General features: G+C 57.6%; 99 protein-coding genes, 8 pseudogenes and 1 riboswitch (1 of these 108 running past the window's edge). Of the genes and pseudogenes, 69 read left to right on the top strand and 38 right to left on the bottom strand.

Going from position 1 to position 115343, the window contains the following annotated elements:
• A protein-coding gene (locus AC1DRN_RS06075; RefSeq protein ID WP_110660980.1) for a c-type cytochrome crosses the window boundary here: on the top strand, positions 1-453 show its 3' portion. It extends 171 nt beyond the left edge of the window; only the last 453 of its 624 coding nucleotides appear in the window; its start codon lies beyond the left edge, outside the window; the stop codon is at positions 451-453.
• A 112-nt stretch (positions 454-565) separates the two neighbouring features.
• On the opposite strand, the gene AC1DRN_RS06070 is transcribed toward AC1DRN_RS06075, so the two are convergent.
• The 3 genes from AC1DRN_RS06070 to AC1DRN_RS06060 all read right to left on the bottom strand — a co-directional run bounded on the left by AC1DRN_RS06070 (position 566) and on the right by AC1DRN_RS06060 (position 4209).
• On the bottom strand, positions 566-1339 hold the full coding sequence (locus AC1DRN_RS06070) for an SDR family oxidoreductase (protein WP_159996657.1): 774 nt from the start codon (positions 1337-1339) through the stop codon (positions 566-568).
• Between the two features lie 82 nt (positions 1340-1421).
• Positions 1422-2345: an SDR family NAD(P)-dependent oxidoreductase gene (locus tag AC1DRN_RS06065; RefSeq protein WP_223457180.1), complete on the bottom strand. Its 924-nt coding sequence runs from the start codon at positions 2343-2345 to the stop codon at positions 1422-1424.
• 58 nt (positions 2346-2403) lie between these two features.
• Positions 2404-4209 carry an acyl-CoA dehydrogenase gene (locus tag AC1DRN_RS06060; protein ID WP_477786652.1) on the bottom strand — a complete coding sequence of 602 codons (1806 nt, stop codon included), beginning with the start codon at positions 4207-4209 and terminating at the stop codon, positions 2404-2406.
• Between the two features lie 101 nt (positions 4210-4310).
• Here AC1DRN_RS06060 and AC1DRN_RS06055 point away from each other — a divergent pair, with 101 nt between their 5' ends.
• Together AC1DRN_RS06055 and AC1DRN_RS06050 are read left to right on the top strand one after the other, a co-directional pair.
• Positions 4311-5153, top strand: a complete 843-nt coding sequence (locus AC1DRN_RS06055; RefSeq protein WP_223457182.1) for a helix-turn-helix domain-containing protein — start codon at positions 4311-4313, stop codon at positions 5151-5153.
• Between the two features lie 364 nt (positions 5154-5517).
• Positions 5518-5688: pseudogene (locus AC1DRN_RS06050) on the top strand (helix-turn-helix domain-containing protein); the annotation flags it as partial.
• Positions 5689-5690: 2 nt separating this feature from the next.
• Here AC1DRN_RS06050 and AC1DRN_RS06045 read toward each other — a convergent pair.
• The 3 genes and pseudogenes from AC1DRN_RS06045 to AC1DRN_RS06035 all read right to left on the bottom strand — a co-directional run.
• Positions 5691-6020 (bottom strand): annotated as a pseudogene (locus AC1DRN_RS06045) (integrase arm-type DNA-binding domain-containing protein); the annotation flags it as partial.
• A gap of 658 nt (positions 6021-6678) precedes the next feature.
• Positions 6679-7596, bottom strand: coding sequence for a bifunctional methylenetetrahydrofolate dehydrogenase/methenyltetrahydrofolate cyclohydrolase FolD (gene folD, locus AC1DRN_RS06040; protein WP_223457184.1), 918 nt, complete (start codon positions 7594-7596; stop codon positions 6679-6681).
• 61 nt (positions 7597-7657) lie between these two features.
• Positions 7658-10087 carry an FAD-dependent oxidoreductase gene (locus AC1DRN_RS06035; protein ID WP_477786651.1) on the bottom strand — a complete coding sequence of 810 codons (2430 nt, stop codon included), beginning with the start codon at positions 10085-10087 and terminating at the stop codon, positions 7658-7660.
• Positions 10088-10234: 147 nt separating this feature from the next.
• On the opposite strand from AC1DRN_RS06035, the gene AC1DRN_RS06030 reads away from it, so the two are divergent.
• Positions 10235-11110: a LysR family transcriptional regulator gene (locus tag AC1DRN_RS06030; protein WP_477786650.1), complete on the top strand. Its 876-nt coding sequence runs from the start codon at positions 10235-10237 to the stop codon at positions 11108-11110.
• A 54-nt stretch (positions 11111-11164) separates the two neighbouring features.
• Here the strand turns inward: AC1DRN_RS06030 and AC1DRN_RS06025 are convergent, their stop codons facing one another.
• Together AC1DRN_RS06025 and aptA are read right to left on the bottom strand one after the other, a co-directional pair.
• Complete coding sequence (locus tag AC1DRN_RS06025; protein WP_223457191.1) at positions 11165-12661, bottom strand: CoA-acylating methylmalonate-semialdehyde dehydrogenase; 1497 nt, start codon at positions 12659-12661, stop codon at positions 11165-11167.
• 85 nt (positions 12662-12746) lie between these two features.
• Positions 12747-14093, bottom strand: coding sequence for an omega-aminotransferase AptA (aptA, locus tag AC1DRN_RS06020; protein WP_115947916.1), 1347 nt, complete (start codon positions 14091-14093; stop codon positions 12747-12749).
• A 160-nt stretch (positions 14094-14253) separates the two neighbouring features.
• On the opposite strand from aptA, the gene AC1DRN_RS06015 reads away from it, so the two are divergent.
• The 15 genes from AC1DRN_RS06015 (at position 14254) to AC1DRN_RS05945 (ending at position 32325) form a co-directional block, all read left to right on the top strand.
• The gene (locus tag AC1DRN_RS06015) at positions 14254-15174 is read left to right on the top strand and encodes a LysR family transcriptional regulator (protein ID WP_108215550.1); all 921 of its coding nucleotides are present in this window, start codon (positions 14254-14256) and stop codon (positions 15172-15174) included.
• Between the two features lie 139 nt (positions 15175-15313).
• Positions 15314-16966, top strand: coding sequence for an electron transfer flavoprotein-ubiquinone oxidoreductase (locus AC1DRN_RS06010; protein ID WP_223457194.1), 1653 nt, complete (start codon positions 15314-15316; stop codon positions 16964-16966).
• 121 nt (positions 16967-17087) lie between these two features.
• A complete protein-coding gene (locus tag AC1DRN_RS06005) occupies positions 17088-18143 on the top strand; it encodes an ABC transporter substrate-binding protein (RefSeq protein WP_223457196.1) in 1056 nt (351 codons plus the stop codon).
• A gap of 296 nt (positions 18144-18439) precedes the next feature.
• Positions 18440-19189 (top strand): electron transfer flavoprotein subunit beta/FixA family protein, encoded by a 750-nt coding sequence (locus AC1DRN_RS06000; RefSeq protein ID WP_223457198.1) that lies wholly within the window; start codon positions 18440-18442, stop codon positions 19187-19189.
• Positions 19189-20136, top strand: a complete 948-nt coding sequence (locus tag AC1DRN_RS05995) for an electron transfer flavoprotein subunit alpha/FixB family protein (protein WP_223457200.1) — start codon at positions 19189-19191, stop codon at positions 20134-20136. Before AC1DRN_RS06000 ends, AC1DRN_RS05995 begins: the two co-directional genes overlap by 1 nt.
• Position 20137: 1 nt before the next feature.
• Complete coding sequence (gene purU, locus AC1DRN_RS05990; protein WP_046035443.1) at positions 20138-20995, top strand: formyltetrahydrofolate deformylase; 858 nt, start codon at positions 20138-20140, stop codon at positions 20993-20995.
• 59 nt (positions 20996-21054) lie between these two features.
• Complete coding sequence (locus AC1DRN_RS05985) at positions 21055-23505, top strand: GcvT family protein (RefSeq protein ID WP_223457202.1); 2451 nt, start codon at positions 21055-21057, stop codon at positions 23503-23505.
• Between the two features lie 405 nt (positions 23506-23910).
• Positions 23911-25005, top strand: coding sequence for an ABC transporter ATP-binding protein (locus tag AC1DRN_RS05980; protein WP_223457203.1), 1095 nt, complete (start codon positions 23911-23913; stop codon positions 25003-25005).
• 31 nt (positions 25006-25036) lie between these two features.
• Positions 25037-26317 (top strand): ABC transporter permease, encoded by a 1281-nt coding sequence (locus AC1DRN_RS05975; protein ID WP_177413277.1) that lies wholly within the window; start codon positions 25037-25039, stop codon positions 26315-26317.
• Between the two features lie 3 nt (positions 26318-26320).
• Entirely contained in the window at positions 26321-27169 is an 849-nt protein-coding gene (locus AC1DRN_RS05970) for an ABC transporter permease (protein WP_115947932.1), read from the top strand.
• A 22-nt stretch (positions 27170-27191) separates the two neighbouring features.
• Positions 27192-28250, top strand: coding sequence for an ABC transporter substrate-binding protein (locus AC1DRN_RS05965; protein WP_223457204.1), 1059 nt, complete (start codon positions 27192-27194; stop codon positions 28248-28250).
• A 37-nt stretch (positions 28251-28287) separates the two neighbouring features.
• A complete protein-coding gene (folK, locus tag AC1DRN_RS05960) occupies positions 28288-29067 on the top strand; it encodes a 2-amino-4-hydroxy-6-hydroxymethyldihydropteridine diphosphokinase (RefSeq protein ID WP_223457205.1) in 780 nt (259 codons plus the stop codon).
• A 50-nt stretch (positions 29068-29117) separates the two neighbouring features.
• Positions 29118-29543, top strand: a complete 426-nt coding sequence (locus tag AC1DRN_RS05955; RefSeq protein ID WP_223457206.1) for a GlcG/HbpS family heme-binding protein — start codon at positions 29118-29120, stop codon at positions 29541-29543.
• 117 nt (positions 29544-29660) lie between these two features.
• On the top strand, positions 29661-30917 hold the full coding sequence (glyA, locus tag AC1DRN_RS05950) for a serine hydroxymethyltransferase (protein WP_223457207.1): 1257 nt from the start codon (positions 29661-29663) through the stop codon (positions 30915-30917).
• A 31-nt stretch (positions 30918-30948) separates the two neighbouring features.
• Positions 30949-32325 carry an L-serine ammonia-lyase gene (locus AC1DRN_RS05945; RefSeq protein ID WP_223457209.1) on the top strand — a complete coding sequence of 459 codons (1377 nt, stop codon included), beginning with the start codon at positions 30949-30951 and terminating at the stop codon, positions 32323-32325.
• 32 nt (positions 32326-32357) lie between these two features.
• On the opposite strand, the gene AC1DRN_RS05940 is transcribed toward AC1DRN_RS05945, so the two are convergent.
• Complete coding sequence (locus tag AC1DRN_RS05940; protein WP_223457212.1) at positions 32358-33260, bottom strand: LysR family transcriptional regulator; 903 nt, start codon at positions 33258-33260, stop codon at positions 32358-32360.
• A 357-nt stretch (positions 33261-33617) separates the two neighbouring features.
• Here AC1DRN_RS05940 and AC1DRN_RS05935 point away from each other — a divergent pair, with 357 nt between their 5' ends.
• Together AC1DRN_RS05935 and salA are read left to right on the top strand one after the other, a co-directional pair.
• Positions 33618-34958 carry an MFS transporter gene (locus tag AC1DRN_RS05935; protein WP_223457214.1) on the top strand — a complete coding sequence of 447 codons (1341 nt, stop codon included), beginning with the start codon at positions 33618-33620 and terminating at the stop codon, positions 34956-34958.
• Positions 34959-35196: 238 nt separating this feature from the next.
• Positions 35197-36480, top strand: coding sequence for a salicylate 1-monooxygenase (gene salA, locus AC1DRN_RS05930; protein WP_223457217.1), 1284 nt, complete (start codon positions 35197-35199; stop codon positions 36478-36480).
• A 255-nt stretch (positions 36481-36735) separates the two neighbouring features.
• Here the strand turns inward: salA and AC1DRN_RS05925 are convergent.
• Positions 36736-38189 (bottom strand): annotated as a pseudogene (locus tag AC1DRN_RS05925) (tyrosine-type recombinase/integrase).
• Between the two features lie 576 nt (positions 38190-38765).
• Positions 38766-39128: a winged helix-turn-helix transcriptional regulator gene (locus tag AC1DRN_RS05920; RefSeq protein WP_223457219.1), complete on the bottom strand. Its 363-nt coding sequence runs from the start codon at positions 39126-39128 to the stop codon at positions 38766-38768.
• A 113-nt stretch (positions 39129-39241) separates the two neighbouring features.
• Between AC1DRN_RS05920 and AC1DRN_RS05915 the strand changes: the two genes are divergently transcribed.
• Positions 39242-39976 carry an SDR family NAD(P)-dependent oxidoreductase gene (locus AC1DRN_RS05915; protein ID WP_223457221.1) on the top strand — a complete coding sequence of 245 codons (735 nt, stop codon included), beginning with the start codon at positions 39242-39244 and terminating at the stop codon, positions 39974-39976.
• A 70-nt stretch (positions 39977-40046) separates the two neighbouring features.
• Positions 40047-40646, top strand: coding sequence for an NADPH-dependent F420 reductase (locus AC1DRN_RS05910; protein ID WP_223457223.1), 600 nt, complete (start codon positions 40047-40049; stop codon positions 40644-40646).
• 167 nt (positions 40647-40813) lie between these two features.
• On the opposite strand, the gene AC1DRN_RS05905 is transcribed toward AC1DRN_RS05910, so the two are convergent.
• Positions 40814-41266: a winged helix-turn-helix transcriptional regulator gene (locus AC1DRN_RS05905; protein WP_223457225.1), complete on the bottom strand. Its 453-nt coding sequence runs from the start codon at positions 41264-41266 to the stop codon at positions 40814-40816.
• 154 nt (positions 41267-41420) lie between these two features.
• On the opposite strand from AC1DRN_RS05905, the gene AC1DRN_RS05900 reads away from it, so the two are divergent.
• From AC1DRN_RS05900 to AC1DRN_RS05890, 3 genes are all read left to right on the top strand, one after another.
• Positions 41421-42389, top strand: a complete 969-nt coding sequence (locus AC1DRN_RS05900; protein ID WP_223457227.1) for an SDR family oxidoreductase — start codon at positions 41421-41423, stop codon at positions 42387-42389.
• Between the two features lie 85 nt (positions 42390-42474).
• Entirely contained in the window at positions 42475-43416 is a 942-nt protein-coding gene (locus tag AC1DRN_RS05895; protein WP_223457229.1) for an SDR family oxidoreductase, read from the top strand.
• Positions 43417-43529: 113 nt separating this feature from the next.
• Positions 43530-44150, top strand: coding sequence for an NADPH-dependent F420 reductase (locus tag AC1DRN_RS05890; RefSeq protein ID WP_223457231.1), 621 nt, complete (start codon positions 43530-43532; stop codon positions 44148-44150).
• Between the two features lie 147 nt (positions 44151-44297).
• Here the strand turns inward: AC1DRN_RS05890 and AC1DRN_RS05885 are convergent.
• Positions 44298-44369: pseudogene (locus tag AC1DRN_RS05885) on the bottom strand (integrase); the annotation flags it as partial.
• Positions 44370-44711: 342 nt separating this feature from the next.
• Between AC1DRN_RS05885 and AC1DRN_RS05880 the strand changes: the two are divergent.
• The 9 genes from AC1DRN_RS05880 to AC1DRN_RS05840 all read left to right on the top strand — a co-directional run bounded on the left by AC1DRN_RS05880 (position 44712) and on the right by AC1DRN_RS05840 (position 55836).
• Positions 44712-45032 carry a hypothetical protein gene (locus tag AC1DRN_RS05880; RefSeq protein WP_223457233.1) on the top strand — a complete coding sequence of 107 codons (321 nt, stop codon included), beginning with the start codon at positions 44712-44714 and terminating at the stop codon, positions 45030-45032.
• A gap of 351 nt (positions 45033-45383) precedes the next feature.
• Complete coding sequence (locus AC1DRN_RS05875) at positions 45384-46841, top strand: serralysin family metalloprotease (RefSeq protein ID WP_223457235.1); 1458 nt, start codon at positions 45384-45386, stop codon at positions 46839-46841.
• A gap of 91 nt (positions 46842-46932) precedes the next feature.
• Entirely contained in the window at positions 46933-47337 is a 405-nt protein-coding gene (locus AC1DRN_RS05870) for an AprI/Inh family metalloprotease inhibitor (RefSeq protein ID WP_223457237.1), read from the top strand.
• A 111-nt stretch (positions 47338-47448) separates the two neighbouring features.
• Positions 47449-49224: a type I secretion system permease/ATPase gene (locus AC1DRN_RS05865; RefSeq protein WP_223457239.1), complete on the top strand. Its 1776-nt coding sequence runs from the start codon at positions 47449-47451 to the stop codon at positions 49222-49224.
• An 11-nt stretch (positions 49225-49235) separates the two neighbouring features.
• Positions 49236-50570, top strand: a complete 1335-nt coding sequence (locus AC1DRN_RS05860) for an HlyD family type I secretion periplasmic adaptor subunit (RefSeq protein WP_223457241.1) — start codon at positions 49236-49238, stop codon at positions 50568-50570.
• Positions 50571-50572: 2 nt separating this feature from the next.
• Positions 50573-51940: a TolC family outer membrane protein gene (locus tag AC1DRN_RS05855; protein WP_108217684.1), complete on the top strand. Its 1368-nt coding sequence runs from the start codon at positions 50573-50575 to the stop codon at positions 51938-51940.
• A 42-nt stretch (positions 51941-51982) separates the two neighbouring features.
• Positions 51983-52156 (top strand): hypothetical protein, encoded by a 174-nt coding sequence (locus tag AC1DRN_RS05850; RefSeq protein ID WP_223457243.1) that lies wholly within the window; start codon positions 51983-51985, stop codon positions 52154-52156.
• Between the two features lie 23 nt (positions 52157-52179).
• Positions 52180-53877: a polyurethane esterase gene (locus tag AC1DRN_RS05845; RefSeq protein WP_223457245.1), complete on the top strand. Its 1698-nt coding sequence runs from the start codon at positions 52180-52182 to the stop codon at positions 53875-53877.
• 105 nt (positions 53878-53982) lie between these two features.
• On the top strand, positions 53983-55836 hold the full coding sequence (locus tag AC1DRN_RS05840; RefSeq protein WP_223457247.1) for a polyurethane esterase: 1854 nt from the start codon (positions 53983-53985) through the stop codon (positions 55834-55836).
• 98 nt (positions 55837-55934) lie between these two features.
• Here AC1DRN_RS05840 and AC1DRN_RS05835 read toward each other — a convergent pair.
• Both AC1DRN_RS05835 and AC1DRN_RS05830 read right to left on the bottom strand, forming a co-directional pair.
• A pseudogene (locus tag AC1DRN_RS05835) lies at positions 55935-56065 on the bottom strand (IS110 family transposase); the annotation flags it as partial.
• Between the two features lie 147 nt (positions 56066-56212).
• Positions 56213-56356 (bottom strand): hypothetical protein, encoded by a 144-nt coding sequence (locus AC1DRN_RS05830; RefSeq protein WP_457265819.1) that lies wholly within the window; start codon positions 56354-56356, stop codon positions 56213-56215.
• 304 nt (positions 56357-56660) lie between these two features.
• Positions 56661-56712: riboswitch (Fluoride riboswitch) on the bottom strand.
• A gap of 241 nt (positions 56713-56953) precedes the next feature.
• Between AC1DRN_RS05830 and AC1DRN_RS05825 the strand changes: the two genes are divergently transcribed.
• From AC1DRN_RS05825 to AC1DRN_RS05815, 3 genes are all read left to right on the top strand, one after another.
• Positions 56954-58336, top strand: a complete 1383-nt coding sequence (locus AC1DRN_RS05825; RefSeq protein ID WP_223457249.1) for an NfeD family protein — start codon at positions 56954-56956, stop codon at positions 58334-58336.
• A gap of 2 nt (positions 58337-58338) precedes the next feature.
• Positions 58339-58503, top strand: coding sequence for a hypothetical protein (locus tag AC1DRN_RS05820; protein ID WP_411740683.1), 165 nt, complete (start codon positions 58339-58341; stop codon positions 58501-58503).
• 317 nt (positions 58504-58820) lie between these two features.
• Entirely contained in the window at positions 58821-59321 is a 501-nt protein-coding gene (locus tag AC1DRN_RS05815; RefSeq protein WP_223457251.1) for a hypothetical protein, read from the top strand.
• Between the two features lie 66 nt (positions 59322-59387).
• Here AC1DRN_RS05815 and AC1DRN_RS05810 read toward each other — a convergent pair whose 3' ends face one another.
• Both AC1DRN_RS05810 and AC1DRN_RS05805 read right to left on the bottom strand, forming a co-directional pair.
• Positions 59388-59978 (bottom strand): helix-turn-helix domain-containing protein, encoded by a 591-nt coding sequence (locus AC1DRN_RS05810; RefSeq protein WP_223457351.1) that lies wholly within the window; start codon positions 59976-59978, stop codon positions 59388-59390.
• Positions 59979-60031: 53 nt separating this feature from the next.
• Entirely contained in the window at positions 60032-60193 is a 162-nt protein-coding gene (locus tag AC1DRN_RS05805; RefSeq protein ID WP_223457253.1) for a hypothetical protein, read from the bottom strand.
• Between the two features lie 336 nt (positions 60194-60529).
• Here AC1DRN_RS05805 and AC1DRN_RS05800 point away from each other — a divergent pair, with 336 nt between their 5' ends.
• The 4 genes from AC1DRN_RS05800 to AC1DRN_RS05785 all read left to right on the top strand — a co-directional run bounded on the left by AC1DRN_RS05800 (position 60530) and on the right by AC1DRN_RS05785 (position 65664).
• Positions 60530-62536: an ATP-binding cassette domain-containing protein gene (locus AC1DRN_RS05800; protein WP_317851108.1), complete on the top strand. Its 2007-nt coding sequence runs from the start codon at positions 60530-60532 to the stop codon at positions 62534-62536.
• A 13-nt stretch (positions 62537-62549) separates the two neighbouring features.
• Positions 62550-63599 (top strand): ABC transporter substrate-binding protein, encoded by a 1050-nt coding sequence (locus tag AC1DRN_RS05795; RefSeq protein WP_223457257.1) that lies wholly within the window; start codon positions 62550-62552, stop codon positions 63597-63599.
• Positions 63596-64516 (top strand): homocysteine S-methyltransferase family protein, encoded by a 921-nt coding sequence (locus AC1DRN_RS05790; protein WP_223457259.1) that lies wholly within the window; start codon positions 63596-63598, stop codon positions 64514-64516. The genes AC1DRN_RS05795 and AC1DRN_RS05790 overlap by 4 nt, the downstream gene beginning before the upstream one ends.
• Positions 64517-64644: 128 nt before the next feature.
• Positions 64645-65664, top strand: a complete 1020-nt coding sequence (locus AC1DRN_RS05785) for an ABC transporter substrate-binding protein (RefSeq protein WP_223457352.1) — start codon at positions 64645-64647, stop codon at positions 65662-65664.
• A gap of 9 nt (positions 65665-65673) precedes the next feature.
• Here AC1DRN_RS05785 and AC1DRN_RS05780 read toward each other — a convergent pair whose 3' ends face one another.
• Positions 65674-66525, bottom strand: coding sequence for a LysR substrate-binding domain-containing protein (locus AC1DRN_RS05780; RefSeq protein ID WP_223457261.1), 852 nt, complete (start codon positions 66523-66525; stop codon positions 65674-65676).
• Positions 66526-66769: 244 nt separating this feature from the next.
• On the opposite strand from AC1DRN_RS05780, the gene AC1DRN_RS05775 reads away from it, so the two are divergent.
• The 9 genes from AC1DRN_RS05775 (at position 66770) to metC (ending at position 76880) form a co-directional block, all read left to right on the top strand.
• On the top strand, positions 66770-67612 hold the full coding sequence (locus AC1DRN_RS05775; RefSeq protein ID WP_223457264.1) for a transporter substrate-binding domain-containing protein: 843 nt from the start codon (positions 66770-66772) through the stop codon (positions 67610-67612).
• Positions 67613-67673: 61 nt separating this feature from the next.
• On the top strand, positions 67674-68525 hold the full coding sequence (locus AC1DRN_RS05770) for a transporter substrate-binding domain-containing protein (protein ID WP_223457266.1): 852 nt from the start codon (positions 67674-67676) through the stop codon (positions 68523-68525).
• Entirely contained in the window at positions 68522-69940 is a 1419-nt protein-coding gene (locus tag AC1DRN_RS05765; protein ID WP_223457268.1) for an FAD-binding oxidoreductase, read from the top strand. The genes AC1DRN_RS05770 and AC1DRN_RS05765 overlap by 4 nt, the downstream gene beginning before the upstream one ends.
• The gene (locus AC1DRN_RS05760) at positions 69937-71148 is read left to right on the top strand and encodes an aminotransferase class I/II-fold pyridoxal phosphate-dependent enzyme (RefSeq protein ID WP_223457270.1); all 1212 of its coding nucleotides are present in this window, start codon (positions 69937-69939) and stop codon (positions 71146-71148) included. The genes AC1DRN_RS05765 and AC1DRN_RS05760 overlap by 4 nt, the downstream gene beginning before the upstream one ends.
• The gene (locus tag AC1DRN_RS05755; RefSeq protein WP_223457272.1) at positions 71145-71879 is read left to right on the top strand and encodes an amino acid ABC transporter permease; all 735 of its coding nucleotides are present in this window, start codon (positions 71145-71147) and stop codon (positions 71877-71879) included. Before AC1DRN_RS05760 ends, AC1DRN_RS05755 begins: the two co-directional genes overlap by 4 nt.
• Positions 71869-72651, top strand: coding sequence for an amino acid ABC transporter permease (locus AC1DRN_RS05750; RefSeq protein ID WP_477786649.1), 783 nt, complete (start codon positions 71869-71871; stop codon positions 72649-72651). Before AC1DRN_RS05755 ends, AC1DRN_RS05750 begins: the two co-directional genes overlap by 11 nt.
• Positions 72638-73474 carry an amino acid ABC transporter ATP-binding protein gene (locus AC1DRN_RS05745; RefSeq protein ID WP_223457276.1) on the top strand — a complete coding sequence of 279 codons (837 nt, stop codon included), beginning with the start codon at positions 72638-72640 and terminating at the stop codon, positions 73472-73474. The genes AC1DRN_RS05750 and AC1DRN_RS05745 overlap by 14 nt, the downstream gene beginning before the upstream one ends.
• Positions 73475-73491: 17 nt before the next feature.
• On the top strand, positions 73492-74088 hold the full coding sequence (locus AC1DRN_RS05740) for a cysteine dioxygenase family protein (RefSeq protein WP_223457278.1): 597 nt from the start codon (positions 73492-73494) through the stop codon (positions 74086-74088).
• 41 nt (positions 74089-74129) lie between these two features.
• Entirely contained in the window at positions 74130-76880 is a 2751-nt protein-coding gene (metC, locus tag AC1DRN_RS05735) for a cystathionine beta-lyase (RefSeq protein ID WP_223457280.1), read from the top strand.
• 113 nt (positions 76881-76993) lie between these two features.
• Here the strand turns inward: metC and AC1DRN_RS05730 are convergent, their stop codons facing one another.
• The gene (locus AC1DRN_RS05730) at positions 76994-77869 is read right to left on the bottom strand and encodes a LysR family transcriptional regulator (protein WP_223457282.1); all 876 of its coding nucleotides are present in this window, start codon (positions 77867-77869) and stop codon (positions 76994-76996) included.
• 102 nt (positions 77870-77971) lie between these two features.
• Here AC1DRN_RS05730 and AC1DRN_RS05725 point away from each other — a divergent pair.
• The 8 genes and pseudogenes from AC1DRN_RS05725 to AC1DRN_RS05690 all read left to right on the top strand — a co-directional run.
• A pseudogene (locus AC1DRN_RS05725) lies at positions 77972-78256 on the top strand (alcohol dehydrogenase catalytic domain-containing protein); the annotation flags it as partial.
• 108 nt (positions 78257-78364) lie between these two features.
• Entirely contained in the window at positions 78365-78907 is a 543-nt protein-coding gene (locus AC1DRN_RS05720) for a zinc-binding dehydrogenase (RefSeq protein ID WP_223457353.1), read from the top strand.
• A 33-nt stretch (positions 78908-78940) separates the two neighbouring features.
• Entirely contained in the window at positions 78941-79810 is an 870-nt protein-coding gene (locus AC1DRN_RS05715) for an NmrA/HSCARG family protein (RefSeq protein ID WP_223457284.1), read from the top strand.
• 432 nt (positions 79811-80242) lie between these two features.
• The gene (locus AC1DRN_RS05710; RefSeq protein WP_108217673.1) at positions 80243-80650 is read left to right on the top strand and encodes an acyl-CoA thioesterase; all 408 of its coding nucleotides are present in this window, start codon (positions 80243-80245) and stop codon (positions 80648-80650) included.
• Between the two features lie 253 nt (positions 80651-80903).
• Positions 80904-81014 (top strand): annotated as a pseudogene (locus AC1DRN_RS05705) (serine dehydratase beta chain); the annotation flags it as partial.
• A gap of 11 nt (positions 81015-81025) precedes the next feature.
• A complete protein-coding gene (locus AC1DRN_RS05700) occupies positions 81026-82051 on the top strand; it encodes a GlxA family transcriptional regulator (protein ID WP_223457287.1) in 1026 nt (341 codons plus the stop codon).
• A gap of 220 nt (positions 82052-82271) precedes the next feature.
• Positions 82272-83483, top strand: coding sequence for a M24 family metallopeptidase (locus tag AC1DRN_RS05695; RefSeq protein ID WP_108217669.1), 1212 nt, complete (start codon positions 82272-82274; stop codon positions 83481-83483).
• A 226-nt stretch (positions 83484-83709) separates the two neighbouring features.
• Entirely contained in the window at positions 83710-85050 is a 1341-nt protein-coding gene (locus AC1DRN_RS05690; RefSeq protein WP_223457289.1) for an MFS transporter, read from the top strand.
• Positions 85051-85253: 203 nt separating this feature from the next.
• On the opposite strand, the gene AC1DRN_RS05685 is transcribed toward AC1DRN_RS05690, so the two are convergent.
• From AC1DRN_RS05685 to AC1DRN_RS05675, 3 genes are all read right to left on the bottom strand, one after another.
• Positions 85254-86270, bottom strand: a complete 1017-nt coding sequence (locus AC1DRN_RS05685) for a GlxA family transcriptional regulator (protein ID WP_223457291.1) — start codon at positions 86268-86270, stop codon at positions 85254-85256.
• Positions 86271-86577: 307 nt separating this feature from the next.
• Positions 86578-87972, bottom strand: a complete 1395-nt coding sequence (gene gabP / locus AC1DRN_RS05680) for a GABA permease (protein WP_223457293.1) — start codon at positions 87970-87972, stop codon at positions 86578-86580.
• A gap of 81 nt (positions 87973-88053) precedes the next feature.
• On the bottom strand, positions 88054-88836 hold the full coding sequence (locus AC1DRN_RS05675; protein ID WP_223457296.1) for a creatininase: 783 nt from the start codon (positions 88834-88836) through the stop codon (positions 88054-88056).
• Between the two features lie 432 nt (positions 88837-89268).
• Here AC1DRN_RS05675 and AC1DRN_RS05670 point away from each other — a divergent pair, with 432 nt between their 5' ends.
• From AC1DRN_RS05670 to AC1DRN_RS05655, 4 genes are read left to right on the top strand one after another with little or no spacing between them, the layout of a single operon-like run.
• On the top strand, positions 89269-90396 hold the full coding sequence (locus tag AC1DRN_RS05670; RefSeq protein WP_223457299.1) for an extracellular solute-binding protein: 1128 nt from the start codon (positions 89269-89271) through the stop codon (positions 90394-90396).
• A gap of 23 nt (positions 90397-90419) precedes the next feature.
• Positions 90420-91340: an ABC transporter permease gene (locus AC1DRN_RS05665; protein ID WP_223457301.1), complete on the top strand. Its 921-nt coding sequence runs from the start codon at positions 90420-90422 to the stop codon at positions 91338-91340.
• The gene (locus tag AC1DRN_RS05660) at positions 91337-92134 is read left to right on the top strand and encodes an ABC transporter permease (RefSeq protein WP_223457303.1); all 798 of its coding nucleotides are present in this window, start codon (positions 91337-91339) and stop codon (positions 92132-92134) included. The genes AC1DRN_RS05665 and AC1DRN_RS05660 overlap by 4 nt, the downstream gene beginning before the upstream one ends.
• A 39-nt stretch (positions 92135-92173) precedes the next feature.
• Positions 92174-93262 carry an ABC transporter ATP-binding protein gene (locus tag AC1DRN_RS05655; RefSeq protein ID WP_223457305.1) on the top strand — a complete coding sequence of 363 codons (1089 nt, stop codon included), beginning with the start codon at positions 92174-92176 and terminating at the stop codon, positions 93260-93262.
• 286 nt (positions 93263-93548) lie between these two features.
• Here AC1DRN_RS05655 and AC1DRN_RS05650 read toward each other — a convergent pair whose 3' ends face one another.
• Both AC1DRN_RS05650 and AC1DRN_RS05645 read right to left on the bottom strand, forming a co-directional pair.
• Entirely contained in the window at positions 93549-93905 is a 357-nt protein-coding gene (locus AC1DRN_RS05650) for a hypothetical protein (protein WP_223457307.1), read from the bottom strand.
• 95 nt (positions 93906-94000) lie between these two features.
• On the bottom strand, positions 94001-94153 hold the full coding sequence (locus AC1DRN_RS05645; RefSeq protein WP_223457309.1) for a DUF4406 domain-containing protein: 153 nt from the start codon (positions 94151-94153) through the stop codon (positions 94001-94003).
• A 184-nt stretch (positions 94154-94337) separates the two neighbouring features.
• Here AC1DRN_RS05645 and AC1DRN_RS05640 point away from each other — a divergent pair, with 184 nt between their 5' ends.
• From AC1DRN_RS05640 to arsJ, 3 genes are all read left to right on the top strand, one after another.
• Positions 94338-94709 (top strand): metalloregulator ArsR/SmtB family transcription factor, encoded by a 372-nt coding sequence (locus tag AC1DRN_RS05640; protein ID WP_223457311.1) that lies wholly within the window; start codon positions 94338-94340, stop codon positions 94707-94709.
• 90 nt (positions 94710-94799) lie between these two features.
• The gene (locus AC1DRN_RS05635) at positions 94800-95804 is read left to right on the top strand and encodes an ArsJ-associated glyceraldehyde-3-phosphate dehydrogenase (protein WP_223457313.1); all 1005 of its coding nucleotides are present in this window, start codon (positions 94800-94802) and stop codon (positions 95802-95804) included.
• Positions 95805-95813: 9 nt separating this feature from the next.
• Positions 95814-97049: an organoarsenical effux MFS transporter ArsJ gene (gene arsJ, locus AC1DRN_RS05630; RefSeq protein WP_223457315.1), complete on the top strand. Its 1236-nt coding sequence runs from the start codon at positions 95814-95816 to the stop codon at positions 97047-97049.
• 83 nt (positions 97050-97132) lie between these two features.
• On the opposite strand, the gene AC1DRN_RS05625 is transcribed toward arsJ, so the two are convergent.
• From AC1DRN_RS05625 to AC1DRN_RS05600, 6 genes are all read right to left on the bottom strand, one after another.
• The gene (locus AC1DRN_RS05625; protein ID WP_223457317.1) at positions 97133-97897 is read right to left on the bottom strand and encodes an ABC transporter ATP-binding protein; all 765 of its coding nucleotides are present in this window, start codon (positions 97895-97897) and stop codon (positions 97133-97135) included.
• Between the two features lie 16 nt (positions 97898-97913).
• Entirely contained in the window at positions 97914-98624 is a 711-nt protein-coding gene (locus AC1DRN_RS05620; RefSeq protein WP_218429054.1) for an ABC transporter permease, read from the bottom strand.
• Complete coding sequence (locus AC1DRN_RS05615; RefSeq protein ID WP_108217648.1) at positions 98621-99349, bottom strand: ABC transporter permease; 729 nt, start codon at positions 99347-99349, stop codon at positions 98621-98623. The genes AC1DRN_RS05620 and AC1DRN_RS05615 overlap by 4 nt, the downstream gene beginning before the upstream one ends.
• A 55-nt stretch (positions 99350-99404) precedes the next feature.
• On the bottom strand, positions 99405-100187 hold the full coding sequence (locus AC1DRN_RS05610; protein ID WP_223457319.1) for a transporter substrate-binding domain-containing protein: 783 nt from the start codon (positions 100185-100187) through the stop codon (positions 99405-99407).
• 888 nt (positions 100188-101075) lie between these two features.
• The gene (locus AC1DRN_RS05605) at positions 101076-102527 is read right to left on the bottom strand and encodes a DUF1254 domain-containing protein (protein ID WP_223457354.1); all 1452 of its coding nucleotides are present in this window, start codon (positions 102525-102527) and stop codon (positions 101076-101078) included.
• Between the two features lie 13 nt (positions 102528-102540).
• Positions 102541-102867, bottom strand: a complete 327-nt coding sequence (locus tag AC1DRN_RS05600) for an outer membrane protein transport protein (protein ID WP_223457321.1) — start codon at positions 102865-102867, stop codon at positions 102541-102543.
• Positions 102868-103180: 313 nt separating this feature from the next.
• Here AC1DRN_RS05600 and gbdR point away from each other — a divergent pair, with 313 nt between their 5' ends.
• Complete coding sequence (gene gbdR, locus AC1DRN_RS05595) at positions 103181-104284, top strand: choline metabolism transcriptional regulator GbdR (RefSeq protein WP_223457324.1); 1104 nt, start codon at positions 103181-103183, stop codon at positions 104282-104284.
• An 89-nt stretch (positions 104285-104373) separates the two neighbouring features.
• Here the strand turns inward: gbdR and antC are convergent, their stop codons facing one another.
• From antC to antA, 3 genes are read right to left on the bottom strand one after another with little or no spacing between them, the layout of a single operon-like run.
• Positions 104374-105405 carry an anthranilate 1,2-dioxygenase electron transfer component AntC gene (gene antC, locus AC1DRN_RS05590; RefSeq protein ID WP_223457326.1) on the bottom strand — a complete coding sequence of 344 codons (1032 nt, stop codon included), beginning with the start codon at positions 105403-105405 and terminating at the stop codon, positions 104374-104376.
• An 18-nt stretch (positions 105406-105423) separates the two neighbouring features.
• Positions 105424-105912: an anthranilate 1,2-dioxygenase small subunit gene (gene antB, locus AC1DRN_RS05585; RefSeq protein WP_223457328.1), complete on the bottom strand. Its 489-nt coding sequence runs from the start codon at positions 105910-105912 to the stop codon at positions 105424-105426.
• Between the two features lies 1 nt (position 105913).
• Positions 105914-107299 carry an anthranilate 1,2-dioxygenase large subunit gene (antA, locus tag AC1DRN_RS05580; RefSeq protein ID WP_223457329.1) on the bottom strand — a complete coding sequence of 462 codons (1386 nt, stop codon included), beginning with the start codon at positions 107297-107299 and terminating at the stop codon, positions 105914-105916.
• Between the two features lie 309 nt (positions 107300-107608).
• On the opposite strand from antA, the pseudogene AC1DRN_RS05575 reads away from it, so the two are divergent.
• A pseudogene (locus AC1DRN_RS05575) lies at positions 107609-107779 on the top strand (helix-turn-helix domain-containing protein); the annotation flags it as partial.
• Between the two features lie 164 nt (positions 107780-107943).
• On the opposite strand, the gene AC1DRN_RS05570 reads toward AC1DRN_RS05575, so the two are convergent.
• The 4 genes from AC1DRN_RS05570 to AC1DRN_RS05555 form a co-directional block, all read right to left on the bottom strand.
• The gene (locus tag AC1DRN_RS05570) at positions 107944-109197 is read right to left on the bottom strand and encodes an OprD family porin (RefSeq protein ID WP_223457330.1); all 1254 of its coding nucleotides are present in this window, start codon (positions 109195-109197) and stop codon (positions 107944-107946) included.
• A 91-nt stretch (positions 109198-109288) separates the two neighbouring features.
• Positions 109289-110593, bottom strand: a complete 1305-nt coding sequence (locus AC1DRN_RS05565; protein ID WP_223457331.1) for a CitMHS family transporter — start codon at positions 110591-110593, stop codon at positions 109289-109291.
• 123 nt (positions 110594-110716) lie between these two features.
• A complete protein-coding gene (locus AC1DRN_RS05560; protein WP_223457332.1) occupies positions 110717-112051 on the bottom strand; it encodes a dicarboxylate/amino acid:cation symporter in 1335 nt (444 codons plus the stop codon).
• Positions 112052-112094: 43 nt separating this feature from the next.
• Positions 112095-113177 carry a 4-oxalomesaconate tautomerase gene (locus AC1DRN_RS05555; RefSeq protein ID WP_223457333.1) on the bottom strand — a complete coding sequence of 361 codons (1083 nt, stop codon included), beginning with the start codon at positions 113175-113177 and terminating at the stop codon, positions 112095-112097.
• Positions 113178-113341: 164 nt separating this feature from the next.
• Here AC1DRN_RS05555 and AC1DRN_RS05550 point away from each other — a divergent pair, with 164 nt between their 5' ends.
• Positions 113342-114232 (top strand): LysR family transcriptional regulator, encoded by an 891-nt coding sequence (locus AC1DRN_RS05550; protein WP_223457334.1) that lies wholly within the window; start codon positions 113342-113344, stop codon positions 114230-114232.
• A 124-nt stretch (positions 114233-114356) separates the two neighbouring features.
• On the opposite strand, the gene AC1DRN_RS05545 is transcribed toward AC1DRN_RS05550, so the two are convergent.
• Positions 114357-115343: NAD(P)(+) transhydrogenase (Re/Si-specific) subunit beta (locus AC1DRN_RS05545; RefSeq protein ID WP_458238552.1), on the bottom strand; the 987-nt coding region annotated here is incomplete at its 5' end.

Genomic DNA, 115343 nt, shown 5'->3' with positions numbered 1-115343 from the left:
CTGGCTCGTCAGCTGCTGAATTTCAAAGCCGGCCGGCGCGGTTACGCTCAACAGGATCAGGCGGGGCAGAGCATGCGTGCGATTACCCTGAGCCTCAGTGAAGAGCAGCTTGCCAGTCTGGCCGCGCACTACGCCGGTCTGCAACTGGCCAAGGCGCCACAGTCTGACAGTGCCACTGCCAAAGTTGGCGCAGCACGCTATCAGGATACCTGTGCGGCTTGCCACGGCCAATTTGCCCAAGGTTATGCACACCTGCAGGCACCTGATTTGCGAATCCTTGACGGCTGGTATATCGATCAGCAGCTGAACAATTACGCTCAGGGTTGGCGGGGGGCAGATGAGTATTCCGATATCCAGGGCAAGTGGATGCAAGCCATTGCTACCCAGATCAATAACAAAGAACGGCAAGCCGTGGTCGACTTCATAGGAACACTGGGTGTTGATCCAAAGTAAGGCAACCCGCCAAAGCTGACGCTGTTATCCGTGAGCCCTCCGCTGCCAGCGGAGGGGGCTTTCTATTGCGGCTTGTCACAGAGTCTCATGAGTATCGCTGAAATCTATTTGATCAACCGGCGGCTGCGACCAGACCACCGTCCAGCGCCAGCGTATGTCCGGTGATCCAGGAAGAGGCCCTGGATGCCAGGAAGATGGCAGCGCCAGCCATATCGTCCTGATTGCCAAGACGCCCCCTCGGGACCATGGCCATGATGGAACCTGCATCTTGCTCAACCGCGTAAGCCGTCATTTTCGTGTGAAAAAAGCCGGGCGCGATTGCGTTTACATTGATATTTGCGGGAGCCAGATCAACCGCAAGATGCCGGGTCAGGTGAATCAGGCCGGCCTTGCTGGCAGAGTACGCATAATTATCGACTCCGGGATTTACCAGGCCGTTGACCGAGGCAATATTGATCACCCGGGACGGAGTCTCTGCTTTAGCCGCAGTTTTGAGCAGCCCGAGCAGACGCTGCGTCAAAAAGAACGGTGACTTCAGATTCAGATCCACAACCTTGTCCCAACCCGCCTCTGGATACACGGAAAACTCCGCGCCCCAGGTAGCGCCGGCATTGTTAACCAGGATGTCCAGGCCGGACTCACGCTTGCCAATCTCATCGACCAAAAACTCGATGCCCTCCAGGCTGGAGAGGTCAGCACGGATCGCAACGCACTCGCCAAGGCTTGCAACAGCGTTGGTAAAATTCGCCAGCTCATCCTGATTTCGCGATGAAATGTACACCTTGACCCCGCATTGCAGGTACGCCCGCGCGATCATCGCGCCAATCCCTCGCGCCCCACCGGTGACCAGCGCCACCCGACCTTGCAAACTGAATAGATCCTGCATACTGCCTCCGAGAAAAACGCGCCCGTCCGTCAACCGGACAAGCGCAGAAATTGAATTGGATGCGCCGCTCAGGCGTGCGATCTCATTGATTGCCGAAGCTGGCGGCAGCCTTGGACAGGAACTTCTCTGTCTGCTTGAAGCCCGCCTCCAGGGCGCATTGATCTGTGGTGTCACAGATAGCGTCCCAGGTCGCCAGCACACTCTCAGGGGTCTGCAAGGCAGGTGGAAGGAACACGCCATTGGTCTCGAAAATCCGCGTAGTGGCATAGCCACCTGCACCGGCACAGAGGATCGTGCGCTGCGGTGCACCCTCGTGGCACAGCATTAGCGCGCCTGCGGTAACCGACTCAGGGGTCAAGAGTTCAAATACCGTCTTGTCCAATAGATCTTCGGTCATGCGGGTGGCGGCAGTGGGGGCCAGCGCATTGACCCGGATATCGTGTTTCTGTCCCTCCAGCGCCAGGGTATTCATGAGCCCTACAACCGCCATCTTGGCCGCACCGTAATTCGACTGACCGAAATTGCCGTAGAGACCGGAAGAGGAGGTGGTCATGACAATTCGCCCATAGTTCTGCGCCCGCATGATGTCCCAGACGGCCTTGGTGCAGTTGACCGAGCCCATCAGGTGCACGTCCATCACCAGCCTGAAGTCGGCCAGGTCCATCCTGGAGAAGCTTTTATCGCGAAGTATTCCGGCGTTGTTGAGCAGAATATCGACCCGCCCCCAACGCTCCATGACCTGCGCGACCATCGCCTCGACTTCAGAAAAGTTGGCAACGTTGGCGCCATTGGCAATGGCTTCTCCGCCCATTGCATGAATTTGCGCAACCACCTCGTCTGCAGCCTGCAACGAGTTACCCGCGCCGTCACGGGCGCCTCCCAGATCATTCACCACCACCTTGGCACCGCGCCTGGCCAATGCCAGCGCATGGGAGCGTCCGAGTCCGTTTCCGGCTCCGGTGACGATGGCGACACGCCCAGTGAAATCGATACTTTGCTGACTCATATGAAACCTCTGCGATTGATACGGTTATTCAACGGACAAACCAGGTACGCCACAGCCATCAAAACCACTCTTCTCGGGCCATGTAGAAGGCATCTTCGAAGTCGCACAGAATCTGTTTCCAGACCTGTATCTCTGGCAGTTCGTAGGCGTAGAAGTATTTGAGGGCTTGCAACTTGCCCAGGTAGAAGTTCCGGTCATCCTCATGCGGGTCCCTGGCCAGGCCAGCGCTCGCGGCTATGCCTTGCTTGAGCCACATCCAGGCCACAACCACGTTGCCAAACAGCTCCAGGTACTTGACCGAATTGGCCAGCGCCAAGTCGATGTGCAGTTTCTGCATGCCGCCAAGAACAGCACCGGTGGTTTCCTCGAGCACTTGAATGGCGGCCRGAAGCGCAGCCGCAGGCTCCTGCAATGCCGGGTGCTGGGTGGCCGTCTCAATGTCGTCACGCATCCTGCTGATACAGTTCGTGTATCCGGCCATATTGTCGGCGGGCACCTTGCGTGCGAGCAGGTCAAGCGACTGCACGCCATAGGTGCCCTCATGGATCGAGTTGAGGCGGTTGTCGCGGTAGAACATCTCGACCGGATGCTCATTGGTATAGCCATGCCCACCCAACACCTGAATCGCCAGGCTATTGGCGCGCGGGCCGTATTCGGATGGCCAGGACTTGATGATCGGCGTCAGGAAATCCAGTAGTACCTTTGCGCTTCTGCGCTCGGCCTCGTCAGGAGCAGTGCGCACGTCGTCAGCCAGTTGTGCACCGAACAGACACAGGCTGTAGGCACCTTCGGCATAGGCCTTCTGTGCCAACAGCATGCGTCGCACATCCGCATGCTCAATGATCCGCACGGGCGCAGAGAGCGGATCCCTGGACGAAGGTAAACGCCCCTGTCGCCGCTCCTTCGCGTAGTCGAGGGAGTACTGATAACCGCTCAAAGCTGTGAGTGCGGCGCTAGTTCCGACCATGATGCGTGCCTCATTCATCATGTGGAACATGTAGCGAATACCCTGATTCTCCTCACCTACCAGGTAGCCGATCGAGCCGCCCTGTTCACCGAAGTTGATCGCACAGGAGGTTTGCCCGCGCCCACCCATCTTGTGGAACAAGCCAGCCAGGCTCACATCATTGCGGCTGCCGACCGCACCTGTTTCATCGACCAGATACTTGGGAACAATGAACAGGGATACGCCCTTGATGCCCTTGGGCGCGCCTTTGATCCTTGCCAGGACGAGGTGAACAATATTTTCGCTAAGGTTGTGATCACCGCCAGAAATGAAGATCTTGTTGCCAGTAATCAGGTAACGACCCTCTTCAGTCCTGGTCGCGCTGGTCGTCAGGTCTGCCAACCCCGAGCCCGCCGACGGCTCGGTCATGGCCATGGTTCCGGCGAACCGGCCCTGACGCATCGGCACGACCCACTTCTCGACCTGTTCGGGCGTGCCGTGAGCCTCGATAAGATTGCAGTTGGCATTGGTCAGACTGGTATAACCCAGTGTGGTGCTGCCAGCAGCTGACAGGAAAGAAGTGGCCACACTTGCAACAATGGCCGGCAATTGCATGCCACCCAATTCATAATCGGCTTCCGGGCAAGTGAGCCCGGATTGGATAACAGCATCGATTGCAGGCTTGATCTCGGGAAGCATGTGCACCTGCTTGCCGTCGAACGTAGGCTGTTGCACATCCACCTTCTGCCGGATTGGCAGGAAGTAGCGTTGCGCGATCTTGCGCCCGGTTTCGATGGCCGCCAGATAAGTTTCCTTGCTGTGCTCGGCATAGCGCGGGCGGGCGGTCAGGGCTTGCGCATCGAACAACTCGAACAGATAGAAATGCAGATCTCTGACGTTTAGTATGGAGGCCGCCATGGTATTACTCCGCGAAGAATGGACGGGACCCGCCCATTTTGCCGAGGCCGGCCCCAGTCACCACGACATGGGATGTCTGATAGAAGGGATTTCTCGCAACAATGGACATGGCCGAGACACAACACTTACAGCGCTTTGCTGACTTTCTCAGGTTCTGGCGCGGAGTCTTCGGGCTGAGCCAGGAGCAACTGGCCGAAATGGTCGGCACCTCGACTCGACATGTCAGTCGCCTGGAAAACGGGATAAGCAAGCCAAGTGAGGTGCTGACCGACCAAATCGCGGACGCGCTAAAGCTTGGCCGCAGGGATCGCAGCCATCTGCGCATTGCTGCGGGCTACGCGACCAATGAAATAGCGCAGGACTTTCACAGCCCGGATCTCAAGTGGTTAAGGTCTGCAATGCTCAGAACATTGCAGACACTGGATCCGTATCCATCCACCCTGACTGATGGCGCGGGCAATATCCTGATGGTCAACAAGGCCTGGGTAGGCTTCTATCAGGACAAAGTCGATACCGAGCGGCTCAGGCAAACTGTCAACTTGTATGACTTTCTGTTCAACGACGGCAGCGATGGCGCGCTGAGCGAGGAATGGCAAGACGCATTGTCGCTGGTGATCATGGCGTTCAAGCAGCATGTCATGCTCAACGGCAGCGATCAGGAAAATCAGACCCTGAAGCGCATTCTTGACTACCCCAACGTTCCAACTGACTGGAAAATACGCGCCTCCAGACTCGAGCCCAGAGCCAGCTTCAAAGTCAAAATTCAGCATCAGGGAATGGTCAGGAGCTTCTATAGCGTCAGCCAGATGGTTGGCGCACTTGGCCCGGCGGCCTACATGACCGAACCTAGGCTCAGCATCAACACCCTCTATCCCGAAGATGCCGCACTGAGCCTTGAAAAGCTGCTGCTTACCTCCCTAGAACATCCCCTGCTGTTCTACTGAGTGGCAGCCGTTCAACCGCATGGTTAACGCCATTGGCACAATCAATTCAGCGTCCTGATACTAGAGAACGGCTACGGTTTTGAACCATGTAGCCGATGGGCTATGTCGAGGTTGGTGCCACAAACTCCATAGCCCCCACTAATCAACATTGCCATCGCTGGATGACTGCTCTTGGTCGATTCTGTGGAAAAAGTTGGCTTCGGTTTCCACTGCAAAAAAGTGCGCGTCTGAGATTGAAATTCGTGTTTTGCGCAGAAGGTTCAGGGCTCAGATTTGATGTGGCAGCGCGCAAAAAAGGTGTTTTCACCGCTCAATGCATGGCTACGTCCAATTTCAGAGCGTAACTTCCACCGAAACCGCAAGACATGCTTCGGCGCTTCGCGTCGATGAACTTGCGGCCTGTGTGCAGATGAGCACTCCGACCTTTCACCACCACTTCCGTCAACTCGCCGCAATGAGCCCTCTGCAGTACCAAAAATGGCTGCGCCTGAATGAAGCAAGACGGTTGATGCACAATGAACACCAGGACGTATCCATTGACGTCTTTACTTGTCCGGCCTCTACCTTAGCAGTGGCGTATGCCTGTGCCTTGGCTGTTTTCTTTTGCTCGTTGGGATTGATCTGCTCATCAATGAGCGCCCTAGCCTGGTTACGCCCCTTGAGAATGTCCGTCAGGGATTTGCGCGGCCAGGTTCCGCAGGCGTACTCTTTGTTTTGGTCGCCCCAACGATAACGATAGAAAAAGCTGACCGACACACCGTCCTTGAGGACGGAGATTCGACCGGCCAGATTGCCATCCTCCCGGAGGATCCGGCCGGCATCATTGGCGATCAGCGACTCGAGTTCTTTGATGGTAATTTTGCCCATGAAATGGACTCCCCCTACTTTTACCCCCACAAAAACGTCGGCTCTTGATGGACGTTACTGGACTCTCGTAGCGCAGAACACCGCTGGAGCTCAAGTAAATACTCGCTTGGAAAAATCCAGAGTAAAATTTTGGAAGCTTTCAAGAAGTATGAAAAAGGAGATGGGGTGCTAGGGGTCGAGTGTTCGAATCACTCCGTCCCGACCATATAATTCAAGGGGTTGCGAGATTTTATCTCGCGACCCCTTTTTATTTTATTGCGTTTTTACTCCTACAAAACGGCTGGCTCTCAGTAGAATCCTCACCGCTTCGTTTAGAGCTAATTTCAGCTTTATCACTCTGTAGTGCGGTCTTTAGGACGACGTTTTTTTTCTTGTGTTGGCACTTTGTGTATCTGAAGAGTTCCTCGGTTACGAATCATCGACAGCTTGTCCATCAACTTGTCCACATAACGCCGACGGAAACTCTCCGTGTATCGGTAGTTCTGCTCTGCGTTTCTTACRAGTGTTCATATTCGCCCAAAAGCTATCCACAAAAAGCGGGGATATACCTGTGGATAATGGCCCGAACACTACGGAATACAGGGCTTGCAATGCAATGGTCAGTAACTGAGCAAGTTTTGTGTTCAGCTGAGCCTTGTTGGCGGTGATCTACCCGTTATCAAAACTGTGCAGCAGTATTACTCTCAATCGCCTCTGCAGCTGTCAGAGTATTTCTCATCAAACAAGCAACGGTCATAGGACCAACGCCGCCAGGAACTGGAGTCATGGCCGCCGCGATGTCCTTGGCAGAGTCGAAATCGACATCACCGACTAAAACCGAAACTCCGTTTTTCTCGACTCTGTTGATACCAACGTCAATGACCACTGCACCCGGCTTGATCGCCCTTGCATCAATAAATTCCGCCCGTCCAATCGCTACCACCAGGATGTCGGCCTGACGACATTCAGCGATGAGATCTCGTGTTCGGGAATGCACAATCGTGACCGTGCAATTTTCCTGCAAGAGCAAATTCGCCATTGGCTTTCCGACGATGTTGGACCTGCCGACAATTACCGCTTTTTTACCGCTAAGGTCACCGATCTGATCCTTCAACATCATCAGGCATCCCAGAGGAGTGCACGGAATCAGTTTGGCTTTACCCTGACCCAGCAGACCCACGTTGATCGGATGGAAACCGTCGACATCTTTGGCCGGGTTAATTGCCGCAATAACCTTCGACTCATCGATATGGGCGGGCAGCGGAAGCTGCACCAAAATCCCATGCACATAGCGGTCATTGTTCAGCTTATCGATCAGGTTCAGCAGGTCCGTTTCGGATGTATCGCTTTCGAGTAGGTGAGGGAACGAGTCAATCCCGGACTCAAGCGCCTTTTTCATTTTGGTTTTCACGTAAACCTGGCTGGCAGGATCGCTCCCGACTAGTACGACAGCCAGCCCGGGTGCTCTGCCGCGTTTTTCCCTGAAGGCCCTTGCACCGACGGCGACATTCTTGCGCAAGATTTCGGCAAACGCCTTCCCATCGATTATGGAGGCCTCCGGATTGGGCGCGTTATCCAAAGATTGTGTAATGGTCATTTCGTCCTACCCCATTAGCGGTCAGAAAGCTGCCTCCACGTTCTTGGAGGCAGTTGCATGATCAAGATTTCAGGCGTTCACCTTTCGGGTCGTAAAGGCATCCACGAATGACTTTCGCGGAGCATTCTTCACCCAGAATTTTGATGGTGAGTTCAGTATCCAGGGACGCGAGTTCGCGCTTGATAAAGCCCATGGCCAAACTCTTGTTAACGCGATAACCATAGGCTCCTGAAGTGGTAAGCCCTACCAGTTTCCCTTGATGGAAAATTGGCTCACTACCCAATGCATCAGCAGGGCCCGCTTGCACTTCCATCAGCACGAGACGGTGGGTGCTCGGTTTCTCTTTTTCTGCCAGCACTGCCGCACGCCCTTCAAAATCACCTTTATCGGTCTTGATGAAGTAGCTCATGTTGGCAGCCAGCGCCGAGTACTCGGTTGTCAGCTCGCGGCCCCAGATTTGATAGCCCTTTTCGATGCGCATCGAGTCCATGGCCCTCAGTCCGAAGTCGACGATCCCATGCGCTTCACCCGCCCAAACGAGTGCTTCGTAAAGTRCCTGCTGGTGTTGGAGTGGATGGTGGAGTTCCCATCCCAATTCGCCGACAAAGTTCATCCGCAACGCGCGTACGGGAGCGCCAACGACCTGGATCTCCTGGCCGGTAAACCAGGGGAATGCTTCATTACTCAGATCGGTGTCGGTGAGTTTTGACAGCACCTCTCTTGCTCTAGGACCAGCCAGGATGAGCGTGCCCCAGTCCCTGGTGATATTCGCGATGGAGATATTTGCGTATTTCGCTGCCCGTTGCCGTAACCAATCTTCAATCAGCAACTCACAAGCCGCCGGGCACATCAGGTAAAACGCGCCGCTTTCCAGGAGCGTCATGGAGAATTCCCACGCCACGCTTCCTGATGGGGTGAGCACATGGGCGAGAGCCACATCCCCGCATTTGGCAGGAACCTGGTTGGGGCTGATCCGATCCAGAAATGAACGAGCATCCTTTCCAGAGATCTCGAATTTTGTGAAGGCACTCAGATCGAGGATACCCACACGATTTTGCACCGCTTCACATTCCGACCGGACTGCTGCATCCCAATTGCCCCGGCTGTAGCTGAAGTTCTCGACTGGGGCATTGGCAGATTGTGCAAACCAGCTGGCACGCTCCCAGCCGTAATAAGCGCCGAACACCGCATTCTTGTGTTTGAGGATTTCGTAAATCGGCGTGGTCTTCACTTCGCGACACGCCGGGCGCATCGCGTATTCGTTCGGGCAGCTTAGTTGGTATTCGTTGGCGTACAGCTCAAGCGATTTGGTGACGGTGTAGGAAAGGTTCGCGTAGCTGCCAAAGCGACGGGAATCCAGCTCCCAAAGTTCAACCTCGGGGTGACCGTCGATGATCCACTGAGCAAGATAACGGCCTGCGCCGCCGCCCTGGGTGATTCCGAAACTGAACCCTGCGCAAGCAAAGTAGTTGTCGTAACCGTGCACGGGGCCGAGGAGGGGAAGGCCGTCCGGGGTGTACACGATAGGGCCATTGACCACGGTCTTGATCCCGCCGTCACCGATTATCCCCACCTGTTCCATCGCTGCGCCGATGATTTCTTCGAGACGGTTCAGTTCCGGTTGCAGCAGTTCCTGACCGAACGTTGCTGGAACACCATCGACTGCCCAGGCCACCGGCTCTCGCTCGTACGGGCCGAGGATCAGCCCCTTGCCCTCTTGGCGAAGGTAGTAGGAAATATCGGGATCGCGAAGCAGGGGAAGGTGCTGGGGCCGGTCCACCAGGGCTGGAATATTGTCAGTGACCAGATATTGATGTTCCAGGGAACAGATGGGGAACTGATGGCCGATCATCGCGGCCACTTCATTGGCTCTGAAACCTGCGGCGTTCACGATAATGTCTGCGTGAATGACGCCTTGTTCGGTCGTCACTTGCCATTTTTTGTCGGCGAGTTGAGTAATCGCGGTCACCGGATTGTGCCGAACAATGGTCGCGCCGTAACCACGTGCCAGTTGGGCCATGGCATTGGTCACGCTGGTCGGATCAATATGACCGTCATACGGGTCCCAAAGCCCACCCAGCAATCCGGTGGTGTCCAGGAAGGGATGCAGTTCTTTCAGGCGCTCACTGCCGACAACTTCGACGCCAGGCAAACCGGCAAGTGTAGCGAGGCCTGCGACCCGCTTGAACTCATCCAGACGTTCCTTGGTATGCGCGAGCCGGATCGAACCTGTTTGGTGATGACCGACCGATTGACCCGTCTGCTCCGCGAGCTGTTGATACAGCTCGATGCTGTTTTTCTGAAGCTTCATGATGTTCAGGCTGGTGCTGAACGACGGAAGGTTGCCCGCGGCGTGCCAGGTCGATCCAGATGTCAGTTCAAGCTTCTCCACCAGCATGACATCCGTCCAGCCGGATTTGGCCAGATGGTAAAGCGTGCTCACACCAGTAATACCACCACCAATCACTAAAACTTTGGCTTCCGATTTCATCTCGGGGGGATCCTTTGACGGGTCTATTGGAGACGTGATTCGCCGGGGCTCCGGGCGTCTGGATTCGATGCTAAGGCGCTTGAGATGGCACTACAAACGATGTATACCAGTGTCATTTATAAGTAGGGCTTATGCCGGGGTGTCGCGATGTCGTTGACCAATCTTCAGCTCAACTGGCTTCGGACGTTTGAATCAGTGGGGCGACATTTGAGCTTTTCGGCTGCGGCGATTGAGCTGAACATGAGCCAGTCGGCGGTGAGCCAGCAGATAAAATTGCTCGAGCACAAACTTGGCAAGGCGCTATTCCTGAGGCAAACACGTTCGATCCAGCTGACCGTTTCGGGGCGGGCGTATTTGGCAGTGGTCCGGGAAGGCCTTTGGCATATGCACCAAGGGATGAACAACATCTTCAGCTCGGTCGCCCAAGGCGTACTTGAATTGAGCGTCAACAACTCCTTTGCGCAGTTGTGGCTCGCCCCCCGCATGGAACGGTTCGCTGAGCTGTATCCGCAAATTTCTCTTCGCATGTACGGCGTTAACTGGGAGGCGGATGCTCCACCTTCCAGCGCAGAGCTGGAGATTCGCTACGGTGCGGGAAACTGGCAGCAGTACGACATCCAGCAGCTGCTCTCAACTGAGCTGAAGCCGTATTGCTCACTGGACGTTGCTGCCAAACTTCGAAGTGCCGGGGGATTGCTGAGCCTGCCCTTGATCGATGTGTTGGGCACACCCAATGGCTGGAGCGACTGGCTGGCTACTTACCCGCAAGGTGAGRCAGAAAACTATCAGCGTTTCTACGTCGACAGTTACGCAATCGCGGCGAGTATGGCGATTGAAAACGCAGGCGTGTGTCTGCTTAACGAGGAACTCGTGGAGAAATCCAGGCTGCGTGGACAGCTCGTGTCGCCGCTCGATCACAGCATTGAGTGCCTTGCCGGGTTCTACTTGCTGAAGCCACATAACAAGCCGCTGTCTGGGGCTGCACAGGCCTTTTGCACCTGGCTGGAGTCAGAGCTTCGTTAATCTCTGCGGACTGGGTGAGGAGTCAGGAGCCCGCTATAGGCGGGCTCCTTTCCCTTAACTGTTACTCGGAAACGCGAACTGCGCTGCCTCATGGCTGGCACGTTGTGGCCAGCGCTGTGTGATCGCCTTGCGACGCGTGTAGAAACGAACACCATCCGGACCATACGCATGAAGATCGCCAAACAGCGAGCGCTTCCAGCCGCCAAAGCTGTGGTACGCCACCGGAACCGGTAGCGGAACGTTCACACCCACCATGCCCACCTCGATCTCGTCACAGAACAGGCGCGCAGCTTCACCGTCGCGAGTGAAGATGCAAGTACCGTTGCCGTACTCGTGATCGTTGATGAGTTGCATGGCCTGTTCAAGGCTCGCTACGCGCACGATGCACAGCACTGGGCCGAAAATCTCTTCCTTGTAGATGCGCATTTTAGGCGTCACGCGGTCGAATAGGCATCCACCCAGGAAGAAGCCATTTTCGTTGTTGGCCACCTGAAGCCCACGACCATCGACGACCAACTCGGCCCCGGATTCAACACCTTCGTCCACGTAGCCCTTCACTTTGTCCCGGTGGGCGCCAGTGATCAGCGGGCCCATGTCGAGTCCGCAAGATGTGCCGGCGCCAATTTTCAGCGCCTGGATCTGCGGCACCAGTTTTTCGATCAGCGCATCGGCGATTTGATCGCCGACGCATACGGCGACGGAAATCGCCATGCAGCGCTCGCCGCAAGAACCGTACGCAGCCCCCATCAGGGCGTTCACCGCGTTGTTCAGGTCCGCGTCCGGCATCAGCACGGCATGGTTTTTTGCGCCGCCCAAGGCCTGGACACGCTTGCCGCGTTTGGTGCCTTCGGCGTAGATGTATTCAGCGATAGGCGTCGACCCTACGAAGCTCAATGCTTTCACTTCCGGCGCCTCGATCAACGCATCGACGGCTTCTTTGTCACCGTGAACCACGCTCATCACCCCTTTAGGCAAACCGGCTTCAATCAGCAGTTCTGCGATGTACAGAGTAGAGCTTGGGTCGCGCTCCGATGGTTTGAGGATGAAGCAATTGCCGCAGACGATGGCCAACGGATACATCCAGAGTGGAACCATCGCCGGAAAGTTGAACGGCGTAATACCAGCCACAACTCCGACGGGTTGGAAGTCGCTCCAGGCATCGATGTTCGGGCCAGCGTTGCGGCTGAACTCACCCTTCAGGATTTCCGGGGCGGCGCACGCAAACTCAACGTTCTCGATCCCGCGTTTGAGTTCTCCGGTGGCATCTTCAATGGTTTTGCCGTGCTCTTCGCTGATCATCTGCGCGATTTTGGCTTCGTTCTGCTCCAGCAACTGCTTGAAACGAAACATGACCTGAGCACGCTTGGCGGCCGGAGTCTTGCGCCATGCAGGAAAGGCGGCTGTCGCGACGTCAATGGCGTGTTGAACGGTGGCGCGATCCGCGAGTGAGACCTGATGGATGACCTCGCCAGTGGAAGGGTTGAACACGTCCGCGGTGCGGCCAGCGGTGGCGATATGTTCGCCGTTGATCAGGTGTTGAATGATGCTCATGGGTGAAGACCTGCAAGATTGAAAATAGAAATGATGCTGGCGGCGTCGACCCGCCAGCATGGGTGTTTGCCTGCACGTTGTTGCGTTAATCGATGTGGTTCAAGGCTTCCCCGACCGCGTCAAACATGCGGTCAAGATCTTCAGGTTTAGCGTTGAAGGTCGGCCCGAACTGAAGGGTGTCGCCACCGAAACGCACGTAGAACCCCGCTTTCCAAAGCGCCATGCCCGCCTCGAACGGGCGAACAATTGCATCACCTTCACGGGGTGCAATTTGAATAGCGCCTGCGAGGCCGCAGTTCCTGATGTCAACGATGTGTTTTGCGCCCTTGACGCCGTGCAGTGTGCGTTCGAAATGCGGTGCCAGGTCAGCTGATTGCTGGATGAGGTTTTCCTTCTCCAGCAGATCCAATGTTGCGAGGGCCGCAGCGCAGGCAACCGGGTGCGCCGAATAGGTGTAGCCATGGCCGAATTCGACCGCGTATTCAGGGCTCGTCTGATTCATGAAGGTTTGGTAGATCTCGCTGGATGCGATCACCGCCCCCATTGGAATGGCGCCGTTGGTGATCTGCTTGGCCACGTTCATGATGTCCGGCTTCACGCCGAAGTACTCCGCGCCGCTCCAGGTGCCCATCCGCCCGAACCCGGTGATCACTTCGTCGAAAATCAACAGGATGTTGTGTTGAGTGCAGATCTCGCGAAGGCGCTGCAAGTAACCTTTGGGAGGCACGATGGCACCTGCGGAGCCCGACATCGGCTCGACAATAACGGCTGCGATGTTCGTCGCATCGTGCAGTTCAATGAGTTTGAGCAGCTCATTTGCCAGTTCCACGCCACCGGTTTCCGCCATGCCTTTGGTGAAGGCCAATCCCGGCTGCAACGTGTGGGGCAGGTGGTCGACATCCATCAGTTGACCGAACATCTTGCGGTTGCCCCCGATGCCACCCAGGCTCGTGCCCGCGATGTTCACGCCGTGATAGCCGCGTGCTCGGCCGATCATTTTGGTCTTGGTCGACTGACCCTTGAGGCGCCAGTACGCCCGGGCCATTTTGACCGCAGTGTCCGCGCACTCGGAGCCCGAGTTGGTATAGAACACATGGTTCAGGTCGCCGGGCATCAGGTCAGCGACGCGCTCGGACAACATGAACGATAACGGGTGGCCATATTGAAAGGCTGGCGAGTAATCAAGAGTGCCCAACTGAAGGGCTACGGCTTCCTGGATTTCCTTGCGCGAATGGCCTGCACCGCAGGTCCACAGGCCTGACAGACTGTCGTAGACCTTTCTGCCTTCGGAGTCTGTCAACCAGCTGCCTTGCGCAGAAACGATGAACCGTGGGTCACGCTGAAAGTTGCGATTCGAGGAGAACGGCATCCAGTGTGAATCCAGTTTCAGCTGGCTGGCCAAGGGAAGTTCGTGAGCCTGTTGTGTGTTCATGAGCAGTGGTCCTCGTGGAGAGATACTCATCGTGGTCAATCGGAGAGTTGGCCTTGTTGAGCGTCCTGAAATGGAATTCAAGGCTTGCCTAGAAACTGACACGCGCTTAGATTCGATAAAACACACCTTTCGATACCCTTGGTTTCAGGTTACCTAAACTATGAAAGCGCGCCGTGCCAATCCAGTTGCTCAAGTCACTGATTTTGATATTCGGATGCTCAAGATATTTCGCAGTGTCGTGGAGTGCGGTGGATTCTCCGTTGCAGAGAGCGTTCTCGGTGTTGGCAGGTCAGCCATCAGTCAGCAAATGACAGAGCTTGAGCAGCGATTAGGTTTACGGTTATGTCAGAGGGGACGTGCCGGGTTCTCCCTGACGGAGGATGGGCAGCAGGTGTATGAGGCGTGTTTACGCTTGTTGTCGGCGATGGAGGGATTTCGAAGCGAGGTCAACGGGATGCACAGTCACCTCCGGGGCGAGTTGATCATTGGCTTGACGGATAACCTGGTAACGATGCCTCACATGCGCGTCACGGATGCATTGGCTTCTTTAAAGAAAAAAGGACCTGACGTTCAGATCCAGATTCGAATGAGTACACCTGGTGAAGTGGAGCAAGGCGTGCTGGACGGTCGTCTGCACGTAGGCGTAATTCCTCAGGTCGGTGCGCTTTCAGGCCTTGAATATCAGCCGCTGTATAGCGAGCGTTCTCAGCTCTATTGCGGTGTTGGCCATCCTTTGTTTTTCGTCAAGGATCTGGATTTAAATGAGCAGCGTATCCAGGAGCAGGACGCCATAGCCCCGACATTCCGCTTGCCGGCAACCATCCAGGAGCATTATCAAGCGCTGAACTGCACTGCCAGCGCATCGGACAGAGAGGGAATGGCATTCCTGATTCTTACGGGCCAATACATTGGGTACCTGCCTGATCACTACGCGCGGAGCTGGGTTGCAGAAGGAAGGCTCAGGGCGTTGAAGCCCTATTCCTGTTTTTACGACCTGACGCTGGCTTCTGTTACCCGGAAAGGTCGCCGTCCCCATTTGGTATTGGAGACCTTTCTCGAATCCCTGGCGATGAGCGGCTGACGAATGTCGAGCCTTCAACGTAGCAACTTACGAATCAGTACAGCTTATTAATAAGCACCTGATACATCGTTTGTTGTAGGCATAAAACCGCTCGTACGATTCGCTCCAGAGGCTATGTTCGATGCCTGTGGAGGTTTTGATGCAACGCGAGGCTATGGAATTCGATGTCGTCGTAGTAGGAGGAGGGCCTGCCGGCCTATCTGCTGCCATTCGCCTGCGTCAATTGGCAATGGTAGAAGGCCGGGAGTTGTCAGTATGTCTGGTCGAAAAAGGCGCAGAGGTCGGTGCGCACATCATGTCCGGTGCTGTGTTTGAACCTACCGCGCTGAATGAGTTGTTTCCCGACTGGCGAAACATGGGGGCGCCACTGAACACCCCGGTGCAGTCGGACGAAATTTTCTACCTGTCGTCTTCACGCCTTTCAATCCGGGTTCCCGGGGTCTTCGCCCCCAGCACGATGCACAACGAAGGCAACTTCATCGTCAGCCTAGGCAATGTATGTCGTTGGCTGGGTCAGCAAGCTGAGGCGCTCGGTGTCGATGTGTTTCCAGGCTTTCCTGCGTCCGACGTGCTGTACGACGAGGAGGGCAGGGTCCGAGGTGTCTTGACCGCCGACATGGGCGTCGGCCGAACCGGAGAGCAGAAAGGCGGCTTTACGCCTGGTATCGAGCTTATCGGCAAGCAAACCATCTTCGCTGAAGGCTGTCGCGGGCACTTGGGCAAACAGCTGATCAGCAAGTATCAGCTCGACGCAGACTCTGATCCTCAACACTACGGGTTGGGCATCAAGGAAGTCTGGGAAATCCCCGCTGAGCAGCATATTCCCGGGCTTGTGATTCATAGCACTGGATGGCCATTGACCCAGAGTGGCACGCAGGGCGGCGCTTTCATGTATCACCTGGAGGACGGTACGGTGGTGATCGGGCAGGTCGTGGATCTCAACTATCGCAATCCTTACCTGTCGCCGTTTGATGAGCTTCAACAACTCAAACATCACCCGCTTTATGAGCAGTATTTGCGCGGTGGCTCGCGCATCAGCTACGGCGCGCGAGCCATTGCGAAAGGCGGGCTTCAGTCTTTGCCGAAGATGCACTTCCCAGGGGGCCTGCTGATTGGGTGTGATGCCGGCACCTTGAATTTTGCCAAGATCAAAGGCTCCCACACGGCCATGAAGTCCGGAATGCTGGCGGCTGAAACCATCTTTGAGGCGTTTGCCGTCAATGAGTCGGCCGGTCAGGATCTGGCAGCGTATGCGGGTAAATTCAGGGCGTCGTCCATTTACGACGAACTTTACCAGCAGCGTAATTTCGGTCCCGCTATGCACCGATTTGGCAATCTGATCGGGGCCGCATACGCCTGGGTTGATCTGAACCTGTTGAAAGGGAAATTGCCCTGGACTTTCCACGACAAACGCCCCGACTACTCGACCATGGATCCTGCCGATAGTGCTTCGGTCATTCACTACCCGAAACCCGACAACGTCCTGAGTTTCGATAAGACCTCCTCGGTCTATTTGTCGAACACGAACCATGAAGAAGATCAGCCCTGCCACCTGACGCTCAGGGACTCCTCGATACCCATCGCGTTCAACCTGCCCACCTATGCCGAGCCGGCGCAACGGTACTGTCCCGCCGGTGTGTACGAGGTTGTGGAGGATGCGTCAGCGAGCCGATTTCAGATCAATGCGCAGAACTGTCTGCACTGCAAAACCTGTGACATCAAGGACCCGAGTCAGAACATCGTTTGGCGTGCACCCGAGGGAGGCGGGGGACCCAATTACACCAGCATGTAGAGGAGGAAGAGTCGCTACGCGATTGAGCGACCGAAGCGTGACTAGTGCGATGCGTGGAACAGAACAATAACGAACTCAATGAACACACTGCCTTCCTTACTAGAAATCTATCGGGAGCATCATGAAAAAATTAGCGTTGGTTCTCGTCTCTGGCTTGACCTCCTTCGCCGTGATGGCGCAAGAAAACCTCACGGTTGTCACATATGGCGGGAGTGTCGCAGCGGCTCAGCAACAGTCCTCGATCAAACCCTATGCCGATAAAACAGGCGTCAAGATTCGTACCGAAGATTACTCGGGAGGTATTGCCCAGCTCAAAGCTCAGGTTGAGTCGAAAAAAATGGCCTGGGATGTGATCGATATGGAAATGCCGGATGCCGTGCGGGCCTGTAATGCCGGCCTGTTGGAGCGCATCAACCCGGCGAAAGATCTCGCCGCCGCGCCTGATGGCTCTACGGCGACGGATTTCCTGCCAGGTTCGCTGAACGATTGCGGGGTCGGTGCTTACATTTGGAGCACGGCGGTTGCCTACAACACCAATGCCTTCAAAGGACAGGCCCCCACAACACTGGCTGATTTCTTCGACCTCAAAAAATACCCCGGCAAGCGTGGCTTGCGCAAAGCGCCCCAGGCGAACCTCGAATGGGCTCTGTTAGCGGATGGTGTTCCTCGTGATCAGGTGTACGAAACACTGGAGACCGATGAGGGGCTTCAGCGTGCTTTCAAAAAGCTCGACTCGATCAAGAGCCAGGTGATTTGGTGGGAAGCTGGCGCGCAACCTCCGCAGTTGCTGGCAGATGGTCAGGTCACGATGACTTCCGCCTGGAATGGTCGGATCTGGGCTGCACAGGCGAAAGAAAAACAGCCATTCAAAATCATCTGGGACGGCCAGATGTATGACATCGATGTGTGGGCCGTGCCGGTGGGTGCACCCAATAAAGCCAAGGCCATGGATTTCCTGCGTTTCGCAACCTCGACTCAGATTATGGCTGACCAGAGTCAGTACATCGCTTATGGCCCGACACGCAAGTCGTCCCAGCCACTGGTTCACGCCGATATGAAGTCGAGTATGCCAACCGACCCGGCCAACTTTGCGACGGCATTGCAGGTGAATTCGGAGTGGTGGGGTGATCATGCTGACGAGCTGAACGAACGCTTCAACGCCTGGCTTGCAAAATGATCGTCTGAATTTAGCCGTTAAGCCGTGTGGGTCGGCTTGCCATCGAAGTACCAGATTCGGTGAGGGATAGCGGCTATTAGCCGAGCTGATCAAAGGAATTGCTCTCTGCTTGGTGCACTTTGCCCGACGCTTGCGTCGGGTTTTTTTCGTTTCAGCGCAAAACAAAAAAGCTGACCTGCAAGACGGCTCGACGAATAAGTTCTGCTTATCCATATGCCCTATATAGATCGTTTGTAAGAGGCTATAGGGGCTTATAGCATCGGATTCCAGAGGTTTGGACTTATTCGGAGGTTGCTATGAAGGTGCTGGTGGCGGTGAAGCGTGTCGTAGACGCCAACGTCAAAGTCCGTGTCAAAGCGGATGAATCTGACGTTGAGTTAAGCAACGTAAAAATGTCGATAAACCCCTTTTGCGAGATCGCTGTGGAGGCCGCACTTCAATTGAAGGAAAGCGGGCAGGCCAGCGAAATCATCGCCGTATCGGTGGGTCCTGACGCTTGTCAGGAGCAGTTGCGAACCGCACTGGCAATGGGCGCAGACAGAGCCGTGCTGATCAAGACGGGTAGCGATCTGGAACCCCTTGCGATTGCCAAACTTCTCTACACGGTCACCCAGCGTGAAGAACCCGGCATTGTTCTCCTGGGTAAGCAATCCATCGATGGTGATAACAACCAGACCGGTCAAATGCTTTCCGCCTTGATGGGCAGCGCTCAAGGCACCTTCGCTTCGCAAATCAACGTCGTCGGTGAGTGGGTCAATGTCATTCGCGAGGTCGACGGCGGACTGGAAACCAGAAGCTTGCGGTTGCCAGCAGTGATCACCGCTGACCTGCGCCTGAACGAGCCACGCTACGCCTCTCTTCCGAACATCATGAAAGCGAAGAAAAAACCACTGGAGGTCATTGATGCCGGCGACCTCGGTGTCGATATCGCTCCTCGTTTGAAAGTCATCAAGGTCTCGGCGCCGCCTGAGCGCAAGGCAGGCATTCGTGTGAGTAGCGTTCAAGAATTGGTCGAGAAGCTGAAGAACGAAGCGGGGGTGATCTGATGGCTGTTTTATTGATTGCTGAGCACCACGAAGGGGCTCTTAAATCGAGCACCTTGAACGCGCTTTCAGCGGCGGCGAGCCTTGGGGCAGACGTCGACGTTTTGGTGGCGGGTCAGCAGGCGGGCAGTGTCGCTGAGGAGTTGGCCACCTTCGCGGGTGTGAGTTGCGTACTGATTTCAGATGCGCCCGAGTATGCAGATCAAGGTGTCGAGAATGTGGCCGCTCTGGTGACTGAGCTGGTGAAGACCTCGACCTACGGCCATGTCATTGCCGCCTCTACGGCGTACGGCAAAAATTTGCTTCCTCGTGTGGCTGCATTGCTGGATGTCGCCCAAGTCAGTGACGTGGTGGAAATCGTTTCCCCGAACACATTCGTTCGGCCGTACTACGCCGGTAATGCCCTGGCGACCGTTGAAAGCGCTGACGTCGTCAAGGTGCTGACCGTTCGCACCACCGCGTTTGCAGCAGCCGAACGCACGGGGGCATTGGCTCCTATCAAGGCCATTTCCGTCTCTCACGACACCGGTCTTTCCAAATTCCTGAGTGCCGATTTCAGCGTCTCTGACCGGATCGAATTGACCTCGGCCAAAATCGTCATTTCCGGCGGTCGTGGCATGGGCAGTGGCGAAAATTTCGCGCTGCTGGAAAAAGTCGCCGACAAGCTGGGTGCTGCGGTGGGTGCCTCTCGTGCAGCCGTCGACGCCGGTTTCGTTTCCAACGATATGCAGGTTGGCCAGACAGGCAAGATCGTGGCGCCTGACTTGTACATCGCTGTCGGTATCTCGGGTGCCATTCAACATTTGGCCGGCATGAAAGATTCCAAAATCATCGTTGCGATCAACAAGGACGAAGAAGCGCCGATTTTCCGCGTTGCTGACTACGGCCTGGTTGCCGATTTGTTCGAAGCCGTTCCAGCTCTTGAAGCTGCCCTGTCTCGAGGAGTCTGAAATGAGCGCCAAGCGTACTTATACCTTTGCTTTCGATTGTCCGGACCGGGTGGGAATCATCACCCGCACGGCGGGCCTGTTCGCCAGTCATGGCGGTTGGGTTGAAGAGGCCTCGCAGTTCTCTGACGAAGAGAGCAATCGCTTCTTCAGTCGCATGGTTGTTCGCGCGGAGACCCTGCCGTTTGACATCGAAGTGTTGAAACGCAAAGTCGAACCGCTCGCACAAGAGATGTCGATGAACTGGCGGCTGGTCGACAGTGACCAGCGCAAGCGTGTGGTGCTGATGTGCAGCAAAGGCTCGCACTGCATGACCGATCTGCTCGATCGCTGGAAGACCGGTGATCTGGTCTGTGATATCGCCTGTGTGATTTCCAACCACGAGGATTTGCGCAGTCTGGTCGAGTGGTACGGCATTCCATTCGAATACGTACCGGTCGACAAAGACAACAAGGCTGCAGGGTTTGCCAAAACCGAACAACTGATCGATGAGTACCGCGCGGACTGCATCGTCCTCGCGCGTTACATGCAGATCCTGCCGCAGAACCTGTGTGAAAAATACCGCCATAAAGTCATCAACATCCACCACAGCTTCCTGCCCTCGTTCATCGGCGCAAAGCCGTATCACCAGGCATCCCGTCGTGGGGTAAAGCTGATCGGCGCGACCTGTCACTACGTGACCGAAGACCTCGACGAGGGGCCGATCATTGAGCAGGACGTCGCGCGCGTCAGCCACGAACAGTCTGTCGATGATCTTGTGCGGTTAGGCAAAGACGTCGAAAAAACCGTATTGGCCCGTGGGCTTCGAAACCATCTCGAAGATCGCGTGCTCGTGTACGGCAATAAAACCATCGTGTTCTAAGCACCCCCCAATCGTCGAGCCAGTTGCCCTGCCTGGGGTGCTGGCCCTGGAGTTTTAAAATGAGCAATACCGTTCCGAGTTCGGCTCGTGTCGTCATCGTCGGTGGTGGGGTTATCGGGTGCAGCGTTGCATACCACCTGACCAAACTGGGCATCAAGGATGTCGTGCTGCTGGAGCGCAAGACGCTGACCTGCGGCACGACCTGGCATGCTGCCGGCCTGGTGCCGACCCTGCGCGCGACCTACAACATGAGCATGCTGGCGAAGTACAGCGCTGGCCTCTACGAGGGCCTTGAAGCAGAAACCGGTCAGGCCACTGGCTTCGTGCGTAACGGTTCCTTGAGCGTCGCGACTCACCAGGAACGTTTCACCGAACTCAAGCGCGGCGCGTCGATGGCCAAGCTTTGTGGCTTTCCCTGTGAAGTGGTCAACCCTGAGCAAGCGCTTGACCTGTGGCCGCTGCTGAACATCGAAGACATCGTCGGCGGCGTGTATTTGCCGTTGGACGGTGTGGTCAACCCGGTTGACGTCACCCAGGCACTCGCCAAGGGTGCTCGAATGGGCGGCGCTAAAATCATTGAAAACACCCAGGTCCTGGACATCAAGATCAAGGATGGCAAGGCCGCCGGTGTCGTCACGGCTCAGGGCGATATCGACGCTGAGTTCGTGGTGAACTGCGCCGGTATGTGGGCGCGTAATTTCGGCAAGAAAGCCGGGGTCAACATTCCCCTCCACGCCGCAGAACACTACTACGTGGTCACGGAGCCGATGCCGGAAATCAACGGCATCATGCTGCCGACACTGCGTGACCTGGACTACTACAACTACTTCAAGACCGACGCCGGCAAACTGTTGATCGGCACCTTTGAGCCCAATGCCAAACCGTGGGGCCATGAAGGCATTCCTGATAGCTTCAGTTTTGATGAATTGCCACCTGATTTCGATCACTTGGAACCCTACCTGGAAGCGGCGATTCGCCGTATCCCGGCGCTGGAGAAGACCGGGCTGCAAGTGTTCTTCAACGGTCCTGAAAGTTTTACCCCCGATGACCGCTACCACTTGGGTGAAGCACCTGAGTTGCGCAACTATTTTGTCGCCGCTGGCTTCAACTCGGTGGGCATCCAGTCAGCGGGCGGTGCCGGCAAGGTGCTGGCCGAATGGATTGCCAAAGGTCACGCGCCGATGGACCTGTGGGACGTCGACATCAAGCGTAATTTGCCGTTCCAGGGTAACTCTCAATACCTGTACGACCGCACCACGGAAGGTTTGGGCCTGCTGTATGCCATGCATTGGCCTTTCCGTCAGTTCGAGTCCGCTCGCAACGCGCGCAAAAGTATTCTCCATGACCGCCTGGTGGCCGCCAATGCCTGCTACGGCGAAGTGGTGGGTTGGGAGCGCGCGAACTTCTTTGCACCGGAAGGTCAGAAGCCGGAATACGGGTACAGCTGGGGTAAACAAAACTGGTTCGAGTGGTCGGCAGCCGAACACAACGCGGTGCGCAAAACCGTCGGCCTGTTTGATCAAAGTTCCTTCGCCAAGATACTGGTCCAGGGCCGCGATGCGATGTCGGTGCTCAACCGGATTTGCAGCAACAACATTGATGTCGAGCCGGGGAAGATCGTTTACACCCAGTGGCTTAATGAGCGCGGTGGTATCGAGGCCGACCTGACCGTGACACGACTTGAGAAGGAGTCGTTCCTCATCGTCACCGGTCCATGGACGCAGACTCGCGAGCTGAACTGGTTGCGCCGCAACACGCCGGACGAGGCGAATGTTGTCTACACCGATGTCACCTCGTCGATGGCCGTGATCAGCGTGATGGGTCCTAACGCCCGCAATTTGCTGCGACCGCTGACCACCGACGACCTCTCCAACGAGGGCTTCCCATTTGCCACGTCCAGGGAGATCGAACTCGGCTATGCCCGCGTACGAGCGTCACGGATTACCTACGTGGGCGAGTTGGGCTGGGAGCTGTACATCCCGACTGAATTCGCCCCGGATGTATTCGACCGAATCGTCGCGGCGGGTGAGCCCCACGGCTTGAAGTTGTGTGGTTATCACGCCCTGAACTCCCTGCGTATCGAGAAGGGCTATCGCCACTTCGGCCACGACGTGGTGGAGGAGGACACGCCGCTGGAAGCCGGGCTGTCGTTTGCTTCGGACTTCAACAAGGCCGGCGGTTTCATCGGCAAAGAGGCGTTGCTCAAGCAGAAAGCCGAAGGCGTGAAAAAACGCATGGTCCTGTTCAAGTTCCTCGACCCGGAGGCCACCAACTACCACGAAGAACCGATCTATCGGAACGGAGAAATCGTCGGCCGCACCACCTCTGGCATGTACGGCCACTTCATCGGCGGCAACGTCGCCATGGGCTATGTCTGCAACGCCGAAGGTGCAACGGCTGACTGGGTGAAAGAAGGCAAGTACGAGATCGAGGTGGCCACCAAGCGCTATGAGGTGGAGGCCAGCCTTCGAGCGTTCTACGACCCTGAGATGAACAAAATCAAGTGCTGACCCCCCTGGGCCAACCGTATTAGCGGCGCTCAGGCACGGTATAGAAACGTCATAACAACAAGTCGATTGAATCGCGCAGTGCCCGGAGGTTCGACTCCGGGCCAGGCGCAAAAATCGCCGGAGACAACCATGAATGCAAAATGCATCGCCAGGTCCAAGTCGTCGCCAACCCCGTCGGGTGCGCAGCTTTGTGCCGCTCCATCACACCTTATCGATTCCGGGCTCGCCCTGGGCCTTTTCTGCCGAAAGATTCCTCTTGAGTTTGCCGCGTCGACCATCAGACCTGGGCGTCCGTACGCCTGATTGATGGCTGTCCTGTGTCCACGCGAACAAGAGAAACCGTGTGAGCGCCGTTTAAGACGGCTTCGCACTTAGCTGATCAAAGAATTGCAGAAGGGTGTTCACATGCAAACAGAATCCTTTGTGAGTTTTCGCAATGTGCAGAAGAGCTACGACGGCGAAAACCTCGTGGTCAAAAACTTCAATCTGGATATTCAGCGCGGCGAATTCATCACCATGCTTGGGCCGTCCGGCTCTGGAAAGACAACGTGCCTGATGATGCTGGCGGGTTTTGAAACCGTCACTCACGGGGAAATCTCCGTCGACCGCCAGCCGGTCAACGACATCTCGCCACAGAAGCGCGGTATCGGCATGGTCTTTCAAAACTATGCCTTGTTCCCGCACATGACCATTGCTGAGAACCTGGCTTTTCCGCTCAAGGTGCGCGGCCTGTCTTCAAGCGACATCCAGGACAAAGTCAAGAAGTCCCTGGACATGGTCGCCATGGGCCCRCTGGGCAATCGCATGCCCGCACAACTGTCCGGTGGGCAGAAACAACGAGTGGCCCTGGCTCGGGCGCTGATTTTTGAACCTCGCCTGGTGCTCATGGACGAGCCGCTCGGCGCGCTCGACAAACAACTGCGCGAGCAAATGCAGTACGAGATCAAGCGTCTTTCCAAGCAACTTGGCATTACCGTTGTTTACGTCACCCACGATCAGACTGAAGCACTGACCATGTCTGATCGCATTGCGGTGTTCAACGATGGTGTGGTTCAGCAACTGGCCAATCCGTCCGACCTGTACGAGAAACCCGAGACCGCCTTCGTTGCCAGCTTCATCGGTGAAAACAACCGGCTGACGGGGGAGGTCATCGAGCGCGACGGGGATTACTGCCAAGTGCAAGTCGGCAACCTTCGGGTGAAGGCCGTTGGGGCGAAATCCGCGAGTACCGCCCGTGGCACGAAAACCACCTTGTCGATTCGCCCGGAGCGCGTCTACCTCGATCCAACTGACGGCCAATGCGACAACCGGCTTCCGGCAAAAATTCAAGAGCTGATCTATCACGGGGACCACCTGCGCCTGCGGCTGAGCGTCGCGGACCAGGATGACTTCATCGTCAAAGTGGTCAACGGCGTCAACCAGTCGACGCCGACTCCCGGCGCCCTGGTGACCGTAGGGTGGCGTGCTGACGACTGTCGAGCGCTCAACACCGTTATCTAACTTTCGTCACCGCTCACACGGAGATCACTCCATGAATCGCCCTGTAATGTCTGAAGGGCCTGCGGATCGGCTGTTTGTGCAGCCGAAGGTTGGCCAGTCAATAAAGGAAAGCCTGGACAAGGCCGAGCGTCGGAACAAGTTCAAGTCCGTGCTACTGGTGTTGCCACTGCTGGCATTTATCGCCGTCTTCTTTCTCATGCCTATTGGCGACATGCTGATGCGCAGCGTGCAAAACGGCACGCTCGCCGACTACATGCCCAACAGTGCAGTCGAGTTGAAGCAGTGGGATCGGCAGGCTTTGCCTGAGGAGAAGACGTTTGCAGTCCTCGGCAACGATATTCTCGCCCTGCTCAAATCGCAGAACCTGGACCGGGTCGGGACTGACTTGAACCGCGTGCAAAGCGGCATGAAGCTGCTGTTGAACAAGACGGCGAGAGGTCTGGAAAAACAGAGTCAGGCAGGGATCACCGAATTCAAGCCGCTGATGATCAGCATCGACAAACGCTGGGGTGAAACCGCAACGTGGTCGCAGCTCAAGGTGATGGCGCCGTCGATTTCCGCGGTGCATTACCTGGCGGCGCTGGATCGTCAATACGACGATAACGGCGACATCGTCCAGCAGCCGGAAAGCCGGCAGATCTATGTCGACAACCTGCTGAAGACGCTGGCGGTCAGTGTCGCGATCACTTTCATCTGCTTTCTGCTGGGCTATCCGCTGGCGTACTTCCTGGCCAGCTTGCCGGACCGCTTCAGCAACTTGCTGATGATCCTCGTGCTACTGCCGTTCTGGACATCGCTGCTGGTCCGGACCAGCGCCTGGATCGTGATTCTCCAGTCAAACGGGGTGTTCAACGACGTCCTTCGCAGTCTCGGCATCATCAATCAGCCGCTCGACCTGATGTACAACCTGTACGGCACGATCATCGCCATGACGCATATTCTGCTGCCATTCATGGTGCTGCCGCTTTACAGCGTCATGCGCGGTGTCGACCAGACCTACATCCGTGCCGCGCACTCCATGGGCGCCAGCTCCATGCGCACTTTTTTCAAGATCTACTTTCCGCTGTCCCTGCCGGGCGTCAGTGCGGGGGGGATTCTGGTCTTCATTCTGGCAGTGGGTTACTACATCACGCCGGCACTCGTAGGCGGCCGCACCGGCCAGATGATCAGCAACTTCATCGCTTATCACATGCAGACGTCCTTGAACTGGGGTCTGGCCTCGGCAATTGCCAGCCTGCTTCTGGTGGTAGTGCTGCTGATGTACTGGGTCTACGACCGATTCGTAGGCATTACCAATATGAAGTTGGGGTGAGCCATGAGCCTTCCAAAATACATCGGACCTTTCGAGCGCTGCTGGTTTTTCACCGTGCGCGGCTTTGCCCTGCTCGTGCTGCTGTTTCTAGTGGTGCCGATTCTGGTAATCATCCCGTTGTCCTTTAACGTCGAGCCGTATTTCAGCTTCACGTCGGACATGCTTCATCTGAAACCGGAGGCATTTTCCCTACGCTGGTATCACCAACTGATCAACGACCCCCTTTGGGTGCTGTCGATCAAGAACAGTTTCCTGGTGGCGTGTGGTGCAACGGTGATCGCTACCGCGCTCGGTACGCTTGCATCCATTGGGCTGAGCCGCGCTGACCTGCCGTACAAGCGCCTGCTCACCGGCATTCTGATTTCGCCGATGATCGTCCCGGTGATTATTTCCGCCGCTGGCATGTACTTCTTTTACAGCAAGTTGGGGATTGGCCAGAGCCTGCTCGCGCTGATCCTGTCGCACGCTGTGCTGGGTACGCCTTTCGTGATTCTGACCGTCACCGCAACGCTCGTGGGGTTCGATCATTCACTGACCCGCGCCGCCGCCAGCATGGGCGCATCGGCAACTTACACGTTTTTCAACGTGACGTTTCCGCTCATTCGCCCTGGCATCATTTCCGGCGGGCTGTTCGCATTCATCACTTCGTTCGACGAGGCGGTGATCGTTCAGTTTTTGGGCGGGGTCGAGCAGCGCACCATCCCTCGTCAGATGTGGTCCGGAATGCGCGAGCAGATCAGTCCCACGATTCTCGCTGCTGCCACGTTGCTGATCATTTTGTCTGTCCTGCTGTTGCTGTCTATCGAAGTCCTGCGCCGTCGTTCGCTTCGCGTTCGTGGAATCACTAATTGATCTGAGATCTAGGGAAGCAGTTATGAAAAAGATGTTGATATGCGCGGTAACCAGCCTCGCGTGTGTGTCTGCGATGGCGCAAGAGAATCTGACGATTGTCACGTACGGTGGCTCATTGGCGGCTGCCCAGACTAAGGCCGCGATCAAGCCATTCAGCGAGAAAACCGGGGTGAAAACCACGCTGGAGGATTACTCCGGCGGCATCGCTCAGCTCAAGGCTCAAGTCGACACCAAAAACGTCACCTGGGACGTCGTCGACATGGAATTACCGGATGCCGTTCGGGCGTGCAATGCGGGGCTGTTCGAACGTATCAACCCGAGCAAGGACTTGGAAGCGGGGACGGGCGGCGCCCCGGTTGACGTGGACTTCATCTCCGGCGCCGTCACCGACTGTGCGGTAGCAAACATCATTTGGTCGACGGCGGTCGCTTACAACGTCAACGCGTTCAAAAGTGAGCAGCCCGCAACGCTTAAGGATTTCTTCGACCTGAACAAATTCCCTGGCAAGCGTGGTTTGCGCAAGGCGCCTCAAGGCACGTTGGAGTGGGCACTGCTGGCCGATGGAGTGCCTCGTAATGAAGTGTATTCCACCTTGGAAACCGAGGCGGGTATCGAGCGGGCTTTCGCCAAACTCGACTCGATCAAGAGTCAGGTGATCTGGTGGGAAGCAGGTGCCCAGCCGCCGCAGTTGCTTGCGGACGGCCAGGTCGTAATGACCTCGGCATGGAATGGACGTATCTGGACGGCCCAGACCCAAGAGAAGCAACCATTCAAGATTATCTGGGACGGTCAGCTGTACGACATGGATGTATGGGCTGTGCCGGCCGGCAGCAAGAACAAAGCGCGGGCCATGGAGTTCCTCAAGTTCGCCACAAGCACCCCGGTGCTGGCTGAGCAAAGCAAATACATCGCCTATGGCCCGACGCGTAAATCGTCGCAAGCCTTGGTCAGCGAGGAGATGAAGCCGCATCTGCCGACCTCCCCGGAAAACTTCAAGACAGCATTACAAATGAATGCCGAGTGGTGGGGTGACCATGCCGACGAACTCAATGAACGCTTCAATGCCTGGCTGACAAAGTAAACCTTTGCCTTTACAGCTTTCTCAGGAGTCCAGCGCCATGTCGACTTTGATTTACCTCGGGCTAGGGAGTAATCAGGACCGAGATCATCATTTGGGGGTGGCGTTGGAGTTCTTGGCCGCATTGCTAGTGGATGTTCAGTGCTCCCCGGTCTATTCCTCCGCGGCTGCCGGCTGCGTGGGCGACGATTTTTTTAACGTTGTTCTGTCCGGGCGCACTGATCTATCGCTGGGCCAGTTGAGTGAAGTTTTAAAGCGTTTTGAGACCAGGTACGCGCGCGTGCTGGATCCTCGAATCATCTTGCCGGTGGATATCGATATTTTGCTTTACGGGGATTTTGTGGGTGTTTACGAGCATGGGGTCCTGCCAAGGTCGGATCTCATCGATAGACCTTACGTGATGATGCCGCTTGCTGTGCTCGCCCCGGAGGGAGTGCATCCCGTCACCGGTAAAACCTGGAAAACGACCTGGCTTGAGTTCGAGCGGGACATGCCTGCCGAGGAGAAACCTGTCCTTGTAGCCAACGGCGGGCTGAACCTGCACAAGGGTGCGAATACCGCCAAGGCGGATGATTTCGTGATGGCACAAACGCTTAAATCACTACGTCTCCGACAAGGCCTTACACAGCGCAAACTCGCCGAAAAAGCACGGGTTACTCATAGCTCTATATCTGTCATAGAAAAGAATCAAGCAAGCCCAGGGGTTAATACGCTGGGGAAGATCCTGTCCGCGCTATCGACTTCACTACCTGAGTTCTTTGCAGAGATTGAGCGAGGAGGAGCAGAAGTAAAACCCAAGAATAGGATTCTGGAGTTCTAAACAAATAAGGTTGGAGTGGTTTTAATTCATCAAATCTGAGGTCGAAGACAATGAAAATGGTACCCAGACTGACAATGGCTGATGCTCAACACATCATGCAAGCTTGCCTTGCGAAAGCCAGGGAACTGGCGGTTGATATGGACATCGCCATTACTGATGACGCCGGTCATCTGATCATGTTTCAGCGCATGGACAATGCGCGAATCACCAGTATCGACATTGCCATCAGCAAATCCTTCACTGCCGCCGCCGCACGTAAATCGACGCGCGCCTATGGCGAAATCAGCGTGCCAGGTAAACCGGCCTTCGGCATCAATACCAGCAACCAGGGACGCTTTTCCATTGTCGCCGGTGGGCTGCCGCTCTTCATGCAAGAGTTCATCGTGGGTGGGGTAGGGTGCAGTTCTGGAACTCCCGATCAGGATGAGATTGTGGCGCAAGCAGGCGTTAGTGCCTTTACCGCCTATATCAGCTGATCAAATTAAAAATTCCAAAGTCGTTCATCCAGCGCGTTTATGTTCGCTGTTGGAAGCGTTTCTGCGCGCTTGATTTCCTGATCCGAACAAAAATAAAAGTTGAAGGAGAGATAAACAATGTTCAGCCAGCAAGACCAAATCCAGGGCTACGATGACGAACTGCTGAGTGCGATTGACGCCGAGGAGCGCCGCCAGGAACAGCATATCGAGCTGATTGCTTCAGAAAACTACACAAGTCAGCGGGTGATGGAAGCCCAGGGCAGTGGGCTGACCAATAAGTATGCTGAAGGTTACCCAGGCAAGCGTTACTACGGCGGCTGCGAGCACGTCGACAAGGTTGAGCAGTTGGCAATCGACAGAGCCAAGGAACTGTTTGGAGCAGATTACGCCAACGTTCAGCCGCACTCCGGTAGCCAGGCCAATGCCGCTGTTTACCTGGCGCTCCTCCAGCCGGGTGACACCGTATTGGGGATGAGTCTGGCCCACGGTGGGCATTTGACGCATGGTGCCAAGGTCAGTTTCTCCGGCAAGCTCTACAACTCGGTGCAGTACGGTATCGATACCGTCACGGGGTTGATTGATTACGACGAAGTCGAGCGACTGGCGGTCGAGCATCAACCCGAAATGATCATCGCCGGGTTTTCCGCTTACTCGAAAACCCTGGATTTCCCGCGCTTTCGCGCCATCGCCGATAAGGTCGGCGCCTACCTGTTCGTCGATATGGCCCATGTGGCTGGATTGGTAGCGGCAGGCCTGTATCCGAATCCACTTCCCTACGCGCATGTGGTCACGACTACCACCCACAAGACGCTACGCGGTCCCCGTGGAGGTTTGATTCTTGCCAAAGGTAATGAAGACCTTGAGCGTAAACTCAACGCCGCAGTCTTTCCAGGCGGGCAGGGCGGCCCATTGATGCATGTGATCGCCGCAAAGGCTGTGTGCTTCAAGGAAGCGTTGGAGCCTGGATTCAAAAAGTATCAACAGCAGGTGATCAAAAACGCCAAGGCGATGGCGAGTGTATTTATCCAGCGTGGTTATGACGTGGTCTCGGGTGGGACCGACAACCATCTGTTCCTTGTCAGCCTGATCCGCCAACGGCTGACGGGCAAGGATGCCGATGCCGCTTTGGGCCGGGCGCACATCACGGTCAACAAAAATGCCGTACCGAATGACCCACAGTCGCCGTTCGTAACTTCTGGCTTGCGCATTGGAACACCTGCGGTGACTACACGTGGATTCCAGGAGCCCGAATGCAGCGTCCTTGCCAGCTGGATCTGCGACATACTCGATAAACTCGGTGATGCCGAAGTCGAGGCCCGTATCGCTGCGCGGGTTTCAGAGTTGTGCGAGCGTTTCCCGGTCTACAAAGCCTGATCATCCACCAGCATTCGCTGCGGAGTTTAGTATGTCGCTGAGTGTTTTTGATCTGTTCAAGGTGGGCATCGGTCCTTCCAGCTCGCACACCGTCGGTCCCATGCGCGCAGCCGTGCGCTTTGCCGAGGGGCTTAGGGATCAAGGCTTGCTGGAGCAAGTGGAGAGTGTTCGGGCAGAGCTGTACGGTTCTCTCGGCGCCACAGGAAAAGGGCACGGAAGCGACAAAGCCATACTGTTGGGGTTGGAAGGGGAGTACCCGGATACGGTCGATACCACGGCAGTAGAGGCAAGGTTGGTGGTGATTCGCGGTTCTGGAACCCTGAAGCTTTTGGGGGAGAAGTCCATTCGCTTTGTCGAGAAAGAGCACATGGCTATGATCCGTAAGCCTCTGCCCTATCATCCCAACGGTTTGGTCCTGCGCGCTTTCGACAAGGCTGGCTTACAGATTTGCAGCCGTGAGTACTACTCGGTGGGCGGCGGGTTTGTGGTGGATGAAGACGCGATGGGACTGGACCGCATCGTCGAAGACCGAACGCCCCTTCGTTATCCATTCCTGACCGGGCGGGAACTGCTTGAGCAGTGCACACGTAATGATCTCTCGGTCAGCCAGTTGATGGCCGAGAACGAGAAGGCATGGCGTAGTCCCGAACAAACTCGTCAGGGTCTGCTGCATATCTGGCAAGTGATGCAGGACTGCGTGCTTGCTGGTTGCCGCAACGAAGGCATCATGCCTGGCGGGCTGAAGGTTAAACGTCGTGCTGCGGCGTTGTACCGTCAGCTCAGTGGCAGTCCTGAGGCCAACTTAAGAGACAGCCTTTCAGTACTCGACTGGGTCAACCTTTACGCCCTGGCGGTTAATGAAGAAAATGCCAGTGGAGGTCGTGTAGTGACGGCACCCACCAACGGCGCTGCCGGTATCGTCCCGGCGGTACTTCACTATTACCGCAGGTTTGTACCCGGGGCGGATGAAGAAGGGGTGCAGCGTTTCCTGCTCACCGCCGCCGCAATCGGAATTCTTTACAAGGAAAACGCGTCGATCTCTGGCGCAGAAGTCGGTTGCCAAGGTGAAGTGGGCGTGGCTTGTTCGATGGCGGCTGGAGCGCTGTGTGAAGTACTTGGCGGAACGGTGCAACAAGTAGAGAACGCGGCTGAAATTGGCATGGAGCACAATCTCGGCCTGACCTGTGATCCGATCGGTGGCCTCGTTCAGGTGCCCTGCATCGAGAGAAATGCCATGGGCTCGGTGAAGGCCATCAACGCCGCGCGCCTTGCTTTGCGCGGTGATGGGCAACATTTCGTCTCGCTCGACAAGGTGATCCGCACCATGCGTCAAACGGGAGCCGACATGAAAAGCAAGTACAAGGAAACCGCGCGAGGCGGTCTGGCGGTGAATATTATCGAATGCTGATTCAGGCGCTGTCCGGGGCAGAGTGATCTGCCCTAATCCGAGAACAGCTCGAACATGAGCTGTCGTAACCAGCGATTGGCCGGATCTTTGTTGTACCGTGCATGCCAGAACAGATTGATCTCGATGTTCGGCAACTCCAGTGGCGGCGCTAGAACGGCGAGCCCGAAGGGTTGTTCGCAACTGATAGCAAATCGTTCAGGTACGGTCGCCAGCAAATCAGTGCGTTGAAGGATGTGGCCTATCGCTACGAAATGCGGAACCTCCAACCGTATGTTTCGCTCGATACCTTCTCGTGCGAGGAAGGTATCAACGACGCCGTGCCCCGTATTCGCCGCGACAACACGAACATGGTCATAGCTGCAAAAACGCTCCAGCGTCAACGGCTCCCGGGTGGCAGGATGGTCCTTGCGGCACAGGCAGACGTAACGATGGTGGAACAGGCGTTGTTGAAAAAAACCTGCTTGAAGGTGAGGCAGCAATCCCACTGCAAGGTCGATCGCACCATTCTGAAGACCTTCGCCCAAGGTATCGGTATTGTTGCGCAGCGTACTGATCGAGCACCCCGGTGCGCGTTCAGCCAAGGCATCCATCAGCCGCGGCATGAAGTAGATTTCACCGATGTCGGTCATCGCCATGGTGAATCTGCGATTGCTGTGGAGCGGGTCAAACGTGTCCTGTCGGCTCAGTGCATCGCGTAAAGTTTGAATGGCTAGCGCTACCGGCTCAGCCAGCTGCCGGGCATAAGGCGTGGGTTCCATTCCCTGATAGGTGCGTACGAAAAGTTCGTCGTTCAAGGCGGTACGCAACCGCTTTAGCGCGTTGCTGACAGCAGGTTGGGTCAGCTGAAGATTATCCGCGGCAGTCGAGACTTTACGGTCGATCAGCAGTTGGTTGAACACCAAAATTAGATTGAGATCCAGCTCACGTAATTCCATAACGCCTCAAGTAGATGGGCTCATACCACGGCGACAAGGTTGCCCGTCGTAGGGTCTGCAGCGCTCTGAATGGCCGCTGCAAGAACTTCAGCCTATCAAGTGCTGTAGCGTCGCGTCCATCGCAATGGCTGCGTGGCTTTTGCCCATCTCTGATCTTTATTCACGTTCGAAATAGTAGGTATTTGGATCACTGTATTTATCACGCTCGATGCGTTGGCCATGATCGCTGCACTACCCAAATTTTGAACGGTTTGCGTCACTCAAAAATGCAGGTCGGACAATTAAATTGGGCACCGCGCAACTACCGGGGGAATCTGAACCTTCGGCTCTATAACAACGACAAAAAAGAGCGATGCCATGCGTACGATCGATGTAGCAGCCCTCATTGACGGGGCTCGTTTCAATACCTTCCATGCACGCGTACTGTTCTGGTGTGCGCTAATCATTATCTTCGACGGCTATGACCTGGTCATCTACGGGGTCGTGTTGCCCTCGCTGATGGCCGAGTGGGGACTGAGTTCATTACAGGCTGGAGCGCTGGGTAGTTGTGCGCTAGTAGGCATGATGTTGGGTGCGCTGTTTTTTGGATCATTGTCGGACCGGATTGGCCGACGAAAAACCATCATGATGTGCGTCATGCTTTTCAGTGGAGTTACTGCGATCAACGGCTTGGTGCAGAGCCCGGAGGCTTTTGCGTTATGTCGATTTATCGCCGGTTTGGGGATCGGTGGAGTAATGCCGAACGTTGTCGCGCTGATGAACGAGTACGCGCCCAAGAAATCCCGCAGCACCTTGGTCGCCTTCATGTTCAGTGGCTACTCGCTAGGAGGGATGCTGTCTGCCGGCCTGGGTATGGTGCTGATTCCTCAGTGGGGATGGCAAGCGGTGTTCTATGTCGCCTTGATTCCACTGCTGGCGCTGCCATTTTTGATACGCCAATTGCCCGAGTCGTTGGATTTCCTGCTGCGCACCGGGCAGACGGTCAAGGCCCAGTCGTTATTGACGCAGGCCGTACCGAGTTATGTGCCTAGCGCAACCGATCAGTTGAATCGCATCGCCGCCAAAGGCACGAACGTGTCGATTGCGCAGCTGTTCCGGGAGGGGCGCAAGTTGAGCACCCTCATGCTGTGGCTGGCGTTTTTCTGTTGCTTACTAATGGTCTATGCCCTGAGCTCCTGGTTGCCAAAACTCATGAGCGCCGCAGGGTACGAATTGAACTCGAGCCTGGCGTTTCTGGTGGTGCTTAATCTTGGTGCGATTATCGGCGCGGTGGCCGGTGGGTGGCTGGGCGATCGAGTTGGCATTGTCAAGGTCTTGTTCGTCTTCTTCTGCTGCGGAGCATTGGCACTGAGTCTGCTGGCGCTCAAAGCGCCATTGGCGGTGCTCTATCTGCTGATCGCCGTGGCGGGTGCATGCACGATCGGCACGCAGATCCTCGCCAACGCTTGTACCGTGCAGTATTACCCGCCGCACATACGCGCTACGGGCCTTGGTTGGGCGATGGGCGTGGGCCGCACTGGCGCAATCATCGGCCCGTTGCTGGGTGGCGCGTTGCATGCCTCCTCACTTCCGATGCAGGCGAGCTTCCTGATCTTCGCGCTACCCGGATTGGTGGGGGCCATAGCGATTCTGGTCTTTCTAAAGCAAAACGCCTCACGCCGTCAGGACGCAAAGTCCAGGCAAGCTGTGCCGCAGTAATCGCTACAAAGAAACGACGAGTTGCGCCGAGAGCTCGTCGTTTCTGCACGTGCGGTGGTTGGCGAGCATCCCGTAATTGACTGGTTTGATACAGACCATGGCGACGCGTTTGCAATGCTCTGCCGAGTAATATTCACATTGATGATGCTATGTATTGAAGTCACGGTATTTATCAATAGCGCTCAGATGGCGATGATTTGGGTACTCCAATAACAATCAGCCTCATGGGTACCTTGCTATGCATACTTCTCAAACTACCTTGCGCATCGGTATTGTCGGCGGCGGTATTGCCGGCGTGGCGTTAGCCCTGGATCTGTGCCGTCACTCCCATCTCAGCGTTCAGTTGTTTGAAGCGGCGTCAGCCTTTGGCGAAGTGGGTGCTGGTGTCTCCTTCGGTGCCAACGCCGTTCGTGCCATCGCCGGTCTGGGCATTGCCGAACCTTATCGGAAGATCGCCGACCGCACGCTTGATCCCTGGCAGGATATTTGGTTCGAATGGCGCCGTGGTGAGGATGCGGGTTACCTGGGCGCGAGCCTGGCTGAAGGGGTAGGGCAGTCGTCGGTTCACCGTGCGGATTTTCTCGACGCTCTGGCCAGTCAGTTGCCAGAAGGGATCGCCCAATTCGGCAAACGTGCAGTTAGGGTGGAGCAGGATGCCGAACAGGCCCGCGTGCTGTTCACCGATGGCAGCGAGCACCGCTGTGACCTGCTGATCGCTGCTGACGGTATCAAGTCCACGATTCGTGATCATGTACTACAAGGCCTCGGCCAGCCCCTTGCGACACCACGCTTCAGCGGCACCTGCGCCTACCGCGGGATGATCGACAGCCAACAGTTGCGAGCCGCTTACCGTGCTCGTGGTGTCGATGAACACTTGGTCGACGTCCCGCAAATGTATCTTGGGCTCGACGCTCACATTCTCACCTTCCCTGTTAAGCAAGGGCGACTGATCAACGTAGTGGCCTTCATTTCCGATCGCAGTCGACCTGATCCAACTTGGCCAAGCGATTCTCCATGGGTTCGTAATGCGAGCCAGGAAGAAATGCTTGCCGCGTTCGCCGACTGGGGCGATGCCGCACGGGTTCTGCTCGAGTGCATTCCTTCGCCGACCCTTTGGGCTTTACATGAACTCGAAGAGCTGCCGGGCTATGTGCACGACCGGGTAGGGCTGATTGGAGACGCGGCCCACGCCATGTTGCCACACCAAGGCGCTGGCGCAGGACAGGGGTTGGAAGATGCCTGGCTATTGGCAAGACTGCTGGCGGATCCGCAGGTTTTGGCGAGCCGGCCGCAAGCGGTGCTCGAGGTCTATGACGCTATCCGTCGCCCACGTGCATGTCGTGTTCAACGCACGTCTTGGGAAGCCGGCGAGCTTTACGAACTGCGTGATCCAGCTGTAGACGATAACGAGCCACTGCTGAGCAAAACCCTTGCGGAGCGTTTTGACTGGCTGTGGAATCACGATATGCAGGGCGACCTGCAAGAGGCTCGTGAGCAACTGGGCTGGAAAACCCTCGCATAGCGACTTGAACCAGATCGTCGAGGATTTGGCTGCGCGTGTGACTGGACAATGAGTGCCTGCTTTTGGCCCAGAGTGTGTAAAACGTCAGATTAGGTTTTCTATTTCGAAGCCGGAAGACGGTGCTCTCGTTTCGCAAACTAGAAAGGGTTTTTGGAGGCTTTTTTAMACACTCTGGGCCGATTTTTGCCGGGCACGACGGGCCGAAAACGACCCCAGGCAAGCGCTCAGCGATGTTTACACGACTATGAATCTGACCTATGAAGGCGGAAGAGCTCCAGGAGCAGCGTAGGCTAGAAAAGACATCATCGACTCAGCCGGAGGATGCTCGTAGGTCGAAGACAGCACAGCACTGAGTTGATCGCCTAACAGGTCCCAAGCGTGCTTCTTCTCTTCGGCATAGTCGTGATGGAGGTAGTGGCGTCTCACCCGCGAGCCGGCCAGCACATGGTTTTGGCAGCGGTCGATGACGTCCAGGCTGACCCCCAAAGCCTGCATCATGGTCGCGCCCGTGCGGCGCAGGTCGTGTGGCGTCCAGTCGCCGTTCTGGCCGTCGGCAAGAACTAGGGTGTCGTCGTGACGCCGTCTTGAAAGGGCCTTGCGATTTTTGAACCGGACCTGGCGATCGCCGACCTGTTTACTCACCACCTTTACGTCCACATGCCCGTCATCCTGCTTGTTCGGAAAGCACCATTGGGAGTCTCCCGTCAGGGTTTTGAGCTCCTGAAAGAAATGAAGGGCAAAGGGGGAGAGGAAGACATGGTGGTCCTGCTTCTTGCCCCGGGTGCCCTTGACGTTTTCACTGGGGAGGAACCAGGTCTGCTGGTCCAGATCGACATTTTTCCATTCGGCCTGCAGCAACTCGCCAATCCGGCACAAGGTGCCCAGGCTGATCCAGAGCGCGAGCTGCGTTTCCTTCTTTAGCGGCCGAATACCGTCGTATTTTTGGCCCGCGGGGAGGGCGTCGTAATCGGCGGTCATTTGCTGGAAGCGGTTGTGCAGTTCCAACAGCTCCGCCGGGGAAAGGATCCGGCTTCTTTCCGCTTCGTAGTCGGCAGGGATCAGGGGGGAGATGTCGACCAGCTCAGTCGGATTACCCTCAACCAGTAACGCCCGCCAAGGTTGGCGCTTTCTAGCCCAGCTGAACATCTGGGTGAGGTCGGCGAAGAAGCTGATGGCTTGACGGTGAGCGCCGCGGTTGACCACGGTGCAGATCAGCGCCCGAACATCGTGTTCGGAAACATTGTTCACCGCGGTCCTGCCAAGTGCCGGGAATAGGTCCTTGTTAAAACGGCGCTGCAACTCGGCATTGCCATCTTTGCGCGCCACGCCATCCAACAGCCAGGCGCTGGCCAGATCCTGGACGGTCAGCGTTTGCACCTTCGTCGTTTTTACCTGTTCGGCCTCTACGTTAGCTGCGGCGTATGCCTGTGCCTTGGTGGTTTTCTTCTGCTCGTTGGGATTGATCTGCTCATCGATGAGCGCCCTAGCCTGGTTGCGTGCCTTGCGGATGTCGGTCAGGGATTTGCGTGGCCAGGACCCGCAGGCGTACTCTTTGTTCTGGTCGCCCCAGCGATACCGATAGAAAAGCTGACCGACACGCCGTCCTTACGCAGGGAAATTCGACCCGCGAGATTGCCATCCTCCCGGAGGATCCGGCCGGCATCATTGGCGGTCAGCGACTCGAGTTCTTTGATGGTGATTTTGGCCATGAAATGGACTCCCCCTACTTTTACCCCCACAAAAACGTCGGCTCTTGATGGACGTTACTGGACTCTCGTAGAGCAGAACACCGCTGGAGCTCAAGTAAATACTAGCTTAGAAAAATCCAGAGTGAAATTTCGGAGTCTTTCAAGAAGTATGAAAAAGGAGATGGGGTGCTAGGGGGCGAGTGTTCGAATCACTCCGTCCCGACCATATAAATCAAAGGGTTGCGAGATTTTATCTCGCGACCCCTTTTTATTTGGTTCTTCACGGAATCCCGGGAAACACAGAAACAAGAACGCCGATTTGATTGATGATGTTCGTGCGAGCAAACACATCTAACAAACCATCTATCTGAGCTTGACGGCGTTCTTGCTGATGGTCCCGACCGTCTCGGAGACGTTGCGTCGAGTCCCCGATGGCCACCCCATCGTCACTGACCCGAATTCGCCATTGCTCAAAAGTACGCTGGGTTTTATAGCCCTTGCGCTCGTTGTTGGCGTGGCGGCTCAGGTGTTCGCTTTGCGAAAAGACGGCGCGCGCCTGCGCAAAATCGTCCCACTCAGCGGTTCGTCTGCATCCCGCTAGGCCAAAGCGTCGCGCTTAGCGAAGATGCTTGCCATTTGCGCCGCGTTCTCGGTTCCCCAGGTGCACAGCGGGACGATCGCCTCAGCCAGGCTGCGACCGAGCGGGGTTAGCGCGTAGTCCACGCGCGGCGGCACCTCCTTGTAGTCGGTCCGCGCCAACACGTGATCGGCTTCCAGGTCTTTCAACTGCTGAATCAGCACCTTGTCGCTGACGCCCGGGATCAAGCGCTTGAGTTCGCCGTAGCGCTTCGGGCCGTCGCGCAGAAAAAACAGGACCAGCGGTTTCCACTTGCCCGAGATGATGCGTAGCGTGGCGTTGAGCCCACAGCCGGTGTCGCAGATTTCAGAAGATTTCGTCATTTTTTCGATACTTACCAAAAGGTGCATACTTGTCCTTAGGTTATCAGCGCTGCATCCTCGTCTCAAGCAAGCAATTTCCTGCTTGCGTACCACTCCAACGAAGGATGCACGACATGACCAGACTGAATGGAAAGACCGCCGTGATCACCGGCGGCGCTACCGGCATCGGCCGCGCCGCAGCAAAGCGCTTCATCGAGGAGGGCGCCTTCGTCTTCATCTTCGGCCGCCGACAGGCAGCGCTCGATGCCGCGGTGGCCGAGCTCGGACCCAACGCCCGTGCGGTGAAGGGCTCGGTCTCGGATGAGGCCGACCTCGACCGACTCTACGCGGCGGTGAAGGCCGAGCGTGGAACCCTCGACATCGTCTTCGCCAATGCCGGGGCGGGAAGCCAGCTTGCGCTCGGCAAGATCACCGCCGAGCACATTGACGAAACCTTCGACACCAACGTGAAGGGGGCGATCTTCACGGTCCAGAAGGCGCTGCCGCTGATGGGCGAGGGCGGCTCGATCATCCTGACCGGATCGAGCGCCGGCACCACGGGCGCCCCGGGAATGAGCGCCTACAGCGCGAGCAAGGCGGCAGTGCGCAACCTCGCGCGGACCTGGGCCGAGGACCTGAAGGGCACCGGCATTCGGGTAAACGTGCTGTCGCCCGGGGCGACGGCGACCGAACTCGCGAAGGAAGCGCTGGGCGAGGAAGGCCAGAAAGTCTACGCCGCGATGACTCCGCTTCAGCGCATGGCCGATCCGGCGGAAATCGGAGCAGCGGCCGCGTTTCTCGCGTCGCCGGACAGTAGCTTCATGACCGCCAGCGAGGTCGCCGTTGACGGCGGTCTGGCGCAACTCTGACGCCCTACGCCCAGGCGCTCCATTCGATTGTTCGGCGCGTCGTAGAACCCGGTAAACCCAAGGAGAACTTATGAGCTACGCAATTATCGGCTTCGGCAAGCTCGGTCAGGCCTTGGCCAAGGCGTTTGCCCGCAACGGCATCGAAGTATCCGTTGCAACCACGCGCGACCCGGAAAGCTTTACCTCCGCTGCGGCCGCGATCGGCCCCGGGATCATTCCTAAAACACTGGCGCAAGCCCTCAAGGCGGACATCGTCTTTTTGGCTGTCCGTTTCGAGTCGCACCCGGATGTCGCGAAGGCGCTGCCGACCTGGAAGGGAAAGACCATCATCGATATGACCAATGCCTACGGCGTGTCCCCTGAGGAACTGGGAGGAGAGCCTTCTTCCAGGGTCGTCGCGCAGGCCTTCACGGATGGACGACTGGTCAAGGGCTTCAACCATTTGGGCGCCGCCGTCCTTGGCCAGGATCCGGCCGTACAGGGTGGCAGGAGAGTCGTGTTTCTGGCGAGCGACGATGACAGCGCCGCAGCGGAAGTGGGTGCACTTGCGGAAAATCTCGGTTTCGCGCCGATCAAGCTGGGCGGGCTTTCGGAAGGTGGACTGCTTGTGCAGGCGCGCGGAAATAGCTGGGGTCAGCTGATCTTTAAGGACTTGGTCAAGTTCGATTGATGGATCGTGATCGTCAATTTTGATGCGATCTCCCTCGTGGAAAAGGGCAGCCACAGTCTGATTGAAGTGAGGGCGGTGCCGGCTTCAGGTCCTCGCTGACAGGCCCACAACTTATACGATTGGATAAGTGCCAATTGCGCCCTGACAGGGCGCGTTGGCCGCCTTGTTCATCCCCCGCTCTCAGGAAAGATGCACCCGCCATTTCGGACCAGCGCCTTCACTTCCTCGCTCACCTGCATCGGGTTTTGAGTTAATCGAGCAACAAACTCCTCGCGGCGCCGCACGTACGACTTCGAATCATGCTTCGCGCTCCAGAGCACAATGTTGATCACAATTGGAATGAGGTCCAGGCCCTTCTCGGTCAACGTGTAAAAGTCCTTGCGTCTGTCGTCGGGGTTGGGTGCCTTCGAGAGAACGCCTTGCTCCTCCAGAAAGGCAAGTCGGGAAGCAAGGACATTGGTCGCGATTCCCTCTTCCGATTTCAGGAAATCCCCATACGTCTTCTTTCCAACAAAAACGATGTCGCGAATGATCAAGAGCGACCACCGGTCGCCGAAAATCTCCACGCCGTAGTTCACCGCGCAATGGGACCGAAGGTCTTCTTTAAGAGTTTTTTTCATGGCTAGATCTTAGCATCACTTGCATGTCGCAAGTAAAATTCAGTGGGTTGCTTGCTTTTTGCAAGTGAAAAGACCAGCATTGATCCTACGTTGAGTGAGTTCACCGGATCGCACCAGCACGTCTCGTATCACATTGCTTAGAAGGGCCAATAACATGCTCGTTTTCGTTACTGGCGGCACCGGCCACGTCGGTTCGTACGTCATCCCCGACCTCATCGCAGCCGGCCACGAGGTCGTCGCTCTGGCAAGGTCAGACGCGTCCGCGGCAGCGGTGTATGCACTCGGCGCCGAGGTGCGTCGTGGAGATCTTGCCGACCTCGAAGGGCTCAAGGCTGCGGCGGTCGAGTCCGACGGCGTCATCCACCTCGGATACAGGGCCGAACTGCTTCCGTCCGGCGGGATCGCCGCCTTAGTCGAATCGGAACTCGCGACTATCCTCGCGTTCGGCGAGGCGCTGGCGGGCACGGATAAGCCACTGGTCGTTGCAGGCAGTATCGGCACGCCCATGAACGTGGGCAGAGCGGCGCCTATCGGCGCACCGGTCAGTCTGGGCCGCCCGGCGACCGAGGATGATCCCGCTCTACCTGGCGGCCCGATCGATTCAGGCACTCTGTTGGCACGCAATATCGTGGAAACCGCCGTCGTGGGCCTCGCCGAGCGACGTGTTAGATCGTCGGTCGTGCGGATTCCCACTCTCTTACACAGTGCGACCGGTCGCCTGCAGCTGATCATGCTCGCGAAAACAAAGGGTTTCGCCGGCTATCCGGGAGACGGCAAGAACCGGTGGCCCGCCGTGCACGTCCGCGATCTTGCCTCGCTGTTCCGCCTGGCGCTCGAGAAGGGGGCCGCAGGCAAAACCTGGCACGGGATCGGCGACGAGGGAATCCCGTTCCGCGAGATCGCCGAGGCTATAGCCGCTCGCCTGGGAATACCCGCCGTGAGCATCCCCGCGGACGAACTGATGCTGCCGGGCTACTTTGGGTTCCTGGCGGCAGTGGCCACGCTAGACCTCCCCGCGTCGAACGCCATCACCCGCCAGGCTCTTGGCTGGGACCCCGTTCAGCCCGGTCTGATCGAGGACCTGGACAACGGCCATTACTTTCCGCCGACTGACTTGAGCTGACGACGGGGCACTGGATCGCAAATGCGTCCGGCACAGTCCCCTTAGCACCTTTTCCCGCACCCTATCACCCACGAGGAGCACGCATATGCACGTTTTTGTTACCGGCGGCACCGGCCATTCCGGTCCGTACGTCATCTCCGATCTTATCGCCGCCGGCCATGAGGTCACTGCTCTGGCTCGGTCCGACACGGCCGCGGCGCAGGCAGCTGCGCTCGGCGCCAAGGTACGTCGCGGCAATCTCGAGGATCTCGACGGGCTAAAGGAAGCGGCCGCAGCCTCGGACGGCGTCATTCACCTCGCGCATCGGCAGGACCTGATCCCAACCGGCGGGATCAACGCCGTTGCGGCCGCGGAGCTTGAGATCATGCTCGCCTATGGCGAAGCATTGGCCGGAAGCGGAAAGCCGTTGGTCGTGTCTGGAAGCGTCGGCTCGCCCGGGTGGGAGGGCTTGGGCCGGCCGGCCACCGAGGAGGATCCGCCCCTTCCCGGCGGCGATCCGTACAAGAATACCCTGCGGGTTCGGAACATCGTGGAAACCACGGTGATCGGTCTCGCCGAAAAGGGCATACGGTCTTCGATCGTGCGGATCCCTGAGATCATGCACAGCTCCACCGATAACGCCGGCTTCCTTCCGCTGTTGATCGGGCTGGCCAAGGAAAAGGGTGTCGTCGGCTACCCCGGAGAAGGTGCCAACCGTTGGGGGGCCGTGCATGCCCGTGACCTCGCCACCGTGTTTCGCCTGGCGCTGGAAAAAGGCGCGGCGGGCAGAAGCTGGCATGCAATCGCCGACGTGGCTGTCCCGTACCGCCAGATCGCCGAAGCCATTTCCAGCCGGTTGAATCTGCCGGCCGTGTCTATTCCCGCGGACGTGCTGATGCTGCCTGGCTACTTCGGGTTCCTTGCGAATCTGGTCACGCTGGACACCCCGACATCGAACGCCATCACGCGCCGGGTTCTTGGCTGGGAACCGACCCAGCCCGGACTCTTCGCCGATCTTGATAGCGGTCACTACTTTCCGGCCGACTGATGAGGTGACGGCACACCGCCGGGTCGCACTGCGCCCGGCGGGTGGCCAAGCCGTGACGGCGTAACCCGTCCAGAAACGATGGAAAACTACCCGATTTCAAACGGAGACTGCACATGAGCACTATCAGTATCATCGGTTCGGGAGGCATGGCCGCGGCTGTCGGCGGCCGTATCGCCAAGGCCGGACACACCGTCGAGGTTGTCAGTCGCGATCCCGCCAAGGCGCAGGCGCTTGTCGACAAGATCGCATCCGGAGCGATCACAGGGACTTACGGCACCACTCCGGCGGGCGAGATCGTCATTCTCGCCGTACCGTACACCAATGCGGTGGCTGTATTGGCCGACTTTGGGAAAGCGCTCGACGGTAAGGTGATCATCGATATCACCAACCCGGTCGCTCCCGATCTCTCGGGCCTCGTTACCCCCCACGGCAGTTCCGGTGCGCAGGAGATCGCCAAGGGCGCCCCGGCCAGCGCGCATGTCGTCAAGGCGTTCAATACCCTCTTCGGCCATGTACTTGTGAAGGATGAACGCCTCGATGCGTTCATCGCGGCGGACGATGCGGACGCCAAGGCGCGCGTCTCGACCTTCCTCGAGAGTCTCGGGCTGCGTCCGTTGGATGTCGGCGGCCTGCAGATGGCCCAGACGCTCGAGTGGCTCGGTCTGATGATGATCGGCCTGGCTAAAAACGGCGCCGGCACCTGGGACATCGCCATGAAAGTCGATATCGGCTGAATCACCGACACCACGTCCTCACCAGCAGGCCAACAACGTGTCCGGTTAGATCGGACACGATCCTGGGTAAAGGAAATGGAGAGATTTCGATGAGCACACAAGAGAATGTCCAGACTGTGAAGAATTTTTTTGCAGCCATGGGCMGCGGCGATCGATGACATCCAGGCTAACGCCTAAAGCTTGCATCATGGTCGCCCCCGTGCGGCGCAGGTCCTGCGGTCAGCGACTCGAGTTCTTTGATGGTGATTTTGGCCATAAGATGAGTTCCCCCTACTTTTACCCCCACAAAACGGCTGGCTCTGGGTGGTTTTTTTCGGATGTGGTACCAATATCTGAATTTTTCCCGTGGGCTTTGGCCCCAGCTTGGTAAGTGAGTTGAGAAGGTACGTTTTCGTTCCTGTCGTAGGCGGCCATTCGATGATGGGATGAAAAATCAGTGATGACCAAAGGCACATTCCGGCTCTCACTAGAAGAACTATCATCCCGCCATCAGCTCAAGAGGGGCCCCCTGGCCGGCCATTTCCGGCACTCCCCTGGGGATCACGACAAGGATGGTTGCGCATGGATGACATCGTTCAGCCCCTCACGCCCCAAGAAGAAGTCCAGCCTAAAGAAGTAAAAATCCTTGCCACCTTGGTGGCGAAGCTGAACCTTGCAGATTTCCAGAACGCCATCCCTGTGATTCGCGAGCTTCGCATCTTGAACGAGACGAGTGATCGTTTCGTCAATGCCACTCTTACCCTTAGCTCGGTGCCCGAGGTATTTAAGCCCAAGATCTGGCGAATTGACGAGACCGCAGCAGATAGCTTCAGGGTCATACCTGGGCTTGAGGGAGCACAAACTGAAAAGCGCAAGGCGTTGGATAGAACACCACCGAGATAACTCACTAAACGTTTAATCCAATGAAAAAAGTGTGCGGGCACATCTATGAATGAACGTGAGAAGTGCGAAGGAGTCTACAAAATAAACTTACCATTATTTAATAATTAAATTGTCGATTGTCAGACAATTATTCCGGTCCGCCTGTTTTTAGATAACAGTGCCTACAGCACACCTATTGTTTTCGGGCATTTGCTTGGATAACAAAATTTTACATTAAAAAAGTAGTAGACGTTTGATTTCGAATTGTGTCAGTTTTCTTTCGCCTTCAATGGGCGAGTGATAGGGCAATCTCGCCAGAGATTGTTGCTATCTGACAGAAACTGTTCCATAGCTAAACAAGGAAGTGTGTTTATGTCGAAAGTAAAAGTCCACGCTATTGATTCCGCCGATCAGACATTCCAGCCATTGCAAGCATTGGCTGTAGCCAGTTCTGCTTTCAACCAGATCAATAGCTTCAGCCATCAATATGATCGGGGTGGCAACCTCACGGTCAATGGCAAACCCTCGTTCTCCGTCGACCAGGCCGCCACCCAATTGCTGCGCGACGGTGCTGCCTACCAGGACAAGGACGGCAGCGGCAAAATCGAGCTCACCTATACGTTCCTGACCTCGGCCTCGTCGAGCACCATGTACAAGCACGGGATTACCGGGTTCAGTCAGTTCAGCGCGCAACAAAAAGCCCAGGCCGTGCTCGCCATGCAATCCTGGGCCGACGTGGCCAATGTCACCTTCACTGACAAGACTGCCGGCGGCGACGGTCACATGACCTTCGGTAACTACAGCGGCGGCCAGGATGGCGCAGCGGCGTTTGCTTACCTGCCTGGCACGGGCGCCGGTTATGACGGAACTTCCTGGTACCTGATCAACAGCAGCTACACGCCCAACAAGACCCCGGACCTGAATAACTATGGCCGGCAAACCCTGACCCACGAAATCGGTCACTCCCTGGGCCTGGCCCACCCTGGCGACTACAACGCCGGCGAAGGCGCGCCGACCTACAACGACGCGTCCTACGGGCAAGACACCCGCGGCTACAGCGTCATGAGCTACTGGAGTGAAAGTAATACCAGCCAGAACTTCAGCAAGGGTGGCGTCGAAGCCTATTCGTCCGGCCCGCTGACGGACGATATCGCAGCCATTCAGAAGCTCTACGGCGCCAACACCACGATCCGTACCGGCGACACCACCTACGGCTTCAACTCCAACGCCGGACGCGATTTCCTCAGCGCGTCTTCATCGTCGGATAAAGTGGTGTTCTCGGTGTGGGACGCGGGCGGCAAGGACACTCTGGATTTCTCCGGTTTCACCCAGAACCAGAAGATCAACCTCAATGAAGCCTCGTTCTCCGACGTTGGTGGCATGGTGGGTAACGTCTCCATTGCCAAGGGCGTCACTGTCGAGAACGCTATCGGCGGTTCGGGCAGCGACCTGCTGATCGGCAACAACGTGTCCAACGAGCTGAAGGGCGGTGCCGGCAACGACATCCTTTACGGCGCTGGTGGTGCGGACAAGTTATGGGGCGGCGTCGGCTCGGACACTTTCGTGTTCGCGGCCAGCAGCGACTCGAAACCCGGTGCGGTCGACCAGATCCTCGATTTTGTCAGCGGCCTGGACAAGATCGACCTGACCGGCATCACCAACGGCGCAGGCCTGCATTTTGTCAGTGCATTCACCGGTGCGGCAGGCGATGCGGTGTTGAGCAATTCGGGCGGTAACAGCCTGTTGTCGGTGGACTTCTCCGGGCATGGCGTGGCTGACTTCCTGGTCAGCACCGTGGGCCAGGCGGCGTACTCGGACATCGTGGCGTGATGTGATGTGACGTGAGAAAGGAGGGCGGTGCGTCATGCGCCGCCTTCTGTCCTCGCTGCGAAAAAGGCTACGGTGCGGAGTAAAACGTCCCATGACGCAAAGCGTCTTTACCTGCAAAACCAGCGTGTGGCTATCGGCGGCGCTGATGATGTTTTTTGGAGATGTAACCATGGCAAACAGCCTGAAATTAGCGGACCCGTCGGAACTCGCCGGAAAATGGCAAGTCCGGGAAGGCTCGTCCGCGTTGTTGCAGGACCGACAGCCGAATGGTTGCCTGATTGAATTGAAACCGGACCAGACGCTGGGCGGGCAACTCGATTGCATGGTGCGCTGGCTGGGACAGGCTCCCACCGGCTGGTTCCCCGAACCTGACGGGATTGCGTTGACCAACCATGAAGGTTCGAAAACAGCATTTTTCAGTCGACAGAAGAGTGAGTTTTATAAGCTGACATTGCCTGTTGGATTCAATGTGTCGCTGCAGCGAGCGCCAGAGTAAAAGCATCAGGTCAAGTTGGTGGCCCAATGCCCCTATCTAAAAAGTGGGTCTGTTCGTTTAACGAATGGCGTAATGGGTTGTGCCTGTGAGTAATCAACTCAAGGAAGATTAATGAAGATGGCGAAGACCACTCCTGCTGCACCTCTAGTTCGAGCGCTGGGTGATTACAAGGGTATTTTGATTAGCGTCGCCAGTTTCACCGCACTGATCAATATTCTGATGTTAGTGCCCTCTATTTACATGCTCCAGGTCTATGATCGGGTCTTGTCTTCGCAAAATGAAACGACATTGGCCATGTTGTCGCTGATGGTTGTCGGGTTCTTTGCCTTCATCGGTTTGCTGGAAGTTATTCGCAGCTTTATCGTCATCCGTATTGGCAGTCAGTTGGAGCGGCGCTTCAACCTGCGGGTCTATCAGGCGGCTTTCGAACGTAATCTGTTCAAGGGAGAGGGTAACGCCGGGCAGGCATTGGGCGACCTGACGCACATTCGTCAGTTTGTCACCGGCCCGGCGTTGTTTGCCTTCTTCGATGCGCCTTGGTTTCCGGTCTACCTGTTCGTGATCTATCTGTTCAACGTCTGGCTCGGGGTCTTTGCCACGGCGGGTGCGGTGCTGCTGATCGGGCTGGCCTGGCTCAATGAGGCGATGACCAAAAAGCCCTTGGGCGAAGCGGCGGGTTTTTCCCAGAAGTCCAGCCAACTGGCAACCAGTCACCTGCATAACGCCGAAACCATCCAGGCCATGGGCATGCTGGGGGTTTTGCGCAACCGCTGGTTCCAGGTGCATTCAGGTTTCCTCGGTCTGCAGAACCAGGCCAGTGACACCGGTGCCGTCATCAGCTCCTTGAGCAAAACCCTGCGCCTGTGCCTGCAATCCCTGGTACTGGGTCTTGGCGCCTTGCTGGTGATCAAGGGCGACATGACTGCCGGGATGATGATCGCAGGTTCGATCCTGATGGGCCGCGTCCTGAGCCCCATCGATCAGTTGATCGCCGTGTGGAAACAGTGGAGCGGCGCCAAACTCGCGTACCGCCGTCTCGACGTCTTGTTGCAAGCGTTTCCACCGAGTGACGACGCCATGGCGCTGCCGGCGCCGAAGGGCCAGATCAGTTTCGAGCAAGTCAGCGCAAGTCCTCCGGGGCAACGTGCGGCAACCCTGCACATGGTCAATTTCAGCCTCGCTGCGGGGGAGGTGCTGGGCGTGCTCGGCGCTTCGGGTTCCGGCAAGTCGACATTGGCCCGGGTGCTGGTCGGTGTCTGGCCGACCCTCGGCGGTACGGTGCGGCTCGACGGTGCGGATATCCATCGCTGGAACCGCGACGACCTCGGTCCCTACATCGGGTACCTGCCACAGGACATCGAATTGTTCAGCGGCAGCATCGCGCAAAACATCGCGCGGTTCCGCGAAGCCGATCCACATAAAGTCGTTGAAGCCGCGCAGCAGGCCGGCGTTCATGAACTGATCCTGCGTTTGCCCCAGGGCTACGACACCGTACTCGGCGAGGACGGCAGTGGTTTGTCCGGTGGGCAGAAACAACGCGTGGCGCTGGCCCGTGCGCTGTATGGCCAACCGAGCCTGGTGGTGCTGGATGAACCGAACTCCAACCTCGACACCGTGGGCGAAGCGGCCCTGGCCGGTGCGATCGCTCAAATGAAGGCCCAGGGCACCAGCGTGATTCTGGTCACCCATCGCTCATCCGCGCTGGCCCAGGCCGACAAGCTGCTGGTGCTCAATGACGGTCGCTTGCAGGCATTCGGCCCGAGCCAGGAGGTACTCAAGGCACTTTCCGGCGCCCAGGAACAGCAACGTGAAAAAGCTGCACAGACACCGGGCGGGCTCAGCATGAGCCGGCAGTATCAGCCCACGACAAGGAACTCGGGTGTATGAGCCACGCACACATGAGCAGTCAAAATGAAGCCACGATGGAACACGATTACCTCGCGGAACGTCCGGAGCGCGACGCAGGTTACTTTGCCCGGCTGGGCTGGATTCTGGCGATCGTCGGCGCTGGCAGTTTCTTCGCCTGGGCCAGTCTGGCGCCGCTCGATCAGGGCATTGCGGTGCAAGGCACGGTGGTGGTGTCGGGCAAGCGCAAGGCAGTGCAATCGATGAGCAGCGGCGTCGTTAGTCAGATTCTGGTGCGCGAAGGTCAGGTGGTGAAACAGGGCCAGCCGCTGTTCCAGCTCGACCGGACCCAGGTCGCCGCCGACGTGCAATCCCTGCAAGCGCAGTACCGTATGGCCTGGGCCAGCCTTGCGCGTTGGCAGAGCGAACGGGACAACCTGAAACAAGTGAGTTTCCCCACCGAGCTGAGCAACGATCCCGATCCGCGCCTGGCGTTGGTGCTGGAAGGCCAGCGCCAGTTGTTCAGCAGCCGCCGCGATGCTTTCTCCCGCGAACAAGCGGCCCTGCGTGCCAGCATCGAAGGCGCCGGCGCGCAATTGGCCGGCATGCGCCGCGCCCGTACCGATCTGAGCGCCCAGGCCAACTCGCTGCAACAACAGCTGAGCAATCTCCAGCCCCTGGCGGACAACGGCTACATCCCGCGCAACCGACTGATGGAGTACCAGCGGCAGTTGTCGCAAGTTCAACAACAATTGGCAGAAAACACCGGCGAAAGCGGGCGCGTGGAGCAGGGCATCCTCGAATCGCACCTGAAGTTGCAACAACACATCGAGGAGTATCAGAAGGAAGTCCGTACCCAACTGGCCGATGCACAGCTCAAAAGCGTGACCCTGGAGGAACAACTGACCTCCGCCGGATTCGACCTGCAACACAGCGAGATCCTCGCCACGGCCGATGGCATCGCGGTCAACCTTGGGGTTCACACGGTCGGCGCGGTGGTGCGACAGGGCGAAAATCTGCTGGAGATCGTGCCCCAGGGCACTCGCCTGGAAGTGGAAGGGCACCTGCCGATCAACCTGGTCGACAAGGTCGGCACGCACTTGCCGGTGGACATTCTGTTCACCGCGTTCAACCAGAGCCGCACCCCGCGAGTACCGGGCGAAGTCAGCCTGATCTCCGCCGACCAGTTGCTCGACGAGAAAACCGGCGCACCGTATTACGTGCTGCGCAGCAGCGTCAGCGATGAGGCCATGGAAAAGCTCAACGGTCTGGTGATCAAACCCGGTATGCCGGCGGAAATGTTTGTGCGCACCGGTGAACGTTCACTCCTCAACTATTTGTTCAAACCGCTGCTCGACCGGGCAGGCTCCGCGTTGACCGAGGAATAAGGATGTTCGGTTGTATGAATAAGCTTTCCATGCTTGGGGCGGCACTCCTGCTGCTGGCGGGCAACCCGGCAGTAGCGGCCATGGGGCCGTTCGAGATTTACGAACAGGCGTTGCGCAACGACCCGGTATTCCTCGGCGCGATCAAGGAGCGCGACGCCGGCCTGGAAAACCGCGCCATCGGCCGCGCCGGGCTGTTGCCGAGACTGGGTTACAACTACAACAAGGGCCGCAACTCTTCCAAGGCCACCTACTTGAACGAGCACCGGCAAAACCAGACCGATGACCGCAACTACAGCAGTTACGGCTCAAGCCTGACCTTGCAACAACCGTTGCTCGACTACGAGGCCTACGCCGCTTATCGCAAGGGCGTGGCGCAGGCGTTGTTCGCCGATGAAAACTTTCGCGGCAAAAGCCAGGAGTTGCTGGTACGGGTGCTGGAAAACTACACCAAGGCCTTGTTCGCCCAGGACCAGATCGACATTGCCCAGGCCAAGAAAAAAGCCTTCGAGCAACAGTTCCAGCAGAACGAGCAGATGTTTCGCCAGGGCGAAGGCACGCGTACCGACATACTCGAAGCCGAGTCGCGCTATGAACTGGCAACTGCCGAGGAAATCGAGGCGCGTAACGAACAGGATGCGTCCTTGCGGGAGCTGGGTGCGCTCGTCGGCGTGCCCACTATCGACATCGCTGATCTGGCACCGCTGGAGCAGAACTTTCAGACCTTCACCCTGCAACCGGCCAATTACGACACCTGGCACGAGATGGCGGTGGCCAACAACCCGAACCTGGCCTCCCAGCGTCAGTCGCTGGAGGTAGCGCGCTACGAAGTCGAACGCAACCGCGCCGGGCACCTGCCCAAGGTCAGCGCCTACGCCACGGTGCGCCAGAACGAATCCGAAAGCGGCAACACCTACAACCAGCGTTATGACACCAACACCATCGGCATCGAAGTCAATGTGCCGTTGTATGCCGGCGGCGGGGTCTCGGCTTCGACCCGGCAGGCCAGCCGTGCGATGGAACAGGCCGAGTACGAACTGGACGGCAAGACCCGGGAAACCCTGATCGAGCTACGTCGGCAGTTCAGCGCCTGCCTGTCGGGGGTGAGCAAGCTGCGGGCCTATCAAAAAGCCCTGACTTCCGCTGAAGCGCTAGTGGTGTCGACCAAGCAAAGCATCCTGGGCGGTGAGCGGGTCAACCTCGATGCGCTGAACGCCGAACAACAACTGTTCACCACCCGCCGGGACCTGGCCCAGACCCGCTACGACTATCTGATGGCCTGGACCAGGTTGCATTACTACGCGGGTACCTTGAGCGAGCAGGATCTGGCTCGGGTGGACGAGGCGTTTGGCCAGGGGCCGAGGACTCGGTAACACCGCAGAACCTACACAAAAACAAAAAAGCGAGTGTTCAACATGGACGTACGCATCAAACCGGCCCCGGTCGGCATGCTGTTGCTATTGATTGGCGCAGGCTCGGAACAGGCCGCCGCAGCCTGGCTGGACACCGGCACCCTCGGCGATCCCGTCAGTTGGCTCAGCGCCGAGTTTCAGCGCGACTGGGGCCTGGGCCTGGCCTGGCAGTTCTGACTTGAAGGAAGAGAGAGCACAACATGGGACTGTTTGATTACAAAAATGCCGGCAGCGAGGCCGGCAAGGTGTTGTACACCGATGCCATCGCCCTGACGTTGTATGCCTATGCACCTACCGGCCAGTCATTTCCGGCCAATGGCTGGGCGCCGATCGGCGCCAATGCCCTGGGTTATCAAGGCAAGGTCGGGGCGCAGGGCACGTATTTCGGCGAGAAGGACGGTTTCACCAGCGCCGAAGCCGAAGTGCTCGGCAAGTACGACGCCGCCGGAAAACTGATCGGTATCGGCATTGCTTTTCGTGGCACCGGCGGGCTCGGCTACAACGACACGTTCGGCGATATGAAAAACAACCTGTTGGCGGCGGTTGGCCCAGTGGATTACGCAACCCACTACGCAAAAAACGCCTTCGATACGCTGCTCGGTAAAGTGGCTGCGTTCGCCATCGCCTATGGCCTCAGTGCCGAGGACGTGCTGGTCAGCGGTCACAGCCTCGGTGGCCTGGGGGTCAACAGCGTCGCCGAGCTGAGCGGGAACAATTGGGGCGGCTTCTACAAGGATGCCAGTTACGTAGCATTCGCTTCGCCAACCCAGAGCTCCACTGGCAATAACGTGCTGAACATCGGTTACGAGAACGATCCGGTGTTTCGGGTACTCGACAGCACCACCTTCAGCAGTGGCTCGCTGGGCAAGCATGACGGTCATCAAGCGTCGGCCACCAACAACATCGTCAACTTCAACGATCACTACGCATCCACTGCGCAAAACCTGGTGCCATTCAGCATTCTCAACCCGATGAACTGGTCAGCCCATGGCTCGCTGGGCTACGCCGACGGATTGAACCGGGTGATCGACTCGCGCTTCTACCAGTTGACCGACAAGGATTCGACCCTGATCGTTTCCAACCTTTCGCAGTCGGCACGAGGTTCCACTTGGGTCGAGGATCTTGGACGCAGCGGTGAACCGCACACCAGCAGCACGTTCATCATTGGCACCGACAGCGACGACCTGCTCAAGGGCGGTCTCGGCAATGACTTTATCGAAGGCCGGGACGGCAACGACCGTTTCCGTGATGACGGCGGCTTCAACATTCTGTCGGGGGGCAAGGGCGTCAACACCTTCGAGCTGCAGAAACCGTTGCAGAACTTCAGCATCGCCAATGACGGCGAAGGCACATTGTTCGTGCGCGACGCGTATGGCGGCATCAGCATGACCCGGGACATCGGCGCACTGGTGGGCAAGGAGTCCGGGTCGTGGTGGGGGAGCAAGGAAGTCACCTACAGCGTGACTGCCAATGGTCTGCTCAATGACAGCGAATTGACCCACTACAACCATTCGCTCAACGGTGACGCTTTGGGCAACACGCTGGTGGCCAGTGTCGTGGGCGACTGGCTGTTCGGTAACGGGGGTGATGATTTGCTGCGCAGCGACAAGGGCCATGTGACCTTCGTCGGCGGCGCCGGCAACGATGTGCTGCATTCCGGTGGCGGCAGCAACACGTTCCTGTTCAGCGGCGCCTTCGGGTTCGATGCGATCAATGGCTACCAGGGCAGCGACAAACTGGTGTTCATGGGCGTGGAAGGCGCGGGGCAGGGCTACGACTACCGGCAGCATGCATCACAGGCCGGTCAAGACACACTGCTCAAGGTTGGCGACTTTTCCGTGACCCTGGTAGGCGTCGGGCTGGATAACCTTTCGGCTTCCGGGTTCGTGTTTGCGTAACGGGTTCAAACAACTGCACTGGATGCTCCGGGACGCCTCGTGATCGAGGTGTCCTGGTCGTGAGCTATCTCTGACAATTCCAACAAAGAGAGAGAGGCAATACCCATGGGTGTATACGACTACAAAAACCTCGGCATAGCAGACGCCAAAGCGTTGTTTACCGACGCGATGGCAATCACGCTGTATTCCTATCACAACCTCGACAACGGCTTTGCCACCGGTTACCAGCACAACGGATTCGGCGCAGGTTTGCCGGCAACGCTGGTCACGGCGCTGATTGGCGGCACTGATTCCCAAGGCGTGATTCCCGGCATTCCCTGGAACCCCGATTCCGAAAAAGCCGCGCTGGATGCGGTGCAGAAGGCCGGCTGGACCCCCATCACCGCCACGCAGCTGGGCTATGACGGCAAGACGGATGCGCGCGGAACCTTCTTTGGTGAAAAGGCCGGGTACACCAGCGCCCAGGTGGAGATCCTCGGCAAGTACGATGCACAGGGTCATCTCACGGAAATCGGCATCGCCTTTCGCGGCACCAGCGGCCCTCGGGAAAGCCAGATCAGCGACTCCATCGGCGATGTGATCAATGACCTGCTGGCGGCATTGGGTCCCCAGGATTATGCGAAAAACTACGCAGGCGAGGCCTTCGCGAAACTGTTCGGCGACGTTGCTGCGTTCGCCAGCGCCAATGGCCTGTCAGGCAAGGACGTGCTGGTCAGCGGGCACAGCCTCGGCGGGCTGGCAGTCAACAGCCTGGCGGATTTGAGCAACGATAAATGGGGCGGTTTCTTCAAGGACTCGAACTACGTCGCTTATGCCTCACCGACCCAAAGCACCACCGATAAAGTGCTGAATATCGGCTATGAAAACGACCCGGTGTTCCGTGCGCTCGACGGCTCATCGTTCAACCTGGCATCGGTCGGCGTGCACGATGCCCATCAAGACTCGGCGACCAACAACATCGTCAGCTTCAACGACCACTACGCGTCGACGGCGTGGAACCTGCTGCCATTTTCCATCCTCAACATCCCGACTTGGATTTCGCACCTGCCCACCGCTTACGGCGACGGCATGACCCGGGTGCTGGAGTCGAAGTTCTACGACCTCACCAGCAAAGACTCGACGATCATCGTTGCCAATCTTTCGGACCCGGCACGCGCCAACACCTGGGTCCAGGACCTGAACCGCAATGCTGAAACCCACAAGGGCAGTACCTTCATCATTGGCAGTGACGGCAGCGACCTGATTCAGGGCGGCAAGGGCAATGATTATCTGGACGGCGGTGACGGCAACGACACCTTTCGAGACAGCGGCGGCTACAACATCCTGCAGGGCGGCAAGGGCAATAACGTGTTCGATTTGCAGCAGTCGGTGAAGAATTTCGATTTTGCCAATGACGGCGCCGGCAACCTGTACATCCGCGACGCCAATGGCGGCATCAGCATCACCCGCGACATCGGTAGCATCGTGACCGAAGAGCCGGGTTTCCTGTGGGGACTGTTCAAGGATGACGTGAGCCACAGCGTGACCGTCAATGGCCTCGCGATCGGCAATCAACTGACTCAGTACGCCTCAACGGTGAAGGGCGGTGCAGGGGCCGATACGCTAAAGGCACAGGCTGTTGGTGATTGGTTGTTTGGCCTGGACGGCAACGATCATCTGATCGGTGGCAAGGGCAACGACGTGTTTGTCGGCGGGGCAGGCAACGACCTGCTGGAGTCAGGGGGCGGGATCGATACGTTCCTGTTCAGCGGCGCGTTCGGCCAGGACCGGGTGGTTGGGTATCAGGCGAACGACAAACTGGTGTTTCTCGGGGTTCAGGGCGTGACGCCGAACGACGACTTCCGGACCCATGCCACGGTGGTGGGGCAGGATACCGTGCTGACGTTTGGCAATGATTCGGTGACGCTGGTTGGCGTGGGGCTGGACAGTCTGTCCAGCGGCGGGATCGTTATCGCCTGAGTGTGATGCGGCTTCTGCAGGGCCTCATCGCGAGCAAGCCCACTCCCACAGGATATGCGCCAACCTTGTGGGAGCAACTGTCTTCACCATGCCACTCGTCACCGCCATTCGGTGCCGTCCCGCAACATGGCATTCAGTCTAATCAATAGGACCCGCATGCAGGCAAGAGCGCGACTTTCGCGCTCTTGCCTCGCTCCCGAAGCGCGTCATAACGTGCCTTGAAGTCAGGCTGATCAAGAATTTCGTCCATAACATGAGCTTCAAGAAGGGCGCCGGGTTCTTGGCCGTTGCCGCCCTTTGATGCTCAGCGCTTCGCCGTAACCGTATAACTGACCGGTATGCAGGAGTAACAGGCGTACTCTTTTTTCTGCTCGCCCTACCAATACCGATAGAACAAGCTGACCGATACACCGCCGTTGCGCACTGAGATTCGACCGGCCAGATTGCCATCCTCCCTGAGGATTCGGCCGGCATCTTCCGTGGTCAGCGACTCGAGTTCTTTGATGGTGATTTTGGCCATGAAATGGGTTCCCCCTACTTTTACCTCCACAAAAACGTCGGCTCTTGATGGACGTTCCTGGGCTCTCGTAGAGCAGAACACCGCTGGAGCTCAAGTAAATACTGGCTTTGAAAAATCCAGAGTAAAATCTTGGAAGCTTTCAAGAAGTATGAAAAAGGAGATGGGGTGCCAGGGGTCGAGTGTTCGAATCACTCCGTCCCGACCATATTTTTCAATGACTTAGGCCAATGTTCACAGCATTGGCCTTTTTCATGTGCGTGACTTTTGCGTGATTTCTCGATTTTTCACGCGTGCTCTGTCCAGGGTTCACGCAGGCATCATCAGCACAAAGGAGGAATGCCATCTCCTGTTTTCACCTATAGCAGCGGCGCCAAGACTTTCAAGCTACCAAACACTCGTATCAGTGCAGCCCGTAGGACCAGATTGCTTTGGTACACCATTTTCCCTCCGAGAGGCACAGTACGGTGACATGAGATCTTGGTGAACAGTTTTGGCACTTGCCCTGCGTTAACCGCCGCGCCTGTATCGCCTACGGCTGACTCAACTACGCTTTAAGTGAAGGTTGAAGACTGCCGAACCCGCTCCTGGGAGGGTCCCGTGAACAGTCACTGGTGGCGCCGCCTGCTCTTGGTGATGATGCTGGTCTGGCTACCGACGGTTTCGACGACGGCGTCGGCTGCGGGCAGTGTCGTGATTCTGACCGTCAACGATGCTATTGGTCCGGCCAGCGCCGACTACGTGGAGCGCGGCTTGATACGTGCGGTGACCGAGGGCGCACAGTTGGTGGTCATCAACCTCGACACCCCCGGCGGGCTGGACACTTCGATGCGCTTGATCATCAAGGCGATTCTGGCCAGCCCCCTGCCAGTGGTCAGTTTCGTTGCCCCTAGTGGCGCACGCGCGGCCAGCGCCGGCACCTATATTTTGTATGCCAGCCACATTGCCGCCATGACCCCGGGTACCAACCTGGGCGCCGCTACGCCGGTGCAGATCGGCGGCCTGCCCGGTACCGCACCCGAACCACCTCGCTCACCCACCACTGACAAGAATTCTCCGCCTGAGCTACGGGACACCTTGACTCGAAAACAGATCAACGATGCGGCAGCTTACATCCGTGGTCTTGCGCAATTGCGCGGACGCAATGCCGACTGGGCCGAACAAGCGGTACGTGAATCGCTCAGCTTGTCGGCCGACGAAGCGCTCAAACTCAAGGTGGTCGATTATGTGGCCAATGACGTGGCAGACCTGCTCAAGCAACTGGACGGTAAGAGCCTGAATGTCGCCGGTCAGACGTTGAAGCTGAGTACCGCCGGGGCTGCACTCATCGATCATGCGCCTGATTGGCGCACACAACTGCTGGCGGTGATCACCAACCCCAGCGTGGCATTGCTGCTGATCATGTTCGGGGTCTATGGGTTGATATTCGAATTCATGAGCCCAGGGTCGGCCGTCGGTGGAGTGCTCGGTGGCATCTGCCTGTTGCTGGGGCTGTATGCCCTGCAACTGTTGCCCGTGAATTACGCCGGGGTCGGACTGATTCTGCTAGGGCTCGCCTTCATGATCGCCGAGGCGTTTCTACCGAGTTTCGGTGTAATCGGCTTGGGTGGGGTGGTTGCCTTTGTAGTCGGCGCAGTGATTTTGATTGACACAGATGTACCGGGTTTCGGCATTCCGTTGGCGCTGATCATCGGCATGGCACTGATCAGCGCCCTGTTGCTGATGACTCTGGTCGGTATGGCGCTCAAGGCACGACGCCGTGCCCTGGTCAGCGGCGATGCGGGCCTGGTCGGCAGCCTGGCCACAGTGACGGGACTGCTGCCGGATCTGCCGATGAGCGGCTGGGTGCAACTGCAGGGCGAAAAATGGCAAGTGCGCAGCCGCTCGCCCCTGCACCTGGGCCAACAGGTCCGGGTGGTGGCGCGCACGGGTTTGATGCTGGAGGTCATTGGATTGGATGAAACGCCACCGCGAGGAGGTTGATCATGTTCGTCGAATTGGGTTTTGGCGCACTGCTAACCCTGCTCCTTGTGTTGGTGTTCTCAGCCTTGCGGATTCTGCGTGAATACGAGCGCGAGGGCGGGGATTACCAGGCTGTTGGTGATTACGGCGTAGCAAGAGACGTTGAAGTCTCTCGAGTTTTTACATAATAGGGGGGGCGTATAGTCAGTCTCCCGGCGAAGGAGAAAAACAAGTCGATACTGGTTAGATCGTTTATTTCTTTCAGTTATGTAAAAAGATTTAAGTTGCATATCCAAAGCCGATGAAACGGCGTGATGGCTTTAAAGAAATCTGCAATAGCAATTAAACGGCTGCTATAGCAGTCGTAACTCCCCCTGGTACTTCATTAATCTGGCTCCGGCGTCCATTTTTGCTGCTGGATCACCCTCTTGCCGGCCATCCGCCAATCCTTAGAATCCACGCCATCAACTTCGTCCAACTCTCAAATCCTCCGGGGAGCAACACCATGATGAACGCCGTGCAGATGCCAATGCCAATGAACACCAACATGCCGATGATGGGCATGCCGATGATGATGGCGACCATGACTTGCGACATGATGGACGATGGCATGATGTGCAGGATGATGCCGGCCGCCGGCATGGACATGGCGATGTTCAAGAACAGCGCCGAAATGATGCAGATGATGATGAACTGCGGCATGCCGATGATGATGCATTGCGGCAACATGAGCATGATGGGCATGTCCCCGGCGAGCATGGCCATGCCGATGATGAACATGATGATGCCAATGCCGATGATGGGCATGCCGATGCCATCGATGAAGTGCGTGATGGAATGCACCATGATGGATGACTGCATGATGTGCAAAATCATGCCGATGGCAGGCATGAACATGGACATGATGAAAAGCTGCTGCGCCCTGATGATGAAAATGATGAACGACTGCAGCATGCCGATGATGATGAGCTGCAATGGCATGCCGCTGATGTGCTGCACCTGCTGATCCTTGGCATCAGACGTTAAAAAGCCCGGCAGGGTTAACCCTGCCGGGCTTTTTAATGTCCGCTTTTCAGTCCAGGCGTTCGGGGTAAGTCACCACAAGATAGGCCACCGCCTCACTGTCGGCCGGGTTGCGGTAGCGGTGGGGCTGGTCCGCATAGAACAGGATCGAGTCGCCGGTGGAGAGCAGGTAGCGCTTGTCGTTGACGCTGATCTCCAGCACACCCTGAGCCACCACCAGGTTTTCCTGCACTCCGGGGCCATGTCCTTCGGACTGATCCTCTCCCAACGGGCTCAGGCGCAGTTCGTAAAACTCCGATTGGCGCGCCACGTCGAACGGAAACAGCGCGCGGCTGACAAAGGCGCCGCTGGCACTGACCAGACGTTTGCTCTGGCTGGCCGACAGCATCGCCACCCCTTCGAAGGCCCGATGCTCCAGAAAGGCGGCCACCGACACCTTCAAGCCCTTGGCGATTTTGCACAGCACCTTGATGGACGGCACGCTGCGCCCGGACTCGATCTGCGCCAACATCGCCCGGCTCACACCACACTGCCGGGCCAGGGCGTCAAGGGAAAGATGACGCTTGCTGCGCAGGCGTTGCAAGTTCTGTGCGACCCGTTCGCAGATCGGGTCTTCTTCCAATGGTTCCAGATTGTTCAAATCCAGCACGGGCTCGTCGGCGCTCGCCAGAAAGCGCGAGGGTTCTTGCGCATTCACGCGTGACGCGTCTCGCTGGCTTTAGCGGCGTGCACCCACTGAGCGGCCTGCAAACCTGCATTGCGTGCGTACATTTCCCACATGGCCCGCGCCCGTTGCTGAGCCTGTTTGCGTTTGCGGTAGCTGACGAAGTCGATGACGTTGGCTGTCGGATTCATGGGGCACTTCCCTGTGGTGGTAAATGACGGGATGAACTGAGCGTACCCGGATAGTCATATAACTATAAATACTATTTTTGTATTTATTAATTCTTTTTGGTTATTTTAAGCTCAGGCAATTGGACCGAGGTCTGACCCAGGGGAAGGAACGGAGCAGCTTAAGCTAATTCCAAAAAGATATTTGTTTGTGCTTTTTAAGATCTATTAGCTTTATAGAACTCAGAAAGTGTGCCGGGAGCTCCTGTGACTATCATTCAATCCTCTTTTGCGACTGCCCGGCCCGAGTCTGCTCAACGACTTGCGAAACCCTCCGACGATCAAGCCAATGAGGATGATGTGGTCCTTGAGCTGCGAAACGTCACCAAAGCCTATCTGCGAAAAAAAGGTTCTTCTGCACCACCGGCAGTGAGCAATGTCAGCTTGAAGGTGCGTCGGGGCGAGGTCTTGTGCTTGATGGGGACGTCTGGAAGCGGCAAGTCGACGTTGTTGCGTCACATCAACCGCTTGATCGAACCCACGAGTGGTGAAGTCTTGATCGAGGGTCAAGCGATCAGCGGGTTGAGCCACAAGGCTTTACGTGATTTGAGGTCGCGACGCATCGGTATGGTGTTTCAGCATTTTGGTTTGTTACCTCACCGCACAGTGCTGGATAACGTCGCGCTTGCGCTGGAGTTGCGCGGCGAACGTGAGTCGATTCGTCACGCGGCAGCCTCCCTGCAGTTGCAGGCGGTAGGGCTGGAAGGTTGGGGTGAGCATTATCCGCATGAGCTCTCCGGCGGCATGCAGCAACGTGTCGGCCTGGCACGGGCCTTGGTGACGGAGCCTGAAATTCTGCTGATGGACGAGCCTTTCAGTGCTCTGGACCCAACCATCCGCCGAGATCTGCAAAGCCATTTCCTTGCACTGGCCCGCGAGCGCGGCATCAGCACCTTGATAGTCACGCATGATCCGGCCGAAGCCATACGCCTGGCAGACCGAATAGCTGTGCTGCGCCATGGCCGTCTGGTGCAGTTGGGCACTCCAGAACAGTTGCTCGAACATCCCGCTGACGCCGAAGTCGCGGACTTCTTTCGGGATTGCACATCCACACGATCCCCTCTGTACAGCGTGGACAGCGTTAGCTTCAAGGCTCCAGAAAGTGAACTGCGCGAGCATTCCGCTACCCCTGGCTTGCGTGGGTGGCAAGCTCTTTTGCTGGGGCCGGCGGCCCTGGCGGCACGGGCAAAGGGCGGATTGTTCTGGCTTACGTTTGCCAGCGAACTCGCGGCATTGGCCGTCCTGGGTCAAGGCATTGCCAGTTCATCGTTGTTTGCGGTGCTGGCGGCAGTCGCCGTGTTCGCTGCCAGCCGCTTCACTGCGTTCTCGCTGAGCCGCGCGCCCGTGCGACGAAACGCATCGGGTTGGGTTCTGCCGTTGGTGGTACTGCTGGTCAGTCAGGCCTTGGTGGTCTGGCGAGTCATTACGCCTGACACGACGAATGCAGTGCTGCAGTTCCCGGCCAATCGCCAGGCGCTACTGCTGGCAGCGCAGAGCATTGACGAATTTATCGGCTGGTCTCAGGTCACGTTCGAGGGGGCATTTATCGGCGTGATCGTTGTCGTTCGCACCGTCATCGAAGGGATTGAAAACCTGCTGGGCTGGCTGCCCTGGACGGTGTCGGCGCTGGCGCTGGTGTTGCTGGCCTGGCGTTCGGCTGGCGTTGCGTTGGCGCTGACCAGCAGCGCGGCGTTGTTGTACATCGGCCTGTTCGGCTTCTGGGAGCGAACCATCGCAACGCTGGCGCTGGTCGGTTCGTCGGTACTGATTGCTCTGGTCATAGGTGTACCCACCGGCATTGTGCTGGCGAAGCGGCCGCTGGTACGACGGCTGCTCACACCTTTGCTGGATGTCATGCAGACGCTGCCAACCTTTGTCTATCTGATTCCGGCCGTGGCGTTCTTCTCGGTGGGCAAGACCCCGGCCGTGATCGCGACGGTGATTTTCGCGCTGGCGCCGATGATCCGTTTGACCTCGTTGGGTATTCAGGAAGTACCGAAGGACGCTGTCGAGGCTGCCGTCGCGCACGGCGCCAGTCCTTGGCAAACCCTGATCAAGGTGCAGTTGCCGCTAGCTCGCCGTTCGCTGTTGCTAGGAATTAACCAGACGATCGTCATGAGCCTGTCGATGGTGGTTGTGGCCGCGCTGATCGGCGCCGGCGGACTGGGTTATGACGTGATGACAGCACTGCGCAATATCAAGGGTGGCGAGGGTGTGCTCGCCGGCGTGGCGATTGTCCTGTGCGCGCTGATCCCTGACCGAATCATTCAATCTAGCTTGCGCAAGCAAGATCACCTGCACAACTGACGTGAGACTTATCATGAAGACACACTTATCGCGCACTGTGGGCGCAGCCGCGCTGCTGGCCTCCCTGATTCTCCCGGCAACCGTGTTGGCCAAGGAAAAGATCGTCATTGGCGAGCAGAACTGGACAGGTGCAATCGCCATTCAGAACATCCTCGCAGAGGTGATCAAAACCCGACTGGACGGCGATGTATCGTACCTGGCCGGGGATGTCGCGGTGCTGTTCAGTGCCGCCGCGAAAGGCGATGGCTCGGTTGATGTGTTGACCGACATCTGGCTGCCCAACCAGTCGGCTGCCTGGAACAAGTACGTCACGGGTGGCCCCCGTTCACTGGTGCCAAACGTCAAGCCTTATGCGGGCGAACAAGGGTTCTATATCCCCGGGTATTTGCAGGACAAATACGGCGTTAAATCCATCTACGACCTGAAAAAGCCTGAAGTGGCCAAGCTGTTTGAGCCACTGGGCGGCGGCAAGGCTGAGTTGCTGGTGGGGCCTGCAGGCTGGGAGTCGACTTACATTGGCCAGATCAAGGCCAAGGATTACGGGTTTGCCGATAAGTTCGAGTCGGTGTCCACGGAAGCTTCCGTGACCTATGCCAAGCTGGCCTCGGCCTACAAGGCGCAACGTGGCGTGGTGTTTTATGCCTACACCCCGGACTGGATCTTCTCGGCCTATGACCTGCGTCGCCTCGAAGAGCCCGCATTCGACGGCTACGCCCAGGACAACAAAAAAGGTGACCCGCTCTACAAGGTCGATGGCTGCTGGAAATTCATCAGCCCGACGGTCGATCCCGACTGGCTGAACAAAAGTCAGATTACCTGTGCCTTCCCGGATGCCAGGGTTCATGTCCTGGCGTCCACAGCCTTGCAGACACGCGCCCCGAAAATTGCCGAGTTCCTGAAGAATGTCGCCATCGACCCGGCGCAGCTCAATGAGCTGATCCTGAAGATCGAAAAGGAAAAACTGCCGGCTGACGTCGCGGCCAAAGAGTGGGTTCAGGCGAACACCGCCAAGGTTGATCAATGGCTGTCCGCGTCGGCGCCTAAGGTGAGTGCAAGCCAATGAGTCAATCTTCTTTGCGTTTACTCGATGGCGGTATGGGGCGCGAGCTGAAACGTATCGGGGCGCCGTTTCGTCAGCCTGAATGGTCAGCGCTCGCACTGATCGAGGCGCCCGGGTTTGTGCTTCGGGCGCATAGGGCGTTCGTGGATGCCGGTGCCCGGATAATCACCACCAACAGCTACGCGGTTGTGCCTTTTCATATAGGTGAAGAGCGCTTTGCCGCGCAGGGGCGAGTGCTGGCTGAGCGGGCTGGGCGGCTCGCTCGTCAGGCGGCGTCCGAGAGTGCCGAGCCGGTGACCGTGGCCGGCTCGTTACCGCCGGCTCTCGGATCCTATCGGCCGGACCTGTTCGATCATCAACGTTCTGTCACGATCCATCGAGAGCTTATTGCCGGGTTGCGGGCGCATGTCGATGTCTGGTTAGCGGAAACTCAGAGTTCTACGGCTGAAGTCAGGGCGGTAGCAGAGGCGCTGGGCACCGAGCTCAAACCGTTGTGGGTGTCGTTTACGCTTCTGGATGAGGTCAATGAGTCACCGCAACTGCGTTCCACTGAGCCAGTCGGCGAGGCGGTACGCGTGGCGGCCGAGTTGGGTGCGAGAGTCGTGCTGTTCAATTGCAGTCAGCCGGAAGTCATGGCAGCGGCTCTGGCCGAAGCCCGGGATGTTCTTGATAGCCTCGACCAGAGCATTGAGCTAGGGGTTTACGCCAACGCATTTCCTCCCGTCAGCACAGAGGCCAAAGCCAACAGTACATTGCTGGAGATTCGTAGCGATCTGGATCCCGAGTCATATTTGCGTTGGTCCAGATCCTGGGTAGCGGCTGGCGCCAGTATTGTTGGAGGATGCTGTGGAATCGGCCCAGAGCACATCGCGCAGTTGCACCTGCACTTGTTGGCGGACAGTGGGGTCGCTGGAACATGAGCGATCTTCAACAGGAAACACAGGTTGAGCAGGCGACTTTTGGTGCCGGCTGTTTTTGGGGCGCTGAGGCGCCATTCAGAACATTGCCGGGCGTGCTCGGAGCTGATGGCGATGGCGATGGCGCTTTCATGGCAACTCCCTTCAAGCGTTCTGCGTTGACAGTGTTGGCGACCTCCCTGGCTGCGGCGAGTATGTTACTGAGCTCCGGCGTTCACGCCGAAGGCAAGATCAGCATTGCCCAGCAATTTGGTATCGGTTACCTGATATTGGATGTGGTACGGGATCAGCAGCTCATCGAGAAACATGGCAAGGGGCAGGGCCTCGATATCAAGGTCGACTGGAACAGCATCTCCGGTGCCACGGCGATGAACGAGGCACTGTTGGCCGGCGCGCTGGATGTGGTGTCAGCCGGCGTGCCGCCGATGCTCACGATCTGGGACCGGACAAAAGGCAAGCAGAACGTCAAGGCCATTGCCTCGCTGGGCTCGATGCCCAATTACCTGCTGACGAATAAACCGAATGTGAAGAGCCTCAAGGACTTCACCGAGAAAGATCGCATTGCCGTACCGGCGGCGGGGGTCGGTTTCCAGTCGCGCACGCTGCAGATCGAAACGGCCAAACAGTTCGGCAAAGACAATTTCAAGAAGTTTGACGATATCTCGATCAGCCTTGCGCACCCGGATGCTACAGCGGCGCTGATCGCTGGCGGTTCAGAGATCAATTCACATTTTTCCAGTCCGCCGTTCCAGTACCAGGAACTGCAGAATCCCAACGTGCACAAGGTACTGAGCTCCTACGACGTACTCGGCGGGCAGGCCACGTTTAACGTGCTGTACACCACTGAAAAATTCCACGACGAAAACCCGAAAACCTACAAGGCGTTCTACGACGCGCTGGCCGAGGCCGAGAAAATAATCAAGGCTGACAAGTCCGCGGCAGCCCAGATCTATATCCGGGTGGAGCAGTCGAAGCTGGCCTTGCCGCTGGTTGAGAAAATCGTCGCCGACCCCGAAATCGACTTTACCGTCGTGCCACAGCGCACCTTCATCTATGCCGAAAAATTGCAGGAGTTAGGCGTACTGAAAAACAAGGCGGCCAGCTGGAAGGACTACTTCTTTGAAGAAGCCCACGGCGGTGCGGGCAGCTGAACCGGGGCATCAGTGCCCTTGACTGCTTTTGATCAACTCATACGCCCGACGCACTAGCGGGTTTACGGTGTTCGGGCGAATCCACAAGTGATAGGTCACGTCTGGCAGTCGCGGCAATCCGTCATTTTCACCCAGTACGCGCATGTCCGGGCCGAGCATTTCCATACTTCTGGGGGTGACGCCCAGTCCCGCACGCGTCGCCGCTTTGATGCCGATCAGGTTCGATGCCAGGTAAGCCTGGCGCCAGGGAATGTTGGCGCGCTCCAGGGCCTCCAGCGCGTAGCGGCGATAGATACTCGGTTCCTCGACGAGAATCAGTGGCAAGGGTTCGCCCGGAGTATGGATGTACTGGGCCGAGCAAATCCACCACACCGGCGAGGTGCGCAAGGCAAAACCTTCAAGGCTGGAGTCTTCTCGGGTGGAAATCACCATGTCGACTTTGCCCCGGTGCAGGTCGTCCATCAGAAACGGGCTACGACCCACATCAATCTCCAGACGTAAGCGCGGTGCCGATCGCGCGATGTGGCTAAGCATGGGCGGCAGGATGGTGTCGGCGATGTCGTGGGGCGAACCGATGCGCAGCACGCCGCTCAGGCTGCTTTCGCGCAATGAGTTCAGCGCGTCGTCGTTGAGCGAAAGCATCTGCCGGGCATGCCGTAACAACTGCTGTCCGGCTTCCGTAAGGTGCTTTTGCCGCCCGCGTTTTTCGAACAGGCTCACGCCCACCTGTTGCTCCAGGCGTTGCATGTGCTGGGTGACCGACGACTGCGTGCGGGCCATTCGTGCACCGGCCTCGGCAAAACTGTGGTGATCGACCACGGCAATGAAGGTGCGCAGTAATTCGAGATCGAGGGTCGACATGGCGGCTGCTTTTATATCAAGGGCGCGAACATAAACATTACATATATTTATGTGTTAGGAGAAATTGATTTTTCTGTAAGTAGGTATAGGTCAATAAACGTTGGCTTATAAGCGTTCTTCTAAAAAATGACAGCGCCTGAGTTATAACGATATTAGATATTTGTATTTCCGTTACCTTGGCGCAGTACGCAGGATGCCCACTCATCAGATCGGGGTTACGCCGATCATCCATGAGGGGAAATCCATGTTGTTTGAGCGCACGCCTGTAAAACGATTATTGCCTGCGATGTTGGGTGCCTTGATTTCGCTGGCTGCCAGCACCGCTGCCCAAGCCGATGCGACGCTGGACAAAATCGAGCAGCGTCATGTGCTGGTGGTCGGCGTGCTGCTGTCGGGTGGCCCCTTTGGCGGGATCGATCCAGCCACGCAAAAACCGCGAGGCCTGAACGTTGAGCTCGCTCAGGAGTTGGGTCGGCAGTTGGGTGCTGAAGTCGAACTGGTGCCGGTGTTGCCGGCCAACCGTGTGCAGTTTCTGCAGCAGGGCAAAGTCGATTTGCTGATTGCCAACATGGAATGGACGGCGGAACGCGGCGAAATTCTCGGTTTTGTGCCGACGCCGTTTTACCGGGTCGGCGGCACCGCCGCAGTCCTCAAGGACAGCAAGATCGCACGTTGGGAAGACCTCAAAGGACAACCGGTCTGCACCTCGCAAGGCAGCAGCTACGTCAAACCGCTCACCGAGTTGGGTGTCGAGATCAAGGCCTTCAAGAGCTCGTCCGAATCCTTGCTGGCACTGCGCGGCAACAACTGCGTCGCGGCGGTGCACGACGCCACGCTGGTCAACCCGTTGATCGCCGACAGTCCCGAATGGAAGGACTACCGGGCGATCACCCCGGAACTGAACCCGGCGCCTTCAGTGATCTGGACCCGGCGCGGAGAGAGCGATACCCAGGCGAAGCTCGACCCGATCGTCAAGGAGCTGCACCGCAGCGGCTGGTTGATCGAGGCCCAGACCCGCAACCGCATCACGCCTGCATCGCCGGCGCTGGTCGAGCTGCAAAAGAAGTTTCAGGCCAACGGCGTCTGATTCATCTCATCGTCTTCAATACGCCGCCGCATTGCGCGACGGCCGTTCAAGGTAGTCGCGCATGAATCGTCTTTTTTCCGCTAAAACCCTGTCCTCGCTGTGCCTGGCCGGCGCTGTCGCATTGGCTGCAAGCCTGGCCCGGGCCGATGCCACGCTGGACAAGATCGAGCAGCGTCACGCCATCACTGTCGGGGTGATTCTCAGCGGCCCGCCATTCGGCACCATCGACCCGAAGACCGGTGAACACCTGGGCTACAACGTCGAGCTCGCCAAGGGCGTGGCCAAGGCCTTGGGCGTCGAGGCCAACACCGTCTCGGTGCTGGCGCCGAACCGTGTGCAGTTCCTGCAGCAGGGCAAGGTCGACATCCTGATCGCCAACATGCAGTTCACCGAAGAACGCGGCGAGATTCTCGATTACGTGCCCACGCCATACGAGGAAGTAGGCGGCGCGGCGTTGATTCGCAAAGGCTCGGGCATTGCCCAGTGGGCCGACCTCAAGGGCAAACCGGTGTGCGTGTCCCAGGGCAGCAACTTCATCAAGCCGCTGCAGGAAACCTACGGCGCCGAGATCAAGGCATTCCGCAGCCAGTCCGAATCGTTGTTGTCCCTGCGCGGCAACGGTTGCGTGGCGGCGGTGCATGTCAGCCCGACCATGCATGCGTTGTTGAGCGATGCCGAATGGGCGGGTTACGAGATCCCGTTGCCGGGTGACTTGATCCCGTCGAACTCGGTGATCTGGTTGCGCAAGGGTGAGCAGGATACCCAGGCGAAACTGGACGCCATCGTGCGCGATTGGCACCGCAGCGGCTGGCTGATCGAGCTCGGCGAACGCACGGACATGGCACCGTCTCAGGCGCTGCGTGACTTGCACGAAAAATATCGCAACGCCGCGCCGCTGGCGGTGCTTCCGTGAGTCTGTTCGCAGACTTGCAGCAACTGCTCGGCGCGAGCCATGTGCAGAGCAGCGAAGAGGCCGCGCCGTACCTGACTGACAAACAGGGACGTTACGTTGGCCAGGTCGTTGCCGCCGTGCACCCGGCCAACACCGAAGAAGTTGCGGCCGTGGTCCGCGCCTGTGTGGCCGCCGATACGCCGGTGGTGGTGCAGGGCGGTAATACCGGGCTGATGGGCGGCGCCACGCCGGACGCCAGCGGTCGTGCGGTGTTGCTGTTGCTGGATCGCCTGAACCGGGTGCGCGCTGTGGACACCGACAACGACACGTTGACCGTCGAAGCCGGCTGCATTCTGCAAAACGTGCAGGACGTCGCCCGCAACGCCGGTCGCCTGTTTCCCCTCAGTCTGGGCGCCGAAGGCAGTTGCACCATTGGCGGCAATCTCGGCACCAATGCCGGTGGTACCGCCGTATTGCGCTACGGCAATACCCGCGAGCTGACGCTGGGGCTGGAAGTGGTAACCGCCCAGGGCGAAATCTGGAACGGCCTGCGCGGTCTGCGCAAGGACAACACCGGCTACGATCTGCGTGACCTGTACATCGGCAGTGAAGGCACCCTCGGTATTATCACTGCCGCCACGCTGAAACTGTTCCCGCTGCCCAAGGCTCAGGCTACGGCGTTATTGGCCTTTGATTCGCTGGCGCAAGCGGTGCAATTCCTGTCCCATGCCCGTGCCGGGTTTGGAGCCAGCCTCACGGCTTTCGAACTGCTCAGTGCCGACTGCCTGGCCTTGTTGCACGAACAATTTCCCGAAGGTCCGCAACCTTTCCTCGGTGTCAGTCAGCCTTGGTTCGCGTTGCTGGAACTCTCGGATAACCACAGCGAAACTCACGCCCGCGAAGCCTTTGAAGCGGTGCTTGGCGATGCGTTCGAAAAGGACTTGCTGGCCAATGCGCTGATCGCCGAAAGCCTCGCGCAAAGCGACGCGCTGTGGCTGTTGCGCGAAAACATGAGCGAGGCGCAGAAGCGCGCCGGTCGCAACATGAAGCACGATATCTCGGTGCCGATTTCCCAGGTCGTGGCGTTCGTCAGCCACACCGATGCGCTGTTGCAGGCGCACTTTCCCGGTGTTCGCCATTTCACCTTCGGCCATCTGGGCGACGGCAACCTGCATTACAACGTCGCTCATCCGCTGGATTCGACGGTGGATGCGCACATGGCGAATTACGCGGCACTCAGTCTTCTGGTGCACGACAGTGCCCATGCCCGCGGTGGTTCCATCAGCGCTGAACACGGCATCGGCCAACGCAAGCTGGGCCTGCTGGGGCGCTACAAAAGCGCGGTGGAGCTGGATCTGATGCGGCGTATCAAACAAGCCATGGACCCGAAGAATCTGCTCAATCCGGGCAAGGTCGTGGAGGTAAGTCAGTCATGACGCTCAGACTTTCCAAGCGTGTGCAGCGCGTCTCCCTGTCGGCCAATGCCGCCGCCAAATCCCGCGCTACCGAATTGCGTGAGGCCGGTCACGACATCCTCGACCTGACCACCGGCGAGCCGGATTTCGACACGCCTGAACACATCAAGCAGGCGGCGTATTCCGCGATCGCCGCCGGTGCCACCAAGTACACGCCGACGCCTGGGGTGAAAGCCTTGCGGCTTGCCGTGCAGCGCAAACTCCAGCGGGAAAACCGCCTGGACTATTCGCTGCCCTCCATCGTGATTGCCAACGGCGCCAAGCAGGTCATCTTCAACGCGTTCGCCGCGACCCTCGACGATGGCGATGAAGTGCTGGTGCCCACGCCTTACTGGCCATCGTTCCCGGACAGCGTACGGTTCAACGGTGGCGAACCGGTGTTCATCGAATGCGGGCTTGAGCAGGGCTGCAAGCTCACGGCACACCAGCTTGAACAACACATCGGCGAGCGCACGCGCTGGCTGATCCTCAACGGTCCCGGCAATCCCAGTGGTGCGGTGTACAGCGCGGTGGAGTTGCAGGCGCTGGCCGAGGTGCTGCGCCGTCATCCGCAGGTGTTGATTCTGCTGGATGAGCTCTACGAGCACATTCGTTTCGACGGTCAGCCGGCGCAGAACCTGCTCAATGTCGCACCGGATCTGCAGGAGCGTTGCCTGCTGGTGGGCGGTGTGTCGAAGACGTATGCCATGACCGGCTGGCGCATCGGTTTTGGCGCAGGGCCACAGGTGCTGACCAGTGCGATGGCTGTGGTGCAATCGCAATCCACTTCCGGGGCGTCCTCGGTGGGCCAGGCCGCCGCGTTGGCGGCCTTCGAAGGCGGGCTGGATTTCCTGCCCGAGCAGGTCGTGGCCTATCAGCAGCGTCGGGATCTGTTGGTGAGCGCCTTGCGCGCTGTCGACGGTCTTGAAGTGCTTGAGCCGCAGGGCGGCTTCTTCGTGTTTGTCCGTTGTGCCGGTTTGCTGGGGCGTTATCGCCCCGACGGCAACCGCTTGAACAGCGACGCTGACGTCGTCGCCTATTTGCTGGAAGAGGGCGTGGCCGGTGTGGCGGGCAGTGCGTATGGCTTGTCGCCGTGGTTTCGCCTGTCCATCGCCACCGCGACCGACAGCGTCGCTGAAGCCGGGCGCCGCATCGCTCGGGCCTGCGCGCAACTGCGGGGGACGGCATGAGTCACTGGCTGGATCTTTTCGTCCACTGGACCGCCGGTTTCGGTCTGAACTACAGCTTTCTGCTGGACGCCTATCAGCGCGCAAGCCTGGTGCAAGGCGCGCTGACCACGGTGTGGTTGTGCCTGTTCACCATCGTTGGCAGTTTGCTCGCCGGTGTCGGCTTGGCGGCGATGCTGACGTCGGGAAAACCCTGGCTGGCGAAACCGGCGCGGGTCTTCGTCGAAGTCACTCGCAACACGCCGACGCTGGTGCAGCTGTATTGCGCGTTCCTGGTGTTGAACATGCTGCTGACCCAGGCGGTCGGCGCGGCGAACCCGCTGACGCCGTTCGCCTGGGTGGTGATCGTGATCTCGCTGCACAAGGGCGCGTTCCATGCCGAAGCCTTGCGCGCCGGCATCGAAGCGGTGCCGACCGTGACACTGGAAGCCGCCAGTTCCCTTGCGTTCAGCAGCCGCCAATTGCTGTGGAATGTGCAACTGCCGCTGGCGGTGCGCTTCGCCTTGCCGTCGCTGATCAACAACCTGATCGACCTGGTGAAGATGACCGCCGTGGCCTCGGCGATTGCCGTCGGCGACATCACCTACGCGTCGATCATGATCTGGACCCAGAGCGATAACGTGCTGGAGCTGATGATCCTGATCCTGAGCTTTTTCGGTCTTCTGAGTTTTATCGTCAATTGTGTGGGGCGCTACCTGGAAGCGCACTTGAGGATGCCCGGTTATGGCCATTGAATCGTCCGTCACCGCGCCGGTGGCCTGGTCGCGTCGGCATGTCGGCAAGCTGTTGCTCGGCACCGTGCTCTGGCTGCTATGGTTCGCCCCGCAAAGCCTGGTGCTCAACGCCTTGCTGCAATGGTCGCCGGCACTGGTTGCGGGCTTTGGCCAGAACATTCTGATCAGCCTGGTCGCCATCGCGCTGGGTTCGGTGCTGGGGTTACTGGTGGGGGCGCTGGCATTGTCGCCATTGCGCTTGCTGCGTTTGCCGGCGCGGATCTGGGTGCAGATTTTCCGCAATGCGCCGTGGCTGGTGCTGATCTATTTCACCACCTATGTGTTCCCGTTCGAGGTCAGGATCGGCAGCACCTATGTCTCGTTCCCCGACTGGGTCAAGGTCACCCTCGGGCTAGCGCTACCGGCGAGTGCCAACGTCGCGGAAATTTTCCGTGGTGCCATTGCCTCGATCCCCAGCACCCAATGGGAAGCCGCACGTTCCCTGGCGTTTACCCGCGGACAGATTTTCCGCTCGATCATCTTGCCGCAGTGCTTCAAACGCATGTTGCCGCCGTGGATGAACCTCTACGCCGTGATCACCATGGGCACGGCGCTGGCCTCGCTGGTGGGCGTGCATGACGTGATCGACACCGCGCAGATCGCCAGCAACACCGTGAACATGACCGGCTTCACCGTGGTGATTTACCTGAGCMTGCTGGTGTTGTTCTTCGCTTATTGCTACCCGATTTCCCGTCTCACCCAACGCCTGGAGCGACGTTATGCCTTCTACTGAAACCGTCGCCGAGCCTCTGGTCAGCCTGCGCGATCTGCACCTGTCGTTCGCCAGCAATCCGGTACTCAAAGGCATCGACCTTGATGTGCACCGTGGACAGGCGGTGTCGATCATCGGCCCGTCCGGTTCCGGCAAGTCGACGATTCTGCGTTGCATCACCGGGTTGTTGCAGCCGCAGCGCGGCACTATCCGCGTCGGCGCCACCGAGGTGCATAACCTGGCGCAGGAAGCCCAGCGCATCGAGTTGCGCAAGCGCGTGGGGTTTGTGTTCCAGCAGTACAACCTGTTCCCGCATTTGTCGGTGCTGGAAAATCTGGCGATTGCGCCGCGCAAGGTGTTGGGGCGCAGCCGCGCCGATGCCGAAAAAGACGGGCGTGCCTTGCTGGCGAAAGTGCGCATGGAGCACAAGGCCGATGCCTATCCGGGGCAACTGTCCGGCGGCCAGCAACAGCGCGTGGCGATTGCCCGGGCGCTGGCGATGCGCCCGGAACTGATCCTGTTCGATGAAGTGACCTCGGCCCTTGACCCGGAAACCGTCGGCGAGGTGCTGACGGTGATTCGCGAGCTGACCGAAGAGGGCATGACCTGCGTTCTGGTCACCCACGAGATGCGTTTCGCCGAAGAGATCAGCGACATCGTCTACTTCACCGAAAACGGCGTGATCGTCGAACACGGCAGCGCCGCACAGATTTTTCAGCACCCGACCAGTGAGCGCACCCAGGAATTCCTGCGTCATGCCTTGGGTGATCCGGGGCGCCGTCCCGCCGTTGCCAACGATCCGTATCTGCTGACCAACCTGGGTCGCTACAGCCTGTCCGTCTAACACCGAGGAGCCTGTTCATGAGTACCGAAAACCGTGCCGCCGTCATCGAGGATTTCCTGAAGAAAATCCGCGTCATCAATCAACGGGGCGTCGACCGCGCCGCGCTGGTGGAAATCGTTGTTCTGCTCGAAGCACTGGCCGAGCGTCGTGATCTGTTCAATTTCGACGCCTTCCCGGCACCGGTGCCGGGGCAGGGCAGCACCGCGTTTCGCTACCGTCTGAATGACGACGGCGACACGCCGACGCTGTACCTGAACTCGTTGTTGCCGGGTAAAAGCACAATCGCGCACAACCACGAAACCTGGGCAATCATCAGCGCCGTCGAAGGCCAGGAAATCAACTACGTGTACGGCCGTGACGACGAAGGTTGCGAACCCGGTTTCACCACCTTGCATCTGCAAAAAGAAGTGATCGTGCAACCCGGCACCTCGATCTCGTTTCTCGGCGAAGATCTGCACGGGATTCGCGTCGAAGGCGAGCAGGCGACCCTGCATTTCCACCTGTACGGCCTGCCGCTGGAATCCCTCAATGGCCGTTACGGCGTCGAGGCTGACGGACGCATTCTCAATTACAACGCCTCGCAAATGGCGCCGTCGATCAAGGCTTACGCATGATCGATCGCGCTTCAATAATTTCTTTTTCAAGCGGGACTTCCATGAGCCAGACCGTAACCCCAGCGCAATTGCAGCAGTGGCTGTTCGACGGACAGGAAATCGCCCTGTTTGATGTGCGCGAGCACGGCCAGTATGGCGAGGCCCATCTGTTTTTCGGGGTGAATCTGCCCTATAGCCGACTGGAGCTGGAGGTGCGGCGTCTGGCGCCGAATCCTCAGGTGCGGCTGGTGATCTATGACCAGAATGGCGGCGATGTCGCCGCACGTTCCGCTCAGCGCCTTCAGGCGTTGGGGTATGAGCGCGTGCACGTTCTCGAGGGTGGCGCCGAGGGTTGGCAGGCTGCCGGTTACCAACTGTTTGCCGGTGTGCATGTGCCGTCAAAGGCCTTCGGCGAGTTGGTGGAAGAGGCCAGTCACACACCGCACGTCACCGCGCAGCAGCTGGCCGAATGGCAAGCCCGTGGCGAGCCGCTGGTGGTGCTGGATGGCCGACCGTTCGACGAGTACCGCAAGATGACCATTCCCGGTTCCGTGTGTTGCCCGAACGGTGAGCTGGGTTATCGCATCCATGACCTGGTGCCGGATGAAACCACGCCGATCGTGGTCAATTGCGCCGGGCGAACCCGCAGCATTATCGGCGCGCAAACGCTGATCAACCTGGGATTGAAGAACCCGATCTACGCCTTGGAGAACGGTACTCAGGGTTGGTACCTGGAAGATTTTCAGCTGGAGCATGGCAGCAGCCGTCGTTATGCCGATGCCGTATCGGTCGCACCTTTGGCCGCACAGCGGGTGGCCGCTGCTCGGCTGGCGGAACGCGCCGGGGTGAAAACCGTTGTGGCCGAGCAAGTCGCGCAGTGGGCCGAAGAGGCCGGCCGCAGTCTGTTTCTGTGCGACGTGCGCACGGCTGAAGAGTTTGCCGACGGCAGTCTTCCCGGTGCACAACACACGCCGGGCGGGCAGTTGATTCAATCCACCGATCTGTACGTTGGCGTGCGTCAGGCGCGGTTGGTGCTGATCGACAGCGACGGCGTGCGTGCGCCGATTGTCGCGAGCTGGCTGCGTCAGTTGGGGCATGAAGCCTATGTGCTGGAAGGTGGCGTGAGCAGCGGTCTGGCGTTGCCCGCAATCGAGGTTGAAGCTGAAGAGACGTTGCCATTGATCACGCCATTGGCACTGGCCGATGCGTTGAAGGATGACGCGGTCGCGTTGATCGATTTGCGCCCGAGCATGGCCTATCGCAAGGGCCATATTGCCAGCTCGCGCTGGTCGATCCGCTCGCTGTTGGCGACGCATGTAGCCGGTGAGAACCGGCCGTTGGTGTTGCTGGCCGATGATCCATTGCTGGCCGCTTTCGCGGCGCAGGAGTTGCCCGAAACCCAGCGTGCACAGCTGCGATTGCTGGACGGCGGACTGGCTGCCTGGCGTGCGGCCGGTTTTGTTGTGGAGGAAAGTCCAGACACGCCTGCCAATGGTCAGTGCATCGATTTCCTGTTCTTCACCCATGATCGCCACTCCGGCAACAAGGAGGCGGCGCGGCAGTACCTGGCCTGGGAAATCGGTTTGCTGGCGCAGATGAACGACGATGAAATCGCCAGTCTTAACCCCCTGCAGTCTCAAACCCGTGACGATGCGCGGGTGCGCACGCGCCTGGTTCATGCGGCGCGCACCGAGCAAGGCGTCGGTGGTCGATCAGTCAACGTGCCGGTCACCCGTTTAAGCACCGTGCTGTTCGATAACCTGGCGCAAATGCGCGACGCCCGCGCTCGCCGTGATAGCGAGCGGGTGCTGAGCTACGGCGCCCGTGGCAACCCGACGGCCTTCGCCCTGGAAGACCTGGTCACCGAGCTGGAAGGGGGTTATCGCACGCGCTTGTTCGGAACTGGCCTGGCAGCGGTCGCGCAGACCTTTCTGGCCTATCTGCGCCCCGGCGATCACGTGCTGATCACCGATGCGGTGTACGCACCGGTTCGACGTCTGGCCCGGGAGTTTCTCCAACCGTTCGGTATTCAGGTCAGCTACTTCGCCCCCGACGGCAGTGACTTGCAGGCGCAACTGCAAGCCAACACCCGAATGGTCTACACCGAAGTGCCGGGTTCCTTGCTCTACGAACTCTGCGACTTGCCGGCCATCGCCGCCCTGTGCAAACCGCGAGGCATCCTGCTGGCGGTCGACAACACCTGGGGCTCGGGTTACCTGTACCGACCGCTGACCCTCGGCGCGGACATCTCGATCATGGCGCTGACCAAGTACCTGTGCGGCCACAGCGATGTGGTCATGGGCAGCGTCTGCACCCGTGAGGAAACCTGGCAGCCACTGGCGGTCATGAGCGACACCTTTGGCGCCACCGTCAGCCCGGACGATGCTTATCTGGTGCTGCGCGGTGCCCGGACACTGGCAACGCGACTGGAGGTGCACGAGCGCCAGGCGCTGGAAATCGCCCATTGGTTGCAAGCGCAACCGCAGGTGAAACGGGTGTTCCATCCGGCCTTGCCCGACCATCCCGGCCACGCCTTGTGGCAACGGGATTTCAAGGGCAGTAACGGCTTGCTGTCCTTTGAGCTCAACGAAGCGGACGACGCTTATGTCGAGCGCTTCATCGATGCGTTGCAGTTGTTCGGACTGGGCGCTTCCTGGGGCGGTTTCGAAAGCCTGATTACCGTGGCCGATACCCAGGATCGCCAAAGTGCGACGGACCGTTCACTGAGTCCGGTGTTGCGATTGCATATCGGGTTGGAGGATGTCGAGGCATTGATAGAGGATTTGAAGCGCGCGTTTGCTGCCGCAACGTAAGCCCGAAGTGCCTCGGCTGTAGAAAGAACTCGGTGACGTGGCTCGGAGTCAGCCTCTTCTGCGCTTGATACACCCAAAAAACAATTCCGGATCGAGTCTTGGGGAGTGGGCTTCTATCCCTTTAAAACCAGTGACATGTCCGGGTATTTCGCGCACATGAAATCGACGAATGCGCGAACCTTCGGAGCAGCAAGGCGCCTGGAGGTGTGCAAAACCCAGAGCTCGGGTTCTACACCCGATACCGTGCCCCACTGGACCAACTCGCCACGGGCAAGCTGGTTCCATGCGATGGACTGTGGAATGAGGGCTGCACCACCGCCAGCGATAGCAGCATCGCGGATCATCAGTAACGAAGAGAACCGCAGCTTGGGGATGGGCTCCAGAACCAAGTGTCCTCCATCGAGTTTCCAGTGGGTGGGCTGGAAACTCGAAACCACGATGCTGGGAACCGGTCTGATCGCACCGGGCATGGGCTTGGGTATTTCAGGCGCAGCCACAACTACCAGCCGGTCCTTGGCGAAGCAGCGGCCGACCAGACTGCTGTCTGGGCTCGGGTTGATCCGGATGGCGACGTCAAATTGTTCCTCGACCAGGTCGACCAGGCGATCCTCCGCCACGACTTCGATTTCGACCTCCGGGTAGGCGGCACAGAATTCGGCGCCGATGCGGCCCATTGCAAGCTGGGAGAACAGGACTGGGGAGGCGACACGCAAGCGTCCGCGAGGCGTCGATACGCCCTCACGGGCCACCGTCATGGCTTCGGCCACCTCGGCCAACGGGCCTTCTGTTCGAGCCATCAGCATTTCGCCGGCTTCGGTGAGCTTCAGGCCGCGAGCGCTGCGCTCGATCAGCCTCACGCCCAGTTGTTCCTCAAGGTCGGAGATTCGGCGCGATAAGGTGGCTTTGGAGATACCGCTCGCACGGCTTGCCTTTCCCAGCCCCTCATTCGTTGCGACGAGTATGAAATCGATCAGAGCGTTCAGGTTCATGGTGTTCCATTTTTGAAACGAAGTGTCTGTATTTTGGTGTCTCTGCTTTACCTGTGCAACAGCATATCTTCTCGTCATCGGAACTCGATACGAGGAATTGTTATGAGCACCATGCAACGTGCTGTACTGATCCGGGCATACGGCGGCGCTGACGCCGCGCAAGTGACCGAGATCGAAAAGCCAGAACCAGGGCAAGGTCAGGTTCTGGTTCGAGTTCGAGCCGCTGGCGTGAACGGCATCGATTGGAAGGTCCGTGAGGGCCATGTGCGAAATGCTTTCCCGCTTCCACTGCCAATAGTACTCGGCGCCGAAATGGCGGGAGTTGTCGAGGCTGTCGGCCCCGGAGCCTCTCGCTTTCGTGTCGGCGATCGAGTCATGGGCGCGGTGGGAGGGCTGGGCGCGTACGCCGAATTCGTGAGCGTCAGTGAAGCGAGCCTTTCCCTTACGCCTGAAAATCTTGATGACGTCCATGCTGCCGCCATACCCGTAGCAGCCTTGGCGGCCTGGAAGAGTCTTCATCACGCAGGACCGATCCATCCAGGCCAGCGAATCCTTATCCATGGCGCGGCAGGGGCGCTGGGCGCCTATGCCGTGCAGTACGCCAAGCGGGCCGCCGCCGAGGTCTTCGCAACTGCGGGCACGGCTGACCTGGATTATGTGCGCAGCCTCGGCGCGGATCATGTCATCGACTATCAATCCCAACGTTTCGAGGACGTCGTCCAGGACATTGACCTGGTACTCGATTACGTCGGGGGTGAGGTACTGGATCGCTCGTGGCAGGTGTTGGCGGAAAACGGCGTGATTGTTGGCACGTCATCACCCGACATTCTGGCGCGCACGCCGGCGAATCGCCGAGGCCTCTGGTTCATGAACAAGCCCGACCCCAAATTGCTGGAGACGCTGGCCCAGGAAATCGCCAGCGGCACGCTGCAGTCCAGGATCGGCAAGGTCGTTGGCTTCGCCGACATCCCTGAGGCCATCGAACGCAATCGCAGCGCTTCACGGACTGGCAAGGTCGTTGCGGACTTCTCTCGCTGACCCACCTAAGTATCCACTGTAGGAGATTCAAAAATGAGCATTCTCGTTATTGGTGCCACGGGCACCATTGGTTCACTCATCACTCAAGGCCTTGCCGACGCGGGCGCCGAGGTCAAAGCGCTAGTGCGCCAATCGGGTAAGCGGGACTTCCCGGCCGGCGTCACTGAAGTTGTTGCAGACCTCACCGATGTACCGTCGATGCACCTCGCGCTGTCGTCGGTGCGGACGCTGTTCCTGCTCAACGCCGTTACGCCCGATGAGTTGACGCAAGCCCTCATCACGCTGAACCTTGCACGCGAGGCTGGCATCGAGCGCCTCGTTTACCTGTCGGTGATTCATGCCGACAAGTTCACCAATGTTCCGCACTTCACCGGCAAGCATACGGTTGAACGCATGATCGAAAGCCTCGACATCCCCGCAACTATCCTGCGTCCGGCTTACTTCATGCAAAACGACCGTATGGTCCAACAGACGATTCAGAACTACTCGGTGTACCCGATGCCGATCGGCTCGGCGGGCGTCTCGATGATTGATGCACGCGATATCGCCGATGTCGCCGTTGCCGAGTTGCTGCGACGCGACAAAGCGTCTTCTGCTCTGGATCGCGTAACCCTGGAGTTGGTTGGACCGCAAGCGCTTACCGGTGCGTCCGTGGCGAAGATCTGGAGTTCCGCACTGGGTCGCGACATTGCCTACGGCAGTGACGATGTGGCGGCCTTCGAAGGACAGCTGGCTTCGTACGGTCCCACCTGGTTGGCCTATGACATGCGCCTGATGATGGCGGGTATCCAGACGTTCGGCATGCATGCGGCTGACGGAACAGTGGACCGGTTAGAGGCCATCATCGGGCACCCGCTGCGCACCTATGAAGACTTCGTTCGCGAAGCCATTGCAGAGGTTTAAACAGCGAGGGCAGTGAGGACGGGGCGTTTGTTTTTGTGTGGGCGACAAACAAAAAATGGCCTTCCAGCCCATTAGCGCCATCAGTTGGCGGCCCCGAGTACGCTAATCGCACGTTTTAGGTTTCAGGCATTCACTGCCAAGGCCATTTCCGCTCTCGCTCCCTCCAGTTGGCGCAGCAGGAATATATGTGGCGCAGGGCATGACGTAGAGCACGTCGGAGTAATCGCCGCTGCCAGAACTGAATTTCATCTGGCAGCCGCACTCGGCCGGCTCACCGTTCACGAACGTTATCTTTTCTTCAGGTATGACTTCGTCCTTGCCGCTATAGCGGCTATGCATTAGAGATGAGAGGGAGGTATCGTCTACCCCGGACAAACAGGCGCTGCGACGCGGTTGTTTGAGCGCTGTCACTCAATACTAAGGATTGATCTTGTGCCGAACTCAGTGACTATCAAGAGAAAGGTATTGTTCGGCGACTGTGATCCGGAGGGGATTGTCTATACACCCAGGTTTTCGTATTTCGTTGTCGAGGCCATTCATGATGCCCTTACAGTCTGGCTTTCCGGTCCCGGATTAAGAACCCTGCTCGGTTTTAATCTACTGCCTCCAGCAAGGGCTTTCTCGCTAGAGTTTCTTCATCCGGTCACTTGGGATGACGAACTTTCCATGAAGGTAAGTGTTTCCAGTATTGGGCTTCACTCGTTCACATTTCTAGTCGAAGGTAATGTAGCGCCAGATGTCATGGCATTTACTTCCAGTCTTACACACGTTTGCATCTCGCCGGTTACCAGGGAAGTTATTGAGGTTCCAGAGCAACTGAGGGCGCTGCTCCAGTCTTGAGCTTGAGCGTTGTAGTCGCTCGGACGAGATTGAGCTGGGCAGGCGACTGTCTTGCGTTCCACAGCCATCCCGATCATCGGCGATTCAGTGTGCGCATCGTTTAATGCTCCTCAAGGCTAGTGCGAGCAATACATCCAGCTCGCCATTGGTAGTGACGAGCACTTAGGGGTCGATATCTGACACGCCTTGATGATTCCTGACGCCGACAATCGGGTGAATTCCTGACACCTTTGAAGCGGCGCGGAGATCGACGATGGCTATCAGTGTTTTTGACTTGTTCAAGATGGGTGTCGGCCCCTCCAGCTCCCATACCGTCGGCCCGATGCGTGCCGGGGCTTTGTTTGTCGAGTATTTTGACCAACGGGGGAGTGGAGCATGCTGCAACTGACCGAGTCTGGCCGGCCACAACCGCCGGTGCTGCGTATTGGCTTCTGGTTGATGGAAGCCTTCGATTTGTATGCCCTTGCCAATGCGCTGGAGCCATTACGCCAGGCCAATCAGTTGGCGGGGTGCAATGTTTGCCAATGGCAAATGCTTAGCCTGGACGGACAGCAACTGAACGCCAGCAACGGCATCGCAACCGCCACTGCACGACTGGATCAGGCACAAATGTTCGATGTATTAATCCTCTGCGGTGGGGATAACCTGCATCTTCGAACTGAAAATCCAGACTTGCTCCAGCAGCTGAACCACTGGGCGAGGCAACCGATCAGCCTGGGGGCGTTGGGTAAGGCCGGTTGGCTACTGGCGCAGATTGGCGCGCTGGATGGTTTCCGCTGCAGTTTGCCGGAGCCCATCCCATCCCTGACCTTTGCTGCTTTGCGCGAGTTGACGCCGGTAGCGGCACCGTTCTGTGTCGATCGCCAACGCCTGACCTGCGTCGGCCCGCAGGCCGTTCAAGGGTTGATGCATGAGCTTCTCGCCCGGACCCACGGGCGTGGTCTGATACTGCGGATGGAAAAACATGCAGCACGCCAGGCCCGGCCGCTACTTCCTTTGCGTGACGCCCCGGAAAAACTTCAAGCAACACTGGCACTGATGAACGAGGACTTGCGCCGAACGCTGGGTATCGACGAACTGGCCGACACCATGGGCATTTCCCGGCGACATCTGGAACGGCTGTTCAAGCGCAGTCTGGGTTGTTCGCCGTCCCGACACTACCTGGACTTGCGGCTGCAACAGGCGCGCCAGTTGTTGCGGGCCGGTGAACATTCCTTGTCAGATGTCGCCGGGGAGTGCGGTTTCGTCTCGGTGCAACATTTCTCGCGCTGCTATCGCCAATACTTCGGAGCACACCCTCGCGATCATATGGGCGCGAGCTTGCTCACGAAGGTGCAGAATCAGCGGGTAGCAATGTTGAACGCACCGGCCACATCGCGAGCAAACACGCTAGCGCACTGACTGCGTTGCCAATGCCTCCGCCAAGCGGCTTTTATCGTGCTTGGCGGGGGCATTTTTGTTTCTGCCGGGGGGATCCGGGACCAGATTCCCAAACAGCGGATATGACCAACTACGGGTCGGATTCGCACAAAAAACCTCACCTTGCATCTGTTCGAATGATCTTCAGCGGCCCGCCAGATTGGCGCCTTCTGTTGCTCAAACAATGACAAGGATAAATGACATGCAAATGCCGAAAACCATCCAGATCAAGAACGGCGAAAAAGTGAATCCGACGTTCTCGGCTCAGGAATATGCCAACCGCCAGGCCAAATTGCGGGCTTATCTGGCGCAGAACAATATCGACGCGGCGGTCTTCACGTCTTATCACAACATCAACTACTACAGCGATTTCCTGTACTGCTCCTTCGGGCGTCAGTACGCGCTGGTCGTGACCCAGGACAGCGCCGTGACCATCAGCGCCAACATTGATGGCGGTCAGCCATGGCGCCGTACCGTCGGCACTGAAAACATCGTCTACACCGACTGGCAGCGCGACAACTACTTCGTCGCGATCCAGCAGGCCTTGCCCAAGGCCGGGCGCATCGGCATCGAGTTCGATCATCTGAACTTGCTCAATCGCGACAAACTCGCCAGCCGCTATCCGCAGGCTGAGCTGGTGGATATCGCCGCACCGTGCATGCGTATGCGCATGATCAAGTCCGCCGAAGAACACGCGATCATTCGCCATGGCGCGCGTATAGCGGACATCGGTGGTGCGGCCATCGTCGAAGCCTTGCGTGATCAGGTTCCAGAATACGAAGTTGCCCTGCATGCCACTCAGGCGATGGTGCGCGAAATTGCCCGCACTTTCCCGGATTCCGAACTGATGGACACCTGGACCTGGTTCCAGTCCGGTATCAACACCGATGGTGCACATAACCCGGTCACGTCGCGCAAGGTCAACAAGGGCGACATCCTCAGCCTTAACTGCTTCCCGATGATTGCCGGTTACTACACCGCACTGGAACGTACCTTGTTCCTGGACCACTGCTCCGATGAGCATCTGCGCTTATGGGAAGTTAACGTTAAAGTGCACGAGGCCGGTTTGAAGCTGATCAAACCAGGCATGCGCTGCTGCGATATCGCGCTGCAATTGAACGAGATTTTCCTGGAACACGATCTGCTGCAATACCGCACCTTCGGCTACGGCCACTCCTTCGGTACGCTGAGCCATTACTACGGGCGCGAAGCCGGGCTGGAATTGCGCGAAGACATCGACACGGTGCTGGAGCCAGGAATGGTGGTGTCCATTGAACCGATGATCATGCTGCCCGAAGGCCTTCCAGGTGCCGGCGGGTATCGTGAACACGACATCCTGATCGTCAACGAACAGGGTGGGGAAAACATCACCAAGTTCCCGTATGGCCCGGAACACAACATCATCAAGAAGTAAGATCCCGCGCCGCACAGTGAACCTGTGCGGCGTTTTGTTTTGACGAGTGGCGAAAAATCTTCCCGGTGGCTGAGATAAACCGGAACAAAACAATGCATGCACACTAAATAGCGCGCAGCATTTACCGAGCCTTGACCCTGCCAAGTAAAACAATAGAGGGTTTTGTCATGTTCTACGCCTCGACTCTTCGTTTCGATCACCACACCTCTGACACCGGAGGTGCCCAATGAGCACCCAAAGCGCAAGCCTGACGCCGACCCTGGCGCAGAAACTTGAACAGACCGCCGAGCGCAAGGCCCTGCGGCGCGCGGCCAGTGCCAGCTTCATGGGCAATTTCGTCGAGTGGTTCGACTATGCGGCCTACGGCTACCTGGCAACCGTCATCGCGCTCACGTTTTTTCCGCAAACCGACAAGACGACCGCGCTACTGGCGACGTTCGCCGTGTTTGCGCTGTCATTTATCGTCCGCCCGCTGGGGGGACTGGTCTGGGGCCACTTCGGTGACAAATACGGGCGGCGTAGTGCGCTGTCCTGGTCGATTCTGATCATGTCGATCTCGACCTTTTGCATCGGCATCCTGCCGACCTACAACCATATCGGCCTGTGGGCACCGGCCTTGTTGTTGCTGATTCGCTTGTTCCAGGGTTTTTCCGCTTCAGGTGAATACGCCGGGGCCTCGGCCTTTCTCGCCGAGTACGCGCCCGAGGGTAAACGCGGTTTGTACACCAGCATTGTCCCGGCGAGTACGGCGGCAGGTTTGCTCTTCGGCGCGGTCTTTGTCGCCGGCCTGCATGCGTGGATGAGTGTCGAGGATTTGCACAGCTGGGGCTGGCGTTTACCCTTTCTGCTGGCAGCGCCATTTGGGCTGGTGGGGCGCTACATCCGCATGAGTCTGCAAGACACGCCCAAGTTCCTGGAGATGGAAAAACGCCTTGAAGCAAAGGAATGCGCAACCCACGCTCCGGTTCGCGAATTGCTGACCGTGCACCGACGCAAAGTGATGATCGGGATCGGCGCGACCTGCCTGAATGCGGTGGCGTTCTACTTGTTGCTCAGCTACATGCCGACCTACCTGTCCACCGAAATGGGTATGAGCGAGAGTGATTCGTTCCTGGCATCCACCGTATCGCTGGCGACCTACATCGGGCTGATCTTTCTGATGGGCAAACTGTCGGATCGGTTCGGGCGCAAAACCATGCTGCTGACCGCTTCAGTATTGTTCTTGGCGCTGACATTTCCGCTGTTCGGGATGTTGGAGAATCAGCCGCTGATGGTGATTCTGATGATCCAGATTGCTTTCGGCGCGATCCTGGCGATGAACGACGGCACCTTGCCGTGCTTCCTCGCCGAGATTTTCCCCACCCGCGTCCGCTTCAGTGGTTTTGCCTTCAGCTTCAACATCGCCAACGCGGTGTTCGGCGGCACCGCGCCGTTTATCGCGACCTGGCTGATTCAACTGACCGGCAACAAAATGGCCCCGGCCTGGTATCTGTTGGCGGCAGCGGCGGTGGCATTGATTGCCATGTTGGCGAGTCGGGAAACGGCGCATAAGGCGTTGCAGGACTGACCCGCCCTCGACATGAAACACAACCGGCCCGCGAGGGTGACATTGCGGACGCCATCGCGGGCAAGCCGGATCGCCGCACCGCCGCTCCCACAGGGGTTTTCAGTGCATAGGGATTGTGTATCCACTCAAGATTCCTGTGGGAGTGGGCTTGCCCCGGGCGGCGTTCCGACGAAGAGGCCAGCCCGGCCAACATCAATGTCGAATCAATGCACCGCCGCTACTTGCTTGCGCTCACCCATCGGCGATACGCCAAAGAAACGGCTGTAGCATTTGGAGAAATGCGCAGGCGAAACGAAGCCGCAGGCGAGGGCGATATCACGTACCTGCGATTCGCTGCGCAGCAATAATTGACGCGCCCGTGCAAGGCGCAACTCCAGGTAGTACTGACTCGGCGTGCGCTGCAGGTGCTTGTGAAACAGGCGTTCGAGCTGGCGCACCGACACCTCGTTCAACCGCGCAAGTTCCTCAAGGCCCACCGGCTCCTCGAGATTGGCTTCCATGATCGCCACCATCTGGCTGAGCTTGGGCTGCGAGGTGCCCAGCTTTTGCCGCAATGGCACACGCTGTTGTTCCTGTGCATTGCGTACCCGATCACACAACAACAACTCGGCCGCATGGGCTGCGATATCGCGACCACCAGGTTCGCGGGCGATCAGCTGCAGGGTCATGTCCATGGAGGCCACGCCACCGGAGCAGGTGTAGCGATCACGGTCCAGCTCGAACAGCTGGTTGGAAATGATGATCCCCGGAAAACGCTCTTTCAGTGCTTCGATGTCTTCCCAGTGAATCGTGCAGCGATAACCCTTGAGTAGATCGGCGCGCGCCAACAAGTGGCTGCCAGTGCAGATCCCGCCCAGTGGTACCTGATCATGCGCCAGCTTGCGTAGCCAATTGAGCAGTGGTCGGCTGCTGTGATTGGAGACGATCGGGTTTGATCCGACAACGAACAGCATGTCGAGTTTGGGTGCATCGGTGATGGTATGGTCAGGCAGGATGCGCATGCCGTTGCTGGCCGTCACCGGCTCCAGGCTGGCGGCGATGATGACCGTGCGGAACATCGGTTTGCGCGCGGCCAGGTTGGCCATGCGCAGTGTTTCCACGGCGGAGGCGAAGCCGATGGTGGTGAAGTTGGGGATGACCAGGAAACCCACGGTTTTCACCGGTCGTTGTTCATTCGCCGAACGTCCTGCGGCGGGTTGCGCCACCCGGAGTTTCGCCATTATTACCGCTCCTCAACTGCATCAGTGACAGGCGCCGCGGCAAGCTGCCGATACGGGCAACGTCATCTCGTTCTTGTGATTGTAAGCCGTGTTTACAGGCTCCAGGATTTTACTGTGTGTGTCCGGTCAATGGACCGTGACGAAAGTCTTATGCACGCAAGATGTCATGAGTCTCGATTGGCCGCAGGGGTGTAGAACACGTGGGGTGTAAGGCATGAGTGATCAACAAAAAAACCGGCCAGCTCCGTGGTGGAGAGCGGCCGGAAAGAGGTGAACGAGGATGAGTGTTGCTATCGTGGGTAGCGGTTCAAGCGTTTTCGGTTCGTGCAATGTCGACGGCTTGCACTGTCTTCTTCCTGGCGTTGAAGATTGCACCCATACAGACGATGGACAGTGTCAGCGCACCCGTCGCAACAACTTCCATGCGATGCTGCGGCAAGATCAGCATGACCACCAGGATGCTCAAGATGCAGGCAATGACCAGGTAGCTGAGCCAGGGGAAAAACCACATCTTGAACGCGATCGGTTGCCGCGAAGCATTCATCTTCTTGCGCAGTACCAGTTGCGAAACAGCGATGACCAGATAGACCAGCAGCGCAACGGCACCGGAGCTGGCCAGGAGGAAGGAGAAGACTTCGTTGGGCGCAAAGTAATTGAGTGCCGTGGTCAGAAAACCGACCGCTGTGCTGGCCAGCACAGCGATATAAGGCACCCCTGAAGACGACGTCTTCTGCAGCAATCGAGGGCCATCACCGCGTTTGCTCAGGGAGTAGACCATGCGTGACGCGGTATAGATGGCTGAGTTGAGGCAGCTGGCTACAGCAATCAGCACGACGATATCGACGATCATTTTCGCGTGTGGAATGTTCATCAACTCGAGCGCCCTCTGATAAGAGCCGACTTCCATGAGCATGGGGTCGTTCCAGGGGACGATGGAGATGATGAGGAATACCGAGACGATATAGAAAATCCCCATTCGCCAGACGACGGAGTTGGTCGCGCGGGTGATCTGTTTGGCGGGGTTTTGCGATTCGGCAGCGGCAATGGTGACGATTTCCGTGCCCATGAAGCTGAACACGGTAGTGAGCATCGCGCCGATGACGGCGGTCATGCCATTGGGCATGAAACCACCGAACTCATGACTTAGTTGAACGACTCCACTCACCGTCGTATCCGGTAATCCGCCCACCAGGGCAAGCGCGCCAAGCGCGATAAACCCCAGAACCGCGATGACTTTGAGCATGGCGAACCAGAACTCGAACTCTCCGTACCGGGCGACACTGAACAGGTTGGTCAATGTCAGCAGGCCGGTGACCGCTATGGCGAACTCCCAGGTCTGAATGGCGGGAAACCAGGCGTGCAGGATGGCGGCAGCGGCGATGGCTTCAATCGGAATGACCAGTACCCAGAACCACCAGTACAGCCAGCCGATGGTGAAGCCGGCGCTGCGTCCCATCGCCCGCTCGGCGTAGGTCGAAAACGATCCTGTATCGGGCGACGCTACGGCCATCTCTCCCAGCATGCGCATCACCAGCACGACCAGGGTGCCGGAAAAAATGTACGCCAGGATGGCGGCCGGCCCCGCCGAGGCGATGGCGTGTCCTGAACCGATGAACAGGCCTGCGCCAATGGCACCGGCAATGGACAGCATGGTGACGTGACGCTGCTTGAGGCCTGGGGCCAAGGTTGAGCTGCTGGACATGAGACTTACCCTTTTTTTGTTCTACTTGGGGAGGGTGAAGCATTACCGCGGGATATTTGTTTCGGCACGTCCGGGTGCTCTTCAGGTGTCCAATTCAAAGGCCTCGCGCACCGCGGCGCTGATGCCCGAGATACAAACGTCGAGAATCAGCTCGCCTTTCTCGCGACTGGAACCTTTAGGCGATGACAGGGTTCCGCAGGCCGGCGTGCGCTCCGCGATGATGGGAAACACGTCGTAAGGTGGGAAGGTCGCGGGAGGATGATCGACCGCACGACTCAGATCGACCTTGTCGGGGTGCAGGGCCAGCATCAAAGAGGTTTCGAAAATACCGCCATGCTCGATATCCCAGCCGAGGAATCCCTCGGGATATAGCTTTTCGATGACCGCAGGATCGTTGACGAAGTCCCAATAGGACAGCACGACGACCTTGAAGTCACTGATGCCACCGTAGCGAAGCTCCCGAAGGGCAAGGTCTATGCCCTCGACAATGAACATCGAGTTTTCAAAGTGCCCGTTCATCATCACCAGTTTGCGTGCGCCATGGCGTGCAAGTTCTCTGATGATGTCCTGCACGGTATGGGTCAGCGTGGCGCCATCGAGGCTGGTTGTTCCCGGGAAGTGGTTGCCGCCGCCTGATTTCTGCTGAGACTTGTAGCCATAGGCGAGGGCAGGCAAGACCAGGCCGCTGACGTTCTGCGCTACCGCCTTGCATATCGCGGTAGGCAGCAGTACATCGACTTCCATGCACATGTGATGTCCATGCTGTTCCAGTGCACCCACGGGCAGAAAGATCGGGCTGCCGGCAGCGACCTTCTCTGCATACGCAGGCCAGGTGAGTTCTCCAATAACGACACTGTTGTTCATCTACACACCCTCTGAAAGTGTTTGACCGTTGGTAATTTTCAACCGGTGGTTGGGGGCGTTTGCCTATCGTCTGACCGACCTTGCGGATTGCAGGAGTCGAAGGTGGCGCGTGAATCAATTCGATCAGAGGGGGAGGGTGCAGAATTGTCTGAATCCGACCCGTAAATGACAAAACACCCTCTGATTTGTCATTTCTGTCCGGTTATCGGATTGGGGCTCGTCGCTTTTGCGTGAAAAGGGGCATGAGTCGGATCTGACAAAGTCCAGGTCGAGCGCGCACAAAAACGGGTGATGGCGACCTGCTGCAATGCATCCAGCCAGCGAATGATGCTGTGGTTGGCAGCGATAGCAGGCAGCAGGCAAGAGCAAAAGGATGAGACGGACAGGAGCAGTTTTCATCAGAGCCACTTTCCATCACCAGGCGAGACAATAATGAAAAATCGCATCGACCTTTCACGCCGTACATTCCTCAAGACCTCCAGCATCCTGGCAGGCACCGCAGCGCTTTCTGGTTTGCTGCCCTTGAGAAGCTTCGCCGCAGCGGAAAAAGAACTGGTCATACTCGCATGGGCCGGACACGCAGAGCCGGACATCGTCGCTGAGTTCGAGCGCAAATATGGGGTCAAGGTCCGGGCCAAGTACTACACCGGCGGCGACAACATGCTGGGGTTGATCTCTCAGTCCCCGCCCGGCACTTTCGACCTGATCCTGTCCGACGCCGAATATGTCCAGCAACTCAATGCCGCCGAGTACATCGAGCAACTTGACCCCGCTGACTACCCCTTCGATGACTTCTACCCAGAGTTCCAGCATTTTCCCGGCCACTGGCAGGGGGACAAGCTCTACTCGGTCCTGATTCGCTTTGGCTTCCTCGGTATCGCCTACAACACCCGACTCGTTCCCGAAGCCAAGGTGCACAGCTATGACGTGTTCTGGGACGAAAGCCTCAAGGGCAAGGTTGGACACTTCGACTGGCACTTGCCGAATCTCGGACAGATCAGCTTGATGAATGGCAACGCGCGCCCGTACGACATCGATACCGCGCACTGGCAAACGGTGCAGCAGAAGATGATGAGCCTGCGTGCGCAAATCGGCGGCTTCTTCGATTACGGCGGAACCTTTTCTTCACTGAAAAATGGTCAGATCCATGCCATGTGCGGCATCGGCGACTGGATCACCGGTGTCTTGCAACGTGCCGGCGCACCGGTGAAAACCGTATTGCCGAAGGAGGGCGGGTTGCAATGGACGGAGTCTTACTGCATCGCTAAAAAAGCACACAGCCCGGAACTGGCGAAGAAGTTCATCCAATACATCACCTCACCCGAAGGCCAGGTCAAGTCGGCGAAGATGGCCGCTTATCCAGCGCTGATCCCGAGCAAAAAGGGCTGGGAACTGCTCAACCAGACCGATCCCGCCGAGGCGAAGCGCCAAGGCATGCTGCTCGGTCAGCGCAACGTCATGGATGACATACGCGATGGTCGTATCAAGTACCGCGAACTCCCGGTCCGGCAGAGTCTGGATGAGTGGAATGACTTCTGGTCGCAATACAAGGGTGCTTGACGAGACGAGTGGAGGTGGTCGCTATGATTTCAGACAAGTTGAAGGCTTCGCCGTCAGGGCTTTCGGGAAATACCGATGCCCAAACGCAGCATCCCGGCAAGAAGGTGTGGCGCTTGCCGTTGTTTGGCCTGTGTTTCTCGATGCCAATCCTGATCTGGCAATTGATTTTCTTCGTATTCCCGCTGGCGTTTCTGGTGGCCATCAGCTTTTGGCTTGTACGTAACTTCCGGATGGTGCCGACGTTCGAATGGCTCAACTGGAGCTACATGTTCAGCCGCGGCTTCTTTTGGGATGCCTACGTCCATACCCTCGCCATGGCGGCGGGTGCCACTGTGCTGGTCAGCCTGGTGGCCTTTCCCTGCGCTTATACGATCGCCTTCAAGTTTCGCGAGTCGGCAAAGCAGCTGCTGGTGTTGCTGCTGGTCACGCCGTTCTTCACCAGCTACCTGGTGCGCACCTATTCATGGCAGGTGTTCCTCAGCGATAACGGCATCTTCAATGCCGCGCTCGGTCTGCTCGGGCTGGAGCCGTTTACCATGCTCAATACAGCGTTCGGTACTTATATTGGCTACTTCACGCTGTGTCTGCCATTGGTGGTTTTGCTGCAACTGTTCAGCCTGATGTACATCGACAGTTCATTGATCGAGGCGGCGCACAACCTCGGCTGCGGACGATTGCGAACGGTGCTGCTGGTGGTGGTGCCGTCGGCGCGGATCGGCATCGTGGTTGCGGCGCTGTTCTGCTTCATCCTGACCTTCGGCGACTTTGTCAGCCCGCTCTACCTGGGTGGTGGTCAGCCGCCGACCTTGAGTACGCTGATCACGGACACCACCAAGTCCGGCCAGCAATGGCCACGCGCGGCGGTGATCGCAACGATGATGATCGTGACGTTGCTCATCGCCGCTTTTGGTGCGGTTCGTTTCGCTTACCGGAGGCGCGCATGAACGAGCATCGGTTGATCAACTTCTTGCTTCGCAGCTTTGTCGTCATGGTGTTCCTCTTCATCTTTTTGCCGATTGCCGGCAGCTTCGTGTTCTCGTTCAGCATTGACCGTTTCCCTTCCTTGCCACTGGGCGGTTTCAGCCTGCACTGGTACGAGACGATCGCCAGCGATCCGGCGGTCTGGCAGGCATTCAGGAACAGCCTGACGGTGGGTGTGGTCGTGTCGCTGGTATCAACCCTGCTTGGGTTTACGGCGGCTTACACAGACTTCCGTTACCAGTTCTTCGGCAAGTCGATCTACATGGCGCTTGCGCTACTGCCGCCCACCATTCCGGTGGTGATCATGGGGCTGGCGATGCTGGCTTTCCTGTCGCGGGTCGGGCTATCCGGCGAGATCTACGCGGTGATGATCAGCCATGTCGTGATGTGCGCACCGTTCGCCATGGCGGTCATCAGGATGCGCCTGGCGCAGATGGATCCGAACATCGAGGCGGCGGCCTGGAACCTGGGGGCCAATCAATGGAAGGCCATGCGTCATGTGATCCTGCCATTCACGGCGCCGAGCATTTTCGCCGCGCTGTTCGTGACCATGGCCGTTTCCTTCGATGAGTTCGCTGTCGCCTGGTTCGTGTCGGGGCTTAACGAAACGGTGCCCGTGCGCATCCTCAATACGCTGCAAGGGCAGGTGAGCCCGACCATCAACGCGATCGGCACCATCGTCTTCATCACGACCATGACCCTAGTGATCCTCGCGCAACTGCTGTTGATGCGGCGGCGTAAGCCCGCCAGTGCCTGATACCACCCTGACAATCATCCGAACACGAAGGATTCAGCCATGACTCAACCGTTGGTGGTATTCGACAACGTGGTTAAACATTTCGATAGCTATCAGGCCGTCGAACGTATGAGCCTGGAGATTTACAAAGGTGAGTTCGTCGCGATCATGGGGTCGAGCGGCTGCGGCAAGACCACAACGCTGCGCATGCTCGCGGGGCTGGATAAACCCAGTGAAGGCGAAATTCGTCTTAACGGTGAGCGCATCAATGATCTCTACTCCTGGGAACGGGAGACGCCGCTGGTCTGGCAAAACCTGGCGCTGTTCCCGTTTCTTGACGTGCTGGAGAACGTCGAGTTCGGTCTGCGAATGAGAGGGATGGCCAAGGCTGAGCGACGCAAGAAGGCGCTACTGTGGCTTGAACGGCTTGGATTGGAGGAGTTCGCCACTCGCGATATAAGCCTGCTCTCCGGTGGCCAGCGGCAACGCGTGGCGTTGGCACGCTCGTTGGTCACCGAACCGCCGATCCTGCTGCTCGACGAGCCCCTGAGCGCCCTCGACGCTCATCTGAGTGTGCGCATGCAAGGCGTGCTGACTGGACTGCAGAAGGACCTGGGTATCACCTTTGTCTACGTCACTCACAGTCAATCCGAAGCCTTTGCAATGGCCGATCGTGTAGTGATCATGAGTCGCGGCCGGGTCGAACAGATCGGCTCGCCGCAGGACGTTTTCCTTGAGCCTCACAACCGCTTCGTTGCCGGGTTCGTTGGCGGTAAAAACATCCTTGATTGCACCGTCGTTGGCTTCGACGATAGCGGGTTGGTTTGCCTCGATTCGGAGCACGGTGGATTCCTGGCGCGGCTGCCTGAGGGTAAAACGGTTGTTCCCGCTGAGCGCGTTACAGTCTGCGTCAGCGCCGAGCATATCGACCTGACCGCGCAGCCTATGCGACGCAACCGGCTGAACTGCACCGTCGTCGGTGAAGAGTTCATCGGCTCGATGGTCAACATCTATCTCGAAGCCAGCGGCGGGCTTGAGTTGCAGGTGCAGAAACGGCATGCCGATTACAACTTGCCTGGCGTGCACTGCGGGCAAAAAATCTTCGCCGAGTGGGATGGCGCGCATGCGCTGATTCTGCGTGGGGACTGACTCGCTGGTTTGTAACCAGGCATTGATAATGCAAGCGCACCACTTGAATCAGCAGTGGGCCAATGGTTTGCAGGTAACTATCCGGCTGGCATCAATTGCAATCAGCAACTCGGGTTCTTCGAGGATGATTTTGGTCGATGAAATGGATTTCCCCTATTTTTCCCCCCACAAAAACGTCGGCTCTTGATGGCCGTCACTGGACTCTCGTAGAGCAGAACACTGCTGGAGCTCAAGTAAGTACTTGCAGCTTCAATAGCGGCTGACTTTGAAGGGGAGGGGAATGGTGTTACTTGAGGGCAGACGCAGAGATTTTGGAGTAAGTGTCGATATCAGTTGTGGCAAGCAGGCAGCGGCCATCTTTGAATTTTGCGTAGAAAGTTATTTCCTTTTCTTTGTCACTTAGCCACCAGCCCGCAACCAGTCCAACCGGACCTAAAAGCAATGCTCCAGCCAGGCTCCATCGAATAACGCTTCCTTTCTTATTAACTATTTCCTCGGTTGCTGTTTCTAAAGTTTCTATTTTTGAAAGGGGTATTTTTATTTTAAGGGAAGGTTTTACTGCGGATTTTAAAATGAACAGTCCAGATTGAAATTCAGCAGCACCTGTCAGAAAGTCACCGGATATTACCGTTATCTTCGACATGGTGTTTCTCTTCTGATCAGGTTTAGCCAGCTGACTACTGGGCTCCAAAGGTCTCTGTCAGTCAATCGACTTACGACAAAAGGTGAGACCGACAGTCACCCCATCGATACCAGATCCTGGGCATTCACAACCGTCATGCCGAGGCGGTCGGCGATCAGCACTTCCAGTCGTGCACCTTTCGAATGCTCCCAGCCAGGGAGCGTGGCCACGGTGTTGCAGTCCATCAGGGCGGCGATGTCGCGGCGCATGCAGTCGCTTTGATGTATTGGTTTGCAGTTGTCTCTTTACGTTGTATACGGAAATTCATATATTCGATAAACCGTATATGAGCTGAGGCTTCACAATGACTGGCAAAGCCCGTGTCCTCCTTCACGAAATTCATGAGCGCATCAAGATGTTCGTCTTGGTCAAAAACAAACACTGAGAACTGATATGGCTGACCATCTGACACCGACTACTGTTTTCAAATGCCTGGCTGACGATACTCGGGTCCGCACGATGATGCTCATCACCCGTGAAGGAGAGCTATGTGTTTGCGAGCTGACCTGCGCGCTGAACGAGAGTCAGCCAAAAATCTCCAGGCACCTCGCACAACTGAGAACCTGTGGCCTGTTGGCGGACCGTCGGCAAGGCCAATGGGTCTATTACCGACTGCACCCCAATCTGCCGGATTGGGTTCATCAAGTGCTGACCACTGCACTGGAAAGCAACAAGCATTGGTTGAGTCCTGATGCCAAACGCCTTGATGAGATGGGCGACCGTCCCGAACGGGCACTCGCCTGCTGTGAAAGCCAGATCGCCTGATTCCGCCTTCGACCCTGCCCATATCGACTACATCGGCCAGTTCGACACCCAGTCGAACGCCCACTGACAACAGATACAGAGCACAACAACATGACTATCAAAGTTGGCATAAATGGTTTTGGCCGGATCGGTCGCCTCGCTCTGCGAGCAGCCTGGAGCTGGCCAGAGTTTGAATTCGTGCAGATCAACGATCCGGCAGGGGACGCGGCGACTCATGCCCACCTGATCAACTTCGACTCGGTGCATGGCCGTTGGCACAACGAAGCCAGCGCCGAAGGCGATCATGTCGTGATTGGCGGCAAGCGCGTCAAAGTAACGGCCAACAAGGCGATTGCCGACACCGATTGGTCGGGCTGCGATCTGGTGATTGAAGCCAGCGGCAAGATGAAAACCGTCGCGGTGTTGCAGGCCTACCTGGACCAAGGCGTGAAGCGTGTGGTGGTCTGTGCACCGGTCAAGGAGCAGGGCGCCTTGAACGTGGTGATGGGCGTTAACCAGCACCTGTTCGACCCTGCGCAGCACCGCATTGTGACCGCCGCCTCCTGCACCACCAATTGCCTGGCCCCTGTCGTCAAAGTCATCCACGAAAAGCTGGGCATTCGCCACGGCTCGATCACCACCATCCACGACCTGACCAACACCCAGAGCATCCTCGATCAGCCGCACAAGGATCTGCGCCGTGCGCGTGCCTCCGGAATGAGCTTGATCCCAACCAGCACCGGCTCGGCCACCGCCATTGCCGAAATCTTCCCGGAGTTGCGCGGACGTCTGAATGGTCACGCGGTACGGGTGCCGCTGGCCAACGCTTCGCTGACTGACTGTGTCTTTGAAGTCGAGCGGGCCACCACTGTCGAAGAAGTGAATCAACTCCTCAAGGACGCTTCAGAGAATGAGTTGAAAGACATCCTCGGTTTCGAAGAGCGTCCATTGGTGTCCATCGACTACCGTACCGACCCGCGCTCATCGATCATCGATGCGCTGTCGACCATGGTCATCAACGGCACCCAGGTCAAACTCTATGCCTGGTACGACAACGAATGGGGCTATGCCAATCGCACCGTCGAACTGGCCAAAATGGTCGGTCTGGCGGTCTGAGGAGCGGTCATGAAAGCGTTGTCAGCCCTCGCTCCGCAAGTGCGGCAGTACCTGCTCGTGACGGGCAACTACTGGGCCTTCACTCTCACTGATGGCGCCTTGCGCATGTTGGTGGTGCTGCACTTTCACACGTTGGGCTACAGCCCACTGCAAATCGCGGCATTGTTTCTGTTCTACGAAGTCTTTGGCGTGATCACCAACCTGGTGGGTGGCTACCTCGGCGCCCGGCTGGGGCTGAACCGAACCATGAACATCGGGCTGGGCCTCCAGGTCGCGGCGTTACTGATGCTGACGGTTCCAGTGGCCTGGCTGACCATCCCTTGGGTGATGGGCGCGCAGGCGCTGTCGGGGGTTGCCAAAGACCTGAACAAGATGAGCGCCAAAAGCTCCATCAAGCTTCTGGTTCCGGATGGGCAGCAGGGCAAGCTCTACCAGTGGGTGGCGATCCTCACTGGCTCGAAGAACGCACTCAAGGGTGTCGGCTTCTTTCTTGGCGCAGTCTTGCTGGCATTGATCGGCTTCAAAGGCGCCTTACTGGCCATGGCCAGCGTACTGGCGCTGATCTGGATCGGCAGCTTGATCCTGTTGAGGAAGGACCTGGGCAAGGCCAAAGCCAAGCCAAAGTTCCGCGACATCCTGTCCAAGAGCCGGGCGATCAATATCCTTTCTGCGGCACGGATGTTCTTGTTCGGCGCCCGCGATGTCTGGTTCGTGGTGGCCTTGCCGGTGTACTTGAGCAGCGTGTTCGGCTGGGACTTCTGGAAGGTTGGCGGCTTCCTTGCGACCTGGGTGATTGGCTACGGCATCGTACAGTCCTTCGCGCCCCACATCACCGGCAAGAAGCGTGGACACGTACCGGATGGTCGTGCGGCATTTCTGTGGGCGCTGGCACTGGCCGGTCTGCCTGCTGCCATTGCTCTCGGGCTGAACACCGGGCTGTCGCAACAGGTGGTGCTGTTGGGTGGATTGATGGTTTTTGGTGCGTTGTTCGCGGTGAATTCGTCGCTCCACAGCTATCTGATCGTGTCCTACGCCAAGGAAGATGGTGTGTCACTGGATGTGGGTTTTTATTACATGTCGAACGCCATGGGACGGCTGATAGGTACGGTGCTTTCCGGCTGGATTTATCAGGTCTATGGATTGGGTGCGTGCTTGTGGATATCGAGCGCGTTCGTACTTCTCGCTGCCTTGATTTCCATAGGTCTGCCCAGGCATTCTGCGTCGCTGCTTGACGACGTAGTCTAGTGTTTTCCGAGGGCGGCTATTTAGCGGCCTTTGAGGGAGCCAGTGCCTTCGAGCGATCTGTTGGTTGCTCGAAGGCGCTCTTGCTACTTCAGGTTGCCGCTGAGGAATTGCTGCAGGCGCTCGCTTTTTGGATTGCCCAATACGTCCTCGGGCGCACCCTGCTCTTCGACCCGCCCCTGGTGCAGGAACAGCACCTGGTTCGACACTTTGCGCGCAAAGCTCATTTCGTGGGTCACCATGATCATGGTGCGGCCTTCTTCGGCCAGCCCCTGGATCACCTTGAGCACTTCGCCCACCAGTTCCGGGTCCAGGGCCGAAGTCGGCTCGTCGAACAGCATGATCTCCGGTTCCATGCTCAGGGCGCGGGCAATGGCGACCCGTTGCTGCTGACCACCCGAGAGGAACGCCGGGTATTGATCGGCCACCCGTGCCGGCAAACCGACCTTGTCCAGGTAGCGCCGGGCGCGATCCTCTGCGTCCTTCTTGCTGACGCCCAGCACCCGGCGTGGGGCCATGGTGATGTTGTCGAGCACGGTCATGTGGCTCCACAGGTTGAAGTGCTGGAACACCATGGCCAGGCGGGTGCGAATTCGCTGCAGTTCATTGGCGTCGGCCACGCGCATGCCGTGGCGGTCATGGACCATTTGAATCGGCTGGTTATCCAGGCTCATGGCGCCGTCATTGGGCGTTTCCAGGAAGTTGATGCAACGCAGAAAGGTGCTCTTGCCCGAACCACTGGCGCCAATCAGGCTGATCACATCGCCGGTCTTGGCGTTTAGCGAAACGCCCTTGAGGACTTCATGGTTGCCATAACTTTTGTGCAGGTTTTCAACGGTCAGTTTGTACATGAACAAGCATCCTGAATTAGTGAGCCGGGCCGAGGAAAGACAACCAGCGGCGTTCAGCCAGGCGGAACAGGCCGACCAGAGAGAAAGTGACTGCCAGGTAGATCAACGCGGCGATGCCGAACGACTGGAAGGTCAGGAAGGTCGCCGAGTTGGCGTCCCGCGCGACTTTCAGGATGTCCGGGATGGTCGCGGTGAAGGCCACGGTGGTCGAGTGCAGCATCAGGATCACTTCGTTGCTGTAGTACGGCAACGAGCGACGCAAGGCCGACGGCATGATCACGTAGGCGTAGAGCTTCCAGCCGGTCAGCCCGTAGGCCTTGGCCGCTTCGACTTCACCATGGGCCATGCTGCGGATTGCCCCGGCGAAAATCTCCGTGGTGTAGGCGCAGGTGTTCAGGGCGAAGGCCAGGATGGTGCAGTTCATCGCATCGCGAAAGAACGCATCCAGCACGGGCTGAGCACGCACCGCGGCCAGGCTGTAAATGCCGGTGTAACAGATCAGCAGCTGAATATAGAGTGGAGTACCCCGAAACAGATAGGTGTAGAACTGCACCGGCCAGCGCACCCAGACATTGCTCGAGACCCGGGCAATCGACAGCGGGATCGACATCACGAAGCCGAAGAAGATCGAGGCACTGAGCAGCCAGAGGGTCATGGCCAGCCCGGTGATGTGATTGCCGTCCTGGAACAGGAAAGGTTTCCAGTATTCCTGCAGTAGTTCGATCATCGCACGGCCTCCCGGGTGCCTGCGGCGTAGAAGATTTCCATCCGGCGCAAGACGTAGTTCGAAACGGTGGTTATCACCAGATAGATCAAGGCGGCCAGAATCAGGAAGAAGAACAGCTGATAGGAGCTCTTGCCCGCGTCCTGGGCCACCTTGACCAGATCGGCCAGGCCAATGATCGACACCAGCGCGGTGGCCTTGAGGATCACCATCCAGTTATTACCGATGCCCGGCAGGGCAAAACGCATCATTTGCGGGAACACCACCAGGCGAAAGCGCTGAGCGCGGGTCAGGCCGTAGGCGGTAGCCGCTTCCATCTGCCCTCGCGGTACGGCAAGGATGGCGCCACGGAAGGTTTCGGTGAAATAAGCCCCGTAGATGAAACCCAGGGTAATGACCCCGGCGCTAAAGGGGTTGATTTCGATGTATTCCCATTCCATGAAATCGGTAAACGAGGTCAGCCAGGTTTGCAGGCTGTAGAAGATCAACAGCATCAGCACCAGGTCCGGCACCCCGCGGATCAGCGTGGTGTAGGCCTGCGCGGGGACGCGCAACAGTGCCGATTTCGAAAGCTTGGCGCTGGCGCCGATCAGGCCCAGGCCAACGCTCACCAGCAAGCACAGAAAGGATAATTTGACAGTCATCCAGGAGCCTTGCAGCAACAGCGGGCCGAAGCCTTTAAGGCTGAAGCCTGACAGCCCCAGAATCATCAAGAGGTTTTCTAGCATTGGGCAGCCCTACATCGATCAAAAAAGTGCCCATCCGGAAATGGGCGCAGGGTCATTATTTGCCGCTGTATAGATTCAGATCGCCAAAGTGCTTCCGCTGGACGGCCGCATAGGTGCCATTGTCGTGCAGTGCCTGGATACCTTTGTTCAGCAAGGCCTGGAGCTCGGCGTTGCCTTTGGTGAGACCCACGGCGGTTTTGGCTGGCAGCAGGGGGCTTTCGACCGGCTCGCTGACCTGGAAGTCGGCGCCTGGTGGCGACTTCAGGAAGCCCAGTTCGGCTTGCAGCATGTCCTGGATCCCTGCATCGAGACGTCCGGAGATCAGGTCGGCGTACACCTGGTCCTGGTTGGCGTAGGCCTGGGTCTCTACCCCGGCCTTGTCCAGCACGGCCTTGGCGTAGGCTTCCTGGATGGTGCCTTGCTCGTAGCCGACTTTCTTGCCCTTGAGGGAGGCCGGATCGGTGCCGATGGCCACGCCTTTCTTGAATACCAGCGCGGTCGGGCCAGAGAACAGCTCGTTTGAGAAATCGATGACTTTCTCACGCGCTGGCGTGGCGGTCATGGAAGAGATCACGCCGTCGAACTTGTTGGCCTTGAGGCCGGGAATCATGCCGTCGAAGTCGCTTTCGACCCACTTGCACTTGACCTTCAGCTGCGCGCAGATCGCGTTACCCAGATCGATATCGAAGCCCACCAGGCTGCCGTCGGCGGCCTTGGATTCGAACGGCGCATAAGAGGGGTCGACGCCAAAGCGCAATTCCTTGTACTCCTTGGCCAGCGCAGAACCGGCAGCCACACACAAAGCCAATGCAGAAAGGGTGAGAAATGCTTTTTTCATTATTTTATTCCCTGGGACCATCGAAAGCGCTTGTGACGCAAGAGCACGGGTACTGCTGGCAATATGTCTTATGCACACGCAGATACTTGTACAGACAAGCATATGCAATCACCCGGCCAATTCGCGGATTTTGCATCTGAGAAAGCGCGTACAGCGCTCTGGGATGGGCTTTGCAGGCAAGTTTGCGCAGGGAGGGAGGCAGCCTGCGAGGCTGTTACCAAAGCAGGTTTTTACACACGAATGGGGTATGCGGTAACAAAGTGTGAGATTCAGGACGCCGGCTTTCCTGGCTCAATCCTTGATGTCCCGGCAGCATCGACGGCCAGAACGACGGAGTGTCATCGCAGGCATTGAGTGGTCATGTGTACGACGAGTTCGACCCGGGGAACATGAAGCTGTATGGGAGGAAATGTAAATCAGGCTGAGCAAAGCGCCGCAGACATGCGGATCTGAAAAAGAACTGTTGAGCATCCCTTCGGGATGCTCAAGCAATAAAAAGGCGGACACCATCGCAATGCTGTTCAGTCAAGCGAATGTGATCTTCTGTAGGAGCGAGCTCGCTCCTACAATTTCCTTAACTGAACAGCATTGGGACACAATCGCCCTTGATTTTGGAGTTCGGTAGGCGTGTTTGCCATTCGCTTAGTGCGCCAGTCAAAGCTGGCGGAGGATAGTCGATGAAAGTTCGATACTGGTAAGAAATGGCGAATCAACCAGGCCCCGAGTCATCCATGTTGCACTGTGAGGTACAGTTTTCATGAAACATGCTTGTTGTTCTCTGTTGGTCAGACCCTGCGGCCTCAGCCCTTTCGGCAATAGGGTCCGCTGGATCTCTGCCTGAGCAATCGAACGACTGCTTGCCAACTGCAAGCAGTCGCAAGCGTTGCGTTACTTCGAAGCCACCACTGCCGGCGGCTGCCAGCTACCGGCGCCAGCGGGAAGAATCGAAGGCTGCGTGGCCTTCGGCCAATAGAGGCGCATCACCAGATAGGCCGTGTCGTCAGGCGCCGGCAACCAGTTGGACTCCTTGGTCTTGCCTGGCGAATCCTTCTGGATGTACAGGGTCAGTGAACCATCCGCGTTCTTCTTCATGGCCGACAGCATCGGCGAATTGATCAGGTAGCGGTTGATCGGGTTCTTGATCAGCAGTTGGCTCTTGCCGTCGTACATGGTCACCGACCAGAAGGCATTGACGGGTGGCAGTTTGCCGGCGGGGAAGGTGAGCGTGTAGTTGTGCTTGCCGGTATTCAACGTCTGGCCGGTGCCGTCGGTACGCGTAATGGGGTACATCGCCTCGGCGGCGTCATTACCGTAGAGACCCGCCTTCGCGGCGCCAGCCCGCATCAGCCAGTCGCCTTTGTAGAACGCCTGGTCGCCGAAGAACGCGCCGACGCTCCAGCCGTTGATATTCTTCATTCCGCTCGAGAGAAACTTGTCGACCTTATCGTCGCCGGCCTTCATCCCGAGCAGGACCACGGCCTTGTGCTCGAGCGAGAGGTCTTTGAATTCGAAGCTGCGACCGGGGCCTACGCCGATGCTGGCCAGCTTCGCCCGGATCGCCTTGTTCTCAGCCGATGCTGGCACATACTCCAACGCGGCCGACAGGTACTCGAAGAAGTTGGCCTTGATGCCCTCAGTGGTGGCCGGCACGAAAGCAATCTTCGGCGCAGCGGACGGCGCGGGTTGATGGAGGAACGCGGACAGCGGCTGGACCTTGTAACCCGCTTGCAGCTTCTCGACATTTGGCATGTCGTCCGGATTGAACAGCTGGGTGCGGATCAGCGTCAGTGCGAAAGGGGTCGTGGAGCTGAACACCTTGTCGATGCCTGGAGGTGTCGCACCCTTCCAGTCGGGGCCTGCGATCAGATAGCTCCCGGGTGCGCTGGCCGTTGCCCGGCTGCCGATGTAACCGTAGTTATAGGTGTTGCCGTCGATCAGCTGAACCGAGTAGTAGCGCTTTTTGGAGACGGCCGGCACGGTGATCACCAGCGGCTCTGCGCGCAGGTCGGCCCAGAGAAAGGAGTACGGCGTGTCGCTGTTGGGTGTAATGATGGCTGTGTCAGCGGGGGTCGCGACCTTATGATCGTTGTGCAGTTGGTTGAAGGGGGCCTTGAACTGGCTGGACTTGGAGTCCACCGCGAATTCGTTCATCACGGCGTAGTTCATGACCAGCGGCAAGCCGTAGATAAAGCCTTCCTCGGCGATCGCCTTGGTTTGCTCGAGACTCGGCGCAGCCACGCCCTTGGCCACATCCGCCTTGTCTGCCTGCGCGATCGGGTCGTTCTTGCCCGCACACCCCGCGAAAAGCGTTGAACCTACGACGACGACCGCCGCAGCCATTGTCCAGCCCCTGTTAGACTTCCTGTTCATTTCCACCTCGTTGGTTTTGTGCAAGCTGGCGTTGTGAGTGTCCATGTGAAACGGTTCTGGAAGTGTCTACGTCAATGCCGATGTCGCCGAATTTCGACCAATCCTGCCAATTGACTGTGGCCAGAATAGACCATTGCGTATCCAGTTGCCGGTACAGGCTGAGGGTCGCCGTTTGCGGTACTTTCAGGTCGACTTTGGTGTTGAGGCTGTTGAGGCGGCTCACCAACGGAGCACTGCTCTTCACATCCAGGTGATCCTTGAAGTCGAGGACAACCTTCAGGTTGCTGCAATCACTAACGTCATCGCTCATTGTTCTTTTCGAAAACCGACCTGTGCATGTCGGTAGCAAGCAAGTGATCGTTTTCGGTCATTCCCTCCCAAAAACGCTACCTTATTGCCCACTGCCAATGAGTAGAGTGGTTGACCACATCTCCTTCGCTTTTAACCTTACCCCTTGCGACCATCGAGATAGAGACATTGGAGTGTCGTTTTTTGAACGCATGGAAGGATCCATTGAAGTTGGGTGTGAGTTTTGCAGGTAAATACAAATAGCTCGCCGGACGAGCAATAAAAAGAGCCTGCGCCTGAGGCCGTTTACCCGCTTTGTGTGAGGAAATACCGCGATGACGACGTTCAACTCCGGGGCCCAACCCCAGAACCGTGCGCCTCAATCCATCGGCTTTCTGCTGCTGGACAATTTCACGCTGATTTCCCTGGCGTCCGCAGTGGAACCCCTGCGCATGGCGAATCAGTTATCCGGCCGCGAGCTGTATCGCTGGACCACGCTCACCGTCGATGGCGGTCAAGTCTGGGCCAGTGACGGTCTGCAGATCACGCCTGACGCCGCCATGCACAAAGCGCCGCCGCTCGACATTGTGATTGTCTGTGGCGGGATCGGCATTCAACGCACGGTGACCCGCGCACACGTGTCGTGGCTGCAGAGTCAGGCACGTCAGTCCAAACGCTTGGGCGCGGTGTGCACCGGTAGCTGGGCGCTGGCCGGTGCCGGCTTGCTGGATGGATTCGATTGCAGTGTGCACTGGGAATGCCTGGCGGCGATGCAGGAAGCCTTTCCTCGGGTGACCATGAGCACCCGGCTGTTCACCCTCGACCGGAACCGCTTCACCAGCTCCGGCGGCACCGCGCCACTGGATATGATGCTGCACCTGATCAGCCGCGATCACGGGCGTGAACTGTCGGCGGCCATTTCGGAAATGTTCGTCTACGAGCGCATTCGCAACGAGCAGGATCACCAACGCGTGCCACTCAAGCACATGCTCGGCACCAACCAGCCGAAGTTGCAGGAAATCGTGGCGCTGATGGATGCCAACCTCGAAGAGCCGATCGACCTCGACGAACTGGCGGTGTATGTCGCGGTGTCCCGTCGTCAGCTGGAGCGGCTATTCCAGAAGTACCTGCACTGCTCGCCATCGCGTTACTACCTCAAGCTGCGCCTGATCCGCGCGCGGCAATTGCTCAAGCAAACGCCGATGTCGATCATCGAAGTGGCGTCGGTCTGTGGTTTCGTGTCCACGCCGCACTTCTCCAAGTGCTACCGCGAGTACTACGGTATTCCGCCACGCGACGAGCGTGTAAGTTCCAACACCACACAACAAGTCGCGATGACGCCGCTGCCACAGGCCCTGGTGCTGTCGCCGCTGTCCGGACCGTTGTCGGCGCTGAGCCAGGCGCGCAATGAGTCGACGTTTGCCAGTGTAAGGCTCTAGACCGAGGCGTTATTAAAAGATCGCAGCCAACGCTTAACTGACTGGAATTAGGGGAGTATCTGGTCGATTCCAGATACTCCCCATGGTTCTTAATGTTTTGAATTGCTCTCGATGAACTTCTCGTAAAACATCTGGAATTTTTCGATTTGCTGCTCGATGAACCAGGTCTTGACTGCTTCCACCATTGGCGGAGGGCCGCACAGGTAAATATCGAATGGATCAGCCTCAAACGCATTGCGGTCAAAGTGATCAGGAATCCATCCGGTTTTCCCTTTCCACTGCTCTGATGGCCTCGACACGATGAGGTGGTAGTCGAAATCCACGATACGTTCGCGATAGTCCGCCAGTCGTTGGGTTTCGCACAGGTCATTGTCCTGAGTGACACCATAGAACAGTTGGATCGGGTGCCCACAGCCACCTTTTTCCGCGATGTTATCCAGCATCCCGAGGAAAGCCGACAGGCCGGTACCTCCTGCGACCAGTACCAGAGGCTTGGTCACCTGGCGTAGATAAAAGCTACCCAAAGGGGCTTCGAACTCGATGGTTTGACCGGGTTGGCAATGCTCACGAATGAAGTTGCTCATCACGCCATCCGGCAGGAGGCGGATGAGAAATTGAAGCTGGTTAGTGGGATTGGGTCGGTTGGCAAAAGAATAGGAGCGCCACTCACTGGTTCCAGGTACATGCAGGCGCGCGTATTGTCCCGGAAGAAAATCCAATTGCTGCTGGCTGGAGCAAGCGTCCAGATGAAGGATCGCGGTCGTGGCTGAAACCTGCTCCACTCGGGTAATCACCGCTTGCAACAATTGAGTTGCCCCAGCGTTGCACAAGCTCGAATCGAAATCGAAATAGAACGACGCATCCGATTGCACTCGGGTTTGGCAAGAGAGCATCTTGCGTTGCGCCAGATCGTGTACGGACAAAGCCTCGTCATCGACATAATCTTGAGTGTATTGACCTGATTCGCAGCGCCCCTGACAGGTGCCGCAGACACCTTCGCGACAGTCCAGCGGGATGTTCACGCCATTGCGCAGCGCAGCGTCGAGCAACAACTCGTTTGGCTTGACCTCGAAGAACGAGGTCTTGCCGTCGGCGAAGCTGAAAGCGACTTTATGGTTCATGACAGCGTGCTCCGCAGGTCACAGGTGATAGAAATCAAGCACTGAGTTGATGGTGTCGTTGAGCAACACGATATGCTTGCGAGTGATCTTCCAGCTGTCTGCGACCGCTTTAAGGTGGTAGGTCACATGGCCGTAGAACTGCTCGGACAACCCCTGTCGGGTATACAGGGTGACCCAGGCTGCCTTGACTTCAAGCAAGCCGTTATCGAGCTCCTTGATTCGCACATTGCTGATCTGGTGCAGGGTGCGCGGCATCGGGTTTGACGCCGCCGATTTACCCGTGCGCAGACGAAACACCCGGTCTTCAAGACCAGAGCGGTTCGAGTAGTAAATCAGCGACATGCTGCGCTTGGGGTCGGTGGTGTACACATGCTCCGATTCCCATTGCGGCAGGTGGAATTCACTCTGCTCATCGAAGAGGGCGATGTAGGCGTCCCAATCCTGCTGATCGCACAGTTCGGCTTTGCGGTAGAGGAACTGCTCGATGGAATGTTGTAGTGCACTCATTTCACACCTCCTTCAACTTCAGGGCTTTTTGTTCCAGACCTTGCAGAAGGAAACGCTGCCAGGACCCATGCTGATTGATGTAGAGCCCCTCATGGGTGAACTCGGTGCCGGTCAGTACCGGGCTGATGCCCAGGACCTCGCTGTTGGGATTGGGGCCTTCGACCCATTTTTCACTGCCGCGGGACACTTCGTTCCAGCGCTCAAGGCGTGCCTGGAAGCCGCGCTGGGCTTCACGAAACTCCACCAGGTCGTCGGGGGTTCCCATGCCTGAAACGTTGAAGAAGTCTTCGAACTGGCGAATGCGGTTTTCCCGGTCCGCGTCGGACTCACCCTTGACGCCGATGCACTGGCTGGTGATTTCTGTCTTGTTCCAGGCTACCGGACGCACGATACGCAGTTGCGAGCTGATCTGATCCATGAAGAACAGGCTTGGGTAGATGTTGAGGTTGCGCAGACGGTGCATCATCCACTCAGCCTGCTGCTGGCCGTATTCCTCCACCAGGCGCGGCATGACGCTGGCATAACCGGCGCGCACAGTCGGGTTGGGCATATCGCTGAACAAGAGGCTGTGGCCATTCTTGAACGAGAACCAGCCATCGTCGGTTTCCGCATCACCGGCACCCAGTTTGCTGTAGTCCAGTGTGCTGGAGCCGCCGCCGTTGGCGGCATTGACTTGCTGGCGATGTTGCACCGTGGAGACGTAGTTGTAGTGCACGGTGCTGACGTGATAACCGTCCAGACCGTTTTCGTGCTGCAGTTTCCAATTGCCGTCGTAGCTGTAGGTCGACTTGCCGGGCAGTATTTCCAGCTCGCCGGTAGGAGACTGGGCGACCATCATGTCGAAGAACACCTTTGCATCGCCGAGGTAGTCTTGCAGCGAGTCGCTGCCGTTGACGTCCAGGCTGATGAAGACGAAGCCTTTGTAGCTCTCGATCCGTGCTTTCTTCAGGCCGCGGGTAGCCTTGTCGAAGCCTTCCGGGTATTCCCCCGGGGCCTTGACCTTGACCAGGCGGCCGTCACTTTTGTAACACCAGGCGTGGAACGGGCAGGTGAAGGTGGACTGGTTGCCTTTGCTGACGCGAGTCAGGGTCGCGCCCCGATGCTGACAAGCGTTGATCAGCGCGTGAAGCTGATTGTTGCCATCGCGGGTGATGATCATGGGCTGACGACCCGCACGCATCGTCAGGAAATCATTGGGGTTGGCGATTTCACTCTCGTGGCAGGCGTAGATCCAGTTCTTCTCGAAGATCAGTTCCATCTCCAGGTCGAACAGTTCCGGCTCTGTGAACATGTCACGGGCGATGCGGTAAATGCCTTCAGCCGGACGGAAATCCAGGCAGCCCTGAATGTATTCTTGCCACTGCGCAATGCTTCTCGAATTGTTCATCAGGTACACCCTTTTGTAGTTTTTAGGCTCACCCCGATTGAAAGCCTTTTTGTGTGGTGCATCTATCCGGATTCGAGGCGATATCTATCCGCTTCTGAGGGGGTACGGCTCACTCTTTATGGGACATGCATGGCGGTTTTCTTTTGTGCGTTTTCATGATGATTTTTGCATTATGCGGATAGTGATTCCGAGGCGTTGAAAGTACGGTTGTAGCCTGATCTGTCACTCTTGTGGTGCTGCGATGAATCTGCAAACTCATGCCGGGAACAATGCTGAGTTTCAAGACATCCATGCGGTGCTTTAAAGCGTTTTCGGTTGGAAGCGGTAAGGCAGGCGCTGCTGGAAGGTGGATGCAATGGCAATATTACTGCGGTGGCGATGCAGTGGGGATTCACCCACTTGGGCCGATTCTCATCCGACTACAAGAAGTTATTTTTGGAAGTGCCGTCAAAAACAGTTGAACGGAGTCGAAAACACTAGTCATAAAGTCGGCTCATGAGTGGTGCTTTGTGCATTGCGGCCTCGGGGGGAGATCCGCAGCCATCGTTCGAGTGGCCTCAGGCGGAGGTTCTTTTATCGCTCGTTCAAATGGATTGGCTCGTGATCGCGGCCCCGAGCCTTGGTATCCGGTCGTGATCCGCGTCCTACCAAAGGACAATGTCGTAGGTAAGGTAGATCCGGTTGCTATCACGCCCCCGGGAAAAATCCGAGCGGTAGACATAGTTGCGAAGGCGCACGCCCAGGCCGTTGAAAGAACCTCCTTGAACGACGTAAGCCAGCTCGGTATCACGCTCCCATTCCTTGACGGTGGTATCGGATTTACCGTCATTGCCACTCAGGTAGCGCGTGGAAAAGGTCAAACCAGGCACGCCTGCGGCCGCGAAGTTGTAGCCGTAATTAAGCATCCAGGTCTTCTCGTCTTCCTCAATGAATTTGCCAATGCCAGCGTTACTGAATGAATAGACGGTAGCACCACTGATGAAGGGTAAGCCTGCATCGCCGCTAAGAGTCTGATAGCCACCCCCCATCGTATGGCCCGCGATGGCATATGACAGTTGGCCACTGAGCATGTCGTTGTCGATTTTGCCGTCGAAGGCAGATCCAGTATCAGCGCTATGGAAGTAGCGCAAGTCACTGGTGAGCACTCCACCGGCCAAGGGCAAGTCGTGTTGGATGCCTGCGAAGTTCTGGCGATAAAAGTTATCGAGCTCGCCATAGAAATAGCTCAGACGGAGGTCCTTGCCCAATTTATATTCGGCACCGGCGTAGCTGAAATCTCCTGATTTATCCCCACTGAAACCGTCAGGTACGATCGGCATGCTGTCGGTAGAGTCCCGGAGTTTGAAACGGTCCAGGTATCCTCCGGTGACGGTAAGGTTTTCTATGTCGCTGCTGCTTATTTGGGTGCCTTGATAGGTCTGTGGCAACAATCTCGCATCGTTGTAAATCAGCACAGGGGTCTTGGGCAGCAAGGTGCCGTATTTGACGGTGGTCTTTGCAAGCCGTGCTTTTGCTGTAACACCGGCACTGGCAAACTCGTCGGCCGCCCGACCGTCATCATGAACCGGCAATAGTCCGGTACCGCTACGGCCACGGCCTGAGTCGAGCTTGACCCCAAACAGACCAAGGGCATCAATGCCAAACCCCATCGTCCCTTGTGTAAATCCTGACTGATAGTCCAGCAAGAATCCTTGAGCCCACTCAGTTCGCTCACTTTTTGCGGTTCTCGCTGCTCGTGCGCTCATGCCGTGCTCGTCACGAAAGTTTTCATTGAAATACACATTTCGTAGTTGCAGTTTAAGTTTGCTGTCATCGATAAAGCCTTCGGCGCTGGCACCGGCCATTGGCAACAAACCTAAAACGCAAAACAAAGCCTGACGGGAATGCAAAAAACTCATGGCAAATTACTCATTGTTGTTATTTAGAGTGCAGGACAGCGCGCGCCTCGCTAGTGAGGCTCGTTGGAAGACGGCATAAGATTTGGGTGAATCAGGTGAACAGGCTGATTGCCCCGGTTAACAAGGCCAGTGCAGTAACCACCAGGGAGGTGAGCACCGCCCATTTGACGGTGGCTTTCTGGAAGTCGCCAATATCGCGGTCGACCATTCCCACCAGCAACAGAGTAGAAGCGACCAGTGGGCTCATCAGGTGTACAGGCTGTCCGAGAATAGACGCCCGGGCGATCTCCACGGGATCAATGCCATAAGCTGCGGCCGCATTGGCCAGGATCGGCAATACGCCAAAATAGTAGGCGTCGTTAGACAGCACGAAAGTCAGCGGCATGCTGGTGATCGCAACGACCAGTGGGAACAGGTGCCCCCAGGACGGCGGAATCCAGTCGACGAGGGTTTGGGCCAAGGCGTCGACCATTTTTGTACCAGAAAAAATCCCGGCAAAAATCCCGGCTGCGAACACCAGTAACACGACGGTTATGGCGTTGCCCGAATGGGCAAGGATGCGTTCTTTCTGAATGTCCAATTGTGGATAGTTGATCATCAGCGCCAGAACGAAGCCGATCAGGAACAGAATCGCGGAGTGCATCAGCCCCATCACGAGAGCCGCCATCACTGCAGCTACGAGTAGCAGGTTGATGTACGCAAGCTTGGGACGCTTGTGCGGTGTGTCCTCAAGAATCGCCTCGATGTAGCAATCGCCGCCACCACTTTGCAGCTGAACATTGCCGATACGCTTACGCTCGGCACGGCCCAGCAAAAACGCGGTAAAGACTACCCACATCGCACCACCAATCATGGTCGGTAGCAAGGGCACGAAGTATTTACCCGCATCGAGGCCCAATGCCGCGATCGCGCGAGTCGCGGGGCCGCCCCATGGCGTCATGCCACTCATAATGCTAAGAGACAACATAGCGATGGTCGCTAATATCATCGGGTTCATGCCAATACGCTTGTACAGCGGCAGCACTGCCGCGCAAGTAATCATGTAAGTGGTTGTGCCGTCACCGTCCAAAGCTACAAGCAAGGAGAGGAGGGCAGTGCCAACAGCGATCTTCATTGGGTCACCATTGACTCGCTTCAAAATTTTGCGAATCAGTGGGTCGAACAAACCGGCGTCGATCATCAAACCAAAGAACAGGATTGCGAATAAAAGGAGTGCGGCTGAAGGGGCGACCATTTTCAGGCCGTCGAGCATCATCTTGCCGGTGGTACCGCCAAAGCCACCGATGATGGCGAATACGATGGGTACAACAGTCAGTGCGACAATGGGCGACAGACGCTTAGTCATTATGAGGACGGTGAATACGACCACCATGGCTAAGCCAAGGAAAGCGAGCATAGAACGATTCTCTTGTTGTTATCGTTAGAGTGGCTGACGCCGAGGCATACGCACCCCAACCCGCTAAGCGACACGATCAACGGTGCCTGGCGGGTGGGTTTTGAGTAAAGTCAGGAGTAGGGACTATCCGATCTTGGCGTTCTTGGCGACTTTCAGGTCTTCCCAGGATTCTTTCTTGGCCAGCTCCTCAGCCGGAACAGGTTTTCCGTCCAGGGTCTGGATCAGCGTTTCCCGGTTGCAAGCATTTTCCGAGATAGAGATCACGACAGTTGCCACAGCATTGCTGGCCAGGCTGGTCAGTGCACGTGCCTCAGACATGAATCGATCGATGCCAATCAGCAAGGCCAAGCCGGCCAACGGAATGTCGTGCATCACGGTCAGCGTAGATGCCAGTGCGACAAAACCGCTGCCGGTAACCCCAGCGGCTCCTTTTGAGGACAAGAGCATGATCGCCAACATGGTGATGGTCTGGGTGAGGGTGAGGTCGATGTTGCAGGCTTGGGCAATAAAAATGGCGGCCAGCGACAGATAGATGGCAGTGCCATCCAGGTTGAACGAATAACCAGTCGGCAGCACCAGACCCACCACGCCTTTTTTGCAACCCAAGGCTTCGAGTTTCTCCAGCATGCGTGGCATCACAGGTTCGGTGGAAGAAGTCCCCAGCACCACCAGAAACTCCTCACGGAAGTATCGCAACAGCTTCCAGAGACTGAAGCCATTAGCGCGACAAATGCTTCCCAGCACCACGAAAACAAAGAAACCGCAGGCGATGTACAAAGTCATGATCAATTTCGCCAGCGAACCAAGCGAAGTGATGCCGTACTGCCCTACCGTGAACGCCAACGCGCCGAAAGCGCCGATGGGTGCAAAACGCATCAGGTAAGAGAAAATTTTGAAGACCATGTGCGACGCTGCTTCAAGAACGTCAAGCACCGGCTTGCCACGCTCGCCAAGCGAGGACAGGGCAAAGCCAGACAACACCGCAATGAACAGCACCGGCAGTACTTCACCTTTGCTGAATGCACCGATAAAGGTATCGGGGATGATGTGCATGAAAAACTCGACCACCCCCAGCTGCGCAGCCGACTCGGTGTATTGAGCCAGTCCGCTAGTGCTCAACTGACTCGGATCAATGTTCATGCCGGCGCCAGGCTTGAACACATAGACCGCGACCAGGCCGATGATCAGGCTGATCACCGTCAACCCAAGAAACAGCAACATGGTCTTGCTGAGCAAGCGACCGAGTGAACGCTTGTCACTCATCCCGGCAATACCGGTGACGATGGTGCAGAACACGACAGGTGCAATCATCATCTTGATCAGCTTGATGAAGGCATCACCGAGCGGTTTGAGAGCGATAGCTTGCTGAGCCCAGAAATGCCCGACGATTACGCCCAGCAGGACAGCGCAGAGAATCTGGAAATAGAGCGATTTAACAACTTTCATGGCATCACCCATTTTTAGAATTGTGCTGATGCAAAAATGCCAACGACTACCGGGTCTATCCGGCAAGTCGCGCAGAGGCGGTGGCGTAAACGTAACCGGCGAATAGCCTGCGTGCCGTGCGTACGACTGAGGCGCGAATGGTCTCACCCTTGGCACCGGTGTAGGACAACACGACGTCAATTGCGCCGCTTGGATGCTCGATTCGAACATTTTCCAGACGAGGGGTACTGATTCCACCCAGCATCTGCGCGACTACGCTGCCTTCAGTGACGCAAGCGGTGGCCAGGCCGATGGAGCCAGTAATGGCAAGGGCACGGTGGCAGTTGTGTGGCATGAAGTAGCGAACCTGGATCGTGCCACCGGCTTTAGCCGGTGATACCAATACGGGTTTGGGAATTACCTTGTCGCTGACATCACCTAGACCCATTGCGAGGCCTGCTTGAAGTCGCAACGACTCGAGGCGCCGCAAAAATTCCTTGTCGGCGTCCAGTTCGGCCGGGCTTTCATCTCCACGTTTGCCCAACTGGCCAGCTTCGACAAGAAGCATTGGCATTGCCATGTCGATGCAGGTCACAGGAACGTTATCGATCACATCCTGTGTGTTTCCTGTAGGGAAGAGTTTGCCAGTCTTGCTGCCGGCTGCATCGAGGAAGGTCAGTTGCACCGGAGCAGCGGTACCCGGCACGCCGTCGATTGCAGTCTCTCCCTCGTAACTGACTTTGCCATCCGGGGTCTGCACCTCGGAATTCACAAATGTCCCTGTGTTCAAATTGCGAATGCGCACACGAGTACGCTCGCGGGACGCCTTGACCAAGCCCTGTTCAATAGCAAACGGGCCAACGGCACAAAGCATGTTGCCGCAGTTGGGTGCGGTATCTACCCGACGTTGTGAAACCATCACTTGTACGAACAGATAGTCGACATCCGCGTCTGGGTGCAACGAAGGGCTGACGATAGCTACTTTGCTGGTTTGCGGGCTGCCGCCGCCGATGCCATCGATTTCCAGCTCATGACCTGAGCCCATCAGGTTGAGCAGCAGCTCGTCACGGGCTTCGATGGATGCAGGTAAATCCCAAGCGAGAAATACCGGGCCTTTGGAGGTACCGCCGCGCATTAGCACACAGGGAATTCTTTGCATGACACAGACTCTTGTTGATCAATCGGGGTAATTGATGTTCTGAAGGCAAGAGTGTCAGGCTTTAAAAAATGTTTCCAATGCAAATATCGTCGCTATTATTGCGTTTGACGAATTATTAAATTGAGATAGATTGCTATCCATCCTCGTTGCTGGCGTGACAAAAAATGGACTATGAGCTTAATGACATACGATCTTTCGTGAAGATTGCCGAACTGGGCAGTTTTCACGAAGCGGCTGATGCCCTGCATCTGTCTCAGCCAGCCTTGAGCCGGCGAATCAAAAAGCTGGAAGAAGGGTTGGGAACCGCATTGCTCGATCGCACAACGCGCAAGGTCAGCCTGACCAGCGTAGGTAGAGATTTTCTGCCTAAGGCACGGCGATTACTGGACGATTTCGATGAGTCGATTCTCAATATCCGCGAGCTCGCGGAACGTCAAATTGGCAGGGTGACCCTGGCGTGTATTCCGACTGCCGCATTCTACTTTCTGCCTTCGGTGATCCGCCTGTACAACGAGCGCTATCCTAAAATTCGAATCCGACTGCTGGACCTTAGTGCGAATGAAGGCCTTGAGGCGGTCCTGCGGGGCGAAGCCGATTTCGGCATCAATATGATGAGCGGCCAGCACCCGGATATCGAGTTCGTGCCATTAGTGAATGAACCTTTTGTGTTGGCCTGCAGGCGTGATCATGAGTTGGCTGAACGTAGCTCGGTGACTTGGTCTGAGCTCAGCGATTATCGTCTTATCGGCGTTGGTCGCCTGAGCGGAAACCGTATGCTGCTGGATCACGCTTTATCAGGCTTGAGCTGGCGCCCACAGTGGTTCTACGAGGTACAGCACTTGTCTACTTCTCTGGGCCTGGTAGAGGCTGGGCTCGGCGTATCGGCGATGCCAAGTCTGGCAATGCCTGCCGGGGATCACCCAACGCTGGTAAGCGTCCCTTTGATAGAGCCTGTGGTGAATCGATCGTTGGGGTTGGTTTACCGTCGGGGGGCATCACTATCCCCCGCAGCGGAGAAATTCGTTTCAATACTGCTCGAACAATGGCCGCAATAAGGGAGCGGCGATTTTTATAGTAAGCGTCGTCGAGCAGACTTCACTGGTGAGTGGGTGGGCTTCACCCTCCCATTAACCCCGTCCTGTCAATGGCCGGGGTTTTTTGGGAGGGGCTGGGCAGGTTTTACTCGACGGCCTTGACCATGTCTTCGATGACTTTCTTCGCGTCGCCGAACACCATCATGGTCTTGTCCAGGTAGAACAGTTCGTTGTCCAGACCGGCATAGCCGCTGGCCATCGAGCGCTTGTTGACGATGATGGTCTTGGCCTTGAACGCCTCGAGGATCGGCATGCCGGCAATCGGCGATTTCGGATCGTTCTTCGCCGCCGGGTTGACCACGTCGTTGGCSCCCAGCACCAGCACCACGTCGGCCTGGCCGAACTCGGAGTTGATGTCGTCCATCTCGAACACCTGGTCGTAAGGYACTTCGGCCTCGGCCAGCAACACGTTCATGTGCCCCGGCATGCGACCGGCCACCGGGTGGATCGCGTACTTCACGGTCACGCCGCGATGGGTCAGCTTCTCGGTCAGTTCCTTCAGTGCATGCTGSGCCCGCGCGACCGCCAGGCCGTAGCCCGGCACGATGATCACGGTGTCGGCGTTGGTCAGCAGGAAGGTCGCGTCGTCGGCCGAACCGGATTTCACCGGCCGGGCTTCTTTCGAGCCCGCCGGGCCGGCCGCCTCCGCCGTGTTGCCGAAACCACCGAGCAGGACGTTGAAGAACGAACGGTTCATCGCCTTGCACATGATGTACGAGAGGATCGCACCGCTTGAGCCCACCAGCGAACCGGCGATGATCAGCATCGAGTTGTTCAGCGAGAAGCCGATGCCCGCCGCCGCCCAGCCGGAGTAGCTGTTGAGCATCGACACGACCACGGGCATGTCGGCGCCACCAATCGGGATGATGATCAGCACGCCGAGCACGAAGGCCAGGGCCAGCATCACGGCGAAAGCGGTGTAGTCACCGGTGAGCATGAAGGTCACGCCCAGGCCCAGTGTGGCCAGACCCAGCAGCAGGTTCAGCTTGTGCTGGCCGCTGAACTGGACCGGTGCACCCTGGAACAGGCGGAACTTGTACTTGCCGGCCAGCTTGCCGAAGGCAATGACCGA

The sequence above is a fragment of the Pseudomonas sp. P5_B3 genome (assembly GCF_056400405.1).
Note: the sequence above shows the minus strand (reverse complement) of the source record. Positions and strands in the feature narration are given on the sequence as shown.

Coding starts and splice junctions, on each gene's coding strand:
- AC1DRN_RS05795 (WP_223457257.1), top strand. CDS start 62,550: ATGAAGACACACTTATCGCGCACTGTGGGCGCAGCCGCGCTGCTGGCC.
- arsJ (WP_223457315.1), top strand. CDS start 95,814: ATGAAAGCGTTGTCAGCCCTCGCTCCGCAAGTGCGGCAGTACCTGCTC.
- AC1DRN_RS05805 (WP_223457253.1), bottom strand. CDS start 60,193: ATGAATCCGACAGCCAACGTCATCGACTTCGTCAGCTACCGCAAACGC.
- AC1DRN_RS05665 (WP_223457301.1), top strand. CDS start 90,420: ATGATTTCAGACAAGTTGAAGGCTTCGCCGTCAGGGCTTTCGGGAAAT.
- salA (WP_223457217.1), top strand. CDS start 35,197: ATGCATACTTCTCAAACTACCTTGCGCATCGGTATTGTCGGCGGCGGT.
- AC1DRN_RS05600 (WP_223457321.1), bottom strand. CDS start 102,867: ATGAGCGATGACGTTAGTGATTGCAGCAACCTGAAGGTTGTCCTCGAC.
- AC1DRN_RS05740 (WP_223457278.1), top strand. CDS start 73,492: ATGAGTACCGAAAACCGTGCCGCCGTCATCGAGGATTTCCTGAAGAAA.
- AC1DRN_RS05695 (WP_108217669.1), top strand. CDS start 82,272: ATGCAAATGCCGAAAACCATCCAGATCAAGAACGGCGAAAAAGTGAAT.
- AC1DRN_RS05850 (WP_223457243.1), top strand. CDS start 51,983: ATGGACGTACGCATCAAACCGGCCCCGGTCGGCATGCTGTTGCTATTG.
- AC1DRN_RS05895 (WP_223457229.1), top strand. CDS start 42,475: ATGCACGTTTTTGTTACCGGCGGCACCGGCCATTCCGGTCCGTACGTC.
- AC1DRN_RS05880 (WP_223457233.1), top strand. CDS start 44,712: ATGGATGACATCGTTCAGCCCCTCACGCCCCAAGAAGAAGTCCAGCCT.
- AC1DRN_RS05945 (WP_223457209.1), top strand. CDS start 30,949: ATGTCGCTGAGTGTTTTTGATCTGTTCAAGGTGGGCATCGGTCCTTCC.
- AC1DRN_RS05660 (WP_223457303.1), top strand. CDS start 91,337: ATGAACGAGCATCGGTTGATCAACTTCTTGCTTCGCAGCTTTGTCGTC.
- AC1DRN_RS05905 (WP_223457225.1), bottom strand. CDS start 41,266: ATGAAAAAAACTCTTAAAGAAGACCTTCGGTCCCATTGCGCGGTGAAC.
- AC1DRN_RS05875 (WP_223457235.1), top strand. CDS start 45,384: ATGTCGAAAGTAAAAGTCCACGCTATTGATTCCGCCGATCAGACATTC.
- AC1DRN_RS05975 (WP_177413277.1), top strand. CDS start 25,037: ATGAATCGCCCTGTAATGTCTGAAGGGCCTGCGGATCGGCTGTTTGTG.
- AC1DRN_RS05655 (WP_223457305.1), top strand. CDS start 92,174: ATGACTCAACCGTTGGTGGTATTCGACAACGTGGTTAAACATTTCGAT.
- antB (WP_223457328.1), bottom strand. CDS start 105,912: ATGAGTGCACTACAACATTCCATCGAGCAGTTCCTCTACCGCAAAGCC.
- AC1DRN_RS05770 (WP_223457266.1), top strand. CDS start 67,674: ATGAATCGTCTTTTTTCCGCTAAAACCCTGTCCTCGCTGTGCCTGGCC.
- purU (WP_046035443.1), top strand. CDS start 20,138: ATGAGCGCCAAGCGTACTTATACCTTTGCTTTCGATTGTCCGGACCGG.
- AC1DRN_RS06015 (WP_108215550.1), top strand. CDS start 14,254: ATGAAAGCGCGCCGTGCCAATCCAGTTGCTCAAGTCACTGATTTTGAT.
- AC1DRN_RS05715 (WP_223457284.1), top strand. CDS start 78,941: ATGAGCATTCTCGTTATTGGTGCCACGGGCACCATTGGTTCACTCATC.
- AC1DRN_RS05815 (WP_223457251.1), top strand. CDS start 58,821: ATGATGAACGCCGTGCAGATGCCAATGCCAATGAACACCAACATGCCG.
- AC1DRN_RS05920 (WP_223457219.1), bottom strand. CDS start 39,128: ATGACGAAATCTTCTGAAATCTGCGACACCGGCTGTGGGCTCAACGCC.
- AC1DRN_RS05995 (WP_223457200.1), top strand. CDS start 19,189: ATGGCTGTTTTATTGATTGCTGAGCACCACGAAGGGGCTCTTAAATCG.
- AC1DRN_RS05640 (WP_223457311.1), top strand. CDS start 94,338: ATGGCTGACCATCTGACACCGACTACTGTTTTCAAATGCCTGGCTGAC.
- AC1DRN_RS05775 (WP_223457264.1), top strand. CDS start 66,770: ATGTTGTTTGAGCGCACGCCTGTAAAACGATTATTGCCTGCGATGTTG.
- AC1DRN_RS05865 (WP_223457239.1), top strand. CDS start 47,449: ATGAAGATGGCGAAGACCACTCCTGCTGCACCTCTAGTTCGAGCGCTG.
- gabP (WP_223457293.1), bottom strand. CDS start 87,972: ATGTCCAGCAGCTCAACCTTGGCCCCAGGCCTCAAGCAGCGTCACGTC.
- metC (WP_223457280.1), top strand. CDS start 74,130: ATGAGCCAGACCGTAACCCCAGCGCAATTGCAGCAGTGGCTGTTCGAC.
- AC1DRN_RS06065 (WP_223457180.1), bottom strand. CDS start 2,345: ATGAGTCAGCAAAGTATCGATTTCACTGGGCGTGTCGCCATCGTCACC.
- AC1DRN_RS05755 (WP_223457272.1), top strand. CDS start 71,145: ATGAGTCACTGGCTGGATCTTTTCGTCCACTGGACCGCCGGTTTCGGT.
- AC1DRN_RS05790 (WP_223457259.1), top strand. CDS start 63,596: ATGAGTCAATCTTCTTTGCGTTTACTCGATGGCGGTATGGGGCGCGAG.
- AC1DRN_RS05955 (WP_223457206.1), top strand. CDS start 29,118: ATGAAAATGGTACCCAGACTGACAATGGCTGATGCTCAACACATCATG.
- AC1DRN_RS05570 (WP_223457330.1), bottom strand. CDS start 109,197: ATGAGTTTTTTGCATTCCCGTCAGGCTTTGTTTTGCGTTTTAGGTTTG.
- AC1DRN_RS05615 (WP_108217648.1), bottom strand. CDS start 99,349: ATGCTAGAAAACCTCTTGATGATTCTGGGGCTGTCAGGCTTCAGCCTT.
- antA (WP_223457329.1), bottom strand. CDS start 107,299: ATGAACAATTCGAGAAGCATTGCGCAGTGGCAAGAATACATTCAGGGC.
- AC1DRN_RS05785 (WP_223457352.1), top strand. CDS start 64,645: ATGGCAACTCCCTTCAAGCGTTCTGCGTTGACAGTGTTGGCGACCTCC.
- AC1DRN_RS05830 (WP_457265819.1), bottom strand. CDS start 56,356: ATGGCCAAAATCACCATCAAAGAACTCGAGTCGCTGACCACGGAAGAT.
- AC1DRN_RS05940 (WP_223457212.1), bottom strand. CDS start 33,260: ATGGAATTACGTGAGCTGGATCTCAATCTAATTTTGGTGTTCAACCAA.
- AC1DRN_RS05970 (WP_115947932.1), top strand. CDS start 26,321: ATGAGCCTTCCAAAATACATCGGACCTTTCGAGCGCTGCTGGTTTTTC.
- AC1DRN_RS05625 (WP_223457317.1), bottom strand. CDS start 97,897: ATGTACAAACTGACCGTTGAAAACCTGCACAAAAGTTATGGCAACCAT.
- AC1DRN_RS06070 (WP_159996657.1), bottom strand. CDS start 1,339: ATGCAGGATCTATTCAGTTTGCAAGGTCGGGTGGCGCTGGTCACCGGT.
- AC1DRN_RS05610 (WP_223457319.1), bottom strand. CDS start 100,187: ATGAAAAAAGCATTTCTCACCCTTTCTGCATTGGCTTTGTGTGTGGCT.
- aptA (WP_115947916.1), bottom strand. CDS start 14,093: ATGAACACACAACAGGCTCACGAACTTCCCTTGGCCAGCCAGCTGAAA.
- AC1DRN_RS05620 (WP_218429054.1), bottom strand. CDS start 98,624: ATGATCGAACTACTGCAGGAATACTGGAAACCTTTCCTGTTCCAGGAC.
- AC1DRN_RS06000 (WP_223457198.1), top strand. CDS start 18,440: ATGAAGGTGCTGGTGGCGGTGAAGCGTGTCGTAGACGCCAACGTCAAA.
- AC1DRN_RS05560 (WP_223457332.1), bottom strand. CDS start 112,051: ATGGGTGATGCCATGAAAGTTGTTAAATCGCTCTATTTCCAGATTCTC.
- AC1DRN_RS05670 (WP_223457299.1), top strand. CDS start 89,269: ATGAAAAATCGCATCGACCTTTCACGCCGTACATTCCTCAAGACCTCC.
- AC1DRN_RS05840 (WP_223457247.1), top strand. CDS start 53,983: ATGGGTGTATACGACTACAAAAACCTCGGCATAGCAGACGCCAAAGCG.
- AC1DRN_RS05730 (WP_223457282.1), bottom strand. CDS start 77,869: ATGAACCTGAACGCTCTGATCGATTTCATACTCGTCGCAACGAATGAG.
- AC1DRN_RS06025 (WP_223457191.1), bottom strand. CDS start 12,661: ATGAGCATCATTCAACACCTGATCAACGGCGAACATATCGCCACCGCT.
- AC1DRN_RS05860 (WP_223457241.1), top strand. CDS start 49,236: ATGAGCAGTCAAAATGAAGCCACGATGGAACACGATTACCTCGCGGAA.
- folK (WP_223457205.1), top strand. CDS start 28,288: ATGTCGACTTTGATTTACCTCGGGCTAGGGAGTAATCAGGACCGAGAT.
- AC1DRN_RS05890 (WP_223457231.1), top strand. CDS start 43,530: ATGAGCACTATCAGTATCATCGGTTCGGGAGGCATGGCCGCGGCTGTC.
- AC1DRN_RS06055 (WP_223457182.1), top strand. CDS start 4,311: ATGGACATGGCCGAGACACAACACTTACAGCGCTTTGCTGACTTTCTC.
- AC1DRN_RS05565 (WP_223457331.1), bottom strand. CDS start 110,593: ATGCTCGCTTTCCTTGGCTTAGCCATGGTGGTCGTATTCACCGTCCTC.
- AC1DRN_RS05965 (WP_223457204.1), top strand. CDS start 27,192: ATGAAAAAGATGTTGATATGCGCGGTAACCAGCCTCGCGTGTGTGTCT.
- AC1DRN_RS05700 (WP_223457287.1), top strand. CDS start 81,026: ATGCTGCAACTGACCGAGTCTGGCCGGCCACAACCGCCGGTGCTGCGT.
- AC1DRN_RS05820 (WP_411740683.1), top strand. CDS start 58,339: ATGTTCGTCGAATTGGGTTTTGGCGCACTGCTAACCCTGCTCCTTGTG.
- AC1DRN_RS05760 (WP_223457270.1), top strand. CDS start 69,937: ATGACGCTCAGACTTTCCAAGCGTGTGCAGCGCGTCTCCCTGTCGGCC.
- AC1DRN_RS05915 (WP_223457221.1), top strand. CDS start 39,242: ATGACCAGACTGAATGGAAAGACCGCCGTGATCACCGGCGGCGCTACC.
- folD (WP_223457184.1), bottom strand. CDS start 7,596: ATGACCATTACACAATCTTTGGATAACGCGCCCAATCCGGAGGCCTCC.
- AC1DRN_RS05900 (WP_223457227.1), top strand. CDS start 41,421: ATGCTCGTTTTCGTTACTGGCGGCACCGGCCACGTCGGTTCGTACGTC.
- AC1DRN_RS05555 (WP_223457333.1), bottom strand. CDS start 113,177: ATGCAAAGAATTCCCTGTGTGCTAATGCGCGGCGGTACCTCCAAAGGC.
- AC1DRN_RS06005 (WP_223457196.1), top strand. CDS start 17,088: ATGAAAAAATTAGCGTTGGTTCTCGTCTCTGGCTTGACCTCCTTCGCC.
- AC1DRN_RS05745 (WP_223457276.1), top strand. CDS start 72,638: ATGCCTTCTACTGAAACCGTCGCCGAGCCTCTGGTCAGCCTGCGCGAT.
- gbdR (WP_223457324.1), top strand. CDS start 103,181: ATGACGACGTTCAACTCCGGGGCCCAACCCCAGAACCGTGCGCCTCAA.
- antC (WP_223457326.1), bottom strand. CDS start 105,405: ATGAACCATAAAGTCGCTTTCAGCTTCGCCGACGGCAAGACCTCGTTC.
- AC1DRN_RS05675 (WP_223457296.1), bottom strand. CDS start 88,836: ATGAACAACAGTGTCGTTATTGGAGAACTCACCTGGCCTGCGTATGCA.
- AC1DRN_RS05985 (WP_223457202.1), top strand. CDS start 21,055: ATGAGCAATACCGTTCCGAGTTCGGCTCGTGTCGTCATCGTCGGTGGT.
- AC1DRN_RS05650 (WP_223457307.1), bottom strand. CDS start 93,905: ATGTCGAAGATAACGGTAATATCCGGTGACTTTCTGACAGGTGCTGCT.
- glyA (WP_223457207.1), top strand. CDS start 29,661: ATGTTCAGCCAGCAAGACCAAATCCAGGGCTACGATGACGAACTGCTG.
- AC1DRN_RS05690 (WP_223457289.1), top strand. CDS start 83,710: ATGAGCACCCAAAGCGCAAGCCTGACGCCGACCCTGGCGCAGAAACTT.
- AC1DRN_RS05685 (WP_223457291.1), bottom strand. CDS start 86,270: ATGGCGAAACTCCGGGTGGCGCAACCCGCCGCAGGACGTTCGGCGAAT.
- AC1DRN_RS05910 (WP_223457223.1), top strand. CDS start 40,047: ATGAGCTACGCAATTATCGGCTTCGGCAAGCTCGGTCAGGCCTTGGCC.
- AC1DRN_RS05635 (WP_223457313.1), top strand. CDS start 94,800: ATGACTATCAAAGTTGGCATAAATGGTTTTGGCCGGATCGGTCGCCTC.
- AC1DRN_RS05935 (WP_223457214.1), top strand. CDS start 33,618: ATGCGTACGATCGATGTAGCAGCCCTCATTGACGGGGCTCGTTTCAAT.
- AC1DRN_RS05855 (WP_108217684.1), top strand. CDS start 50,573: ATGTTCGGTTGTATGAATAAGCTTTCCATGCTTGGGGCGGCACTCCTG.
- AC1DRN_RS05870 (WP_223457237.1), top strand. CDS start 46,933: ATGACGCAAAGCGTCTTTACCTGCAAAACCAGCGTGTGGCTATCGGCG.
- AC1DRN_RS05605 (WP_223457354.1), bottom strand. CDS start 102,527: ATGGCTGCGGCGGTCGTCGTCGTAGGTTCAACGCTTTTCGCGGGGTGT.
- AC1DRN_RS05845 (WP_223457245.1), top strand. CDS start 52,180: ATGGGACTGTTTGATTACAAAAATGCCGGCAGCGAGGCCGGCAAGGTG.
- AC1DRN_RS05550 (WP_223457334.1), top strand. CDS start 113,342: ATGGACTATGAGCTTAATGACATACGATCTTTCGTGAAGATTGCCGAA.
- AC1DRN_RS05780 (WP_223457261.1), bottom strand. CDS start 66,525: ATGTCGACCCTCGATCTCGAATTACTGCGCACCTTCATTGCCGTGGTC.
- AC1DRN_RS06010 (WP_223457194.1), top strand. CDS start 15,314: ATGCAACGCGAGGCTATGGAATTCGATGTCGTCGTAGTAGGAGGAGGG.
- AC1DRN_RS05645 (WP_223457309.1), bottom strand. CDS start 94,153: ATGCGCCGCGACATCGCCGCCCTGATGGACTGCAACACCGTGGCCACG.